The organism is Paenibacillus wynnii, assembly GCF_000757885.1.
Lineage (GTDB): Bacteria > Bacillota > Bacilli > Paenibacillales > Paenibacillaceae > Paenibacillus_AQ > Paenibacillus_AQ wynnii.
In genome coordinates this window covers 169953-285295 of sequence record NZ_JQCR01000001.1, presented here as the reverse complement: position 1 = coordinate 285295, position 115343 = coordinate 169953, and the positions used below count along the sequence as shown (strand labels likewise).

At 45.9% G+C, this 115343-nt stretch carries 109 protein-coding genes, 6 pseudogenes and 1 riboswitch (2 of these 116 cut by a window edge); of the genes and pseudogenes, 84 read left to right on the top strand and 31 right to left on the bottom strand.

The annotated features are described in order from the left end of the window. The 3 genes from PWYN_RS01420 to PWYN_RS01410 form a co-directional block, all read right to left on the bottom strand. A protein-coding gene (locus tag PWYN_RS01420; protein WP_276203397.1) for an FAD-dependent monooxygenase crosses the window boundary here: on the bottom strand, positions 1-181 show its 5' end (the start). Its footprint begins 965 nt before the window's first position; only the first 181 of its 1146 coding nucleotides appear in the window; its start codon is at positions 179-181; the stop codon falls past the left edge of the window. Between the two features lie 85 nt (positions 182-266). After that, positions 267-710 (bottom strand): DUF3995 domain-containing protein, encoded by a 444-nt coding sequence (locus tag PWYN_RS01415; RefSeq protein WP_036647631.1) that lies wholly within the window; start codon positions 708-710, stop codon positions 267-269. Further along, positions 707-1321, bottom strand: coding sequence for a TetR/AcrR family transcriptional regulator (locus PWYN_RS01410; RefSeq protein WP_036647629.1), 615 nt, complete (start codon positions 1319-1321; stop codon positions 707-709). Before PWYN_RS01410 ends, PWYN_RS01415 begins: the two co-directional genes overlap by 4 nt. 181 nt (positions 1322-1502) lie before the next feature. On the opposite strand from PWYN_RS01410, the gene PWYN_RS01405 reads away from it, so the two are divergent. The 12 genes from PWYN_RS01405 (at position 1503) to PWYN_RS01350 (ending at position 21687) form a co-directional block, all read left to right on the top strand. After that, positions 1503-1985, top strand: coding sequence for a DinB family protein (locus PWYN_RS01405; RefSeq protein ID WP_036647627.1), 483 nt, complete (start codon positions 1503-1505; stop codon positions 1983-1985). Positions 1986-2365: 380 nt separating this feature from the next. Then, positions 2366-3376, top strand: a complete 1011-nt coding sequence (locus tag PWYN_RS01400) for a LacI family DNA-binding transcriptional regulator (protein WP_036647625.1) — start codon at positions 2366-2368, stop codon at positions 3374-3376. Between the two features lie 4 nt (positions 3377-3380). Then, a complete protein-coding gene (locus PWYN_RS01395; protein WP_036647623.1) occupies positions 3381-5678 on the top strand; it encodes an AraC family transcriptional regulator in 2298 nt (765 codons plus the stop codon). Positions 5679-5944: 266 nt separating this feature from the next. After that, complete coding sequence (locus PWYN_RS01390; protein ID WP_036647621.1) at positions 5945-6865, top strand: ABC transporter permease; 921 nt, start codon at positions 5945-5947, stop codon at positions 6863-6865. A gap of 13 nt (positions 6866-6878) precedes the next feature. Continuing rightward, positions 6879-7820, top strand: coding sequence for a carbohydrate ABC transporter permease (locus PWYN_RS01385; protein WP_052087674.1), 942 nt, complete (start codon positions 6879-6881; stop codon positions 7818-7820). Positions 7821-8150: 330 nt separating this feature from the next. Then, complete coding sequence (locus tag PWYN_RS01380) at positions 8151-9725, top strand: extracellular solute-binding protein (RefSeq protein WP_036647619.1); 1575 nt, start codon at positions 8151-8153, stop codon at positions 9723-9725. A gap of 71 nt (positions 9726-9796) precedes the next feature. After that, entirely contained in the window at positions 9797-11191 is a 1395-nt protein-coding gene (locus PWYN_RS01375) for a glycoside hydrolase family 30 protein (RefSeq protein ID WP_240479652.1), read from the top strand. Positions 11192-11343: 152 nt separating this feature from the next. Beyond that, entirely contained in the window at positions 11344-12054 is a 711-nt protein-coding gene (locus PWYN_RS27725; protein ID WP_052087673.1) for a DUF3153 domain-containing protein, read from the top strand. Positions 12055-12175: 121 nt separating this feature from the next. Next, a complete protein-coding gene (locus tag PWYN_RS01365; protein WP_036647616.1) occupies positions 12176-13186 on the top strand; it encodes a ketoacyl-ACP synthase III in 1011 nt (336 codons plus the stop codon). A gap of 201 nt (positions 13187-13387) precedes the next feature. Continuing rightward, entirely contained in the window at positions 13388-16513 is a 3126-nt protein-coding gene (locus PWYN_RS01360; protein ID WP_036647614.1) for a glycosyl hydrolase, read from the top strand. Positions 16514-17006: 493 nt separating this feature from the next. Further along, positions 17007-18290: an IS110 family RNA-guided transposase gene (locus PWYN_RS01355; protein ID WP_036647612.1), complete on the top strand. Its 1284-nt coding sequence runs from the start codon at positions 17007-17009 to the stop codon at positions 18288-18290. 859 nt (positions 18291-19149) lie between these two features. Beyond that, complete coding sequence (locus PWYN_RS01350) at positions 19150-21687, top strand: alpha-amylase family glycosyl hydrolase (RefSeq protein ID WP_036647608.1); 2538 nt, start codon at positions 19150-19152, stop codon at positions 21685-21687. A gap of 130 nt (positions 21688-21817) precedes the next feature. Here PWYN_RS01350 and PWYN_RS01345 read toward each other — a convergent pair whose 3' ends face one another. Next, positions 21818-22831 (bottom strand): LacI family DNA-binding transcriptional regulator, encoded by a 1014-nt coding sequence (locus PWYN_RS01345; protein ID WP_036647606.1) that lies wholly within the window; start codon positions 22829-22831, stop codon positions 21818-21820. 90 nt (positions 22832-22921) lie between these two features. On the opposite strand from PWYN_RS01345, the gene PWYN_RS01340 reads away from it, so the two are divergent. After that, positions 22922-24622, top strand: a complete 1701-nt coding sequence (locus PWYN_RS01340) for an alpha amylase N-terminal ig-like domain-containing protein (protein WP_036647605.1) — start codon at positions 22922-22924, stop codon at positions 24620-24622. Positions 24623-24667: 45 nt separating this feature from the next. Here PWYN_RS01340 and PWYN_RS28480 read toward each other — a convergent pair. Then, positions 24668-24820 (bottom strand): annotated as a pseudogene (locus tag PWYN_RS28480) (transposase); the annotation flags it as partial. Between the two features lie 302 nt (positions 24821-25122). Further along, positions 25123-26124: a LacI family DNA-binding transcriptional regulator gene (locus PWYN_RS01335; protein ID WP_036648207.1), complete on the bottom strand. Its 1002-nt coding sequence runs from the start codon at positions 26122-26124 to the stop codon at positions 25123-25125. Between the two features lie 315 nt (positions 26125-26439). Between PWYN_RS01335 and PWYN_RS27720 the strand changes: the two genes are divergently transcribed. The 7 genes from PWYN_RS27720 (at position 26440) to PWYN_RS01300 (ending at position 38879) form a co-directional block, all read left to right on the top strand. Next, positions 26440-30927, top strand: a complete 4488-nt coding sequence (locus PWYN_RS27720) for a carbohydrate binding domain-containing protein (protein ID WP_052087672.1) — start codon at positions 26440-26442, stop codon at positions 30925-30927. A 239-nt stretch (positions 30928-31166) separates the two neighbouring features. Next, positions 31167-32948 (top strand): sensor histidine kinase, encoded by a 1782-nt coding sequence (locus PWYN_RS01325; RefSeq protein ID WP_036647603.1) that lies wholly within the window; start codon positions 31167-31169, stop codon positions 32946-32948. Further along, on the top strand, positions 32945-34030 hold the full coding sequence (locus tag PWYN_RS01320) for a response regulator (protein WP_036647601.1): 1086 nt from the start codon (positions 32945-32947) through the stop codon (positions 34028-34030). The genes PWYN_RS01325 and PWYN_RS01320 overlap by 4 nt, the downstream gene beginning before the upstream one ends. Positions 34031-34141: 111 nt before the next feature. Continuing rightward, a complete protein-coding gene (locus tag PWYN_RS01315; protein WP_036647600.1) occupies positions 34142-35455 on the top strand; it encodes an ABC transporter substrate-binding protein in 1314 nt (437 codons plus the stop codon). 32 nt (positions 35456-35487) lie between these two features. Beyond that, the gene (locus PWYN_RS01310; protein ID WP_036647598.1) at positions 35488-36375 is read left to right on the top strand and encodes a carbohydrate ABC transporter permease; all 888 of its coding nucleotides are present in this window, start codon (positions 35488-35490) and stop codon (positions 36373-36375) included. Next, positions 36372-37229, top strand: a complete 858-nt coding sequence (locus PWYN_RS01305; protein ID WP_240479651.1) for a carbohydrate ABC transporter permease — start codon at positions 36372-36374, stop codon at positions 37227-37229. The genes PWYN_RS01310 and PWYN_RS01305 overlap by 4 nt, the downstream gene beginning before the upstream one ends. A gap of 30 nt (positions 37230-37259) precedes the next feature. Further along, complete coding sequence (locus PWYN_RS01300) at positions 37260-38879, top strand: cellulase family glycosylhydrolase (RefSeq protein ID WP_036648199.1); 1620 nt, start codon at positions 37260-37262, stop codon at positions 38877-38879. Between the two features lie 63 nt (positions 38880-38942). On the opposite strand, the gene PWYN_RS01295 is transcribed toward PWYN_RS01300, so the two are convergent. After that, positions 38943-39500, bottom strand: coding sequence for a GbsR/MarR family transcriptional regulator (locus tag PWYN_RS01295; protein ID WP_036647596.1), 558 nt, complete (start codon positions 39498-39500; stop codon positions 38943-38945). 253 nt (positions 39501-39753) lie between these two features. Between PWYN_RS01295 and PWYN_RS01290 the strand changes: the two genes are divergently transcribed. From PWYN_RS01290 to PWYN_RS01265, 7 genes and pseudogenes are all read left to right on the top strand, one after another. Further along, positions 39754-40953, top strand: coding sequence for a quaternary amine ABC transporter ATP-binding protein (locus PWYN_RS01290; protein WP_036647594.1), 1200 nt, complete (start codon positions 39754-39756; stop codon positions 40951-40953). After that, complete coding sequence (locus tag PWYN_RS01285; RefSeq protein WP_036647592.1) at positions 40950-41783, top strand: ABC transporter permease; 834 nt, start codon at positions 40950-40952, stop codon at positions 41781-41783. Before PWYN_RS01290 ends, PWYN_RS01285 begins: the two co-directional genes overlap by 4 nt. 14 nt (positions 41784-41797) lie before the next feature. Next, the gene (locus PWYN_RS01280) at positions 41798-42670 is read left to right on the top strand and encodes a glycine betaine ABC transporter substrate-binding protein (protein WP_036647590.1); all 873 of its coding nucleotides are present in this window, start codon (positions 41798-41800) and stop codon (positions 42668-42670) included. A 210-nt stretch (positions 42671-42880) separates the two neighbouring features. Then, entirely contained in the window at positions 42881-43492 is a 612-nt protein-coding gene (locus PWYN_RS01275; RefSeq protein WP_036647588.1) for a TVP38/TMEM64 family protein, read from the top strand. Between the two features lie 144 nt (positions 43493-43636). Further along, positions 43637-44656 (top strand): sporulation protein YunB, encoded by a 1020-nt coding sequence (yunB, locus tag PWYN_RS01270; RefSeq protein ID WP_205622724.1) that lies wholly within the window; start codon positions 43637-43639, stop codon positions 44654-44656. A 62-nt stretch (positions 44657-44718) separates the two neighbouring features. Continuing rightward, positions 44719-44871, top strand: a pseudogene (locus PWYN_RS29845) (CoA-transferase); the annotation flags it as partial. Then, positions 44870-45226, top strand: a pseudogene (locus tag PWYN_RS01265) (acetyl-CoA C-acyltransferase); the annotation flags it as partial. The pseudogenes PWYN_RS29845 and PWYN_RS01265, both read left to right, overlap by 2 nt. A 273-nt stretch (positions 45227-45499) precedes the next feature. On the opposite strand, the gene PWYN_RS01260 reads toward PWYN_RS01265, so the two are convergent. From PWYN_RS01260 to PWYN_RS01250, 3 genes and pseudogenes are all read right to left on the bottom strand, one after another. Continuing rightward, entirely contained in the window at positions 45500-45868 is a 369-nt protein-coding gene (locus PWYN_RS01260) for a DUF4180 domain-containing protein (RefSeq protein WP_036647584.1), read from the bottom strand. 200 nt (positions 45869-46068) lie between these two features. Further along, on the bottom strand, positions 46069-47058 hold the full coding sequence (locus PWYN_RS01255; RefSeq protein ID WP_036647582.1) for a YiiG family protein: 990 nt from the start codon (positions 47056-47058) through the stop codon (positions 46069-46071). A 199-nt stretch (positions 47059-47257) separates the two neighbouring features. After that, positions 47258-47638 (bottom strand): annotated as a pseudogene (locus PWYN_RS01250) (GntT/GntP/DsdX family permease); the annotation flags it as partial. A 354-nt stretch (positions 47639-47992) separates the two neighbouring features. On the opposite strand from PWYN_RS01250, the gene PWYN_RS01245 reads away from it, so the two are divergent. Beyond that, positions 47993-48655, top strand: a complete 663-nt coding sequence (locus PWYN_RS01245) for an alpha/beta hydrolase (protein ID WP_036647578.1) — start codon at positions 47993-47995, stop codon at positions 48653-48655. 76 nt (positions 48656-48731) lie between these two features. On the opposite strand, the gene PWYN_RS01240 is transcribed toward PWYN_RS01245, so the two are convergent. Beyond that, the gene (locus PWYN_RS01240; RefSeq protein ID WP_036647575.1) at positions 48732-49802 is read right to left on the bottom strand and encodes a M23 family metallopeptidase; all 1071 of its coding nucleotides are present in this window, start codon (positions 49800-49802) and stop codon (positions 48732-48734) included. Positions 49803-50045: 243 nt separating this feature from the next. Between PWYN_RS01240 and lipA the strand changes: the two genes are divergently transcribed. Further along, positions 50046-50945: a lipoyl synthase gene (gene lipA, locus PWYN_RS01235; RefSeq protein WP_036648195.1), complete on the top strand. Its 900-nt coding sequence runs from the start codon at positions 50046-50048 to the stop codon at positions 50943-50945. Between the two features lie 214 nt (positions 50946-51159). Next, positions 51160-51729: a YutD family protein gene (locus tag PWYN_RS28470; RefSeq protein WP_036647572.1), complete on the top strand. Its 570-nt coding sequence runs from the start codon at positions 51160-51162 to the stop codon at positions 51727-51729. An 82-nt stretch (positions 51730-51811) separates the two neighbouring features. On the opposite strand, the gene PWYN_RS01225 is transcribed toward PWYN_RS28470, so the two are convergent. The 4 genes from PWYN_RS01225 to ylbJ all read right to left on the bottom strand — a co-directional run bounded on the left by PWYN_RS01225 (position 51812) and on the right by ylbJ (position 56787). Beyond that, on the bottom strand, positions 51812-53248 hold the full coding sequence (locus PWYN_RS01225; RefSeq protein ID WP_036647569.1) for a S41 family peptidase: 1437 nt from the start codon (positions 53246-53248) through the stop codon (positions 51812-51814). A 35-nt stretch (positions 53249-53283) separates the two neighbouring features. After that, a complete protein-coding gene (locus tag PWYN_RS27710) occupies positions 53284-54456 on the bottom strand; it encodes a copper amine oxidase N-terminal domain-containing protein (protein ID WP_052087671.1) in 1173 nt (390 codons plus the stop codon). Positions 54457-54599: 143 nt separating this feature from the next. Then, complete coding sequence (locus tag PWYN_RS01215; RefSeq protein ID WP_036647567.1) at positions 54600-55403, bottom strand: NAD kinase; 804 nt, start codon at positions 55401-55403, stop codon at positions 54600-54602. Between the two features lie 115 nt (positions 55404-55518). Beyond that, the gene (gene ylbJ, locus PWYN_RS01210; RefSeq protein ID WP_036647564.1) at positions 55519-56787 is read right to left on the bottom strand and encodes a sporulation integral membrane protein YlbJ; all 1269 of its coding nucleotides are present in this window, start codon (positions 56785-56787) and stop codon (positions 55519-55521) included. Between the two features lie 418 nt (positions 56788-57205). Between ylbJ and PWYN_RS01205 the strand changes: the two genes are divergently transcribed. After that, positions 57206-57595 (top strand): globin domain-containing protein, encoded by a 390-nt coding sequence (locus PWYN_RS01205; protein ID WP_036647560.1) that lies wholly within the window; start codon positions 57206-57208, stop codon positions 57593-57595. 28 nt (positions 57596-57623) lie between these two features. Further along, positions 57624-58337: a DUF2225 domain-containing protein gene (locus PWYN_RS01200; protein WP_036647557.1), complete on the top strand. Its 714-nt coding sequence runs from the start codon at positions 57624-57626 to the stop codon at positions 58335-58337. 53 nt (positions 58338-58390) lie between these two features. Here PWYN_RS01200 and PWYN_RS01195 read toward each other — a convergent pair whose 3' ends face one another. After that, positions 58391-58621: a hypothetical protein gene (locus tag PWYN_RS01195; RefSeq protein WP_036647555.1), complete on the bottom strand. Its 231-nt coding sequence runs from the start codon at positions 58619-58621 to the stop codon at positions 58391-58393. Beyond that, positions 58618-58827 (bottom strand): YycC family protein, encoded by a 210-nt coding sequence (locus PWYN_RS01190; protein WP_036647552.1) that lies wholly within the window; start codon positions 58825-58827, stop codon positions 58618-58620. Before PWYN_RS01190 ends, PWYN_RS01195 begins: the two co-directional genes overlap by 4 nt. A gap of 108 nt (positions 58828-58935) precedes the next feature. Between PWYN_RS01190 and PWYN_RS01185 the strand changes: the two genes are divergently transcribed. Then, a complete protein-coding gene (locus PWYN_RS01185; RefSeq protein WP_036647550.1) occupies positions 58936-60723 on the top strand; it encodes a M3 family oligoendopeptidase in 1788 nt (595 codons plus the stop codon). Between the two features lie 253 nt (positions 60724-60976). Further along, entirely contained in the window at positions 60977-61390 is a 414-nt protein-coding gene (locus PWYN_RS01180) for a hypothetical protein (RefSeq protein WP_036647547.1), read from the top strand. Positions 61391-61519: 129 nt separating this feature from the next. Here PWYN_RS01180 and PWYN_RS01175 read toward each other — a convergent pair whose 3' ends face one another. Together PWYN_RS01175 and PWYN_RS01170 are read right to left on the bottom strand one after the other, a co-directional pair. Next, positions 61520-61765: an alpha/beta-type small acid-soluble spore protein gene (locus tag PWYN_RS01175; protein ID WP_036647545.1), complete on the bottom strand. Its 246-nt coding sequence runs from the start codon at positions 61763-61765 to the stop codon at positions 61520-61522. 92 nt (positions 61766-61857) lie between these two features. Then, complete coding sequence (locus PWYN_RS01170; RefSeq protein WP_036647542.1) at positions 61858-62835, bottom strand: aldose 1-epimerase; 978 nt, start codon at positions 62833-62835, stop codon at positions 61858-61860. Positions 62836-63272: 437 nt separating this feature from the next. Between PWYN_RS01170 and trpS the strand changes: the two genes are divergently transcribed. Further along, the gene (gene trpS / locus PWYN_RS01165) at positions 63273-64262 is read left to right on the top strand and encodes a tryptophan--tRNA ligase (protein WP_036647540.1); all 990 of its coding nucleotides are present in this window, start codon (positions 63273-63275) and stop codon (positions 64260-64262) included. Between the two features lie 362 nt (positions 64263-64624). On the opposite strand, the gene PWYN_RS01160 is transcribed toward trpS, so the two are convergent. Then, positions 64625-65620, bottom strand: a complete 996-nt coding sequence (locus PWYN_RS01160; RefSeq protein WP_036647539.1) for a metal-dependent hydrolase — start codon at positions 65618-65620, stop codon at positions 64625-64627. Positions 65621-65843: 223 nt separating this feature from the next. On the opposite strand from PWYN_RS01160, the gene cyoE reads away from it, so the two are divergent. Both cyoE and PWYN_RS01150 read left to right on the top strand, forming a co-directional pair. Then, positions 65844-66776 (top strand): heme o synthase, encoded by a 933-nt coding sequence (gene cyoE / locus PWYN_RS01155; RefSeq protein WP_036647537.1) that lies wholly within the window; start codon positions 65844-65846, stop codon positions 66774-66776. 7 nt (positions 66777-66783) lie between these two features. Further along, a complete protein-coding gene (locus PWYN_RS01150; RefSeq protein ID WP_036648191.1) occupies positions 66784-67410 on the top strand; it encodes an SCO family protein in 627 nt (208 codons plus the stop codon). Between the two features lie 75 nt (positions 67411-67485). Here PWYN_RS01150 and PWYN_RS01145 read toward each other — a convergent pair whose 3' ends face one another. Both PWYN_RS01145 and PWYN_RS01140 read right to left on the bottom strand, forming a co-directional pair. Further along, positions 67486-67836: a toprim domain-containing protein gene (locus PWYN_RS01145; protein ID WP_036647535.1), complete on the bottom strand. Its 351-nt coding sequence runs from the start codon at positions 67834-67836 to the stop codon at positions 67486-67488. 1256 nt (positions 67837-69092) lie between these two features. Beyond that, positions 69093-70298, bottom strand: a complete 1206-nt coding sequence (locus PWYN_RS01140) for an MFS transporter (protein WP_036647533.1) — start codon at positions 70296-70298, stop codon at positions 69093-69095. A gap of 303 nt (positions 70299-70601) precedes the next feature. Here PWYN_RS01140 and PWYN_RS01135 point away from each other — a divergent pair, with 303 nt between their 5' ends. From PWYN_RS01135 to PWYN_RS01075, 13 genes are all read left to right on the top strand, one after another. Continuing rightward, a complete protein-coding gene (locus PWYN_RS01135) occupies positions 70602-71054 on the top strand; it encodes a hypothetical protein (RefSeq protein ID WP_036647531.1) in 453 nt (150 codons plus the stop codon). A 46-nt stretch (positions 71055-71100) separates the two neighbouring features. Beyond that, the gene (locus tag PWYN_RS01130; RefSeq protein WP_036647529.1) at positions 71101-72243 is read left to right on the top strand and encodes a transglutaminase domain-containing protein; all 1143 of its coding nucleotides are present in this window, start codon (positions 71101-71103) and stop codon (positions 72241-72243) included. A 132-nt stretch (positions 72244-72375) separates the two neighbouring features. Continuing rightward, on the top strand, positions 72376-74415 hold the full coding sequence (locus PWYN_RS01125) for a peptidoglycan D,D-transpeptidase FtsI family protein (protein ID WP_052087709.1): 2040 nt from the start codon (positions 72376-72378) through the stop codon (positions 74413-74415). Positions 74416-74444: 29 nt separating this feature from the next. Then, on the top strand, positions 74445-75221 hold the full coding sequence (locus PWYN_RS01120; protein ID WP_036647523.1) for a Cof-type HAD-IIB family hydrolase: 777 nt from the start codon (positions 74445-74447) through the stop codon (positions 75219-75221). A gap of 23 nt (positions 75222-75244) precedes the next feature. Further along, positions 75245-75724 carry a DUF456 domain-containing protein gene (locus tag PWYN_RS01115; protein WP_036647522.1) on the top strand — a complete coding sequence of 160 codons (480 nt, stop codon included), beginning with the start codon at positions 75245-75247 and terminating at the stop codon, positions 75722-75724. Between the two features lie 28 nt (positions 75725-75752). Then, a complete protein-coding gene (locus PWYN_RS01110; protein WP_036647519.1) occupies positions 75753-77381 on the top strand; it encodes a putative polysaccharide biosynthesis protein in 1629 nt (542 codons plus the stop codon). A gap of 102 nt (positions 77382-77483) precedes the next feature. Continuing rightward, complete coding sequence (locus PWYN_RS01105) at positions 77484-77828, top strand: thioredoxin family protein (protein WP_036647517.1); 345 nt, start codon at positions 77484-77486, stop codon at positions 77826-77828. Positions 77829-77937: 109 nt separating this feature from the next. Then, a complete protein-coding gene (locus PWYN_RS01100) occupies positions 77938-78870 on the top strand; it encodes a COX15/CtaA family protein (protein WP_036647514.1) in 933 nt (310 codons plus the stop codon). A 37-nt stretch (positions 78871-78907) separates the two neighbouring features. Further along, positions 78908-80632, top strand: coding sequence for a UbiD family decarboxylase (locus tag PWYN_RS01095; RefSeq protein WP_036647512.1), 1725 nt, complete (start codon positions 78908-78910; stop codon positions 80630-80632). 23 nt (positions 80633-80655) lie between these two features. Further along, positions 80656-81375 (top strand): Cthe_2314 family HEPN domain-containing protein, encoded by a 720-nt coding sequence (locus PWYN_RS01090; RefSeq protein WP_036647510.1) that lies wholly within the window; start codon positions 80656-80658, stop codon positions 81373-81375. 103 nt (positions 81376-81478) lie between these two features. Beyond that, positions 81479-81623: riboswitch (SAM riboswitch) on the top strand. 102 nt (positions 81624-81725) lie between these two features. Continuing rightward, positions 81726-82742, top strand: a complete 1017-nt coding sequence (locus tag PWYN_RS01085) for a methionine ABC transporter ATP-binding protein (protein WP_036647508.1) — start codon at positions 81726-81728, stop codon at positions 82740-82742. Continuing rightward, positions 82742-83410: a methionine ABC transporter permease gene (locus tag PWYN_RS01080; protein WP_036647505.1), complete on the top strand. Its 669-nt coding sequence runs from the start codon at positions 82742-82744 to the stop codon at positions 83408-83410. Before PWYN_RS01085 ends, PWYN_RS01080 begins: the two co-directional genes overlap by 1 nt. A gap of 62 nt (positions 83411-83472) precedes the next feature. After that, on the top strand, positions 83473-84336 hold the full coding sequence (locus tag PWYN_RS01075; RefSeq protein ID WP_036647502.1) for a MetQ/NlpA family ABC transporter substrate-binding protein: 864 nt from the start codon (positions 83473-83475) through the stop codon (positions 84334-84336). Between the two features lie 188 nt (positions 84337-84524). Here PWYN_RS01075 and PWYN_RS01070 read toward each other — a convergent pair whose 3' ends face one another. Next, positions 84525-84773 carry a NifU family protein gene (locus PWYN_RS01070; RefSeq protein ID WP_036647499.1) on the bottom strand — a complete coding sequence of 83 codons (249 nt, stop codon included), beginning with the start codon at positions 84771-84773 and terminating at the stop codon, positions 84525-84527. A gap of 82 nt (positions 84774-84855) precedes the next feature. Between PWYN_RS01070 and PWYN_RS01065 the strand changes: the two genes are divergently transcribed. Further along, complete coding sequence (locus tag PWYN_RS01065; protein WP_036647497.1) at positions 84856-85110, top strand: YuzB family protein; 255 nt, start codon at positions 84856-84858, stop codon at positions 85108-85110. A 10-nt stretch (positions 85111-85120) separates the two neighbouring features. Here PWYN_RS01065 and PWYN_RS01060 read toward each other — a convergent pair whose 3' ends face one another. Together PWYN_RS01060 and mqnE are read right to left on the bottom strand one after the other, a co-directional pair. Continuing rightward, positions 85121-86182, bottom strand: coding sequence for an NAD(P)/FAD-dependent oxidoreductase (locus PWYN_RS01060; protein WP_036647493.1), 1062 nt, complete (start codon positions 86180-86182; stop codon positions 85121-85123). Between the two features lie 38 nt (positions 86183-86220). Next, complete coding sequence (gene mqnE, locus PWYN_RS01055; RefSeq protein ID WP_036647491.1) at positions 86221-87327, bottom strand: aminofutalosine synthase MqnE; 1107 nt, start codon at positions 87325-87327, stop codon at positions 86221-86223. A gap of 255 nt (positions 87328-87582) precedes the next feature. Between mqnE and PWYN_RS01050 the strand changes: the two genes are divergently transcribed. From PWYN_RS01050 to PWYN_RS01040, 3 genes and pseudogenes are all read left to right on the top strand, one after another. Continuing rightward, positions 87583-87942, top strand: a complete 360-nt coding sequence (locus PWYN_RS01050) for a HesB/IscA family protein (protein ID WP_036647488.1) — start codon at positions 87583-87585, stop codon at positions 87940-87942. Between the two features lie 223 nt (positions 87943-88165). Further along, positions 88166-89199 (top strand): annotated as a pseudogene (locus PWYN_RS30525) (tyrosine-type recombinase/integrase). 91 nt (positions 89200-89290) lie between these two features. Continuing rightward, positions 89291-90238, top strand: a complete 948-nt coding sequence (locus PWYN_RS01040) for a tyrosine-type recombinase/integrase (protein ID WP_036647486.1) — start codon at positions 89291-89293, stop codon at positions 90236-90238. A gap of 263 nt (positions 90239-90501) precedes the next feature. On the opposite strand, the gene PWYN_RS01035 is transcribed toward PWYN_RS01040, so the two are convergent. Continuing rightward, positions 90502-90720: a helix-turn-helix domain-containing protein gene (locus PWYN_RS01035; protein ID WP_036647482.1), complete on the bottom strand. Its 219-nt coding sequence runs from the start codon at positions 90718-90720 to the stop codon at positions 90502-90504. Between the two features lie 164 nt (positions 90721-90884). Here PWYN_RS01035 and PWYN_RS29005 point away from each other — a divergent pair, with 164 nt between their 5' ends. The 22 genes from PWYN_RS29005 (at position 90885) to PWYN_RS00930 (ending at position 104797) form a co-directional block, all read left to right on the top strand. Next, positions 90885-91055, top strand: a complete 171-nt coding sequence (locus PWYN_RS29005; protein ID WP_157261060.1) for a hypothetical protein — start codon at positions 90885-90887, stop codon at positions 91053-91055. Beyond that, entirely contained in the window at positions 91052-91381 is a 330-nt protein-coding gene (locus tag PWYN_RS01030) for a hypothetical protein (RefSeq protein WP_036647480.1), read from the top strand. The genes PWYN_RS29005 and PWYN_RS01030 overlap by 4 nt, the downstream gene beginning before the upstream one ends. A gap of 119 nt (positions 91382-91500) precedes the next feature. Further along, complete coding sequence (locus PWYN_RS01025) at positions 91501-91776, top strand: hypothetical protein (RefSeq protein WP_036647479.1); 276 nt, start codon at positions 91501-91503, stop codon at positions 91774-91776. A 607-nt stretch (positions 91777-92383) separates the two neighbouring features. Next, positions 92384-92563 (top strand): hypothetical protein, encoded by a 180-nt coding sequence (locus PWYN_RS01020; RefSeq protein WP_036647476.1) that lies wholly within the window; start codon positions 92384-92386, stop codon positions 92561-92563. Then, positions 92563-93948, top strand: a complete 1386-nt coding sequence (locus PWYN_RS01015; protein ID WP_036647473.1) for a TOTE conflict system archaeo-eukaryotic primase domain-containing protein — start codon at positions 92563-92565, stop codon at positions 93946-93948. The genes PWYN_RS01020 and PWYN_RS01015 overlap by 1 nt, the downstream gene beginning before the upstream one ends. Before the next feature lie 41 nt (positions 93949-93989). Continuing rightward, positions 93990-94448, top strand: coding sequence for a hypothetical protein (locus tag PWYN_RS01010; RefSeq protein WP_157261059.1), 459 nt, complete (start codon positions 93990-93992; stop codon positions 94446-94448). Positions 94449-94593: 145 nt separating this feature from the next. Further along, entirely contained in the window at positions 94594-94815 is a 222-nt protein-coding gene (locus tag PWYN_RS01005; RefSeq protein ID WP_036647469.1) for a helix-turn-helix transcriptional regulator, read from the top strand. A gap of 103 nt (positions 94816-94918) precedes the next feature. Next, the gene (locus PWYN_RS01000; protein ID WP_036647467.1) at positions 94919-95134 is read left to right on the top strand and encodes a hypothetical protein; all 216 of its coding nucleotides are present in this window, start codon (positions 94919-94921) and stop codon (positions 95132-95134) included. A 125-nt stretch (positions 95135-95259) separates the two neighbouring features. Then, on the top strand, positions 95260-95529 hold the full coding sequence (locus PWYN_RS00995; protein ID WP_036647465.1) for a hypothetical protein: 270 nt from the start codon (positions 95260-95262) through the stop codon (positions 95527-95529). Positions 95530-95712: 183 nt separating this feature from the next. Continuing rightward, positions 95713-95910: a hypothetical protein gene (locus PWYN_RS29500; protein ID WP_036647463.1), complete on the top strand. Its 198-nt coding sequence runs from the start codon at positions 95713-95715 to the stop codon at positions 95908-95910. Beyond that, positions 95903-96247 carry a cold-shock protein gene (locus PWYN_RS00985; protein WP_036647461.1) on the top strand — a complete coding sequence of 115 codons (345 nt, stop codon included), beginning with the start codon at positions 95903-95905 and terminating at the stop codon, positions 96245-96247. Before PWYN_RS29500 ends, PWYN_RS00985 begins: the two co-directional genes overlap by 8 nt. Beyond that, positions 96247-97137 (top strand): hypothetical protein, encoded by an 891-nt coding sequence (locus PWYN_RS00980; RefSeq protein WP_036647460.1) that lies wholly within the window; start codon positions 96247-96249, stop codon positions 97135-97137. Before PWYN_RS00985 ends, PWYN_RS00980 begins: the two co-directional genes overlap by 1 nt. Continuing rightward, a complete protein-coding gene (locus PWYN_RS00975; protein ID WP_036647458.1) occupies positions 97124-97732 on the top strand; it encodes a hypothetical protein in 609 nt (202 codons plus the stop codon). Before PWYN_RS00980 ends, PWYN_RS00975 begins: the two co-directional genes overlap by 14 nt. A 1-nt stretch (position 97733) precedes the next feature. Then, positions 97734-98327: a hypothetical protein gene (locus tag PWYN_RS00970; protein ID WP_036647456.1), complete on the top strand. Its 594-nt coding sequence runs from the start codon at positions 97734-97736 to the stop codon at positions 98325-98327. Positions 98328-98362: 35 nt separating this feature from the next. Beyond that, the gene (locus PWYN_RS00965) at positions 98363-98611 is read left to right on the top strand and encodes a hypothetical protein (RefSeq protein ID WP_036647454.1); all 249 of its coding nucleotides are present in this window, start codon (positions 98363-98365) and stop codon (positions 98609-98611) included. 313 nt (positions 98612-98924) lie between these two features. Beyond that, positions 98925-99437 carry a hypothetical protein gene (locus PWYN_RS29730; protein ID WP_205622723.1) on the top strand — a complete coding sequence of 171 codons (513 nt, stop codon included), beginning with the start codon at positions 98925-98927 and terminating at the stop codon, positions 99435-99437. A gap of 62 nt (positions 99438-99499) precedes the next feature. After that, positions 99500-102235, top strand: a complete 2736-nt coding sequence (locus tag PWYN_RS00955; protein WP_036647449.1) for a hypothetical protein — start codon at positions 99500-99502, stop codon at positions 102233-102235. 215 nt (positions 102236-102450) lie between these two features. Then, the gene (locus PWYN_RS00950) at positions 102451-102714 is read left to right on the top strand and encodes a hypothetical protein (RefSeq protein WP_036647445.1); all 264 of its coding nucleotides are present in this window, start codon (positions 102451-102453) and stop codon (positions 102712-102714) included. A gap of 361 nt (positions 102715-103075) precedes the next feature. Then, complete coding sequence (locus PWYN_RS00945) at positions 103076-103333, top strand: hypothetical protein (RefSeq protein WP_036647444.1); 258 nt, start codon at positions 103076-103078, stop codon at positions 103331-103333. After that, positions 103302-103670, top strand: coding sequence for a hypothetical protein (locus tag PWYN_RS00940; protein WP_157261057.1), 369 nt, complete (start codon positions 103302-103304; stop codon positions 103668-103670). Before PWYN_RS00945 ends, PWYN_RS00940 begins: the two co-directional genes overlap by 32 nt. 397 nt (positions 103671-104067) lie before the next feature. After that, positions 104068-104520, top strand: coding sequence for a phBC6A51 family helix-turn-helix protein (locus tag PWYN_RS00935; RefSeq protein WP_240479650.1), 453 nt, complete (start codon positions 104068-104070; stop codon positions 104518-104520). Continuing rightward, positions 104507-104797 (top strand): helix-turn-helix domain-containing protein, encoded by a 291-nt coding sequence (locus tag PWYN_RS00930; protein WP_036647440.1) that lies wholly within the window; start codon positions 104507-104509, stop codon positions 104795-104797. Before PWYN_RS00935 ends, PWYN_RS00930 begins: the two co-directional genes overlap by 14 nt. Before the next feature lie 253 nt (positions 104798-105050). Here PWYN_RS00930 and PWYN_RS29000 read toward each other — a convergent pair whose 3' ends face one another. Next, positions 105051-105305, bottom strand: coding sequence for a hypothetical protein (locus tag PWYN_RS29000; RefSeq protein ID WP_157261056.1), 255 nt, complete (start codon positions 105303-105305; stop codon positions 105051-105053). Between the two features lie 273 nt (positions 105306-105578). On the opposite strand from PWYN_RS29000, the pseudogene PWYN_RS29840 reads away from it, so the two are divergent. Then, positions 105579-105677: pseudogene (locus PWYN_RS29840) on the top strand (iron-sulfur cluster assembly accessory protein); the annotation flags it as partial. A gap of 245 nt (positions 105678-105922) precedes the next feature. Here PWYN_RS29840 and PWYN_RS00925 read toward each other — a convergent pair. Then, on the bottom strand, positions 105923-106369 hold the full coding sequence (locus PWYN_RS00925; protein WP_036647437.1) for a hypothetical protein: 447 nt from the start codon (positions 106367-106369) through the stop codon (positions 105923-105925). Between the two features lie 257 nt (positions 106370-106626). Continuing rightward, positions 106627-106836, bottom strand: coding sequence for a hypothetical protein (locus tag PWYN_RS00920; protein ID WP_036647433.1), 210 nt, complete (start codon positions 106834-106836; stop codon positions 106627-106629). A 217-nt stretch (positions 106837-107053) separates the two neighbouring features. Between PWYN_RS00920 and PWYN_RS00915 the strand changes: the two genes are divergently transcribed. Continuing rightward, the gene (locus tag PWYN_RS00915) at positions 107054-107716 is read left to right on the top strand and encodes a YheC/YheD family protein (RefSeq protein WP_036647431.1); all 663 of its coding nucleotides are present in this window, start codon (positions 107054-107056) and stop codon (positions 107714-107716) included. A gap of 347 nt (positions 107717-108063) precedes the next feature. Next, on the top strand, positions 108064-108207 hold the full coding sequence (sda, locus tag PWYN_RS28460) for a sporulation histidine kinase inhibitor Sda (RefSeq protein ID WP_084146545.1): 144 nt from the start codon (positions 108064-108066) through the stop codon (positions 108205-108207). A gap of 137 nt (positions 108208-108344) precedes the next feature. On the opposite strand, the gene PWYN_RS00910 is transcribed toward sda, so the two are convergent. Then, positions 108345-109319, bottom strand: coding sequence for an NAD(P)/FAD-dependent oxidoreductase (locus tag PWYN_RS00910; protein ID WP_036648188.1), 975 nt, complete (start codon positions 109317-109319; stop codon positions 108345-108347). Positions 109320-109634: 315 nt separating this feature from the next. Between PWYN_RS00910 and PWYN_RS00905 the strand changes: the two genes are divergently transcribed. Next, positions 109635-110828 (top strand): NAD(P)/FAD-dependent oxidoreductase, encoded by a 1194-nt coding sequence (locus PWYN_RS00905; RefSeq protein ID WP_036647430.1) that lies wholly within the window; start codon positions 109635-109637, stop codon positions 110826-110828. A 1-nt stretch (position 110829) separates the two neighbouring features. After that, complete coding sequence (locus PWYN_RS00900; RefSeq protein WP_036647428.1) at positions 110830-111087, top strand: hypothetical protein; 258 nt, start codon at positions 110830-110832, stop codon at positions 111085-111087. Positions 111088-111600: 513 nt separating this feature from the next. On the opposite strand, the gene hemQ is transcribed toward PWYN_RS00900, so the two are convergent. After that, entirely contained in the window at positions 111601-112353 is a 753-nt protein-coding gene (gene hemQ / locus PWYN_RS00895; protein WP_036647426.1) for a hydrogen peroxide-dependent heme synthase, read from the bottom strand. Between the two features lie 277 nt (positions 112354-112630). Between hemQ and PWYN_RS00890 the strand changes: the two genes are divergently transcribed. The 3 genes from PWYN_RS00890 to dnaI form a co-directional block, all read left to right on the top strand. After that, entirely contained in the window at positions 112631-112927 is a 297-nt protein-coding gene (locus PWYN_RS00890; RefSeq protein ID WP_036647423.1) for a YuiB family protein, read from the top strand. 258 nt (positions 112928-113185) lie between these two features. After that, a complete protein-coding gene (locus PWYN_RS00885) occupies positions 113186-114727 on the top strand; it encodes a replication initiation and membrane attachment family protein (RefSeq protein WP_036647421.1) in 1542 nt (513 codons plus the stop codon). Between the two features lie 17 nt (positions 114728-114744). Further along, on the top strand, positions 114745-115343 hold the 5' portion of the coding sequence (gene dnaI, locus PWYN_RS00880) for a primosomal protein DnaI (RefSeq protein WP_036647419.1). Its footprint extends 355 nt past the window's final position; 599 of the gene's 954 nt are visible here — the first part of the coding sequence; the start codon lies at positions 114745-114747; its stop codon lies off the right edge, out of view.

Below are 115343 nucleotides of genomic sequence, written 5' to 3'. Positions count from 1 at the left end.
TAATTTGGGCCGTAAGGTTCGGGCTAAAACGGCTTATAGCCTCGAGTGCGTTAGGTGCGAGGATGAGTCCAGCTCCCAACGGCTTAAGTTCAGGGTAACTCTCCAGTACGCGAATCGGAATACCCAGACGATGAAGTGCAATCGCAGCCGCCAACCCAGCGATTCCTCCACCCGCAATCAATATTGGAGCGTCAGCTTCTCGGAGTTTAACAACGGTCGTTTCTTCAATATGAAATGTATTGTTAATCGTATTTCCTCCTCACTTATTAAGAAATTCCGAAGCAGGTGAAGGTGAATATAATCGCCAAAAACAGACATATCGGTGTATATAACAACTGATCCATAGTAGCAAACCGCGTCCCTCGAACAGTCTTAAACCATCCGACATAGCGAAAATCACCTATGCAGCGTAAGGTGAAAACACCACCAGAGATAGCGCACAGGTAAAGGTAGATCCGTGTCTCGAATCCTAATAAATCAACAATCAATCCGGATTGCACGGAGAGCGCATAGGCGACTCCCCCCAATAGGAAGGCAATGATTAGCGTAGCGATCTTTCCCGGGACAAAAACGGGTGAACCTCCCGACTCGTCCTCTCGGACAGGAACTGCCGCCGTGCTTCCGAACTTCCCGCCGCAAGCCCAGTAAATATGCAGAGCACCCAGCAGGAAGAGAAGGACGACGGCTATAGAGACGATGCTCATTATCATGCCCTGATACCTCCTTCTCTTGGAGCTAACCCAAACCAGATTAACTCGAGCTGCAGCTGCAATCGATCCCGTATCTCTTGGGTATTTATAGTGTTAGTACCGTTTATCGCTTCCATTAGGGAGTGGAAATAAACACCTTGTAGCAAGGTCGCTACGAGCAACGTATCCAAGTGAGGCGCCATTTCTCCAAGAACTTTGGCTTCCTCCAACCAAGGCAGTAAAGCAGTATGAAACTGTCTGATGCTTTCCATTTCTTTATTCATAAGTGCAGGGGTGCGAATCATCTCCGATAAGGCTAGGCGAAGTAATTCGGGATGCTCGCAGTAACGCTGTGTCAAATCGCAAAAGATCTCAAGCAAACGATCCTGAATTTGCGGCAGCACAGCATGCTTTTGAGCACTTTCCTGCAGCAGATCCATCTGTGAGTGTCCCAAGTATAGAAGTACGGCTTCTTTTTTCGGGAAATAATTATAAAAGGTTCCTTTAGCAACCCCGCTGACCTGCGTAATTTCATCAACCGTTACTTGATCAAAGCCCTTTTCGGTAAATAGCTTCATCGCGTGCATAAAAATATGTTCTTTGAGCGCTTGCTTACGTGAATTACGGAGCATGAGACCCTCCCCCTTTGAATAAAGTGACTTTGGTCATTAAATGACTGCGGTCATAAAATAACATAGGTCTAATCTGAATACAACCATTTTTTACAAGTTCGCCACCCATTCATCCTATATGTTACTATTCGGGTGAGAGTATATATACGAAATTACATTCAAATTGAAAAGGAGTGGAAAGATGGAACACTATTTGTTCAGACAGTTAGCATTTGTGCGGTCTCGACTCTTTAAAGCGGTAGAGGGAGTTACGGAAGAAACGGCGGATCGGATTCCTGAAGGGTATCGAAATAATATTCGTTGGCAATTGGGGCATGTCTATGTTGTCTGTGAACGGTTCGCTTTTCAGTACATAGGGCTTCCTCTTCATATGCCCGAGGGTTACAGGGAGTTGTTCGAGAATGGTACTTCGATGCTGAATGTGTCCGATTCCCTTGCCCTGCCTAATCTTCAAGATCTAAGGAACTTGCTGGAGGACCAGCAAGAGCGAATGCGCGAGGCACTCAACGACCGAATGCAAACTTCAATTGTGCCGCCTTACACCACATCTGGCGGAATGACTATGGAAACACCGGAACAGTTTCTAAGTTTTGAACTGTATCATGAGGGCATGCATACGAGTGTTATTAAGATGTACAAAGATATGTTATATAGACTGAACTAAATAACAACCTCGGAGTGGTAGTAACGAAAGGGAATTTTGGAACTGGAAGAGCGTCAGCAACCGCCCGAAAGCTTTCCGTAGGAAAGCTCGCTTCGAAAGCATAAGCTGTCTCCGGATTTCATCCGCGGACAGCGGTACAAATCAAAGAAATCGGGAGACAACAGCGGCTGGAAGTCCAAACATTCACTGTAGTAACTACCACACTCCCAACGAGTAAGTCTTTAATACAATCTATATAACAAGATAATGTCTGTACTAAGTTCTGGTTATCAAGAGAATTGATAATCAGAACTTTTTTATTGATCCGATTATTCTCTATTGAAATCGATTTCATTTCTCTCTATAATTGATTTTATCAAACCATGAAAGCGTGAACACATATGAGAGACAGTAAGATCATTGATGTGGCCCGGAAAGCCAATGTATCTCCCGCTACCGTATCCAGGGTGCTGAACGGAAGCCCTTTGGTAACAGGAAAGACTAAGGAGAAGGTGCTCCAGGTTATTCAAGAATTGAATTATACGCCTAATGCGATGGGGAAGCAGCTGCGTTCCCGCAAAACCATGACCTTAGGCGTTGTAGTAACAGATATTGGGGTTGCCTATAATGCAGAAATTATTAAAGGCATAGAGAACACTGCCAACGGACTTAAATATAAAATCCTAATCTGTGATTCGCAAAATGAGAAGGAAAAAGAGTTGGAGTTTCTTTCTCTTCTGCAGAATCGTACGGTCGACGGATTGATTCTAGTTACACCACAGCTAACGGATTCAGAGATATTCTCCTTCGCAGATGAGGATTATTCAATCGGAATCATTGGCCGCCAGATTAATCATCCGTTCATTCCATGCTGTTTCACGGATAATATCAGAATTGGCCGGGAGGTTGTGCAGCATCTGATGGAACAGGGGCACCGCAGAATCGCCTATATTAGCGGTTATGCTGATGCTCCTGACAGCATCGGGCGGCAGGAAGGTTACCGGGAAGAACTTGAGTCCGCTGGGCTGACATTCATACCAGAGTTAACGGATATTGGAGACTTCGATGAGCAAGGTGGATATGAGGCATTTAAGCGATTATGGGCTGATAACCAGAAGTTCACGGCTGTTTTTACGGCTAATGATGAAATGGCACTGGGTGTGTACAAGGCCTGTGCGGAGCTTAGAATCTCCATACCGGAGAGCATGGCAGTCGTAGGGGTAGATAATATCCGAATTACTAACTATGTCGAACCGAAAATAAGCTCTGTGGAACAGCCGCTGTATGCAATGGGCGCTTTGCTTGCTGAGAAACTTATTGACCAGATGAACGGCAGCGTTCGGGCGGAGCAGCAGCTTTTTATGCTACATTCAACGATTATGGCTAAAGGATCTTCGGTAAAAGGGGGATAGTACCATGTCCAAGGTGTTGAGCGGAAAAGAGAACAGGTATTATGGTAAGTTTTTTTCCGTTATGACCGTCATAGTCTTTCTTACGATTTCGATCCTATCAAGTATCCTGTATTTGAATTTTGAACGAATTGCACTGAACCAATCCTATGACCAGACGATGGACAGCCTTGCGCAGACTACGCAGGAGGCTTCCGTTATGGCGGTAACGGCTGCAACCTTTGCCAAACAAATTCACAATGATCAGAATATCGCCAACCTGCTTAATTTTTCAAATGTAAGCGCAGTGGATGTTTCAACGGCGATTAAACAATTAACCAATTATCGGGAAACGTCTCCCTTTATTGATTCGATCTATGTCTATAATGCAGAAGCCAGCACCTTTTATGTCAGCACGGATATGAGTGTCCCTGCGGTGTTCAGTGAATCGGAGTTTTATGATTTGGATATGAAAAAAATGCTCCGGCACATTGAAGACTATGAGACGCTGATGCCCATTCCCCGTAAGCTTCGGATCGAGGGACTGGCCGGTAATATTGCTGAAAAGGAACGGGATACTTACACCTTTTTGTTATATGATACGCTTGCCAAAAGCCCCCAAAGGAATGCCATTATCGTAAATATTAAAGAAACTCAGCTTCACAAGCATATTGACGGCTCGCTTACCAATGACCCGGCGAATACATTCCTGATCGATAAGAATGGACGTCTCGTATCCAACAGCTGGACTACACCGATGCTGACCGATATGCGAGGTACTTCTTATATTGATCGTATTTTGCAAAATGGTCAGTCTTCCGGTTACTTTGCCTCATCTGTAGACGGCATAAAGTCCCTGGTTACCTATAGCGAACCCGATTACTTGGGCTGGAGATATATACGTATTGTTCCGTATGCAGTGATAAGTGAGCGTATCGACAGTATGCGTTTCAAAACATTGTGGATTGCGGCAGCCATCCTGCTTGTAGGCTTAGCACTCTCTTATTTAGGTTCCCGGAAGTTATTCTCGAGCTTGAACAACAAGCTCTCTCGTCTCGTTAATCTGGAGTCGGAGCAGCGCGAAAGCCTTCAGGTCATGCGGTCCGAATATCTTCGCGGCTTATTGAACGGTTATACCAATACAGACTCTGAACGGGCAAAGGTTATGTTCGAGCGTTTTGGAATCAAGCTGGACCCTTCACAGCCATGCCGTGTCCTCTTGATCACTATGGATGATTATCGCTCTCTGATGGATCAATATACGACCGATGACCGAAAGCTGCTGCGTTATGGCATTCTTAATATTGCTCAGGAACTGTTAACCCGGGTAGGACGTTCAGCAGCAACAGCCGATTTGGGGGAGGACCGCGGAGCCATTATCATTCAGGCTGCAAACCCTGAGGAGGACGAAGGTGAAGCTTACCGCCATTACTCTGATCTGCTGCAAGGAGCTGTCACGGAGTATTTGAAGCTATCCATAACGATTTCATCGAGCATGAACGGTCTGGGAATACAATCCGTGCATTCCCTTTACCAACAGGCGGTAGAAGCGTCATTCAGTCGTGTATTCAGCGGTCCCGGCAGTTATATTGATGCAGAAACCGTTGAGCAGAACAAAGCTAAGCCTTACGAATACCCGCTGAACAAGGAGAAACAGCTGGTGGATGAATTAATGCTTGGTCGAATGGTTGAAGTTAAGCGCTTGTTCAATGAAATCATAGGGGCAACGGTTAACTTTTCCTACATCTCTTATCAGCTGGCAGTCTCCCATTTAACGTTCGCGGTTCAAAATGCCATTCGGACCATCCGGCAGCATTCATCGGCCTCAGAAGAACTAACCATTCCGTCACATCAATTGTATACGCACACACAGGTGGAGACACTTGAAGAGGTTACGAAGCGATATATGGCTCTGTTCGATCTTCTGGAGAAGTATATGGATGAGAAAAAGAAGAACAGACAGGATGATTTGCCCGGACGCATCAGAAGGTTTATTGACGAACGGTACGCCGATCAGAATCTATCTCTTGAAATGCTGGCGGATGAAATGGGAATGTCTGCTACTTATATTGGCAGGGTATTTAAGCAGCATACCTTTCAGACGATCCTCGGATATATCCAGGAGGTAAGGATGACTAAGGTTCGTGAGTTGTTGATTGAGACCGATGATTCGATCGGGGACATTGCAGAGCAGGCCGGGTTTGCGAACAACCCCTACTTTTATAAAGCGTTCAAAAAGCATAACGGGGTAACGCCGGCGGAATATCGCAAAAGCGGCAGGGGACAACTAAATGACGGCCATGAGGATGATGCTATTCTCGCCTAAGATTGGACTGCAGGGGTTGGAATGGGAAGGTAGGAGGACGTATCCTACCTTCCTTTTATTTTGCTAAAAGGCTTGATACTACTGGGTTGTGTCGGAAAAAGGGAGTGTGTTCGGAATAACGTAGTGCCGATTTCGGGCTAAAAGTGAGTCATATCGGGTATGGTTAGTTGCCCGCTTATCCGGCGTCTTCTAATATGGGAATTGCAGCCGAGGAACAAGCATAACGGCTCATGACAATAAGACAAGGTTGAGGAGGTTATAACATTATGCCTGGAAAAGGCGGGATCATTCGGGAGTTTAATCGAAACAAGGTGTTGTTTCTGATGGTTGCCCCTACACTGTTGTTTTTTATCATCTTCAGCTACATACCTATGGTTGGCGTATATTACGCGTTTACCAAATTCGATTTTGACGGGGGACTGTTCGGAAGCGAGTTCATCGGGCTGAAAAACTTCGAGTTTCTGTATAAGTCAGGTATTCTATGGAATTTGACGAAAAATACAGTGCTCTACAATCTGGCGTTTATCATTCTGGGTAACATTATGCAGGTAATCTGTGCCATATTTCTAGCTCAGCTCTCCAGCAAGTTTTTCAAAAAAACAGCGCAGTCGCTTATGTTTCTGCCCTATTTTCTATCTTGGGTGCTTGTAGGAGCCTTTGTCTTCAACCTGTTCTCCGATTTCGGGGTCATTAACACCATGCTGAAGCAATTGGGGTTACAGCCTTACGATTTCTACCTTCAGACGGCACCGTGGAAGTACATTATTGTATTCTTCAATATTTGGAAAGGGATCGGTTACGGGACGGTCATTTATTTGGCAGCCATTATGAGTATTAGTGATGAATATTACGAAGCTGCTAAGATCGATGGGGCTAATATATTTCAACAAATCCGCCGCATCACGCTGCCGCTGCTCATGCCTACCTTCATATTACTGATTCTGTTCAGTCTCGGTGGTATTATGAAAGGCCAGTTTGATCTGTTCTATCAAATTATCGGAAACAACGGCATGCTGTACGATGTCACAGATATCATTGATACCTACGTTTTCCGTTCACTGACCGTCAACTTCGATATCGGTATGGGAACAGCTGCGGGGCTCTACCAGTCCTTCTTCGGGTTCGTGATCATCATGCTTGTTAACTACATTATCAAGAAAACACGCGAAGAATACGCATTGTTCTAAAGGGGGGATAAACATGAGTACTGAGATCGAAACGCTGCCGAAAGTTCGGAGGATGAGAAAAAAAAGCACTAAAATCAAGGATGACAAAGAAACACTAATATTTAACCTTATCGGATATACCTTGCTGACCCTCATATCGATAGTCTGTCTCATTCCATTCTGGCTCATTGTTGTGGGTTCGTTCACGGATGAATTAGAGATCATTTCCGAGGGGTTTAAGCTCTTCCCCAGCACCGTATCGTTCGAAGCCTATAAATCTGTATTTAGTACGCCGGAGCAGATTTATCACGCTTACAGTGTAACTATTGGAGTAACCGTAGTAGGATCGCTGTTGGGATTATTTCTAACTTCAATGGCTGGATATGTATTGTCCCGTAAGGATTTTGCTTATCGCGATAGTCTTTCATTCTTTATCTACTTCACGACGCTGTTCAGTGGCGGACTGATCCCTTGGTATATCATGATGACGAAATATCTGGATCTGAAGGACAGCTATTGGGCTTTGATCCTTCCACCGTTGCTTAGCGCCTGGAATATCATCCTCATGAGAAGCTTCATGAAGTCTATACCGGAATCCATTGTGGAATCAGCTAAGATTGACGGTGCCGGAGATTTCCGGATTTACTGGAAGTTGATCCTTCCGCTGTCCACACCGGGACTGGCAACGATTGGTTTGTTTCTTGGACTTGGATACTGGAATGACTGGTTCAACGCCAACATGTTTATCACATCGGATCAAAAGTTCCCGCTGCAGTTCCTGCTCTATAAAATCCTGTCCAGTGCAGCGGTTCTGCAGACGAATAACGGGTCATATCTGGCTGCAAACGTCGTACCACCTACAGAAACGTTAAAGATGGCTGTCGCAGTCATCGCCACGGGTCCGGTTATTCTGCTCTACCCATTCGTTCAACGTTACTTCGTGAAAGGTCTTACTGTAGGAGCTGTTAAAGGTTAGAACCGGGTGACCGGCTGACATAGCATTTATTTTTATAGTACCTATATAGACTGAACTAAATAACAACCTCGGGGCGGTAGTAACGAAAGGGAATTTTGGAACTGGAGGAGCGTCAGCGTCCGCCCGAAAGCTTTCCGTAGGAAAGCTCGCTTCGTAAGCATAAGCTGTCTCCGGATTTCATCCGCGGAAAGCGGTACAAATCAAAGAAATCGGGAGACAACAGCGGCTGGAAGTCCAAACATTCACTGTAGTAACTGCCATACTCCCAACGAGTAAGTCTTTAGTACAATCTATATAGACAAGGTGACAAACTTTAAGGAGGAGTCAATTGTGAGAAAGAGAACAAAGAGATTAACGCTAGTTCTTATGATGTCTTTATTGATCTCGCTGGTTGCGGGCTGTGGGGGCGGAAATAACAACGGAGCAGCGGAAAACAAAGGTACAAATACGAATGAAACCAAGGCTACCAATGAAGGTGAAGCGGGTAAAGAGACACTTAAAAAGGTAAAGCTTACCTGGTATCTGGTTGGTGATGCGCATAAGGATCAGGATAAAGTAATCGCCGAATGGAACAAAATGCTTGAGAAGGATCTGAATACAACCATCGAAGTGAAATTTACGACTTGGAATGACTGGATGACCAAATATAACCTGTTATTAACCTCTGGAGAAAAAATCGATATGATTTTTGCCTCCAACTGGGCCGACTTCTACAAGCTGTCCAAGCAAGGCGCTTTTCTGGATCTAAAAGAACTACTGCCCGTGAATGCTCCGGTGACTTGGGGAAATGTGCCGAAGCAGGACTGGGATTCAGTTACGGTGGGCGACGGGATTTTCGCAGTACCTAATACCAACTCCGAGTATACACCGGATGGTTACGTCTATCGGGAAGATTGGCGTAAAGAATTTGCTCTGCCGGAATTTACGGATCTGGCTTCCATTGAAGCGTATATGGATGCGGTAAAAACTAAGAAAAATATAGCTCCGATCAACGGGGCTGCTTATGAAAACGTAAACCGTCTGTTCCGGTTCTGGAATGATTTCCAAATGATCAGCGGTGAGATTATCGGCGCTACTTCTTATGAGAACCCACGCGATATTAAGATCGTTCCTTTCACGGATGAGTATGAGGCTTGGGTGAAAAAAATGAAGGAGTGGCAGCAAAAGGGGTACTGGAACAAAAACTCCCTTTCCTCTAAGCAAGAAGCCGGAGATTTCATTAAGACTGGGCAAGGCGCTATTTACTGGCGTAACCCGTCCAGTGCGGGCGGCTTCATTAATGAGATCAAAGCCAAGGGACTGAAAATGGATATTGGGTATTTCCCATTCACCCGTTTCCACAACTATGTGATTCCTACACTCCCTATTGCAAACGGTATGGCGATTCCGAAGAGCTCACAGAACCCGGAGCGTTCACTCATGGTGCTCGACAAGCTGCGTAATGATCCAGCGTACTTTAACCTGATGACGTACGGAATTGAAGGCACGCACTGGGCAAAAGGCGAAGATGATAAGACGATTGTCATTCCGGCACCGGGCGTAGACCTGAACGAGACTCCTCGGTATGACATTGCAAGCTGGGGCTGGCGGTATGAAGGGAATATGAAGAATGAAAAAGGAGGCTGGGATGGGCTGGATGCACTGAAGGAAGAGTTCAAGCCAATCAGTAAACAGGATATTTTCGGGCCTATCTATCTGGATTATGAGCCAGTAAAAACCGAGTTGGCAGCCGTGAACCAAGTGTTCGAACAGTACGGTAAACCGCTTATGCTGGGACTGACTCCAGATATAGATGCTTCCTTAAAAACCTACCGTGAGAAGCTGAAGGCAGCGGGTGTTGAAAAACTACTAGCTTATGTTCAAGCGGAATCCGGTAAGTATTTTGATGAAAAAGGAATCCAATAAAATAAAGAATTGGGAAAGCGGCGAGGTTTTCGCCGCTTTTTCTAATAAATATTGAAGGAGAGATATAAATCGTGATTCATAGAACAGGAATAACAGACAAAGTGGAAGTATGGCTCAGTTCGGAATCGGCGCCTGGTGATAAAAGATGGTTTCAAGGCTCAGAAAAACTTACTCACCAGCTTAGCCGTCAGGCAGATTTGCATTGGACGGCTCCAACAGCAGCGTCAATAACGACCTTAACCGTCACACCGGACCATACCTACCAGGAGATTCTGGGAATAGGCACCTCTATGGAGGAGACGACGGTTCACAACTTGTCCAAGATGAGTCCTTCCGTACGTACGAGTATTCTGAATCAAATGACAGGTATAGGGGATCAGGGCATTGGCTTTAATCTATTCCGATTAACCCTGGGGACCTCTGATTTCACAGCACAGCCCTTTTACACTTATGATGACATCGCCGATGGCGAAACAGATTTCGAACTGAAGCAATTCTCCATACAAAAAGATATTGAACTTTCGATCGTAGAGACGGTCCGGCAGCTGGTGGCGTCTGCACCAGACCTTCTGGTGTTCGCCTCTCCATGGAGTCCTCCTGCTTGGATGAAGACCAATGGCAGCTTATTAAGAGGTCAACTAAAAGAAGGTAAGGAATACACCGAGGCACTTGCGACATATTATCGAATGGCGATTCAGGCCTATCTGGAGCAGGGCATTCCTATTTATGCGATGACCCTGCAAAATGAACCCCTGCTGGAAACGGATTATCCGAGCTGCTACATGTCTCCGGAGCGGCAGAAAGAGTTGGCGTTGGCCTTGAAAAGGGAATTTACGGAGCATGGATTGGATACGGAAATCTGGATTTTTGATCATAATTTCAGTAATGTCCGGGCTTATGTAACACCGATATTAAATGATATAGACGGGTTTGCGGCAGTAGATGGGATTGCCCTTCACGATTATGAAGGAGAGCCGGAACTTATGAGCGAGATTCATGCCGCCTACCCGGATAAGCCGATTTATCTGACGGAGCGTTCAGTATGGGGGACAGAGGGAGCCCATCGTATAGCACAGTATTTTCGTAACTATGCCAGCAGCTACAATGCGTGGGTCACTATGCTAGACAGCCGAATTGGAACCCATCAATGGCTTGGAACACCGGGGCCGACAATGTTCATCCAGGATGCAACAGAGGCAGATCGTTATTGGCTGACTCCCGAATATTATTTGCTTGGGCAGTTTACCCGTTTTGTTCGGCGGGGTGCGGTAAGGATCGAGAGCACTTACGGCTCAACCGATACCGTAACGAATGTTGTATTCCGAAATCCTGACGGTGGTGTGATTGCGGTGGTCATCAATCAAACCGAATCGGAGCAGGTGTTTCGAGTGTTATGTGAGGGGAATCAGTTCACGGCTGTACTCCCGGCGAAGATGGTAGGGACGTATTGTTGGAGGACTACTTAAGGTATTCATCTGGACTTATCCAATTATATGAAATTGTCGATTTTGCTTAAACTATGGATGCCTGCTCTCTATACCTGTATGATGGGTTTAACAGAGAATGGGCTCTATTTTTTTTGTTCAATTTATCTATGGGCTAACGAGGGGTGGAGCAAATGCTGTATAGTTGGCGAAAAGTTTCCATCTTTGTTTTACTGGCCCTTACGCTGTTTCTTTTATCCGGCTGCGCCAAAGGATCTGCACATGTTACCGTAAATAGGAACGGGAGCATTGATACGGCAGTCAATCTCCGTCTGGATTCACGTACACAATCAATGGTAAGCGGTAAGATGGATGACCTGATCACTAGATTGCAGAAGGTAGGTATTCCACTTCGGAAAAGCCAAGACGGCAGTTCAACAAAGTATCAATATCTGAAAACGTACGCTTCCTTTCAAGAGTTGAGGTCTATGATGAGCCACAGTAACAGCGATCTGGTGGATGCGAACGTGGAGACAACGGACAGGTGGTTGTATACCCGATATACAGTTGAGACGCAGCTTCATTTAAGCTCCTACTCCGATAAAATCCTGCAAAATATAGACTCGTCAACGCTATCGAAACCACTAGTTCGACTGCTGCTGCAGGGTTTCGCTTTTGATTTTAGTCTAACCCTACCTTTCGATGTATTTGGGGATAACAATGCGGCAGTGCAGGACGGAAGGACCTTAACCTGGCATATTAAAATGATCGATTCCGAACCCATTCGTATGGTGATTTACGTACCCAACTTTAGGAATATTGGCATTGCTGTAGGCGTTTTTGTTCTTTTTACGGCGGTAACTGTGATTATTGGGTTGAGAAGAAGAAGATTGAGGAAGTCATAGCTATTCTGAAAAAAAGCTCTAATGGATTGAGAATTTTTGCCTGCAGTTGCAGATCAGGCTTTCTCTTTGCTATAATTAGTACCAAGTACTAATACTAGATACTAATTTGAGGGGTGAAGGGATGACAGGATCTAAAATTACAGCTATCGGATCTTACGTTCCGGCTCAAAGATTAACTAATACGGATCTGGAACATATGGTGGAGACCAATGATGAATGGATTGTTCAACGGACCGGAATTCGGGAGCGCAGAATCAGCCGGCAGGATGAGTTCACCAGTGATTTATGTGTGGCTGCCGTAGAGGATTTGATCGTGCGATACGGTAAAAGCGTGCAGGATGTGGACATGGTAATTGTGGCTACCAGCACACCGGACTTCACCTTTCCCACAGTAGCTGCTATCATTCAGCATCGTTTGGGTATTCCTATGACTTCCGGGACTATGGATTTGAGTGCGGCCTGCTCAGGTTTTGTATATGGACTGCATACAGCCAACAGCTTTGTGGCCTCAGGGCTCCATCGTAAGGTATTAGTCATCGGTGCGGATACCATTTCTAAAATAACAGATTATACGGATCGCAGTACTTGCATCCTATTTGGTGACGGCGCCAGCGCCGTATTGGTGGAGAAAAGTGAAGAGTCATCGGGGTTCCTCGGCTTTCATCTGGGAAGTGACGGGAGCGGGGCTCAGCATGTGTATCGAACAGCTCTATCCCGCTCCATTAATGATATCGAGTTGATTGACTCACAAATGTTAGTTCAGAATGGCAGAGAGGTGTTTCGCTGGGCGATTAGAACGGTTCCTCAAGGTGTCGAACAGCTGCTTATGAAGGCAGAAACGGAGCTGGATCAAGTAGATTGGTTTATCCCGCATAGCGCCAATCTGCGAATAATTGAACCCATTAGTGAGAGAATGAACTACTCCATGGAGAAGGTTCTGTATAGTCTTGTGAACTTTGGTAATACCTCCGCTGCAACGATTCCTTTGGCACTCGATATGGGCATCCGTGAAGGCAAAGTGCAGAATGGCCAGAAGGTTCTGATGTACGGCTTCGGTGCCGGACTTACGCACGCCGGGTTGTTGGTACAGCTGGATTTGGATCAGCAGATATCTGATCCTACCCCTTTATAAGTAGCTTGAGTAAGGACCGAAAATAAATACCCATATTCAGAGAAAGATTACTTGATATGTTAAATTAAATAAGACATAATATCATCGAAAGCGTTTTCGGTAAAGTGAGTGATTTAACTTCGAATAACTTACGAATTTCGCTGCTTTAGATGCTAAAATTCACGAAAACGACTTTCTACCCTTTATTTAGGAGGCTTTCAAATGAAACATGGGTTTCGGTTTGGATTGGTTTTCCTTCTTCTGCTTAATATGCTGCCGGGCATAGGTTCTGCATTCTCCGGCGAGGTTCCTATGGGTTCAGGCAGTTATTCGACTGTCTTACCTCCAGGTGCTACTGATGTACAGTCTCAAATCTATAAGTCTAGTAATTCTAGTAATGTTACTGGAAAAATGCAGACGAATGACTGGTGGAGCAGCCTTGCATGGACTCCATACTCGAACGCACAGTTTCCACATCCGCTGGCAGTCAAAAACCAGAGTGACGGGATGAGGATTTATTACCCAGGTAATCGCATTACGGCGAATAGTGCAGCCATTGCGGGCTGGATGAATGATATCCATGACTTTACGGTCGGTCATTCTGCTTCAGCAACGTTCCCTGATGCCAAGGTGGACGGTTTTAACGATTGGTTTGTGAAAGCGCTTTATCAAAACGGCACGAACTCCATGACAGCTACGTACGGACACGGTTCCCCTTTTGTCTACTTCACATACGGGGGCGGTAATCCTGCACTGAAATTCTATTCTCCACCTACGATTTGGTCAGGAACAGCGAGCAGCTCCGTGCTCGGGATCACGATGGAAGGAGCTCATTACGCGTTGTTTGGTCCGACAGGAAGCACCTGGTCCGGAATCGGAACGAAAGCCCTGACGAACAATCTGAACGGGAAGAACTATTTTTCGATAGCGGTACTCCCGGATAATACAGCAGCCACACTGAATAAATTCAAGCAATATGCCTATTCGTATGTGACAGACACGAAGATGAACTACTCCTACAATCCGGCTAACAGTGAGGTCTCTACGACCTTTACTTATACGACAACACCTAAAGAAGGCACCCAAAACGGCACAATCTACGCTCTTTACCCACATCAATGGAAAAATACAGCACAATCGCTACTGTCCTACACCTACAACTCGGTACGAGGAACGATGAAGACGGGTGAAGGCTCCTCTTTTACAACGAATATGAAGTTTACGGGTGTACTTCCGTCACTACCCGACAAAGGAAGTTATAACAAAACGACCCTCGGCGGGTACGTCAACGAAGAAGAAGCCTTGACCTACACGGGCGGCAACGATACTTATTATCTCGGTAAACGGTTAGGCAAGCTGGCTGTGCTGGCACCAATTGCGGATCAGGTCGGAGATACGGCGGCGGCCAATCAGTTCCGGGGAGAAATCAAAAACCGGCTGCAGGATTGGCTTAAGGCAAGTGATGGCAGCGGCAATCTGAAGAGCAGCAACCTGTTCTATTACAACAACAATTGGGGAACCTTAATCGGCTATCCTGCCAGCTTTGGCAGTGCAGATGAACTGAATGACCACCACTTCCATTATGGTTATTTCATCAAGGCAGCAGCAGAGGTGGCTCGTACTGACAAGACATGGGCGAGCAACTATGCACCGATGGTGAATTTGTTGATTCGCGACATTGCGAACATTGATCGCAACGATACCATGTTTCCATTCCTCCGTAATTTTGACCCTTACGCGGGCCATACCTGGGCTTCGGGTCATGCCAAGTTCGACGACGGCAACAATAACGAATCCTCTTCCGAGGCAATGAACGCCTGGACGGGGCTGATTTTATGGGGTGAAGCCACAGGCAATACAACGGTGCGTGATCTCGGAATTTATCTCTACACTACGGAAATGAATGCGGTTAACGATTACTGGTTCGATGTTCAGGACAATACTCATGCAGCGTCCTACACACCTTCTGTTGTAACTATGGTTTGGGGCGGCAAGGGAGCCAACGGAACGTGGTTCACTGCAAATCCGGAGCAGGTCCACGGCATTAACTGGCTGCCAATTACAGCGGGATCCCTATATCTGACTCATTATCCTAGCTACGCGAACAAAAATTACAACGCCATGCTTTCGGAGAATGGCGGAACGAGTTGGGATATGTGGCGGGATCTAGTCTGGATGTACCGGGCGATCTCCAATCCTACGGAAGCCAAATCCCAGTTCAGCGCAGGAATTGGTTCTATGGTTACCGGAGCGGGTGAAGGGTCTGGGGGGACGGAAGGCGGCAACTCCAAGGCCAATACGTATCACTGGATCTACAATCTGGATGCCATGGGCAATGCAGATTCAACGATTACAGCTAATTCACCGACAGCAGCAGTGTTTAACAAAAATGGTGTAAAAACCTACATTGCTTATAACTACACCAACGCCGCGAAGACCGTTACCTTCTCTGACGGTACTAGTGTTTCGGTTTCGGCCAACAGCTTCAACACCGGGAACGGGGGTGGAGGTGGCGATACAACCGCACCTTCAGCACCGGCTAATCTTGCTTCTACCGGCAAAACATCAAGCAGTGTATCCTTGTCATGGTCAGCATCCACCGATAATGTGGGAGTAACAGGGTACACCGTTTATTACAACGGCGGATCACTGCCGGTGACAGGAACATCAGCAACCGTAAGCGGATTGTCGGCCAACACCGCTTATACCTTTACGGTAAAAGCGAACGATGCGGCGGGTAATGTGTCAGGAGCGAGTAATGCGGTTGCGGTAACAACTTCAAGCGGCGGCGATACCACTGCACCTTCAGCGCCGGCTAATCTTGTTTCTACCGGTAAAACATCAAGCAGTGTATCCTTGTCATGGTCAGCATCCACCGATAATGTGGGAGTGACAGGGTACACCGTTTATTACAACGGCGGATCACTTCCGGTGACAGGAACATCAGCAACCGTAAGCGGATTGTCTGCGAACACAGCCTATACCTTTACGGTAAAAGCAAACGATGCGGCGGGTAATGTGTCAGGTACCAGCAATGCAGTTGCGGTTACGACGGGCAGCAGCGGCGGAGGTGTGATTACAACGCCGGATTACACTGCACAGGTTACGAAGACAGGGACGACTACAGCTAAGATCGCCTTCACACCTACAACTAGTGCTCTCTATGTAGATGTGCACTACACAATAAATAATGGGCCGCAGCTCAATTTGCGAATGACTTTGAACGGCTCAGCTTGGGAGTATACGGTAAGCGGAATTAGCACAGGTCAGGTTCTGAAATATTGGTTCACGTATGAGAAATCCGGCCCCCAATACGATTCACCGCAATATACGTATACGATGGAATAAGGCCTTTCCGACAGAAACCAGCGCCGCCAGCGATTTTTAATCGCGGTCGGCGCTGGTTTTATTGTGAGGGTCGGCGCCTGCCGAATCGTCCGGAGGGATGGAGGGGTGGACGGATGGACGGATGGACATGCGGACTGAGAAGCCGTTATTTAGTCAAATTTTGCCTCATATGATGCTTTTTCTCCGAAATAGCGGCAATGGAGTCCACATAGATTTTATAACCAGTGACTACAACAAATTAAGGGCTATACAGTCCGTATAGGAGCTTTCCCCCCAGCATTTCCCTAGCATTTCCTCATCATTCCCCCCACTTTTTCCATACAAAATGTTTCTATATAAGCTGAACAAATGAAAATAACAAAAAGTGAAAAGGAACGAAAGCATTCCTGTTGGCGTTAAGAAATGCAGTTTGCCAAAAGAAAGAGCGCCTCTGTAAGATAGAATCATGTCACGGCCAGTGACTAACAAAATTCATCTTGGGAGGACACTCACTATGGAGTTTAAACAAAGAAATAAACAAAATCAACAGATCGAAAGGATTACACCTAAACACGTGGTCATCGGTGTAGATATTGCTAAAGAAATTCATGTGGCTCGAGCTGTCAATTATCGTGGAATCGAAATAGGGAAACCTTTGAAGTTTGCTGACTCCAAGGAAGGCTTTATCCGGTTCCAGCAGTGGCTGGAGCACCTTCAATCCACTCATCGTCTAAACAATGTCTTGGTTGGAATGGAGCCTACGGGACACTACTGGTTCCACCTGGCGGATTGGCTTCTTGCGGAGTCCATTGATGTCGTATTGGTCAACCCGGCAACGACCAAGCGTAATAAAGAAAATCGGGATAACTCTCCCTCCAAAAGTGATATGAAAGACGCTTTAGTGATCGCCGATGTGGTCTCCCGAGGGTACTATACCGATTTGCCGCGAACGCCCGAAGTCTTCCAACGTTTACGTGTATCCATGAATTATCGGGAAATTTGTATGAAAGACCTAGTCATCATCAAAAACCGTATTACACGCTGGCTGGATGTGAGTTTTCCGGAGTACACCACCGTGTTTAAAGATTGGACCGTACCCCGTTCGCTAGCTACCCTGCAAGCCTTCCCTCTGCCAAGGGATATCAAGAATCTGGACTCGGAGAAGATGATTGCAGGCTGGAAGCCTTTTATGAAGCGAGTGGGTGGTTCCCGCGCCCTGCAAAAGGCGGCGGAGCTGCTGGCAGCTGCACGTCGCTCTGTAGGGCGTACGACGTGTCAGGAAGAAGAACGGCGCCAACTTGCGAATCTAGTAGCCGATTATCTTCGGCTAGAACAGCGGATAGGAGAGATGCAAAAGGAACTGATCAAACTACTGGAGGAGATTCCTGAATTGACCCAACGGCTCCGTTCGATTCAAGGTCTAGGCACGATTTGTATTGCGGCCTTATTGGCGGGAACGGGAAATCTGAAAACCTATACCCATGGTAACCAAATTCTTTCTCAGGCCGGTCTAAATTTGGCAGAGAAGAGTTCTGGTAAATACCAGGGCCAAGTCAAGATCACTGGACGAGGAAGGCCCCAACTACGTAAACACCTCTACCTGGGTGTCATCTCTCTAGTCTCCCAAAACCCTGCCTTTCGGGCTTGGCATGAGCATAATGTGAAACAAAAGAAGATGAAGCCCATGGCTTCCATTTTCAAGTTAATCGGAAAGCTCTGCCGCATCATTGTAGGTCTAGTCCGACAGGAGCGTTCCTTTGATCCAAAGGTCGCTAACCCCGCCCCACTGGCAGCTTAAGATTTATCGACGTTAATTTTTTCGCAAGGATTGGCTCATTTGCAGGATCGCTAACTAAAAGGAGCGTACCGAAGGCCGGATTAAATTTCCATAAGGGCCCAGACCCGCTACCTAAAGCATAACCGGCCTCCACTCCCTGGACAGGTGTAACGAAGGAATGAAAGGGCATAGACCCGTTGAGTCATGGGAGGGAAAACCTCCAGGGATCGAGTGGATCCAGCTCCTACATATCGTGAAACCAGGGAAATAACCCCTCCCTTGTTCCCGTATGCCCTCTGACAAGGAGGAGAGAAGGCTTTAACCGGCCTCACGCTCTTCCTCATCTGATTAGCAGAAAGATATCCTGCGAATGAGCGAGCATTTGAAAGGAAAATGATTAATACAGAGGGAGGGAAATTTGGAACTGTAGGAGCGAAAGCGACCGCCTTTGTATCCGGATTTCAACCGCTAAAAGCGGGTTAAATCAAAAGAAATCTGGATACAACAGCGGCCGGAAGTCCAAATCTTCACGGTAGTGACGTCTGAGCCTTAAGTTAATATCTTAAGTTCATCTTATATAGATAGAAAGATTTTTGAATACAGCTGGAATAAACATGCAATATTTTAGGTTGACAACACTGGGAAGTGCATGCTATTTTTTATTAGGGAAACCGGTTTCCCTGATTTAGAAAGATTAGATATAAGGAAGACGCAACGTTAAGAATTTATCATGTCAGATTTTTTAGTCACCACCTCATGAGCAATCAACCTACCCGAAAAGTGCTACCGTCGTCCGGCCTCCGCAATCCTTTGATTACAAGACACAACTATGATTAATTATCAGTTTTGTATGCGCTTTATTAAGAGAGGGAGATGAGGAATGAAACGCAAATTATGGCTTCTACCGGTTCTGATTACATCTATGGTTCTTTCTTTGGCTATTCAGTTGTTTGTCTTAACACCGTCAGTCGCTGAGGCGGCAAGTATTGGAACCGTTACGGAAAACGACTCGATTTATCAGATTATGGTGGACCGCTTCAATGACGGAGATTCCACTAACAATGCAACTGGATCAGCCATACGTTACGGGGAAACTACGGAGGATGATTTTCGATATATGAAAGGCGGCGACTGGCAGGGGGTTATCGACAAGCTCCCCTACATCAAGAATATGGGATATACTGCCATCTGGATATCACCAGTAGCAGAGCCGCAGATGACCAATCGGGATAACAACGGTACTGGTAAAAATACAGCCTACCACGGCTACAATGTTAAGAATCCTAATGCAGCAAATCCTTACTTCGGAACTAAAGAGAAGCTGAAAGAACTGGTAGATGCAGCACATGCTCAGGGCATCAAGGTTATCATTGATGTCGTTCCTAATCATATCGGAGATTACATGCTCGGGACTCAGGCTAACTATGATATCGCAAGCCTGCAGCCTGTGGCACCGTTCAATAATCCATCGTGGTATCACCATAACGGAGATATTAACTGGGGACTTGTTGATGGACGATACGATCAATGGGCACAGGATTATCTGGAGAATCATGATCTGGGCGGACTGGATGACATCGACTTCGATGTTCCGGCTGCGAAGCAAGCTATTTTTAACTCAATCAAAGGTTGGTTTGACTATACAGGTGCCGATGGAGCACGTGTCGATGCAGCCAAGCTGATTAAGCCGACGGATATCGGTGAATTGCAGAATCTGTTAGGCGTTAATACGTTCGGTGAGAATTTTGACGGCAATGCAGAATTTGTCTCAAGATGGGTAGGAACGAATAAGGAGTGGGGAATGTTAGACTTTCCATTATTCTTCTCTGTCCTTAATAGCTTTGCTTATGGTCAATCCTTTGATGCCAACATCAAGAGTACACTGGCTCAGGATTCCGTATATAACGGGAATGCCAACCATATGGTTACCTTTATCGATAACCATGACCGTAACCGTTTCTTAACAGAGGCTGGAGGAAATGTAGCGAAGATGCAGAATGCATTAGCCTTCCTCTTCACAGTACGCGGAACACCGGTTGTCTTTCAAGGAACCGAGCAGGATAAAGGTAATGGCAATGGTCAGATTATGACAGGTGGAATCGCTGATACCTGGAACCGCTGGTCGATGGTAAAGCGGGATGCCAATGGTAACGTGCTTCAAAACTATTTCAATGAGAATGCAAACACCTATAAGTTTGTCGCCAAATTGAACGACATCCGTAAAAATAACGCAGCACTGCGTACAGGAACTCAGCGTGAAATGTGGTCGGCACAGAATTTGTATGCTTTTTCCCGCCGTGTTGATAGTGGAGCTAACTTGGGACAGGAAGTTATCTCTGTCTTCAGTAATGCATCCAGCGGTACGCAAAGTGTGAACTTGCCCCTTCGTGCAGAAAGCACACTGACGGTAGGAACTGTGTTGGTGAATCAATTAAACACAGCGGATACAGTTACTGTTCAGTCTGGCGGAGCTACAGGTAAACAAATTGCAGTCTCAGTGGGGGCAAATGCTTCCAAAATCTACGCGAAACAGCCGCTAATCGTAGATACGATCGCTCCGACTCCACCGACAAATGTAACGGCAGTACCACAGAGCGCTTCAAGCGTACTAGTGAGCTGGACCGCTTCTACTGACAATGTAGGAGTAACGGGGTATGAGGTATATCGTAATGGCGTCAAGGTTGGAACAACAGCTGCGACTTCCTATACGGACATTAACTTAACTTCAAGCACAACATATGAGTACACCATCAAAGCCTTTGATGCTGCGGGAAATCTCTCTGGACTGAGTGCGATTGCCTTCGCAACCACTCCACCAGGCAACAGCGTGAAGATTTTCTACAAAAATCCAGCTTTCAGCAGCTCCTACATTCATTACAAGTTGGATGGAGCTACAACCTGGACCACGCCACCTGGCGTGCAGATGTCATCCTCTGCTTTTAGCGGATACAGTGTGATTACAGTGCCGTTAGGCAGTTCTGCAGGACTTACTGCAGCCTTTAACAACGGCAGCGGGACTTGGGATAGTAACGGTAGTAGCAACTACCACTTCAACAGCGGGACATGGAGTCTTGTAAATGGCAGTATCTCTGCAGGCGAGCCAAAAGCAGACGGTGTTACGTTCCGGGTAACCGTTCCATCTACCACTCCAGCGAGCGGTCCCGTGTATCTCACCGGTTCGTTCAATAACTGGAATGCGGCTGACCCTGCCTATCAGCTTACCAAAGGAAGCGATGGGATCTATTCCATTACGTTGAATCTTCCTGCCGGAACTGCGGTGCAGTATAAGCTGACCCGCGGAACATGGGCGACCGTGGAAACGACTACATCCGGTGCGGATATAGCGAACCGTACACTGACACCCTCTGGCGGTGCGCAGACGGTGACACTAACCGTTCAACGCTGGAAGGATCAATAAGGTACCTAGGATCAAGAAGAATCGGTAAGGCCACTTCTTTAAATCAGAAAAGCCAAGAAGCGGCTCCCAGCGGGAGTCGCTTCTTGATAAGTTTATGGAGAAGTAGTTACGGTCACACGGAGGAGTCTGATTAAGAATTTCTTCGGGTAGATTCGCGCTGAATGAGCTCGGGCTCCAGCAGTACATGTCTAGGCGGGTTATCGGGATAAAGGATTCGATCCATCAGCAAATGACCTGAAGCTACCCCAAGCTTAAAAGTATCGATATTAAGTGATGTTAAGGGAGGTGTTGTATACCGGGACAACGGATATTCATCGAAAGCAGCAACACCAAGCTGGGAGGGAACATGAATGCCGAGCTCCTTGGCAGCCTGAAGTACACCGAAGGCGGCATAGTTACTCATGCATACGATGGAATCAGGCGGGTTTTCCCCTTGCAGAAGCTTTAGAGCGGCTTGGTAGCCTTCATGCTCATTGGCTTTACAATTCACAATCCATTCCTTATGTACAGTGAAACCGGACTGATGAAGAGCCTGCATGTAACCGTTACAGCGGTGGGTAAATATTTTTTCCTTCTCTTCACCACCAATAAAGGCAACAGCGGAGTAGCCTTGTTCCAGCAGATGGCTGGTTAGCATTCTTCCGCCCAATTCATTATCAAAATCCACCCAGCCCGCGGAGCCCGCAAGCTCACCAATGGATATAAAGGGGAACTGGAGGCGAACCAGTTCAGCAGACAGATCCTCTGTCAATACGGAGTTGTTAGCAATAATCCCGTCAACACGTTTGCTAAGCACAAGTCTATTTAAGAAATGCCCCTCTGGGTTGCTATGTTGCACATTCGAAATGGTCAGTTCATATTTCAGAGAGACGATTACGCTCTCAATTCCACCGATAATATTATAGAAGAACTGGTTCAAGAATTCACTTTCTTTGGACATATCTACAAGCAAGCCGATGTTGTAGCTACTTTGTCTAGCTAATTGCGTAGCAATGCTGCTAGGGGTATAGTTCATTTGCTTCATGATTTCCCGGACTCTGTGCTTCGTTTCCTGCGATATTTTTGGAGAATCGTTCAGCACCTTTGATACGGTGGATTTGGCCACATTGGCTGCTTTGGCAATATCCGAAATGGTTACCTTCATCGTTTTCCCTCTCGACTTGGAACGTTATTTGTAACCATAATAACATAAATATAAACGAACGATAGATGGATAGAAGGAGAGTTGTATTTTATGTCGCAAAAATGGTTTTTGTATCATACGTGTGAAGATCCGTTTGCTTTTCCGGTAGGTCCTGGTGTCTTAAAGCTCAGATTATTTGTTCAAAGCGGCCAGCAATTATCCTGTACCGTTATTCATTCCGACCGTTATGATTCCCCGGGCAAAGAAGTGCCGCTATCTATGGAGAGAATCGGATCAGCCGGTGCCTATGAAATTCATGAAGCTTTGATTAAGACAGACACTAAAAGAAGCAGATATTTGTTCTACGTAGAAAATACATCCGGTGATTATTTATGGTATGGGGAGCGGGGAATTTCAGAGAATCGGGAGCGGGCTGGTTCTTTTCAATATGCATATTTTCACAACTCTATAGCATTGGAACTCCCTTCATGGGTCTCGGATGCGGTGACTTACCAAATCTATCCCAGCAGCTATAATCAGGGAACCCTGCAAGGGATCACGGATAAAATTCCATATTTGCAGGAGTTAGGGATCACCGTCATCTATATGACTCCTATCTTTGAATCTCCTTCAGAGCATAAATATAATACATCGGATTACTATAAAGTTGACCCGGGTTTTGGGGATGTGAATGGACTGAAGGAACTGGTGAACCAGGCTCATCAGCATGGAATCAAAGTCGTATTGGATGCTGTGTTCAATCATTCGGGTGACACTTTCTTTGCCTTTAAGGATGTGTTGGAACAAGGGGAGCACTCCCCCTATAAGGATTGGTTCTTCATTGACTCCTATCCAGTTACGCAGAGTCCATCTCCAAATTATGAAACCTTCGGCAAAGCTGAAGTACATATGCCCAAGCTGAATATGGATCATAAGGATGTTGCTGATTATATGATTGGTGTTGCGAAATATTGGGTGCGTGAAGCTGGAATCGACGGCTGGCGTTTAGATGTAGCCAATGAAGTGAATCCGTTGTTCTGGTCCCGTTTTCGGAAGGAGCTTAAAGCGGAATACCCTGAATTGCTCATCATAGGAGAGATTATGCATGCTTCCGGTCCATGGCTGAGAGGGGATAAGTTCGATGGAGGCATGAATTACGTACTACGTGATGCTATGCTGGAATTTTTCGCTGAACAAACTACGGGACCTGTTCGCTTTATGGAGCAGTTGCTCCATCAGGAGGCCTTGTGTAACGATCAGGCCAATTCTGCAATGTTCCAGTTAATCGGAAGTCATGATACACTTCGGTTTTTAACGGCCTGCAAGCAGGGAGGCCGCGGCTGGGACCGAGTGAACACCGCGGAGAAACGAATGAGATTAGCTGTATTTTTTCAGCTCACTTATATCGGTATTCCGATGATCTATTACGGAGATGAAGTTGGGATGGAGGGCGCTACCGACCCTCATTGCAGAAAACCTATGGTTTGGCGGGAGTGTGACCAGAATACAGCGCTTCGTAAATGGTACCAACAGCTGATTTCGTTAAGAATGGGCCATGATGTGCTACGCAAAGGCTCCTTCAGCCCCTGGTTTACAGACGAAGCCCGTAATGTACTCGGCTATGTAAGAAGAAGCGATCAAGATAAGATGGGACTAATCATCAACAACTCTCCAAATAGCTATCAGCTGGATCTGTCCCCTTACCGCTCGGATCAGAATGTCCTGACGGATGTATTGTCGGGTTCGACCTTTAACAACACAGACAGGCTATACGTGCAGATAGAACCTTTCGGGTGTCTTATGCTGTTGTAACATTTTCTATGAATCAAAAACAAAGGGCTGCTTGCTTCAGCAGATCTCCCGCACGGCTTTGGCAATCTGCCGGGAAGAATAGATGCGTAGGGTGTAGACGTAGATAATGATTTTGGTGAGCATTTTGGGATGGTAGCTGACCCGGCCACCACTTACAAAAGAAACCTCCCCTTTGAAATGGTTGTGTAGTAACTCCATTTTACCAAAGAGAGGTTTCTTTTTGCTGTTTTAGAGAAGGTTTTGGAACGGTTTCCGCTGAAAGTAGCGGAGAGGACGGAACGATTGCGGAAAAGTGGTAGCGGTCGCCTTGCTCTCCGGATTTTTACCGCTAAGGAAAATAAATAAAATCTGGAGAGCACAGCGATTGGAGCAACGATCCGTTCGCGGAGCGTCCGCTGACAATAACAACTTAAGTCTTACTCAAAAGAGAGGGCCGTCCCAGTAGCCATTTGCATGGCTTTTGGGACAGCCTCTTCTAGCTGTTGGTCAACACCAGTTGCTTAAGTGTTCTGGCTTCCGCAGGATTCCCGGATAACCAGTGCAGGTTCAACTACAAAAGAGCCGCCCTCGGATTGATTATTAATTAGGTCGAACAGCATATGAGCTGCAAGTACGCCCAGTCTTTCCTTGTTCTGGCGGATGGTTGTCAGCTTGGGGCTGGTATATTTACAAGCCTCAATATCATCACACCCAATGATGGCCACATCCTCCGGAATACGAAGTCCGTGCTCCTTCAAGGCCCGAATGGCCCCGAGTGCCAGTAAATCGGAGGCTGCGAAGATGGCTTTAGGCAGATTGCCGGCCTGTATTAATTGCTGCATGGCCGCGTATCCGCTGGGCTCAAAGAAATCATCTCCGTGAACAAACCATTTCTCATTAACAGCCATTCCGAAGCCTTCAATGGCTTTAATGTAGCCTTCCTCCCGCTTGTTCGAGATATTCGAATCTGCCGTGCTACCGATAAATCCAAGCTCTCTGTACCCTAGCAAATAGAAGTGCTCCACGACCTTGGATGAGATTTTGAAATTATCCGACATGACATATCCAGACTTCTTGCCTTTCAGCTCCAGATCTACTCCAATGCAAGGGATACTGCTCATATCAAGCTCTTGAATAGCATTCTCCATCTTCTGTCCAGAAATAATGACGCAGCCGTCCACATGGAAATGCAGACAACGGGAGAAATAGTCTCCGCCGCTAATAAATTTCTCATTGGAAAAGAAGATGAGGTCATAGCCGAGCACTCCCATCTGCTTCTTAAAGGAATTGAGCACCTCAACGAAAAAGGGATGCGTAAAGTCAACGTTCAATTCTCCGGCAAAAATCACCCCAATTAAGCTGGATTTCTTGGTTGCCAATGTCTTGGCGGAGTTGGAGGGTAAATATCCGGTCTGCTCGATTATCTCCAGTACTCTTTGTTTCGTCTTTTCGGAAACATCGCTATAGTTATTCATGATTTTCGAAACTGTTGAAACCGAAACGCCAGCCATCTCGGCGATCATTTTAATGTTTAATTGCAATGTAGAGCCACCTTCCGGCTTAAATATAGGTATTTCGTGAAAAACACAGTAAAATAGGGAGTTTTATAGTAAATTTGACATCAAATTCAGTTTGAATTCATTCTATTCTTAATGTAAAAGCAAGTCAAACGGTTCCCGCACAGGTAATAGATCGTATCTTTATCAGCTGGAAAAAAAGCTCAAATTACATCTTTACAAAACAAGCAATCTAGTCAACAATAATATTATCGAAACCGATTTCGATTCTATATCTTCAATGCCGAAAATTTCACGAAAATTAAGGAGGAGAAATCTAGAATGAAGAGAAATATCTCAGCAATCCTATCAGCCATGGTGCTGGTTACCGGTCTGTTATCTCCGGTAGTGGGAAGTACAACGTTCGCGGCTAATTCGATTCCAGACAGCCCGGCGAATGTAATGAAAGCGTTTACGGATGTGAGTTCAGATCATTGGGCTGTTCGACCTTTACAGCGCTGGAGTGGGAATGGAGTCATAAACGGATATGAGGATGGATCTTTCCGTCCCGCAAAGGTAGTAACCAAAGCAGAGTTTGCAGCCATCATGAATCGTATATTCAATTATCAGGAGCAGTCGGCGGTACTTCCGGTTGATGTGCAGGAATCAGCATGGTACAAGAGTGACATTGCCAAAGGAATTGCTGCAGGTTATATAAGCAAAGACACAGTTAATAAGATTTACCCGACACAACCACTTACACGAGGTGAAGTAGTACTGTCGCTGCAGAAGGTTTTTCATCTAAAAGCAAACAACACAGCAGTCAGCTTCAAGGATCTCAGCGGAGTCAACGCAGAAACCTTGAGCGCAATTGCCGCTCTCACAGCCGGTGGATATATTAAAGGTTACCCCGGTGGAATGTTTAAACCGGATGGTGTTGTAACCCGTGCAGAGCTTGCTTCAATGGTGGATCGGATGATTTCGGAGCTTGTTGTTACTGCCGGAGAGGGTTCTCTTGGAACAGTAAAAGGGAATGTCATTATCAATCGGGCAGATGTTACGCTGAAGGACACGGTTATTGAGGGCAACCTCTACTTGACCCAAGGAATTGGAGAGGGAAATGCACTGCTTAGTCAGATAAAGGTTAAGGGTACAACCTTTATTTCCGGAGGAGGCGAGCAGAGTGTAGGTTTCAAAGACTCTGCGATGGGTGAGACGCAAGTTTCCAAATCAAACGGTAAGGTACGTGTGTATGCCAGCGGTACAACGGTATTCGATGCCGTCTACGTGCAGTCCGGTGCTATGTTGGAGGAGAGTAGCCTAACGGGGGCTGGCTTTACTAATGTCTACGTAACTGCAGGACCCAAAACGGTGAAGCTCAAAGGGGACTTTGCAGCTGTAACAACAACAGACTCTACGGAATCTGGGTTGACGCTTACTATTTCAGGAGGGCTTGGCAAGCTTACGCTTAACAGTCCAACTACTCTTGTACTTAACGATAAGGTTCAACTTAATGTGCTGCACATCGCCCCAAATGCTAAAGGAAGCATCCTTCAAGGCAGCGCAATAATCAACACACTTGAGAACAATGCAGTGGGAGTTACCCTCGGTGGCTCAGCACTGCCAAAAGGCAATACCACTCAGGTGACTGTGTCATCTACAGTTCCTCCTGTGACCAGTGGCGGCGGTAGCGGTGGCGGAACACCCACCGTGAATCCGTGGACTCTGGTATGGAATGATGAGTTCAATGATGAAACGATTGATCCCACGAAATGGACCTATGACCTCGGAGACGGGACAGTAGTAGGTAACCCTGGTTGGGGCAACAATGAGCTGCAATGGTACACCAACGAGGAGAAAAATGTAAAAGAAAAGGACGGAAAATTAATTATTACAGCTCTTAAAGAGGAGCAGGGCGGTAAGCCCTATACTTCCTCCCGAATCAAAACCAAGGGCTTATTCAGTAAAACCTACGGGAAGTTTGAAATCCGGGCCAAAGCCCCAACGGGAAAAGGCTATTGGCCGGCGATATGGATGCTGCCGGAGAATACGGTCTACGGCCAATGGGCGTCTTCCGGTGAGATCGATATTATGGAAGGCTGGGGCAGTCGTCCGAATACTGTAGCTGGAACTATTCATTACGGCGCGCAGTGGCCGGACAATATCTACTCCGGTAAGGAATACGTTTTTCCTGGAAATTCAACGATAGAGGAGTTTCACACTTATGCCCTCGAATGGGAGCCGGGTGAAATGCGTTGGTATGTTGACGGTGTTCTTTTCTCCACTAAAAATGACTGGTACAGCCTAAGCAACGGACAACCGGCTAACAATGCATATCCAGCGCCGTTCAATCAGGAATTCCATCTGTTGATGAACTTGGCGGTGGGCGGAAACTTTGACGGCAATCCGACAAGTGAGACCGTTTTCCCAAAAAGTATGGAGATTGATTATGTCAGAGTATATGACCTGACAGGCAGGGAGTACCGTCAACCGGTGCCGGTTACGACAGCTAAAGAAGCTTATTTGGCTGGCTCCAAAACAGCACTTCCGGATGGAAATCTTGTATACAATAACAACTTCACAGAGCAAGTGGATGGTGATGCTGGAATGGGCATCCCGAAAACAGCTTACTGGTCTTTATTCAAGGAATCGGGCGCAAACGCTACGCTTTCACTTGAACCTATTGGAGGTAAGAATTTCGTCAAAGTGAATATCAGCAATGCGGGCGGGAATTCTTATTCCATCCAACCACAGGCCATTGTATCTCTGGCTAAGGGACGTTTTTACAAGCTGAGCTTTGAGGCAAAGACTGACACATCCCGGAACATTAATGTCCGTGTTACAGGTGGGGAATCACGCGGGTTTGCTGGATATTCACCAGGTCTCAAAGCAGAATTAACCTCTACGATGAAGCCTTATGAAATCATGTTTCAAATGAAAGAAGATTCCGATATTGCCGCAAGGGTTGAATTCAATCTGGGAACCAATGCTTCCCCTGTCTGGATCGGAAATGTACGTTTGGAGGAGATCGATAGTATTCCTTTTGAACATGATACGGCTAAGACTCCATTAGGCAGCGGGAATCATTTATACAACGGAACCTTTGATCTGGGTGGAACGAACCGTTTGAGTTATTGGCATGCAGAAGCAGCAAATGGCGCAGCCGTAAGCCCTGTTGTCAATGCTCAAGGGACATTAGACCTGCAAGTTACTCAGGCAGGCAGTAATACAGGTGACGTGAAGCTGCTGCAAAAAGGAATATACCTAATTGAGGGGCAAGACTATGAACTTACCTTTAAAGGGGCATCCACATCGAATCGTATGGCTAAAGTTAAGCTGCTTGGTAAGGATAGCAGTGTGTATGCAGAGCAAGTTGTTAATCTGACTCCGGTAAACCAGGAAATCAAAGTGAATTTCCCTGACCTTGCAGGGGGAACGGATCATGAGGGGCAGTTTGTTCTAGAGTTGGGTGGAGCAACAGGGACGATCAGTTTAGATAATTTTAATCTGATTCGCACGAGCTTTTACTATGATCCATCCTTGGTATACTTCCCGCTTCTAAATGGAGAGTTCAACTTTGGTTTTGACGCATGGGAGCGGCTTCTAACGGAACAGGGAGGTCAAAGTACTGCAGCTGTTTCGGATGGAAAAGCCAAATTTAGCATTACTAACACGGGGAATCAGTCCTACTCCGTCATGCTTTTCCAGAATAAACTGAAGGCGACAAGCGGTATTGATTATGTCATAAAATTTGATGCCAGCTCAAGCACAGCACGTAAAATTCAGGTGATTGCCGATAATGCCTCCTATCAGCCTTCTTTTTCTAAAGTCATAGACGTAACACCGGAGTCTAAATCTTTCACTTTTGAATTTCGCCAAGGCAGTAATGATACACTTGCCCTCAAATTTTTGCTTGGCAAAGTAGAAGGTGTAAGTGTAGCTGGATCACATGAAATTACGATCGACAATGTAAGGTTTGAGATTAAGAATGCACCTTCTAAACCACAGGAGCTATTGAAAGACAAAAGCAATAACCGGGTCTCTCAGCCAATAGAGCTTATATTTACCGATAACGAGGCTTGGCGTAATGCTATCTCGGCAGTGAAGGTCAATGGTACTAGACTTGAGGCAAGTAAATATACGATAGAACCAGGTAAAATAACCATAGCTGCATCAGCATTTCCTATTGAAGGATTGTACACTATTACTGTAGAAGCTGACTATTATGTAAGCGGTACTGTAGTACAGACTATTCTTGCCAATGACACCAATCTTGTATTGAATAGTTCATTTGGGATTGGGCAAACGGGCTGGTCTAAATGGTCCGGTGAAGGAGGATCTTCAACCTTTACAGTGAACGATGGAGTAGCTGAAGTTGCAATTGCAGCCGCAGGTGGAGAACCATGGCACACACAGCTGTTCCAGGAAGATATCCAGTTGGAAGCCGGTAAAACCTACGAGCTCAGCTTCAAGGCTAAATCGACTGTTGCACGACAAATCATTGTCGAATATTCCAATACTACTGCAGCATCCAATCCAGTAAAATTTGATGTTACAGCGACTTGGGCAACCTACAGCACACAATTTACAGTCACTAACAACAATACTCTTAAATTAAATTATCTAATCGGAAAAACAATGGGAACGGATGTTACTGCGAATGGTGTGCCCCATACGATTTCTTTCGATGATATTACAATTACAGAAGTTGTAGTAGGGACACCGCCTACTATTATAGTGACTATGCCGCCTGTCATTACTCCGGTGATTCTGCCTACCGGTACATTGAATGACGCCGTTGTCGCTAGAGATACGGTCACGATTGAATGACGGTACTTTTGATACCCGTTCAAGAGTGAATCGAAATATCTCCGTTGTCTCTAATTATGAGGTTTAGTGGTATATAAAAAACGGTGATGCCTCTATTAATAGAGGTATCGCCGTTTTTTGACTCTTTTGCCAAATGAATTTTGTTGAACAGGAGCAGGAGTAGCCCTTCTGTCTGACGAATTGGTTTCGACAATGAGCGACATGTATGGGGTCAGCGTAAAAGAGGAGAGGGTGCGAGCATGAAACGAACTAGCATACGTTATAGGCTGATGATTTTGATGATCTGTTTGACAACTCTGCCTGTAATAACAATGACCTGGATTGCCACGGACAATACACGAGAGTCTGTAGAGAAAGAAATATTGGAGGCCAACCACTCCCGCATGATGTGGGCGAATCAGTACTTGGACGAATTATTCCGCCAAATGGATGTGTTGTTTTATTCCCTGCAGGTCGACCAAGAATTGATAGACGGCTTAAATATGAATGAAAATGAAGATATCGGCTTACAATTCCGCACACAAAAATATATTCAAGAGACCCTGACCAAAGCCTTTTATGCCAATTCCAAAAAAATTGATGAACTAGCGCTCTACACGCACCAAAATCAGAAGGCGTATGCCATTAATTATGCAAATAGCGGCCTCACCTATTCGCTGGATATCGAAAAGGGAAATTGGAGCCGCATGCTGCGGGAGCCAATTAACATGTATTTCAAAGAATCCGGCAACGATATTTATGCCTTCCATAGTATCAACGACTTCCAAGATAGGCGATTGCTCGGCGGCTTATCTATACGGATCAACAAGCAAGTATGGAAAGAGGTCAGCACCATTCTGAAATCAGAGGAGGAGAGCTTGGTTTTCCTGATCAATGACGAGGGAGAACGACTATCAGGGTCAACCCCGGATCAGAGCTTCGAAAAGGTGATTAGCCAATTAGGGAATGATTATAGCCCGAAAGAAGAACCGGAAATCAGACGAACAGAAAGCTATTACATTTTTATAAAGCGGGTGGATGATGGGGAATTGACCTTAATCAAAGCCTTGCCGATTTCAACCATTTCGGAAAGCGCCAACATCACGGTAAAAGCAGGCCTCATAACCGGTTCGTTGTTCGCAGTAGTCTCGATCCTGCTGTCCATTGCGGTGTCCCTGCGGATCACAAGACCCATTGTTGGCCTTGCCAGAACCATGAGAACGACGCCGCTCCATCAGTTCGAGCAGACATCCATTCAAAGCTATGATGAGATTAGCTTGTTGGAACGAGGTTATAATTCGATGATGCAGCGGATGAAAGAACTGGTGGAGAATGGATACCAGAAGGAAATTGAGGTGAAGAATGCGCAGCTTATGGCCCTGCAAGCACAAATTAACCCGCATTTTCTGAATAATACGCTGAATTTAATTGGAGGCATGGCACTTGTCAAAGGCGCTCCTGAAATTTATAAAATAACGAAGGTAATCGGCGACCTGCTGCGATATTCGATCAGCAGCGGTAATGATATTGCAACACTTGAAGATGAGCTTAAGCATGTCCGCAATTACCTGTTTATCCAGGAACAGAGATTTCAGGGACGCTGTACGATTATCATTGAATCTGACGGAAGGGGCAACCGTACAACCGTTCCGAGATTCACTCTACAGCCGCTTGTAGAGAATGCCTTTGAACATGGATTGCAATCGAAGGAAGGAAGCTGGAAAGTTGAAATCCGTGTGAAAAAAATTCGGCGTCATCTCGTGATTGTCCTTATGGATAATGGAGCTGGCATTCCAAGTGAGCGTTTAGGGATACTCCGGTCAGCGCTGACCGAAGGCAGTTCCTTGAAGCCTGAATGGGGCAATCCGGATTTGGAGAATGAACAACCGAAAGTGCGCAAGGGAATCGGGCTGCAAAACGTCGTATCCAGACTTAAGCTGCATTATGGCGGTGAGGCATCAATGAGAATATTCAGCAAGCCGGATTTGGGGACGGTATTTGTCATCAAGCTGCCTTTGCAGAATGGGAGGGAACAGGAGTGAATAAAGTACTGATTATTGATGATGAACCTTGGGCGAGAGAGGTTGTAAAGGCTCTTGGAGAGTGGGATCGGCTGGGCCTAAGGATTGTCGGCGAAGCAGAGGATGGCAGGGAGGGTCTTAGGCTGATGAAGGAACTGGGGCCTCACATTGTGTTGACAGATATGAGAATGCCCGGTGTTGATGGGGTTGAGTTGCTGAAACAGATTAATGTTCAGTTCCCACTCCTTAAGATTATTGTCATGAGCGGCTACGATGATTTCATGTATCTGAAACAGGCCATTCAGTCGCGAGCGGTCGAGTATTTACTTAAGCCTGTTGATCCGGACGAGCTGAATGCGGCGCTTGCGAAATGTATTCATGAACTGCAGACCCAGAAGCTGACCGTGAATACATCTTGGGATTCACCGCTAGTATTCCCGAGCACGCCTTCGATGGACCGATATGTAGCCCTGCGGAAGCGCGTTTTTGCGGCTCTGTTCGAGCTGAGCAAGCCAGCCGTCTTGCAAGCCTTGGATAAGTTGGAGGAATTTCTAATTAATATTTTCCCGGAGGGATTGGAACCTGCGTTGATTGCTAAGGTTGGCGATGATTTCCTACACATACTGGAGCAATTCATGCTGGAAAATGAAGCAGGATTTGAGCTTCATAGTTCTTTAAACGAAGAGCCTAGTGATTGGACAGATGTACCCGGTACACTTGCCAAGATTCAAATCAATTATCTAAATGCCATCGATAAAATCGAAACGCTGCACAAGACGAAGAACCGCCTCCTGATCCCCGAGGTGAAGGACTATATCGATAAGCATTTTTTGGAGCCTATTACGTTAGAATCCATTGCGGGTAAGTTCTATGTTAGCAAGGAACATTTAAGCAGAGTGTTTAAAACAACGGTTGGTGAGAATCTGACCGAATTCATTATCCGTAAACGTATGGAGCTTGCTAGGGAACTGCTGCAACAACCCCACATGTCGATTAAAGAAGCAGCACTAATGACCGGGTATACAGAACTTGCCTATTTCCACCGCGTATTTAAGAAGCAGTTCGGTCTGACGCCAGGAGATATACAGAAGGGCAAGAAGTAGAAAAAAATATCAATATTGTGCAATAAAAGCTGCTAATCCGCGCTAATGCTTCAATCCCCATGCCAGCCCTATACTGAAGAAGCACCAAACCATAAAGAGGGGGAGTCAACAATGAAGAAAGCGCTTTATATAGGTCTTGCAAGCTTAATGATGATGTTACCGCTATCAGCTTGCGGTACCTCAAACAATGCTAATCCTGCAGTAAACAATGGTGGGAAAGTTGTGGAGGAAGCTACGGCGGAGCCAACGGCCGAAGCTCAGAAGGTGGAGCTGAAAATTCAAATTGGTTCACCGCGGTTTAAAGAACAATTCGAGAAGTATTTCGAACAGTTCAAGGCGAAAGAGCTTGCCGAGAAAAATATTGAGGTAACCTTTGACCTGGAGATGCCGAATCCCGATCAGGCGAAGCAGGTCCTCCAAGCGAGACTGACTTCAAATGATGCCCCTGATATTTTTGATGTGCACGCTAACGATTTGCCAACGTATTTCAAAGCAGGGTACCTAGAGGATCTGTCTGGCCAACCGGCAATTGCGACTTTATACGAAAGCGTAAAAAGTACAGTTACATTAGAAGGTCAGGTCGTTGCGCTCCCTCTGGAGAGCTCATCGTGGGGCTATCTGTACAACAAAAAAATATTCAATGATCAGGGAATTACACCTCCTCAAACGCTTGATGAAATGAAGGTAGTTGTAGAGAAGCTGCAAGCTAATAAAGTGAAGCCCTTCATGCTGGCTTTCCAGGAATCCTGGGTTCCACAGTTGATGACAGCACTGTCGCTAGGAGGGATTATCTCCTCCGAGCACCCGGACTGGATCGAGAAGATGAATAAAGGTGAAGCATCATACGCCGATGTAAAGGATATTTTCAATATTATCGATCTCATTAATGCAAATGGAACAGCTAAGCCCTTTGAGGTTGGCAACGAAGCTGGCTCTACTGAATTTGCAAATGGCAAGGCGGCCATGTGGGTTCAAGGTCCATGGAATGCAGAAACGATTCTAAAGGTTAACCCTGAACTTGAATTCGGAGTAGCTCCGCTTCCAGTGAGTAACAATTCCGAAGGAACCATGATTAATCTGTCGGTCTCGACGACACTGGCGGTATCGAAATCTAGCAAGAATAAAGAGGTTGCACTTGATCTACTGAATTACTTCTATGATGATAAGGATTCCTCCGCTCTTTTTGAAGAATTGAAGTTCAATCCTGTCTCGACCGTGCATAAATACGAGGTATTCCCTTGGGTGAACGAAGCTTCCAAATACGTGGAACAAGGTAAAGCGTATCAGGATCTGAAACTGCCTAACGGTGTAACAGACGAGCAAGCGAAACTGCTCCAAAGCTACTATGCCAAAGAGGTAACGAAGGAACAATTCATCAGCAGTATGGATAAAGCTTGGGAAACCGCAATTAAAAGTGTGCAATAAGTCGGCTATAGATTGATGGGGAGTGAGAGCAGATGAACCTTTCGAGAAAAAATAAGCAATCCATCATTCTTCTGGCCTTCGTATTGCCATCCTTATTGTTCTATGCTGTATTTACCATCGCCCCTGCTTTTGGGGGCGTATGGTACAGCTTAACGAATTGGAACGGCCTGAATCCCACCTACCAAATGGTCGGGTTCTCCAATTATATTGAGGCGCTGGGGAATGATCCTTATTTCATCAAATCCATTGGATTTACACTTAAATATGTCATTGTAATGGTTGTACTACAGAATGTAATTGCTCTGCTGCTGGCGGTTTTAGTGGAGTCTCGTCGCAGAAGTAAAGTGTTATTCCGTACAATCTTCTTCATGCCAAACATGCTGAGTCTCATTATTGGGGGATTCATGTGGGTATTTATATTCACTAAGGTATTGCCAGTTATTGCGGAGAAGACGGGATGGCTGCTGCTGGATCAATCCTGGATCGGTGATCCTTCCTTTTCATTCTACTCCATCGTCATTCTTTCATTATGGGGAGGGGTAGGGTATCAGATGGTTATTTACATCGCGGCGCTGCAAGGTGTTCCCAAATCATTAAGTGAAGCCGCGGCCATCGACGGTGCTAATAGTGTACAGAACTTCAGGCATGTCACGCTGCCGATGATCTATCCTGCAGTGACTATTGGTATTTTTCTGACGCTCAGCACTTCCTTTAAGGTGTTCGATGCCGTATTTGCCTTAACCGGGGGTGGACCCGGACGATCCACTCAGGTGATCGCGATCAATATCGTAGAAGAAGCCTTCCGCTTTAATCAAAGGTATGGTTATGCCAGCGCCAAAGCCATCATTTTATTTATCATTGTATTGCTAATCACTATGGTTCAATTATGGATCATGAAACGAAGAGAGGTGGAGGCATGATAGCGATGCAGAACGCTTACTCTTCCCGAAAAAAACGTGGTCCAGGCAATATTATGGTTCTACTGATCTTGGTAATAGCAGCCGGGTTTACATTATTTCCTATTTATATGGCTGTACTGAATTCCTTGAAAACGGACGGGGAAATGCTGAATCATATTCTTGCTCTTCCCACTAGCTTAACGTTTGCTAATTATAGTGATGCTTACCACAAAATCGACTTTCTAAGAAGCTTTTGGAATACTATCATGATAACCCTGATTGGGGTGACGGGTATTATCCTGTTCGCTTCAATGGCAGGTTACAAAATGTCACGTACGCCTGGCAAGCTAAGTCAATTTTTCTTTGCCTTTTTTGTCTTATCTTCCTTAATTCCTTTTCACTCTATTATGATTACTTTGGTGAAGATTTCGAAGGAATTACATGTTCAGGGCAGCACTTATGGACTGGGACTGATCTATATCGGACTGGGTGTTGCGCTAGCTATTTTTCTGTATCATGGTTTTGTTAAATCGATACCACGCGATTTGGATGAGGCTGCTGTGATGGACGGCTGCGGAGAGCTTCGATTGTTCTTTGTCATCATTTTTCCATTACTTTTGCCCATTACAGCAACGGTAGCCATTCTAAATGCATTATGGATGTGGAACGACTTTCTGCTGCCGCTTCTAATGCTTACGGATTCTGACTATTACACGCTGCTGATATCTACCAATATGCTATTTGGTGAGTATAATAATGATTGGTCGGCTATCTTGGCTTCCTTGGTGCTGACCATGCTCCCGATCATAGTTGTATATTTACTGCTGCAAAAATACATTCTCAGTGGGATCGCAGAAGGTGCCATTAAAGGCTGAGCTTGAGATGAGAGGACGAGTGAGTTGGGTATGGAATTAAATCAAGAGGTAAGCGGTTTTGTAAAAGCCGTTGGCAAAAAAGTGGTCAACGGCTTAGGCCAAGAGATATTACTGCGGGGTGTTGGATTGGGAAGCTGGCTGCTTCCTGAAGGGTATATGTGGCATCTCCCCGAACAAGGAGACCGTCCGCGGAGAATCGAGAAGATGATTACGGATCTGGTCGGTGACAGCAAAGCGGCTGAATTCTGGGATCTCTATTACAAAAGATACATTTCCGAAGAGGACATTCAGCAAATAGCTGCTGAAGGTTTTAATTCGATTCGAGTCCCCATTAACGCCAGATTCTTGATCGAGGACGGAGAACCTTTGAGGATTAAGGGTGAACGCTTGATGCTTATTGATCAAGTCATCGATTGGTGCCGTCAATATTCACTATATGTCATATTGGACTTGCATGGAGCACCTGGGGGACAGACGGGGGCCAATATCGATGATTCAGAGAATGACCAACCGGAATTGTTCACAATCGAATCGAACCAGCGTTTGACTATCGCGTTATGGAGAATGCTTGCGGAGCGTTATAAGGACGAGTGGATTGTAGCAGGGTATGATTTGCTTAATGAACCTCTCCCTAATTATTTTGCGGAATATAATGATCAGGTAATGCCGCTCTATAAAGATATTATTCAAGCGATTCGGGAAGTGGATCCGCATCATATGATTATTCTGGAGGGCGTGCATTGGGCTACAGACTGGACAATCTTCAATGAGGTACTGGATCCTAACCTGATGCTGCAATTTCATAAATACTGGAACAACCCAGATACAGAAAGTATTCAGAAATTTTTGGATAAACGGGAGGAATTGCAGGTTCCTATATTCATGGGTGAAGGCGGAGAGAATAATAATGATTGGTTCGTAGGGGCATTTCAACTTTATGAAGATCATGATATCTCCTGGAATTTTTGGACTTGGAAGAAGCTGGATAGCGTTAATTCTCCGTGTTCCGTCAATAAGCCAGAAGGCTGGCAGTTGTTGATCGACTTTTTACAGGGCGGAAGTAAGCCTGATCCACAATCTGCGGAAAGAATACTGTGGACATACTTAGATAACTTGAGACTTGGAGGCTGTACCTATCGCCCAGAGGTCATAAATGCTTTGTTCCGTAGACCTTCTGTTCGGATTCCTGCTATTTTTTATGATTATAAGGGAGAAGGCCAAAGCTTTGGCATAGGCAAACAGGCGGATCATACCTTAGACTTTCGAGTGAAGGATGGAGTGGATATGCGGTTTGTCGAAGGTACTAGGGATATCCCTAACTTTGCCCACAATAAGGGCGAGGTATGGAAGGCAGAGGAATGGATGTATGTCCAGCTTGCACCGGAGGACTGGGTTTCATATACCTTCAGGGTTCCTGCCATTTCGGAACCACACGCGTACACGATTGAACTTTATATCCGAACGAAACGAGGGGGAGCCGTTACCGTATCCCTGGATGGTTCCCCTGTATTCACAGCCACAACAATGGAGGATAACTGGGAGCTTGTCCAAGCACCGATCTCATTAGCGCTCAGCAAAGGTTCTCACCAAATAGCATTAAAAGCATCAGAAGAAATTGCCCAGATCCAGTGGGTTAGAATCATTTCCTAAGCAATAAAAACGGCGTATGCCCTTCGAGAGACAGGGGATACGCCGTTATTTTTGTTATTAGCTCTACTCTTCCTTAGGGATCAAATCGAAAATTTTCCCGCTCTCTAACGCCTCAATTAGCTTCAGCAACCAGCGGTAATATTTCATCGCTTCCCCAATCTTTTCCTCATCGGTACTTAAAAGGGCAGCAATACCCTCATCCCCGGCAAAATCTAATTTCATAGCACTAATCTCTTGAAGTGACTTCGATAGTGCAATCATGTTCCCCTCAACAGCCTTTCTCCATTTAATGGAGAAAAAATCGCTAAAGTTCTGATGCCAATCAGGTATCACCTCGAATAAGTCCTTACGGGTGCCTTTCCCCCAAACCTTATCAATCATCTTTAGATCCAGCAATGTTCGCACCCCGGTGCTCATAGAAGTCTTACTCATCTCCATGCTTTGGCTGAGCTCGTCGAGGGTAACGGGTCCCTGATTGAAATACATATAACCATATAGATGACCAATAGATAATGTAATCCCATATAAATCCATGTTCTTCCCAATGGAATCAATCACACGCTCACGTGCTTTGCTGATTCTCTCTATCTGTTCGGGCGAAAGCCCATTTAAATCGTTCATGGTGTCCCTCCTGGGAATAGGTGATTCGGCTGCCAACCTATACCCACTATTGTAATAAAATCACTACCTAGAAGTAAAGATTAGATGTAAATCGAAATATAGCGTAAAACGGAGCATTCTATACATAAAGTTTATAAAGTTTAAACTGTACGATCAATTATGTCCAAATACTGGCTTTGCGTCGATTTTCACAAGTCCGTTACACTTGTAGTAGTGAATTGACCTGGTCAAATTTGGGAAAAGGGGGTCTACCATGTCTATTATTGAAGTAAAACAGCTTACTAAGATTTTTGGTTCCGAAGGGAGACGAGCGCTTCCATTATTAGAGCAAGGTTGGTCTAAAGAGAAAATTGCCAAAGAAGTCAAGCTTACCGTTGGTGTAAATAAAGCCGAATTCAGTATCGAAGAAGGCGAAATTTTTGTCATTATGGGATTATCAGGGAGCGGCAAGTCCACTCTTGTACGTCTATTGAACCGATTGATTGAGCCTACAGACGGACAGGTCCTTTTTAAAGGAAAAGATGTTGTCAAGATGAACCCGGAGCAGTTGCGTCAATTCCGTCGAAAAAATATCGGTATGGTCTTTCAGAAGTTTGCTTTGTTCCCTCATAGAAGTGTTCTTGCTAATGCGGAGTACGGGTTAGAAGTACAGGGGATAGAGAAAAAGAAAAGAAAAGAACTGGCCATGAAAGCCCTTGAGCTCGTAGGTCTGGGCGGGTGGGAGAACCATCGCCCTGATCAACTTAGCGGAGGGATGCAGCAGCGAGTAGGGCTCGCACGAGGTCTTGCCAATGATCCAGACATACTCTTAATGGATGAGGCATTCAGCGCACTGGATCCTCTGATTCGTAAAGATATGCAGCAGGAACTGCTCGAGCTGCAGGCCCGTATGAAAAAGACGATCGTTTTTATTACACATGACTTGGATGAGGCACTGCGGATTGGTGATCGCATTGCTCTTATGAAAGATGGTGTTATTGTGCAAATCGGTACACCGGAGGAAATCCTTATCCAGCCTGCCAACAAATATGTAGAACGGTTTGTGGAAGATGTGGACTTATCTAAAGTTCTCACAGCAGCTCACGTTATGATTCCACCGGAAATGATCAGACCCGAGCGTGGACCCCGCGTTGCTCTTCAGCTCATGCGGGATAATGGTGTATCCAGTCTATATGTGGTGGATAAGGAAATGAAGCTGCAAGGTTTGATAACAGCTGATGATGCAGCGTTGGCGCTGAAGCAAAATCAAACCATCCACGATGTGTTACGTAGCGACATTCCTCAAGTTCATCCGGATGCGCTGCTGAATGACCTGTTTGAAATGATGTCGGAGATTCACTTGCCAGTAGCTGTTGTAGACGAATCCAATCGATTAAAAGGCATTGTTATCAAAGGAGCCGTTCTATCTGCGTTAGCTGGGAATGCTGTACTGGAAGGAGGGATGTTGAGATGAATCTTCCTAAGATACCACTAGGGAGTGGAGTTGAGTGGATAGAGAACTGGTTGACCACGTATTTCGGAACATTTTTTGATATTATTCACGCCATTATTGGCGGGATGGTTGGTGGGATCGAAGCTGCGCTTATATTTTTACCGTCACTAATTCTTATTGCTCTAATTGCTGCTTTGGCCTATTGGATTGGAAAATGGAGAATGGCGTTGTTTACAATCATTGGACTACTGTTAATCGATAATTTGGGTCTATGGGGGCCTACAATGCAATCTCTAGCCCTAGTATTGACAGCCTCGATTCTTGCAGTGCTCATTGGTGTTCCGGTTGGCATTTTATGCGCACAAAGTAATGGAGTGAAAAACACAGTTACCCCCCTTCTGGACTTTATGCAGACGATGCCTGCTTTTGTATATTTATTGCCGGCGGTCTCCTTTTTCTCGCTTGGTGTGGTGCCCGGAGTCATTGCTTCTATTATATTTGCAATCCCGCCCACGATTCGCTTAACTAACCTAGGTATTCGTCAGGTCTCAGAGGAACTTGTGGAAGCAGCGGATGCATTCGGATCAACACCCACTCAAAAGCTGATTAAGCTGCAGCTTCCTATTGCTATGCCGACGATTATGGCGGGTATTAATCAGACCATTATGCTATCTCTGTCGATGGTAGTTATATCTTCTATGATTGGTGCACAGGGTGTAGGTGCATTAGTATACCGTGCTGTTTCACAAGCTAAGACAGGTGCTGGCTTTGAGGCAGGTATTGCTATAGTTATTATCGCTATTTTATTGGATCGATTAACACAAAATGCTTTAAAACCAAAACAAAGATAGGGAGTGTATGCTTAATGTTAAATAAGAAATCAGGAGTTATTATGTTACTATTGTTGATGGTGGTAGCCGTGCTTGCCGGATGTTCATCTGCTGAGAAAAAGGATAAGGTGAAGTTGGCCTATGTAGCTTGGGATTCCGAAATTGCCAGTACGAATGTAGTAAAGGAAGTTCTCGAATCCAAGCTTGGACTTGAGGTGGAAATGCTGCAGGTTGATGCAGGTCCGATGTGGGCTGGTATTGCGGATGGAAGTGCTGATGCTATGGTAGCTGCTTGGCTGCCGGGAACACATGCCTCTTATATAGAGAAATATGGCAAAGATATCGAAGATCTAGGGGCAAATTTGGAAGGAACAAAGATTGGGCTTGCTGTTCCTACTTATATGGATATCAACTCTATTGAGGACTTAAGCAATGATACAACAGGTGCTACTCTGGATCATAAGATTATCGGTATTGAACCAGGTGCAGGGATCATGATGGCCTCGGAAAAAGCTCTTGCTGAATATGGCTTGAGTGACTATACGCTGGTGGAAAGCTCCTCAGCGGCTATGGCACAAGAACTTAAAAAGGCATATGATAACAATGAGAGCATTGTCGTTACCGGTTGGACTCCACACTGGATGTTTGCGAATATGGATCTGAAATATTTAGAGGATCCAAAGGGAGTATATGGTGGTGATGAGCAGATCCATACGATGGTCCGCAAAGGGCTGAATAAGGACATGCCGAAGATGTATAAGTTTATGGATCAATTTCAGTGGACACCCGAAGATATGGCTACGGTAATGGTTGCCATCCAGGGCGGACAATCACCAGAAGAAGCTGCAAAGGTCTGGGTAGATGGTAATCCAGACAAGGTTAACGAATGGTTAGCTGGTATTGAATAGTTCGAGAAGTGTGCTATGATTAAGAAACACATGAGGCTACAGATTTGTAACTTGTACGCTAACGACTGTTCTTAACATATACATCCCATAACGTAAGACTTATTCAATGGACACCCCGCAAGGGGTGTTTTTCTTGAAATATATCAACTTATGCTTTTGAGGTACATGAGGAGGCAGCTGCTGCAAGGAGTTAAGAGAGGAGACAGCTCCGTGACAGAGACCCTAAATGAATGGATTGATTGGCTGCTGCAAACGTTAGGTCTCACTGGACCATCTATTTTGTTTGTTACCATTCCACTGGCTATGCTTCAAAGTCTCTTTGGATTTTTTCCATTCGCCATACTAATCGTACTCCACGTCTCGGTTTTTAACGTAATTGGGGGGATGCTGATCAGCTGGCTGGCTTGCAACTTGGGCGGGATACTGGTGTATTTCTTTTTCCGGCGTTATCTGTTCCATTGGTTTGACCGCAAATGGGGCTCACGTCTGAAGCGTTATGATAAATGGCAGCGTTATTTGGACCGCTACGGTATATGGACACTGGTACTTCTGCGTACGGTTCCCATAATCCCTAATAATATTATCAACTTTATGTCGGCGGTATCACCCCTCCCAAATTCTTCCTTCATATGGGGGACAGTGCTCGGTAACCTCTCGTACATCTGGCTTTTCGGAACTCTTAGTTCAAGCTTGATCGTTCCAAAAGAACAGTGGGAGACTTATCTTACTTGGTACGCTATATTTTGTGTAATTCTAATTGGGGTCTTTATCCGCAGACATTGGGGTCATTTGCAGGAGGACAAACGCAGCAGAATGACCTAATTACAATTGAAAGATTAGATAAACGTAGAATATTCCCTAGGGCAGGCGTTGCCTGAGAGGAGTGTTCTTCTTTTTTGTCCACCTGATGAATACCTTATACGTATAGAGGCGGCTTGACCGCCGGTTAAGGCGGGAGGGTATTCAATGGCCAGAACTAAGAAATGGGGAAGCCGGATCCGGATTCCCCGATTTAGCTGGGATGGGATTCCCACAGGGAGAAAGTCGGCCTTCAAGGCGCGCCGCAGTTCAACAGGTAAAAAGCTTTATGGCGGACGTTTTGAAGCCAAAAGACAAAAACGCAAGCTATGGGGCAGTCGCCAGGAAGGTACTCTTACTACTCCAAGCCTATCTAAACGCAAGCCGCGCAGCCGACGAAAGATATGGCTAATCGTCTCTTTACTACTCCTTCTGGCGGTGCTGCAAAGTATCCGCTATGTGGAGAGACATTTAAAACCCCCTATTGTGCATCTGGCCCAAATCCGGGTTAAACAGATTGCTACAGAGTCTATTAACAAAGCCATCACTTCACAAGTTGCCAATGGAGGAAATGCCGAGCAGTTGATTGATTGGAAGACCGATAAGAACGGCAAGATATCGGGGTTCATGCTTAATTACGGTGAGCATATGCGTATTACCTCGCAAGCGGCTGAAGTTATTCAGACTACACTTCAACAGCTACATAATAAGAAAGAGTATATTCCCCTCGGTCAAGCACTAGGCAGTCCCCTGATTGCTTCTTTCGGCCCTGATATTCCAATTAAAATTGAACCGCAAGGGGCGGTAAAGGTAGAGTTGAACACCCGTCAGCAGAATGCCGGAATCAATATGATTTTAGTTGAGGTGTTTATTCATATCGTGACTGAGGTTGCCGTAGTGATTCCCTTTGATATAGAGCCACAGATTGTGGATACGGAAATCCCGATATCTTATCTGATGGTGGTCGGTGATGTTCCCATGTACTATTATGACAATCAGGGTCAACCTGTTGGAGAAAATGGAATTAGTGCGCCGGGAATATCTATACCTGGTCTGCAAAAGGAAAAAGATGGTACCACCGAAGGCAGTGTTACAAGTACAGCGGAACCGGAAACGGTGCCGGAGCCGGAGCCGGAGCCGGAGAAAGCCGGTAACGCAGTGTCTGAAGAAATTAGCAGCACCGAATAAGAATATATATTTAAAAAGACGCATTCCTATAAGGGGTGCGTCTTTTTTTATTTCAAAATAGAGGCCATGTGGATGTTACCATTCTAGGTGGTTTGGAAGTAGATGCACACGGCAATCTTGCCAACTGGATGGTTCTTGGAAAAATGGTTCCTGGAATGAGCGGGGTCATGGATCTGGTTACCGGCGCGAAAAAAGTAATTGTTGCGATGGAACATCATAGCTTATGCGTCCGGCGGTGTAGACCCCTCGATTATGGGGATGGGTCCTGTACCTGCCACGAAAAAGGCACTACAGAAAAGCGGTATTTCTATAGAAGATATTGATTTAATTGAAGCCAATGAAGCTTTTGCGGCACAGATGCTGGCTGTAGGACAGGTACTCGGTTTTGACGAAGACAAGGTCAATGTTAACGGGGGAGCTATCGCCCTTGGACATCCGATTGGTGCCAGTGGAGCCCGAATTCTTGTTACACTTATTCACGCATTGAAGGACAGAGAGGCTCGCACCGAATTGGCAACCTTATGTATCGGCGGAGGCCATGGTGTCACGACCATTATTGAGAGGGTCTAATATAGTAGAAAAATAATCCGTAGGTGCTGAGAGCAACGCTCCGCGAACGGACCGTTGCGTAAGTAGCTGTGCTCCTCAGATGTACTGAATTATTTTCAGCGGAAAAGCTACAAAACGAAAAGTAGCCAATCTCCAAAAAACCGGAGACTGGCTACTTTTTTAGCTTATACAGCTTTGAAGTGCAAAGGTTGCTCATTCGTAAAGGTTAATCTGTTATATTGCCATCGTATGCACGTCCTTCTTAGCTCCCATTTATTAGTCTATCGTTCTCTGTTAGTGTAACGAGTGTAGAACTTGAATAGCTGACTGTTCATCTTCAAGAAAGAAAACCTGCTCCCCTTTGTTGCATTCGTATATAGAATCTCTAAGACTATTACTGTTATACACTTCGAAATTGCCCAGAACAGCCAACTTAGTATGATAGTTCACGTATTTCTGTAGAATATTACCCGCTAATCTTGTCTTTAATTCGAAAAATTCCTCCGTAATGTTCGATTGGCGAATAACAATTTTATTGCTATCATGAATATGTTTGATGGATGCCATTAAATCCAAAGCATCCTGGACATTTCGGATTAATATCTCGGAACTTTCTATAATGGCTACCTTTGAACCATTTTTCTGATCGATTCTTACATTCATCTTATGTGCCTCCTGATATAAATCATGCAATTATTGCAGAACTATTCTAACTTAATGCCGTTCTCGGTCTAATACTATAATTTCCTAGTTTATCAAGACATGAATTATATGAATTCCAGTCATAATAAAGGGTTCCCGTTAGCGTAACGACCAATTATGCTTAGAGATTCTTGTATAACAGCCTCAGTGTCTTATTACGCTTAATTCATTTCATTATATCGTTCGACTGCCTTGCTTAGCTGATAACTGAAGTTCTCAGGTGTACCATCCGTAGTGTTCAGGAACTGGCCGTTTAGGTCAGAATCAGATACAGGTTCCTTCTTATTGATGCGTTCAATGATTTTCGAAGCGGCCGCTTTTGCCTCAGTGGCAGAATTAACATAGTTCTCGATACTGAAGCTGTTAATCCCTTCTTTTTGAATTCGCTTCTTGTCTTTTGAGATTGTCATGAGCGCACTCAGATCTGCGGTCATGATGTCGTATTTGGCTTTAAACTTCGTCATATCAAGCTGAAGCACATTGTGGGCGGTGATTCCCTGCGCATCCATTTCAATGACCGTAGCCTCGGCATCTATCATGAACTTCAAGGCATTGTACCTGATCTGCTGGTCTGAATCCTTCAGTTTTTGCAGGTCAGCCAGACGCTGTTCGTTCCCCATTTGTTGCAAAGCCGTGAAGTACTGTTTAGCGACAGCCTCGTAAGCGAGATTGGCACTTACCAGCTTGGTATGCAGCTGTTTCCCTTTTGCGAAATCATCATCCACGTAGCCTCTTGTATCATAGTAGGCTTTCATATCGTCCAGGACGGACAACAGATCTTTGATGACCGGTGTCAGTTTCATCACTACGGGGTCTGCGTTCGCAAAAGCAGGTTGGCTTGCGGTATATCCGTTCGCTTTATCAACAACTTCCCGCTCAGTTTCAGCAACGCCGAGCATGATGAAGCTGAAGTTCTTCTCGATTACAGGCTGTGTATCAACTCCGAACTTCTCGAAATAATGAATCAGAACCTCATTGATTCTGCCTGTCATCAAGTTATTCAGCCCTACATACGCATTGTATTTATCGATTTCTTTGCTCTCGCCGGACGTAACGCCTGCAGGCGCTTGATCCACGCTGGATGTAATGGCAGAACAAGCGGACAACATTGCACCTAACATAATGGCAATAACGAATGATAGCTTTCTCAAAATAGTGATTCCTCCGACTGAGTAATTTATTTTGTAAGATGTCTGAATAGTAGAGAGAAAACGACTGGTCTCTTCTGGTCGATTAAATTCCCTCTTCGCCGCATATCAATGTTGATTGTGAAACAGATCTATTCAATTTTAGAATTATTTGGTGAATAGGTCTTGAGTCTTGAGTAGCAAAATTTATAAAAAATTGCCAAAAAGGATAAACCGCAAAGGCTACAACGAATAGGGATACGCCCCCATAAGTCAGTAATGCGCAAGCCAGGACAACAGCCAGCATGGCGCGTTTCGAGCCCAGAGCTTTAACAATCGTCTGAGCGATGGAGGAGGCCGCGCCACTTAACTCCATTAACTTACCAAATATCGCACCTAATAAGAATATGGGAAAGAAGTTTTTGACGTAGTTTGCTGCGTTTAACATATAAACTTCTGTATAACTCGGCATTAACGCTACCCCTGAGATGACAACCGCTAGCAAGGTGAAAATAGGTGCGAATACAATGACCGGAAATCCTCGATAAGCAAAAAACATGAGCAATCCTAATGCGAAAACAATGGCTAGTACCTGGATGACCATGTGCAACCTCCTCTAATAATGTGTGCTTGTACCTTCGATTCAAACTGAACAATATAACTTTGGTTCAGAAACTTTTTAATACCTTCCGTCCCTTCTAACCCCTTGCGCGCATTGGTTCGGTGTGTTGGTAACGCTTACATTGAAAGTGTACAACAGCAACCTATGTACGTAAAATTCAAGTAACGCATGTAATCCATGAAAAAATTTTATGGATAAAAAGGTTTTTAGGATTGCGAGTTAGAGGGGAATAGACAATTACTAGGCCCTCTGATTTAAAAAGTGAAATAAGGGAATATAAACTATATAATAACTGTAAAAAGTACAGAGGCATATAAAGCATGAAAGAGGGTTATTATGGACAGCTGTTTGTTTATACACGGCTTTACAGGCGGAGTTTTCGAAATCTCACCCTTGTCCCAATATATGGAGGCTCATAATTACCGTTCTACTACATTTACATTGAAAGGACACGGTGGAACCAAGACGGATCTTCTCAATTCCAGCAGGCATGATTGGCAAGAAAGTGCTGAGGAGCAGTTAACAAAGCTTTTGAAAGAGAATGAAGGAGTTCATTTAATCGGATTTTCCACGGGTGCATTAATCGCTTCACGCCTTTCTGTACAATATAAAGCCCGGATCAAGTCCCTTACTTTACTATCCACGCCTGTATTTCCGCTAAATCCCGTAGAAATCATCAAGACGTTAGGCAGTTTCTCGATGCTTAAGAATTACGCCAGCAAATTTGGATCTACTCCACCCAAGGCTACTAAAGAGTTTCAGCGGATGGTTCATGAGAGCTTTGAAATCTACCCCCAAATTGAAACACCAACCCTAATCGTTCAGGGAAAACGTGACCATCTGGTTAAAACAAAAAGTGCTGCCTATCTGAAGGAAACCATTATGGCTCCCCGTAAAGAAGTGCTGATTGTAGACAAAAGTGGCCATATGGTGTGTCATTGCGAGGAGAGTGACCGAATTCTAAATGAAGTGCTACAATTTATTCAGAGTGTTGGATAAAATCGATAAAAAAACCGCCGAAGGATAGCCGTTAAGGTGTCCTGTTGGCGGTTTTACATATTTCATTAGCGGATTTTTACTTGTGCTTCTTTAACGCGCGGCGCTCGCCGTTCTCCCACTGCTTCAATAGGGGATAGGGATCAAATGCCCATTCAATGATTCCTCTGTCCCGGTAAATCCCATAATGGAGGTGAGGGGGGAATTTCCCTTGCGTGCCTGGTTTTCCGTAGCCGGAACTGCCGACCCACCCAATCGTTTGACCTGGTTTTACAATCATTCCTTGAGTCAGGGACTTCTCGTATCCAGCTAAATGGGCGTAATAATGATATCGATTATCTATATCTCGAATACCCACACGCCATCCGCCGTAACGATTCCAGCCCTTTGTCTCAACGATGCCGTAACAGGTGCTGCGAACCGTCATTCCATGAGGCGTGAATAGATCAGTCCCTTCATGGATGCGGGCTCCCCCCCAGCTTCGGCCTGTACCCCAAGTGCTTCGGTAAGAGTAAATTTTGCCGAGCGGCAGTGGAAAGGCGTTACCGGATAGATCAAGTTGCCCGAAATGCTCGTACAGATTCGCGAACTGAGTTATTCGCAGGGATGCCCGTCCATAGTGATAATATTCCCAGGTGGCTATGCTGAAGTCACTTGGAGAATTACCGTATCGCATCAGGTGGCTGGCCATGCTGTATAAAAGATCAATATCATTATTGGGATCAGCCATGCCGTCCCCAGAACCATCCCGGCCAAAACCATGAAAGAAACTTATGGATGCGGCTGACTTGTCATCTTGATCAGGGTTAAGCGGGCCGCACCACACAGGAGCAGGGATTGTAATTCCAGTAAGGCGGCCGGGGTCAGGAGGACTCTCCTTACTTTTTTTGGCGATTGTTCTTTCATATTGATCGATGGCGGCTAAACGGAACCAAGGAATGCCGGTGACTGCAGACATTTGTTCGTACAGCTCCTTACGGGAAGTGAAAACGTCACTTTGGCTGTTAGGGCTCTTAATGCTGTCAGCTGCCTGAGGAGTGGAACTACCCGCCGCTTTTAAGGTGGAAATATCAAAACATCCAAACAAGATTGCTGCTGCGGATAAGCTTACCAGCGACCTTTTTAGTATAAGCCTCTTGAAAAGGGACACTTTGTAACAACCTCCTTTGCCTGGTGATGTAGATCAGAGATGAAGACAGCAACCTTTTCTATATATTGAGGAAAAAAGGTGTTTCTTATCCGTTTTACCTTAAAGCTTTTGAGAATTCGGTTTATTTCAGGCTGTTTAATTACCTTAGGCTTTCCACAAAAACAGGCAATTACTAACGGCACATGCTATAATATGAGGCAGAACTTCAACAACTATCAGGCGAAAGCGGGGTTTACTACTTTGATCAATAAAGCCGCTAAACAACCAAAGCCGGATTGGATTAAAATCAAGCTTACAACCGGTGATAATTATCAGGATATTAAAGGTATGATGCGTTCCAAAACTTTACATACCGTATGTGAGGAAGCTCGATGCCCGAACATCTATGAATGCTGGGCGAATCGGACAGCTACTTTTATGATTCTTGGTGATATTTGTACCCGTGCTTGCCGTTTCTGTGCAGTGAATACAGGGATGCCCACTGAGTTGGATCTGGAGGAACCGGAACGCGTAGCCGAAGCGGCTGAAGGGATGAATCTCCGCCATTGTGTTGTGACAAGTGTAGCCCGTGATGATTTGAAGGACGGCGGTTCGACTATTTTTGCTGAAACCGTAGCTGCTATTCGCAGACGTCTTCCGCTTTGCACGGTAGAAGTGTTGATTCCTGATTTTTTGGGAGACCGTGATAGCTTAGAAATTGTAATGAACAGTAATCCGGATATTCTGAATCATAATATTGAGACGGTGGAACGGATGTCGGACCGGGTTCGGGCCAAAGCCAAATACCGTCGCTCTCTGGAGCTCCTGCGCAGTGCCAAAGAGATTAAACCGGACATCCCAACGAAATCAAGTATCATGCTTGGTGTTGGCGAGGAATGGGACGAGATTTTACAAGCAATGGATGATTTACGGGCGGTGGATTGTGATATTTTGACTCTAGGTCAATATTTGCAGCCTTCTCCAAAGCACTTGGATGTGGAGAAATACTATCATCCAGATGAATTTGCCCGTTTGAAGGAAGAAGGAATGAAGCGGGGCTTCAGCCACGTTGAGTCTGGACCGCTTGTCCGTAGCTCCTATCACGCGCACGAGCAGGTTAAATCTGCTGCCCAGCGCCGTGAAGAGCGTATAATCTCGGGTTAACCCCCCCAATAAATTTCAGTGACCGAAGGAACGAAGAGAAAGTTTGAAGCTGGAGAAGTGAAACGTTCGCCTTTATCCTCGGATTTCAACCGCTACTGCGGTTTGATAAAAGAAATCAGAGGATAACAGCGATCGGAAGCTCAAACTTGTCGCGAAGTGACATTTAGGTCACTGAAATTTCAGAACATCATTTTGAAAGGCAGGCGACATTTGCTTGATTGTTATAGGCGGAAAAGGCTATGAGCTCATGTTGGATCATAAAGACGGATGGAATCCGGAGGCATTTCGCGGAAGATATAGCGAGGTGTTGGAACGATATGACTATATCATTGGTGATTGGGGTTACAGCCAATTACGGTTAAAGGGCTTCTACCGAGATAATCACCCCAAGGTAAACCGGGATACAGCGATTTCAGGTATGGTGGATTACATCAATGAATATTGCAATTTTGGCTGTGCTCATTTTGTGCTGCGGAAGCTGAAAGAACAACCAGTAGAAGGCTATAAAGACATCCTGACCAAAGATCCGCAAGAGTCTTTACCTGCAGAGGACGTAGATGGTGAACTGCTTGTAACAGATGATGCTGCTAAAGAGGATCAGCTCAAGTCGGCTACCACCAGACAATCTTCATCTTCAAGTAAGGATGGGGGTTCGAAGGACAGGCCTGTTAGGGAACATCAGGGGAAGAAGCACAGAGCTAAAGAGGCTCACGGCAAGAAAAACCCACCGCGCGAGAATCAAGGCAGACCGCCTCAAGTCCAGCCCTTGGATCAGCAGCAATAAAGCTATAGACAGGGTCCTGTTCATATCATTTTTCCACAAAAAAACAGCAAGCCTCCAGATGATCTGGGAGCTTGCTGTTTTATTATTTTACCGACAATTTCAATTGGTTTTGGGAGGCGTTATAGCTCCATACCAAGGTAGGGAATTTCTTCTTGAAGGAATCCAGCTGAATATAGGTTTCATCATTTTTGGAGATAGCTTCTTTGGTCGACATCGCGAATCCTGCAGATTTGCCAGCTCCATTGGTGACAATAACCTTCTTGTTCTTAGCATCCCAGGAGACGTCACCCTGAACCATAGCTGCTAGCACTCGTGAAGAAGCATAAATCGTGTTGCCCTGTTTAATAAGACCTACATTACCGGCAAACGGAGCTCCGTTAATATTCAGAATATGATTATCTCCAGAGGCTTCCAGGGTTGTCATTCCTGCCAACTGCAGAGCAGTGATTAGCTGTGCTGTTTTACCTTGTACTTCAATATCAGGTGTAAGTCCGATATGATTAAAGTCCTCTTTGCTCGGGGTTAGATATTTCTGTGTAGTAAGCTTTAGCGTACTCCCGTTAGAGAGTGAGAAAAGGCTCTGAATCCGCGCTTTACCGTAGCTTTTTGTACCTACAACCGTTGCGAGTTTATTATCGTGCAGCGCACCCGTCAATGCTTCCGAAGCACTGGCAGAGTATTCGTTCATTAGAATAACAACAGGGACGTTGATTTTACTGCCATCCGTAATAACAGTAGGTGATAGCACTCCGCTGTTATCCTCTGTATACATCATGACACCCTTGTCAATAAACTCCGATGCGATATTTAACGCAGCATCCATGTAGCCGCCCGGATTGTCTCTTAAATCCAGCACCATAGATTTCATTCCGGCTTCACGCATTTGTTTCAGGACGGCAGTGAACTCCTCATCTGAGGATGCCGAGAAGCCACTAATGGCGACATAGGCAATTTTGGGTCCGATGATCGTGCCAGTTACTGAAGTGCTGGCAATCTCATTTCGAACTACACTATAGGATTTCGTAACTCCGTTCCTCTGCACTAACACTGTCATCTTGGTGCCTGCAGCCCCAGTCATCTCATCACCGTCTAAATCGGCGATCTTGACACCATTTATTTTAAGGATCGTGTCACCCCGCTTGAGGCCTGCTTTCTCTGCCGGTGAATTGGGAACAACCTCCTCAATATAGAGCTCCTTCCCCGTATACTGCAATTTAACTCCGATACCGACATATTCCAAATCAACTTGATGCATGAAAGCCTCGGATTCTTCAGCATCGAAATACTGGCTGTATGGGTCCTCTAACGAATACACCATACCGTCGATCGCTGCACGAACCAGCTTAGCCTTTTCGACATCTGTAAGATTGTAATTTTCTAAATAATCCATTACTTCTTTAATAATATCCATGTCTGTGCTGGCGGGTACAGTGTCTGCTGCAGATGCAATCGGACTAAAAACAATGGATAAGGCCAGACAACTGCTAAGAAGGGCTGTCGTTAACTTGGAAAATTTCATATTCACATACATCCTTTTATCATTGAATTTTATGTTTATAATAATTTATCGAAAACGGTATAAGCCTGATCAATTTTCCACGTACCGTCACTTGCTTTGGTGAACACATAAATAATTCCTTGTTCATATGTTTCAGCGGAATCTTTTTCCTTCGTCTTTTGTTCAGCATACAAGGCAGCTTCATTCCCGTTATAATAGTAAACATTAGAAATCCCAGGCGTATAATTAACATTATTATTGCTGAAGAAATACTTTAAATTTATTTTCACCTCAGTATCAGATTCCTCATCATAGGAAGTCAGGGCAGACATTACTCCTGTGATATTTTCTTCATTAAGAGCTTTGTAATAATTGGCCAGTGTGTTATTTATCGCCGAAATGTCACTCTGTGGTGCATCAGCAGGTTTTGAGGCCTGAGCAGATGTTAATAGAATGGTTGATTCCTGAAGCTGCACGTCTGATATTTTCCATTTGCCGTTTAGTCGGATCAAAGTGTATATGTACTGATCCTCCTGATCGGGAATGTAGGGACCGTTGATACGGAGGGTGCTCTCTGTGGTTGTAACGATAGCTTCATCTGCTTTGAGATCAACAATGCTTAGTTCGTTAAGAATGCTCTTGATATCGAATGTCTTAAATGATTGTTCCAGGCTGGATGCATAATCATAGAAAGAAGATTCAGGTTCAGCCAGTGAATTCATTCCCCCTAAATTCTCTTCATTAAAGTATGAAATCATGTTGTTGAATAAGCTCTTTATTTCCGCTTCACCAGATGCTGATGATGCTGTAGTTATTCGCACACTCTTTACTGCAGGATCCCACAGAACCGTTCCGCCTGTTGCTTCACCTATAAAACGTAGAGGAACATAGGTAGTGCCGTTGGAGGAAGTAGGGGCGGCGACCAGTTTTTTTATGACCCCATTTATGCTTGCGCGGTTGCTGCCTATTTTCAATTGAATGTTCAGACCTGAGCCTGTGCCTGTAACCGTTCCTGTCTTCGCATCCCAAAGGACCTTAAGACCCAACTTCTCAAAGACAGCCCTAAAGGGTACAAGAACCGAACCATTCTGTAAATAAGGAGTTCCTGCATTAAAAGAAACCTTACTATTATTGATAAAGACTTCTATCGGTTTTGATGCGGAAAAGACTGGAACGGCAAGCACTAAGCTTAGTGTCAGCACAGTCAAAAGGGTAAAAAGTTTTTTCACAATATTCGCTCCTCTATATACAACTCTATGTAAAATAGGATCATTATACCATTTTATCAAACTTTAAGTCTATCAATAAGGGGTTGTTCATTGGCAAAATAAACAAGCCGGAAATTCATCATTTCCGACCTTCACAAGCAAAGTTAGACTAGAAAAGCCTCGCGGACCCGATTCCAGAATGGGAATGGGCGATAACGGGCGAAGCTGATTTGTTGCTCCGATACTTGGCAACGCACAGAAATAAGATCATCCACAGGAATGTTGTTATGGTCAATGGTCAGCAGCAGACGCTGGTCTTTCCGCGAAAAAATATCACAATGATGATGCTTCGGCAGCAGGAGAGGAGAACCCATCGTACGAAATACCCGATTATTGATGGAAGCAATCTCAGAAATCTGCAAAGCCTCAATAGAAGGATGCACCATAGCGCCACCCAAGCTTTTGTTATAAGCGGTACTTCCAGAAGGTGTGGATACACAAATCCCGTCACCTCGAAACATCTCGAACGTCTCGTCATTGATATCGATCTGTATCACTACTGTGCCGTCAACCCCTTTAAGGGTGAATTCATTCAGGGCAATATGAGAGGTTGTACCGGATTTCTTGTGGATTTCCAGTTCCAGCAGCGGATATTTGACAATACGCGGCTTATGAGGCTTGGGATCACCCGTACCGCACATATAATCGATCAAGGTTGAAAGCTCTTCTGCCTTCCAGTCGGCGTAAAATCCGAGATGACCTGTATGAACACCTACGAAAGCCAGACTGGAGATCCGATCGATAAAAGTATGGAAAGCGTGCAGCATAGTGCCGTCACCGCCAATAGATATAACAATCTCGGGAGACTCGGCATCCAATTGCAGATTCCGCTCCGCTGCAAGTTTGTGAAACTGCTCGGCCAAATCCATAGATAGTTGGTCACCGCGGTCCAGAACATAGTATCTCAAGATGAACAGGCTCCTTTGTTTAATTCTGTCTTACACCGATCATAATCAATCTTGGCCCGGAACACAACGTTTCAAGGTCTAAAGGACTATAGCGGCAATGGGAATCGCGGCAACCTTATCCATTCCGCCGGAGCATCGTAAAGATACGGGTTAAGAATAACATCAACAGTGACACCATAAGAGTGGCTGCAAGAAGCAGGCCCATGAGCCCCAGCGCGGCAATAATACCTGAGGGTGTGGGGGTAAATGCGGCGGATACGGGCAGTGAAGCCCATGCAGAGGAGAGTCCTGTGCCTCTAACAGGCTTCCAAAGCATTAACACAAATGTTGCTGCTAAAACTGCGTGAAGGGCACGGGCGACCATAAACGGCAGATATCGAAGCCCGGTTCCGTTCAATATACTGGCAACCTGAGCATGAACGGATAATCCCCCCCAGGAAAGAATAAAAGCAGCAGAAGCCACCTTAAAATGTAAGGGGAGGGAAATACCAGCAGCTCCAGCGGATCGTGCACCCAGCGTAACCTCGAAGAGACCATTCACTAAAGCCTTGGACAGATCAGGCGGACAGCCGATGAAGGTTAATAAATGGCCAGTTAGAGTGAACAACGAGGACATGACACCGGCCCTGCCCAATAGTTCCATTAGCACATTGAAGAATACAACCAACCCTCCTACGACAATAATAAGCTGTAAAGAAGATTGCACAGCACCCCTGAGCAGTTCTCCAAGACTCCTGCCGTCTTTACGTCTGGCTTCAGCCATAGACGAGAATGCCGTCCGGATTCGATAAGCAAGACCATGTGCAGCCGTAGGGGGAGGCGTTTTTGACAATACTTTTTCTGCAGCATCTTCTTTTCTTCCGTGAAATGACATTAGAAGTCCAACCACTATGCCGCTTCCGTAATGGGAGAGCGCTAAGATTAGGCCTAAGGATGCATCATGGAAAAAACCGACAGAAACTGCACCCAGCAGAAATATAGGATCGGAAGAGGTGGTGAATGCCACCAGCCGCTCTCCTTCAACCCTGCTGACCAGGTCTTGCTCACGAAGCTTTGCGGTTAACCTGGCTCCTACCGGATATCCGGATACATACCCCATAGCTGCGACGAAGCCGCCGCTCCCGGGGATTCGGAATAACGGACGCATGAATGGATCGAGGAGCGCACCGAAGAGATGAACGATACCGAAGCCAAGCATCATCTCGGAGATTACAAAGAAAGGAAACAGCGAAGGGAAAAGCACATCCCACCAGACAGCAATTCCGCGCACCGCAGCTGCCAATGAGGCCTCAGGATAGATCAGCATAAGTAATAAGCAACCTGCAAGTCCCAAAGTTAGTAAAGAGGGGCCGTACAACCGCTTCTCGGTATGAACAAGCTTCATAAATTCACTTCCTCAACACGCAGGAATAAGCTTCCGCGATCTATGATTAGATTTATGCAAAAGAGTGGACAAACAGCACAAAAAAAATAAGAAAGCGGTTACAAAATGAGGTGCTTTTCATTTCATATTGTGATAAAATAAGTTTAATTAAATGCACACCTTTTTTACCTTGATAAATAAGGATGGAGTGATGGTGATGAGCGTAGTAGCCGGAGTTCTTGTTTGTGCTTTTGTATATGTAATCCGTGCCTCCCTTGTCCCACCTGGTGATGAGGACTTTCGTACCTACTAAAATATGCTGCCCGAGATGCTAAACAAATGTTTAGCGTCTTTTTTGTGATGAGAGGGATATTGCTTTAATTTTTTGTTATAATTAACTGATCGCAATACTTAATATGGAAGAAAGCTGGTAAATTCAATGAATCCAAATGAGAGTATATATGAAAATCTGGGGGGAGCTGAAGGGCTGCATCGCCTAGTTGAAGTCTTTTATGAAAAAGTACAGCTTCACCCGAAGCTCAGTCCGTTATTTCCAGCGGATATAACTCCTGTCTTGGAGAAGCAATATCAGTTTCTGAGTCAATTTTTTGGCGGTCCTACGCTATATTCTGATCTTCATGGACATCCAATGATGAGAGCACGGCATATGCATATCCCGATAACACCGGAGCGTGCGGAGGATTGGTTGGATTGTATGAAGAAGGCGCTGGAGGAAACTGCTGTGGAGGAGCCCTTACGTTCGTTCGTATTGAGCCGTCTGGCAGGGCCTGCGAATCATTTTGTCAATACGCCCAGAGAACAAGAGTAAAGCTGTAGTGTGAAAGGAATGAGGGCATTTGACAGATTTAATACCGTTATACTCCATTAAGGTGAAGTGCTGTAATTGTGAACATGAGTTCCAAACGTCGAGAGTACGGCCCAGTCTCAAAAAGGCAATTCGCCGAGATGCAGACTTCTGCTCCTACTACAAGGAAGAAAACCCTGATTATTATGTAGTTCGGGTCTGCCCGAGATGTGGGTTTGCCTCTACTGAGAATTCAGCGGACAAGCTGACAGAGATACAGAAGGCAGCCTTTAAGAAAAGTATCGGTGACCGATGGACAGTAAAGCATTTTGACGGCCATCGTTCTTGGGAGGCGGCTTTGGAGACCTATAAGCTGGCCTTGCTATGTGCGCAGAGTATTAAGGATAAGGATCGGATACTTGCGAGTTTGCTGCATCATATTGCCTGGCTGTACCGTTATAACGGGGAGACCGAGCAGGAACTTAGATTTTTGCGATTTTCACTTGATGCTTATATTAACGTTTATGAGCGAGATGGAGTTGGCGGCAATGATGCCCGCCTGCTATACCTTATAGGAGAGCTGAACCGACGTATAGGTAAGTTCTCTGAGGCTGTGATGTGGTTCTCTCGCCTAATCAATGATCAGAGAATTATGGATGCAGCGATGATCAGGGCGGCACGTGAGCAGTGGGGTGTGTTGCGTGAGCAAATGAGGGATGCAAAGATGGATCCTGATGAATTACTGTCCGGAACAGAGGGAACCTGAGTAGTCTCAGGTTCCCCTGTTTCGTTCAATTACGCAGACGATATAGATGTTATTTATCTAACGGATCTGTCGAACAAAAGGTAGTCTCCGTCGTTGTCTATAACGGTTGGGCTTGCATGACAGCAGGGAAAGACTAGCAGCTTCTTTTTGCCTTCCCGGACGGTCTGCAATTCTTTCGGCTTCATAGGTAATAGCACGTTATCCGTGTTGCAAAACGGGCAGTACTGTACATATATATCGCCTAGTATAATATCATAAGGCCAAGTATGGCTGAATGGAATCATGTCTCATCCTTCTGTGCGGAAGGTTCGTCAGTTTCGGTTCCTGAGGAGAGATCCTCCCCAGTAGTGGGAGTGGCCTCTTTTCTCGAGAGCTCAGCTATTTTTTGTAACAAAATATGTTGTGGCATATGCATTAAATGTTCCAGTGGAACACCCAGTTGCTTAGATAACGCTATAGCCGTTTCCGGCGAAATTTGTAATGGCCGCATGTTTAAGTCCTCCTGTTATCTGATGGTTACTTATTCGTTATCCACTTTACCATGGGTTTATGTCAATTACAAAGCAAACTAATAAGACAAAAGGAATGGTGAGTATACATGAAACACCCTTTATCGCTAACCTGGGAGCTTGATTCTCTTTTTGCAGGCGGCTCAGCATCACCTGAATTCGAACTTTTTCTGAATGAGTTAGTGAGTGATATCGAAAAGCTGCATAAAGAAGTTCTGGTGGTAGCGGTTCCTACGGATGAAGAAACTACCAAACCTTTAGATGGGATCATTGAGTTGCTGCAAAGCTGTTCAGGTCGTATCGTCGTTGCGGCTGAGTTCTCTATCTGTTTAAGTGCTCAGAACCAACAGGACAAAGCTGCAGTGAGTCTGTCAGGCAAAGTGGCGGGACTTAGTGCCAGGTTGCAGGGCATTCGATCGGAGTTTGACAACGTGCTGCGTCAGACAAGTGACGAAGTATGGACGCAATGGATGGCCCGTCCGGAAATCGCACCTCTAACATTCGTGCTCACTGAAAGCCGTGATCTAGCCCGTGAGAAAATGAGCCCCGAGCTGGAAAGTATGGCACTGGAGCTTGCAGTAGACGGATATCATGGCTGGAGCGAGCATTATGAGACGATAGTGGGTTCAATTGCGATTCCTTTTGAGGATAAGGTTCTATCAGCAGGGCAGGCTTTTAACAAATTGGATGACCCCGACCCGAAGGTCCGAGAAGTTATGTTCCGTAAATGGGAAGAGGCTTGGGGCGGAGTTGCGGATTTCTGTGCAGATACATTGAACCACTTAGGCGGTTTTCGCTTGAAACTGTATAAAGGCCGAGGATGGGAAGATGTTCTGAAAGATCCGCTAAACATTAATCGTATGACCCATGAAACGCTGAATGTGATGTGGGAAGTAATAGGTAACACTAAACCTGCACTTGTGTCCTATCTTGAGCGCAAGGCGAAGCTGCTTGGCATGGAGTCCCTTGGCTGGGCTGATGTCGAGGCCCCGATTGGCAAATCATCCGGAAAAATTTCTTATGATCATGCGGCTGCCGATATTGTTACCCAATTCCGCAAATTTAGTCCGAAGATGGCTGACTTTGCAGAACATGCTTTTAATAGCAACTGGATTGAAGTAGAGGATCGCCCCGGCAAACGTCCCGGCGGCTTCTGCGTTTCTTTCCCTGAACGTAAGGAATCACGGATTTTTATGACCTATAGCGGTACACCAACAAGTGTGTCTACACTAGCTCATGAGCTGGGGCACGCTTATCATTCTTATCTGCTGGATGATCAACCGGTCTTTAACCAAAATTACGCCATGAATGTAGCGGAGACTGCTTCAACCTTTGCGGAAGTCATTGTAGCCGATGCTCAAGTTAAGTCCGCAGGCAGTGCAGAAGAGAAGCTGGTCCTATTGGAGAACAAAATTCAGAACAGCGTATCCTTTTTTATGAACATTCATGCCCGCTTCTTGTTCGAAACCCGTTTTTACGAAAAGCGCAAGGAAGGTTTAGTTCATGCGGAAGAACTGTGTGCTCTAATGGAGGAGGCTCAGAAGGAAGCTTATTGTGGTGTTCTTTCCGAGTATCATCCTCATTTCTGGGCTTCCAAGCTGCATTTCTACGCAACGGAGGTTCCTTTCTACAATTTCCCCTATACTGTTGGGTACATGTTCAGCACAGGTCTATATCGCCTGGCTCTGCAAGAGGGAGCAACCTTTGCGGACAAATATGATGATCTCCTGCGGGATACGGGTGTTATGACACTGGAGGCCTTGGTAGCTAAGCATTTGGGAGCTGACCTTACACAACCTGATTTCTGGCAGGGCGCGGCTGATTTAATAACCGCAGATATTGTTGAATTCTTAGAAATGACCAAGGATTTAGCTTGAGTAATATATTGTATTTAATCAAAATGGAGTGTTAATACGAAAGACTTCCTGAAAAGGAGGTCTTTTTTTATATCCATATTGTCGAAAATGCTCATTTTTCAGAGGAATATATAACAAAAAATAGTGAATAATGCGCATTTGTAGGAATATTCACCCAATTTTGTTGAATAATGTTGAATGACATATGTAAGTACCCTATAATCAGCCTTAAGTCTTATATATATATAAGATCAGTACGCTAAGGGGGAAATATATGCTTAAGAGTGAACAATTATCATTGGCACGTCAACTAGATTTAGTGTTTAAAGAACTGCAGGAGGAGTTGTCAGGTTTATCCTCTGGAACGGTATTTGTGCAAATACGAAACAATGTAATCGGTAAATTTGGAATTCGACATAACCCGCTTACTGGACGCAGCGGAGCTTTCAGTGTGGAGTGTGAGGGGATGTCAGTGGTTCAGCAATCTTCCTTCCGCAATATGGCTCTGGAAAGCTTAAGGTATAAGAAACGATGGACACATGGCGAAATTAGCTATGAATTTGCGATCATGCAAGGGATGGTTGTCGTGGATGCTACTTTGGAGTCTAACTATAATATGGCTAACCTGATGATCCGCTATCCTCGGGGAGCGCAAGCAGATACGGGCTCTGACCAACTTTACGGCTAAGAACAATACATACACAGAATAGCTTCTTACATGCAAAAGCCCTCTACGCTTCAATTAAGAGGCGTAGAAGGCTTAAAAGCTACTCGGATCAAAACCCGAAGAGGTTTTTAACCGGATAAAGAAATATTGTTACGAATTCGAACGACCAGACAATTGTTGCTCTGCCAGTTGTACGAGACGTTTGGTGATATATCCTCCCAAAGAACCGGTTTCGCGGGAAGTATAGTTTCCATAATACCCATCTTGAGGGATGGTAACTCCAAGCTCTTGAGCTGCTTCGTATTTCAGTTGTTGCAATGCTTGATTAGCTTGCGGAACGATCAGGTTGTTACGGCTACTGCGACGACCACCTTGGTTTTGACCTGCTTGACCCATGTTTGTCACCTCCTTCGCCCGTTGTGAAGATAGTATGAGCGCGGAGACTACAATTCATGCATTTATCAGGTAGGTTGTAAGGCTGGTAAATCTTAGTGAGTTACAGGATAAATCATTTCAAGGAATGTTGATAACTCCAAGGTCTGACCCGGCTCTAATACAAGCAAACCTGTAAATTCGGGATCGTCTGAAACGTTCGGTGCATCTGGCAGCCAAGTATAAGGCTCTACACATAGGAACTGATCAGCAGATCCCTTTGTGTATACTACCCAGTGCCGAAACCAATTCTCATCAGCAGTATAACGAAGCCCATAACCGTCATCACGCAGCAGCAAAGCTTCGGCAGGTCTTTTGGCTCCAATGCGCAGCGCGGTATCCAAATCAGTCCCTCGCAGATTCATTCCCTCGTTCAGTATATCTAAAGACCCTAATTCAGTCACATTGCCACTCGGAAGTAGTTCATCAGTTAACTCGTATATACTTTCTACAGGAAGCTTAAGATTCCAACGCTCGGGTTGACCGTCAATCATGAACCAGGTGTGATAACCCATTCCGAAAGGTATACGGTGATCCCCCAGATTTGTAACCTTTAGACTCTGTTTCAGCTTGTCATCCTGAAGCCGGAATGTCATTTCAAACTGAAGTGGAACCGGAAATTGTCTCATCCACTGAGGATCATCCTCTGTGCGAAACTCTGTAGTCACCGCGCAGCCTTCCTCGTCTTCCTCTATGTCGCTAACACACCAGGATTGTGTTCTATGCAGACCATGGATGTGGTTATCACCGGCAGTATTTTGATCAAATTGATAATTCACACCTTCGAATTGAAAATGTCCCTTGCGTATACGTCCTGGGGGAACCAATAGTGGAATACCGAAGTGGTAAGGTTTTTGCATAAAAAAGGCTTGATCACTTTCATCAGGACCTCGAAGAATATGCCGGTTCTCTTTGCGATCCCACAGGGAGATTACACTATTTCCAAGCCGTGGCAATATCGTGAGTTCGAGTTCGCGGCTGTGCAAAATATAAGTATCATAACCGCCCCAATGCCCTTTGGTCACCTGTTTCATGAGATTTGCTCCTTTATCGTAACTGTTATCGGAATTGAACATGGTAACCTTATCATAACAGATTTATGTTCCAGCAGTTAAGGAATTGACAAAGTTCCTTTTTAAGTTCTATGATGTATGCAACAATAAATCATGGTAATGTGATGACGGGGATAAGTAGGCAGGAGAGGGACCTTCAGAAAGCCGGTGGATGATGCGAACCGGTGGAAACCTCTTGATGAATGGACCCCTGAGTGCCGCGCTTGAACGGGATTCTAGACCCTAGTAGACCGGCCGGCTCTTCCCCGTTAAAGGAAGCTATAAGGCTGTTCCCCTGTACAATATGGGATTTCAGCGAATAAGGGTGGCACCACGGCACACGTCCCTTTCGGATGTGGCCTTTTTTGCGTTCACGGAAGTCAAAATCAGAATTAAATTAGAAGACGGAGGCGTATATTATGGCTAAAAAGGTATTATCGGGAATTCAACCCAGCGGATCGCTCACGATCGGGAATTACATTGGAGCTATCAAGAATTATGTAAAATTACAGCATGAGAACGAATGTTATTTCATGGTGGTAGATCTGCACGCGATTACGGTTCCACAGGAGCCTACAGCGCTTCGTGAGCAATCCGAGTCGGTAGCTGCACTATATATTGCCGCAGGTATCGACCCAGCCAAAGCGAACGTGTTCATGCAGTCTCATGTACCACAGCATGCAGAACTGGGATGGTTGATGACAACACTCACTAACATGGGTGAATTGGAGCGGATGACTCAGTTCAAAGACAAATCTTCCGGTAAAGAATCGGTTGGGGCGGGATTGTTTGTCTACCCTTCGCTCATGGCAGCCGATGTTCTTTTATATAACGCTGACCTTGTTCCAGTAGGAGAAGATCAGAAGCAACATCTGGAATTAACCCGTGATTTGGCAGGACGCTTTAATCACCGCTTTGGAGAATTTTTCACTATTCCCGAACCGTTTATTCCAGAGGTGGGCGCCCGTATTATGTCATTGGACGACGGAACCAAGAAAATGAGCAAGAGCAGCCCGAATGCTGGAAGCTACATCGCGTTGTTGGATCCGCCGGATGTTATCAGCAAAAAATTCAGCCGCGCTACCACGGACTCCGGCAGTGAAATTAAATATGATACGGTGAATAAACCGGAGATCAGTAATCTAATGTCTATCTACGCTGAATTTGCAGGGATGACACTGCAGCAGGTAGCTGATCAGTATGAAGGTCAAAGGTATGGTGGATTCAAAAAAGATCTAGCTGGAGTAGTGGTTGCTACCCTTGAACCTCTACAGCAGAAGTATCATGAAATCCGCAGTTCAGGTACGATTACCGATATCTTAGCCGAAGGTGCGGAAAAAGCTCGGTTCCTCGCGGCTGAGACTTTAGCAGGTGTAAAAGAACGGATGGGTTTCCTTCCTTTCCGCTAAGCGTAAATGATTGAATCTTAACCTCGTCTTCGGCGTGCTTTAATGATAAAGCCCCACCCGATATTAAGCACACAGGCAACTCCAAGCAAAAGTGCTATCCACACGTTATAACTGATAGCAATAGAGGCAGCGGTGAGGATAAGGATAGAAGAACACGCAAACCAAAGAGAAAGACCTTTGCCCATGAAGACCATATTCCTTTCTTTTACATTAGAGGCTGTCTGATGCGTCAGCTCTTCTGTCTTATTTCATAAAGAAACCCGCAGAGCTAATCTCTGACGGGTTTCTTTACGCTTTATGGTGATTGTGCCTCAACTAGGTAAAGGAGTCAATAGTCAATTAATATATGCTGATGTAAAGCATCATGTCCCGGAGTCTAAGGCAAATCTTTCATCCAGCTTGTCACTGCTAAGCCAGCCTACATAAGTATTCAAGGGGTGATATTGGTTATCCATGACGAGAACAGCAACGAATGGGAATTGCTTGCGATGCAAATAACGAACGTCACCCCAGCGTACAATATAACCAGAGGGAAGTTCTTCTACTTCTGCTACGGCGTAGGAGGTAAAGTACAAAAAAGCTTGTATATCGGGATGAGCCTTAGAATGTTCAACCGCCGGGTGGGTGGAACTGATCGCATGCTTGAGCCATTTGAGATGGCCATTGATTAATTGTCCTACATCATAGCTCCCGTCTATCTTCGCTTTAACGATATTCCAACGTCTAGGTGTAATTGTTGGGATTACAATGTAGCGGTCACTGGAATCATGCCGTACATCCTTGTTCTTTATATTGTTCGTGAGTCGGTAATGAACAGTGGTTCTCCATAAATAATAAATGGTGATACAAACATACAGCGTAATAAATAACGGAGCGGGTGGAACCATACCACTAATCCAGAGCACAATTGCCGCCGAATGACTCCCAAATATAAAGGGGTCGAAGATGTGGATAATATTCCAGGCGATCCATTTTTCCGTAAAGGGACGTGCTGCCTGAGTGCCATATACATTAAAAAGATCTGAGAAAACATGTATGGCCACAGCAATGAAGCTCCAAAGGGCAAGATGTCCGATAGATTGAAGGCTAGTTATCCCGAAGAAAGGTGAAATCACCAGCGTTAAAAATGCCGGCCAAATCAGTAAAAAAGGTAAGGAATGTGTGATTCCCCGGTGATTACGGATGTACAAGGCGTTGTCTTTCAAGCGTAGTGCGGTATCCGCATCGGGGGCTTGGGAACCAAGCACGGTCGCAAGCATAACTGCCCCGGAGAGTGCAGGATTCGAGCTAACCACAGGATCGACGAAGGAAAGCCCGGCTAGGCCAAGGCCCATAACTACATGTGTAGCGGTATCCATAGGACAGTTCTCCTTTATACATATGGTCTCTATTAATTAACTACCCAATTTAGAGCCATGTTATTTGCTTTTGAAATAAATGTTGTCACGGAATTGTCGAATTAATGAACATCATGGTCAATGATTGTCAAAGTCTTTAGGGGTTTGTTATGATAAAGTTAACAGCAAGAGACTTTTTCATTCGCGGAACCGTAAGAAGATGTTTTGAAGGAGGAACACAAGCGTGGACAATCAATGGAGATATCAAGCTTCTTCCGATTCCGCAGCAATGTCTGCCAAGTCACCCCAAGAGGGGTCAACCTGGCGTGATTTTATTACTGTGACCAAACCCGGAATTATCCGGTCGAATCTGATCGCGGCCTTTGCGGGATATTGGCTCGCATCTGCATGGGACGTTCAGTACGGAAGACTCATACTGACTTTGCTCGGCACTATGCTCGTTATGGCATCTGCCTGCGTATTTAACAACTATTTTGATCGAGATCTCGATATGAAGATGGAGCGGACTCGGGAAAGAGGGTTACCCACCGGGCGATTGAAGCCGATGACCGTATTAATCTATGCGATCGGTCTTGGAATATCCGGACTGCTGGTATTGTTTGCTTTTTCCGGTATTTTAGCCGGATTGTTCGGTATTCTGGGGATGTTTGTATACGTAGTGGTTTATACACTTTGGTTAAAGAGAACTTCTACATGGAGCACATCCGTAGGCGCAATTTCCGGTGCAATGCCTCCTGTAATCGGTTACGTAGCCGTAACGGGGACAGTGGATTTGGGTGCTTGGCTGCTATTCGCCATCCTGTTTCTATGGCAGCCTCCTCATTTTTGGGCATTGGGTATTCGCCGCAAAGAGGAATATCGTGCTGCTGGATTCCCGCTTTTACCGGTTGTGAAAGGAACTTTCCGAACCAAGATTCAAATGATTCCATACGTCGCATTACTTATACCCGTTTCGATAGTAATGTACGTTTACGATTATGCGGGTGTCTTTTACCTAGTTATCTCTACGGGTCTGTCCATTGTCTGGCTATACCTGACCTTAAAGGGCTTTAGAGCCAAGGATGATGATGCATGGGCTAAGATGTGCTTCTTCTTCTCCATTAATTATTTGATGGTAAGTCTGATTGTACTTGTTCTGAATACGACTCATGGGTAAGGGAGAGATGCACTTGCTTCTCATTAAAAAATATAAGTGGACATGGCTGATGCTTCTTCTGGCACTGGCTATGGCCGGTTATCTGGCTGCTAACTCTCTGGACTTTGGTAAAGAGAAGCTTCCGATGATCGGACAAGTGCAAAACTTCTCGCTCCAAAATGTAGATGGTCAAACGGTGACCCTTGCCGACACCGAGGGAAAAGCTCGCCTGGTATACTTCTTTTTTACACAGTGCCCCGATGTGTGTCCTATTACGACCTTTACTCTATCGCAGACACAAGACCTGCTTATGAAAAGCGGTGAGTTTGGTAAGGACGTAGCTTTTATCTCTATTTCATTCGATCCTGAGAATGATACGCCGGAGGCGATCAAGACATTCGCTGACCGATTTCATGCCAATTACGATGGATGGTATTTCCTGCGCGGAGAACAAGAGCAAATCCGCAAGCTGGCCGCTGACTCCTTCAAGGTCCTAATCGCTGGGAATAAAAAGGATAATTTTGCCCACGCTAACCTAATTGGATTAGTAGACCGTAAGAACAACTTGCGTGCGCTGTACAATGCTGGCGATACCGAGAATATTACCCCTGAGTATCTGGCGGATGTCGTCACACAGCTAGCCAAAGAAAAGTAACCATACAAAATGCCTTCTTCGATAGTTCCTCTAAATGAGGGAGTAGATCGGAAAAGGCATTTTTTATATTCATACTCAAAATAAAGGAAGCGGTTCTGGATACACAATATATTCCTCTAACCCTGCCTTTTCTAACTGAGTAATGTTGTATTCATCAGGGGTGTGCTCAACACCTGCATACCCTTTCCGTGTATAAATATGTCCGGCATCTGGGAAAACATCACGCAGAATACCGCGGATTTTTTTGCCTGAGCTATCATTGTCCATGTACAGGTATACTTCTTCGTCTCCTACTTTTTGGCGCAGTGTTTCAAGCTTAAGTGTGTTCAGGGATCCAAAGGTACAAAGAATTTCGACATCCTCCATTAGTAGGCGTCTTAACCGGCTGCGGTCATTCTTGCCTTCTACGATAATATAAATGGACATGCTCTCTGCCTCCCCGGTTGAGTGGTATATAACAGGCTTGTCTTTATTTTACCTAAGGTTCGATAAATTTAACAACCGGAGGTTCTTCTTTTTACAACATTCCCCGGGAAATGTCGTAAAAGAAAAGGGGACAGTTCAAAATTTCTGAAATAGCTGTTTGGAACACTTTTTGTGTTGAGACAGCCTGTGGCGCTGGTGAGAAGGCTTCGCAAACAGACCGTTGTCCCATTCGCTGTGCTTTCCAGATTTTTTATTATCCTTACTGGTGAAAATACGGAGACAGCCTATGCTTTCGAGGCTGGTTTTCCTTTGGAAAACCTTTGGGCGACCGCTGTCTCATTTCCATAAATTTCTTATGCTAAAGTGCAGGATTCCTGCCACTCCGGGGGCTCACGAGCTGAATTGTTGTATAAAGTGCAGGAATCCTGCCACTCCGGGGGCTTACGAGCTGAATTGCTGTATAAAGTGCAGGAATCCGTGCCATTCCGGTGTCTCACGAGCTAAATTGTTGTATAAAGTGCAGGAATCCAGCCCATTCCGGGGCTTCGCGAGCTGAATTGCTGTATAAAGTGCAGGAATCCAGTCATTCAGGGGGCTCACGAGCTAAATTGTTGTATAAAGTGCAGGATTCCAGCCCATTCCGGGGCTTCGCGAGCTGAATTGCTGTATAAAGTGCAGGATTCCTAGCCATTCCGGGGGCTCACGAGCTGAATTGTTGTACAAAGTGCAGGAATCCAGCCCATTCCGGTGTCTCACGAGGCTATTGGACCAGCGTCAAGACCAGCCTCTAAAAAGCCATTCAGAAGATTGAGATCGGCTGGCTTTCGCTTACTCATAATTTCCTGTAGCAAACCGCAGTGGATCAAAAACGTAAAGCAGCGATTCTCCATTAATGGAAGAATCGCTGCTTTGCTCACTTTTTAGCGTTTTGAGAAAATGGCAAGTCTGTCTCCGTTTGTAGAAATCTACTTAGGGGACAGCCGCAAATGGTCTGAAGCAGGGAAGGAGATTTAGAACACGCCGGCGCGAAGGATAATCACCAACAGGATGTACAGTACCAGAATAGCAGTTGTAGAAGTCATTAAAACTGCGGGATAAGGAGTAGGTATAGGCTTATGGCAACAAGGATCACTCATTAGTCTCACCACGCTTTCAGAGTTGAGGTTGTTACTACAAGGTATAGTATGTAAAAACCCAAGTAACTCTTGTATTTCAGCCTAGTGAATTTTGTGGTGGGAAAAATAGGCTAAGGAGGTCTAAGCGGCTCTTCCCTTCCATTTCTGAATGCGGGATGACCTCTGCGCGCTGCCGGGTGGGAGAAGAATCAAGGCTGTCATCAGCAGTAGAAAGGCAATGAAATAAGGTGATATTTCATTTCTTAAGGCTCCTGCTGTTACCGGTCCGGCAAAAGCACCTAATGACATCGCAATCGACTGCAGTGAAAAGGTTCTGCCGAGCCGCCCCGGACCGCCTAGACTAATGAACAGTGAGGCCATAGCGGGGAACAGAACTCCCTTGGCCGCACCTAGAGCGAAAAGAATAACACCTACCGGTATGGTGCGGAAGGCTGCAAGGGAGAAGAAACAGAAGGCCATAGCAAGCAGAGCCGCTGCAATTCTTTTGGCGGGAGCAAGGCGGTTTAGAAAAAACATGCTAAGTGTCAACAACGCGCCTAGGCTGAGGAGTGACAGCAGGATTCCTGTGGAGAGAATACCCGCGCTGCCCCCGCCGCTTTGGGAAAGCGGTAATTCAAAGAATAATACGCCTTGGGAGCAGGATACGAAAAAGGGTAATAGAAAATAACGTCTGGAGAAAAGCGTCACGATACCCGGAACAGGTTTCTTAGCTGATTGTTCTTCTTCCGGAATAGAGGCCTGCTTCAAGGAAATGGAGGCCGGGGTTACAGACTCCAATTGTGAGGGCTTTGGTACGCTAAAAAAGGCCATGATTCCTGTTGCAATCAGCAGCCAGCCTAGAGTACTGAAGGTTCCGGCGAACCCCGCCTTGGCTACGATAACAGCACCAGCTGCCGGGGAGACGACAGAAGCTAAGGTGTGGACTATTCCATGGCCGGACATGTATTTACCTTGTACTGCAGCATCCGTTGACAGCGAGGCTAGAAGTGTCATACAAGCAGGAGATAGAAAGGCCAGTGCAAAACCACTTGCAGCACGCAGCAGGAGCAGATGCCAAGGAAGCTGGGCATGTGCCTGCAGCAGAAGTATAAAGCCTGCGGTCACCAAGCTGAACACAATATAGCGCCGGCTCCCTTTTCGATCAATAAGCACACCGGCCAGCAGATTACCGGGAAGATGTGTCAGTGAGTACATACCCATCATCCAGCCTATAAAGGCGGGACCAGCCCCAAGTGATAAGGCGAACGGCGTCAGAATAGGATATTGGGCATGTAAATCAAAGAACGCCAAGAAAAGAAATAAATAGAGCCATAGCGCTGTTTTCATAGGATAGTACCTCCTCCTTAGCCTACCTCTTGGCCTGGATAACCCGGGCAAACTTAATAAACATTTTTGAGAGAATAGGACTGCTACTTGTACTTTACGTGGGACATGGTGGGCTTATACCGTTTTTTTATCCGCCTATTGAATGGAGTGTGGGTACATTGTGGAACAATCCACCAGAATACTGACTATTCGGGAACCATGAATTATGATGGGCATTCATGTATAATAATTAATAACCGTGTAATTCAAGCGGCATAAGATTGACCTTAGTGGAAAACAGGTGACAGGAGTGTTGTAAAGTTGATGGATACGCAGGTGTGGTCACAGTTTATTAGAGAAAATTGGTTGGTTATCGTTATTGCGCTTGTATTATTGTTTGCAGTAGTAAATCTGGTCAAGACTGTATTGAAATGGGCAATTGTAATTATTATCGTGGTAGGTCTTTTCATCTATAGCGGCGTTACGATGGATCAGTTGGGAAATGCAGTAGATAAGGTCAAGGAAGGGACAGTAAGCACCCTTAAGAGCGAAGCACAGGAAGTTATGCTTAAGGAAGCAAAGGATGCCGTATACACAGTGAATGACGACGGGACCTTTACGATTACAAGTCCGAATATAGAAGTCAAAGGAACAGCGGGTCAAGATAAGGTGGATGTTACCTTCAGGGGCGTAAGTCTGGGTAAATGGAGTGTTACGGACACTATGAAGACCTTTATTGAGGAAGCAAGCAAACAGCAGGGAGCTGCAGGTAAATAATGAGCAGTAGACACAAGAGCGGCAGCGCAGCGACAGGAGGGACTTCATGCTGAACGTGTGGTTAGAACGTCTGAGTGAGGCAAATATGATCTCAGTCGCCCTTTTGCTCATCGTTGCCTTTTCTGTAGTGCAGGGTTTGAGCAGGGGCTTCTTTATTTCGATCGGCAAATTACTTGGACTACTAGGTTCAGGTCTAATAACGATTGTTTCCATATTTTTAGCCGTCCTGGGAACTCTTTATCTCTCGCCTCGTATTCAACAATGGGCGGCGGAAATTAAGATTCCAGATCTAGAATTAAATGCTTGGCAGCAGATTTACTATACAGGCACCTCTGTGTTGTCAGAATCTACGTTGGTACGTTTTATAGTGATCCTTATGGTTAGTTATAGCATTATCCGCTTCATCCTTGGGCTTCTATCTCCTTTATTGCCATTGCAGAGACGACGGCCTCTGAGAATGGGCGACCGAAAGGTCACTTCCTTAAGCCGTTTAGGCGGAGGGGTGATCGGAGCTCTAATTGGGGTCTCGCGCTGCCTGGTTATTATAATTGTACTATTCGTTGCAGTAGGTCTGAATCCTGACAGTGGGTTCAGTCGCTACATCGAGTCTTCTCCTGTATACAGGGAAAGTGCGGCGGCTGTAATTGAACCGATCGCGGGTAAGACGGTTCAAGCGAAGCTTCCTATCTTGACCCAGATTGTGGCAGCAGAGATGGATGACATTCTTCGGCGTAAATATGAAGTGATTGACCGTGAAATTCCGTCTGATATTAAGGGCGCTGCTGTTAAAATTGTCGGCAAAAGCAACAGTCAGGAAGAGAAGGCACGGTTGTTATATGATTGGGTAGGAACTCGAATCTCCTATGATTACGCGAAAGCGGAAAATTACGAGAAAAACCGCGTTTGGCATGAACAAAATCCGAAAGATACCTTCGATACCCGGCTTGGAGTGTGTATTGATTACGCCCGTCTCTATGCGGTAATGGCCCGCTCACAGAACCTGCAGGTACGGGTTGTGACCGGTCAAGGCTATGACGGAGTCGGAGGATACGGCCCTCATGCGTGGAACGAAGTATATATAGATGAACGGAAAGCGTGGATCCCGCTGGATTCCACTTGGGCGCAAAGCGGCGATTGGTTTAATTCTACAGATTTCAGTGATACTCATCTCAGGGAGAGTGTGCTGTGACCCAAGCATGCTTGAGTCGTCCGTGTTACAATAGGTCAGGCTTCAAACCATATTATCTATAAAGGAGAGAAAGATGTGAGCCTCTTCGGTAAACAAGGCTCGCCCTCGGACGAGTCCAACAGTAAAAGCTCCATGGGACTGCGGATTAATATCTTCTTTTTCAGCACGTTTGTTATTTTCTGCGTCATTATTGTTCGTTTAGCTGTGCTGCAATTTGTGGAAGGTCCTACATTAAGTGAGGTCGAGACGAATCGGGAAGTCAAGAATGTACCTTTAGCTGCCATGCGTGGAGTTATCTTTGCGGATGGGGGCGAGAAGCTCGCTTATTCTACGCCAGTTCAGTCATTATATATTACTCTAACCAAGGATTATACGGCTAAAGAGTTAAATAAGGAAACAGGAAAGACCGTGCTTAAACCCGAAGCTCAGGCTAAGTCTGATGCATTGGCTGCTAATTTGACAGCTGCTTTCAACACATATGGAGCGGCTGATGAAGTGAAGATGACTAAAGAGGAAGTCATTGAGGCGATGGATTTGTACTTCAAGAAATTCCAGGGTTATACCCCCCGCCGGATTAAGATTGATTTGTCCCAGAAAGAAGTAGCCTTTTTTATGGAACATAAGAACGACTACCCCGGCCTTGAAGTGGTGGAGGAGAGCGTCCGCCATTATGACAAGGATACTGTAGCCGTACAAACGGTTGGGTATATTAAGCTTTATAAGTACTCCAACAGTCTTGCTATATATCAGAATATTATAAATGCAACTAAGAATACCCCAGATCCGGGACTCACGTACAAAGATGACGAGTTTGTTGGGTTTGACGGCCTTGAATTACAGTATCAACGGGAACTCCGTGGGCAAAATGGGTATCAGGAAATATCTATTAATGCTCAAAATATGGCCGAAAAGATTGAGAAGGTTGTTCCTCCAACAAAAGGCAACGATATATGGACGTCGATTAACAAGAATGTTCAGTTGAAAACAGAGCAGGCTATAACCGACCAAATTAACTGGCTTCATAAAAATCCTGTATTAGGAAAGCTACATCCAGATGCGCTAACGGGTTATGCTGTTGCCATGGAAGTAGATACCGGAAAAATAATCGCTATGGCCAGCATGCCGGATTATGATACCAATGTGTTTACAACGGAAAGATTAGATCCGGAAGTTTGGTCTAAAATCATTAACAATTATCAAAACGGAACCATTAACTCCATTTCTTCAGGAAGATCTGGTAATAATTTGGATTCCACTGTGTTTCTAGGCTCGACCATTAAGCCTTTAAGTGTTCTAATCGGCCTGAATGAGGGTTTCTTTAGTACATCTTATGTGTATCAAGACAAAGGGATTGCTTATTTCGGTAAAGCGGGACATGAAACTAGTGTCAGAAATGCCTCAAGCCACGTCTATGGGAGCATGGATCCATCCAAAGCGATTGAGAAGTCGTCCAATGTATTTATGGTTGATAAGGTGGGTAAAAACCTCTATTTAAAATATCAGGATAAAGGGTTGGATGTCTGGGATAATTACATGAAACAATTTGGCCTTGGAGTATTGACAGAAAGCGGTCTTCCTGGTGAGCAGAAGGGTAAAGTGAACTATTACGACAAAGAATCCAACGGTAGTACTCAAGCGGCTCTTGTCTATGCTTCATTTGGTCAACAGGGCGGTTATACTGCGCTGCAGCTTGCACAGTATGCCTCAACCTTGGCCAATGAGGGTGAACGGATTAAACCTCAGTTAATAAGTAAGATTACCGACCCTTCGGGGAATGTGGTTAAAAAGTTTTCACGTGAGGTATTAAACAAAGTGGAGTTTGATCAAGCGTATTGGGATGAGATCAAGCGTGGCATGAACAGTGAGGTGAGTTCGTTTAATGACTTCCCTTATGATTTTGCCCGGAAGACGGGAACCTCTCAGCAAGTTGCTAAGGGTAAGGTACGCGATAACGGGGTCTTTATTGCCTACGCTCCGCGCAACAATCCGAAGCTAGCTGTAGCGGTAATAATTCCTGAGGGTGGTTTCGGTTCAAGCAGTGCCGCGCCTGTAGCGCGTAAGATATTTGATGCCTATGATTGGGAATATGGACTTGACGGAGTGCCGAAGAAAAGCCTCCAATCTGCAACTTCAACAACGGATGATACTACAAATAAAACAGCTACTCAATAGGAGAGCATACAAGAATGGAGGGGTGGCATATGACTGCCAAATACCGCCTGCTTGCATTGGATATGGATGGAACCCTGCTTAATGATGAACAGTTAATTACACCCGAGACGGCAAAATGGATTCAAAAGGCAAAAAACGCAGGTGTATATGTTTGTTTGTCTACTGGACGTGCATTTCGTAGTGCACTTCCTTATGCGGAACAGTTAGGCTTGCTGACACCGATGGTAACTGTAAACGGGAGTGAAGTATGGAGAGCACCGAATCAATTGTACCGGCGTTCCCTGATGGACCCGCAGCTCGTAACGAAAATGCATGAAATGGCAATAGAATACGGCATCTGGTTCTGGGCGTATTCCTTGAATGAGGTGCACAAGCAGGACAATTGGGACGGAGACGTAAAGAACCGAGAATGGCTTAAATTCGGTTACAGCACGGAGGATAACGATATTCGCCACAAGGTGTTAATGCGGCTTCAGGATATGGGGGGACTTGAGGTTACCAATTCCTCTCCCTATAATTTGGAGATTAACCCTTTAGGTGTGAATAAGGCGTCAGGTATTAAGTCCGTTTGCAAATTACTCGGAATCAATATGTCTCAGGTTGTTGCCGTCGGGGATAGTCTTAATGATCTTGCCGTTATTCAAAAAGCGGGTCTTGGAGTAGCCATGGGTAATGCCCAAAAGACAGTTAAGCAGGAAGCGGATGTTGTGGTAGCTTCGAACAATGAGGATGGAATTGCAGAAGTGATACAAAAGTATATTTTATCTGATGCAAAGATATCCGGGGACAGTGTAACGGTTAGATAAAAAAACAATAGGAGTGAGCGTATTTGACTATCCTGGGTTGGATTCTCATTATCGCTTTATTTGTTATCGGAATGGCCGGTGCCGTATATCCCATCTTGCCGGGGGCACTGGCGATTTATCTGGCCTTTTTCGTCTACGGCTGGTTCTTTTCCTTTGAGCCTTTTGGTACCGGGTTCTGGATTGTTCAGACCTTAATCGTCGTTGCTCTTTTTGTAGCGGATTATGTGGTCGGGGCGTGGGGTGTCAAAAAATTCGGTGGCTCACGTTACTCAGTCATTGGCTCAACGCTTGGAATTATCACCGGTGCATTTTTCTTTCCAATCGGGCTTATTATCGGGCCTTTTGCGGGAGCGTTTATCGGGGAGTTACTAGCAGGCTCCGCACCGAGGAAGGCAGCTAAAGTAAGTTTAGGCTCACTGCTTGGTCTACTCAGTAGTACGTTCGTTAAAATTATTCTGCAAATCGCGATGGTCATCCTCTTCTTTATCTGGATTGGCCGGTAATTTATCTTAGAAAATGAGGCGAAACCGTTTGTCCAAGAAAGAATCTTTTGTCAAAGGTACGCTTATTCTGGCTGCCGCCGCTTTAATAGCACGTGTCCTAGGGCTCGCCCAGCGTGTACCGTTGGAGCATATATTCGATAGTGTAGGCAATGCTTCCTTCGGTGCGGCCAATAATATTTATCTGATGTTGCTTGCAGTAGCGACTGCTGGTATACCGAGTACACTCAGTAAAATGGTTTCAGAGCGTTATGCCCTCCATCGAGAGGAAGAAGCACAGCAAGTATACAGGGCTGCTCTTCTGTTCGCCGGAGCTGCAGGTATAGTTATTACTATACTGCTGTACATAGGAGCACCTTACTTTGCAACCAATGTTATGAAGCTCCCTGAAGCTGCCCTGGCGATTCGCGCAATAGCCCCAGCTCTTCTTTTATTCCCTGCTACCGCAATTATGCGAGGGTATTTCCAGGGTAGAAATTATATGATGGCAAACGGAGTTTCACAGATCACAGAGCAAGTCGCACGAGTGGTTACGGCAATACTTCTTGCTTATTTATTGATGAAGAATGGCTCTAACAATACTACAATGGCGGCTGGAGCTTCATTCGGTAGTGTTCTTGGCAGTATAGCTGCTTTTGCTATTATGCTGTATTACTCCTTGAAGTTGCGACGTGATGATAAAATAGCGGCACTGAATTATGCTCCGGTGCCAAAGCTGCCCATGCTGGGGATTTATAAGGACATTTTTAAGTTATCTATTCCAATAGTACTTTCATCTCTGACGGTTCCCGCTGTAAATTTAATTGATAACTCTATTGCTATTCCGCTTCTTATCGATCAAGTGGGTCGGGATGCGGCTACAACAACGTTAGGATATTTGACGAGCCGGGCTCAAAGTGTGGCGGGTATTCCACCTATACTTGCTATAGCTCTAAGTGCATCTCTTATCCCTATTATTTCGGCAGCCTTCGCTCGTCGTGATCATGATCATCTTAAGCGCCAAGTAACACTAGCGCTACGCATCTCTATTTTAACAGGAACGCCCATTGTCCTTTCGCTTGTAGTTGCCGCCTATTCAGTTAACGGTTTGCTATTCAAAAGCTTGGATGGAAGCGGAATTGTAGCCATGCTTACCCTGGGAACGATTTTTCAGATTACAATGATGACCACCAACTCCATTCTTTTGGGGATGGGGAAGTCGCGTATCTCCATGTATTATGTACTGGCCGGGATTATCGTGAAGCTTGTGGCAAGCTTTTTCCTAAGCAAGGTGTTCGGTATCTATGGAATTATTGGAGCAACTGCACTTTGCTTTATAGTCATTACGATGCTTAACATACGAATGTTAAAGTCTGTAGTTGACTTTAGAATTATGGGCAAACGCTGGGGTGGTTTCGCAATGGCGGTGATTGCCTCCGGGGGCATTGGCTATGTGCTGAATGAGGCAGGAATTATGTTGACTCAAGTAATGCCTGCCCGTCTTGCGTTTCTATTTACTTGCCTTGTTGTGGGAGCTACGGTCGTCATCATTTATCTTGTACTCCTTATCGTATTGGGTGTAATTAGCAGGGAAGAGGTTGCCAGCTATCCGAAAGCCCTGCAAAAGCTGTTAAAGCCATTAATGAAACTGCAGCCTGAACGTGCCCGTATGAATGAATAATATGACTTATGTCTCATATTTTTACGTTTTTGTTTGACTTCCTGATCACATTTTGCTTCACTTAAGGGAAGACTAGAGTGTCTTTAGAAAGGACGGGTAGCCATGGACAAAATAAATTCTCCCGGTGAATTTCAAGTATCTATTCAATCGCCTAGATTAACGGTGGCTGTTTTCAAAGCTGACTGGTGCTCCGATTGTAAATTTATAGATCCATTTGTGCCGGAACTTGAGCAGAACTACAACGGCCGCCTTACGCTGGTTGAAGTGGATGTGGATGCGGTGGGTGATGTTAGTCAGGAACAGAATATACTGGGTATACCTAGCTTTGTCGCTTACAGTGATGGAAGAGAATTAGTCCGTTTTGTAAGTAAACTTCGGAAGTCCCGTGAGGAAATTGAGAATTTCCTGGATAGAGCCCTTGAGGTTTATCAAAGTATTCACAAGTAAATGTTATAACACCGCTTTTGCCCCTTTGAGCTGAAGCGGTGTTTTTTTCAAAATATAAGAAAGTATCTTTACCATGTCCTTCATTTCTTAGATACTGCGGGTGATATCATTGTCAACAAATCAATTGAAATGGCTTAGTTATACAACTTGTCTTGTCATGTTCCTGGCATTAGTTGGGGGAGTAGTCGTGACAAAGACAGGTTCAGGATTGGAATGCGGAAATGAATGGCCGCTTTGTAACGGGAAGCTTGTTCCGGCTTATACTTTGGGGTCCTTGATCGAATATACACACCGTTTATTCAGTGGATTGGCAGGCATGTTATCTCTTGCTTCCATGATTGCCTTCTGGCGATATGCCAGAAATCGGCGTGATCTATTGACCTATGCGTTCATGACACTGTTATTTGTAGTCGTCCAAGGAGGTATGGGAGCGCTTGCGGTTGTGAAATCGCAATCTGCGGCCGTAATGGCGCTGCACATGGGTTTTTCTTTAATTGCTTTTGCTTCCTCACTAATGCTTGCCCTCGGTTCCAAAAGACGTTATGAAGCTGAAAAAACCGATGCTACAGTAGATGAAGGTAAGCCCGTTAGCAGGGGCTTCCGCAACTTAACGTGGATTACTGCGTTATATTCTTACATAGTTGTCTACATTGGGGCCTATGTGAGTCATACTGATTCCCGTGGGGGCTGCTCGGGATGGCCTCTATGTAACGGTGAATGGATTCCCGAGTTATCGGGTGGCGTAGGCATCGTATTTGTACATCGGATTGCCGCAGCGCTTCTATTTATTCTTACAGCTATTCTTGGTCATCTGGCCTTCTGGAAACATAAAGGGAATAGAGAACTGCAGAATCTGGGGGTATCCGCTGTATTATTATGTCTGTTACAGGTTGTTAGCGGTGCAGCTGTTGTGTTTACGTTAGATAACGATCGGCTCTACATATTTGCGGCATTAGCCCATATATTACTGATTGCCGGGTTGTTCGGTGTGCTAAGTTACATGAGTGTACGCGTATGGCAGCTGAGTAAACGGAGAGATTAATTCAGTAGGATAGAGCCGGTTCTAGGGAGGTACTATATTGGGATACGGTAATTTACGTCAATGGATAGAACAATTACGGAAGGATAAGGATCTTGCCGTCATTGACACTCCCGTGGACCCTCATTTGGAGCTTGCAGAGATTCACCGCAGAGTCGTCCAGAATGAAGGGCCAGCCTTGCTGTTTACCCAAGTAAAGGGAACACCGTTTCCCGTAGCCACGAATTTATTTGGGACGGTTAGAAGGGTTGAAAAGGCATTCGGACCGCGTCCAGAACAATTGATGAAATCTCTAATGAATGCTTGTGAAAATTTACATCCCCCCACTTTAAGCGGTTTATGGAAAGAGAAAAGCATGCTTATCGATTTGCTAAAGGTCGGCACCAAAAATGTATCGCAAGGAGAAGCACCAGTACTGGGTATTTGCCGTAATAGGGACTCTTTGAAGGAGCTTCCCCGTATTACCACCTGGCAGGTTGACGCTGGACCCTTTGTGGAACTTCCGATTGTATATACGGAAAGTATAAATAGATCTAAGGAACATAGTTTGGGTATGTATCGTGTCCAAATACAGGATGATAATACCGCCAATCTATTCTGGAATACTCGAAGAACGGGCGGTGGTTTCCACCATCATGAAGCCAAGCTGAGTGGAGAAGCACTTCCGGTATCGCTCTTTATTGGTGGTCCTCCAGCGTTGATGGCTACAGCTATCGCTCCTGTACCGGAACGGGTCCCAGAACTGCTTTTCGCTTCTATGATGTTAGGTGGACGGCTCCCGTTAGTCAAAGATCCAATGGGAGGGCACCGTATTCCGGCAGAGGCCGAATTTGCTATCCGAGGTCTGGTTCCGCCAAATGAGGAAGATTATTCTGTGATGCATATCCAACGGATGTGGCATCGTAAGGATGCTATCTATCCGGTATCGCTTCTAAGCAAACCTCGTCAGGAGGACCATTATCTGGGTAACTTTTTGCAACGGCTTTTGTCTCCAGCTTATCCCCTAGTGATGCCTTCTGTTCGTTCATTATGGACATATTCGGAGACCGGCTCGCAAACACTGGCCTCGGCTGTAGTTCATGTGAGTTACTCGCAGGAAACCCTTGCCGCGGCATTCCGAATTTTGGGAGAAGGTCAGCTATCCCGCACACGATTTTTGCTGCTTACAAATGAACCCGTAGAGCTGTCGGATTTTCCAAAGCTATTGGAGACTGTGCTGGAACGTTTCAACCCCGCGGGAGACTTATTGATTTTCAACCAAACATCTTATGATGAAGTAAATGATAAAGGCACGAAACTGAATCCAGGCAGTAAGGGGATCATGATCGGAGTGGGTAGCCCTATTCGTGACCTACCGCGTGCTTATGATGAGGGAGTAATTCCAGGCATACATGATGTACAGCCTTATTGCGGCGGTTGTCTTGCTGCTTCAGGGGCATCCTATGAGGAAGATCCAACATTACCCCAGCGTCTGGTAGCCGCTCTTCGTGACAGGGGAACTTCGTGGCCGCTGGTCATTCTTGTGGATAATGCTGCCGAAACCGTGAAAACACAGGCGTCATTTCTTGGGTCGGTATTTACCCATTTCAATCCTGCAACAGATATTTACGCGGAGTCAGAAGTGGTCAATCATCATGTTGGCTATAAGCTGCCCATTGTGATTGATGCGCGTATGAAGCAGAGGAATTCTGAGGAGATACTCCCGAATGAGGATATCGTTGAGCGGGTCAATCAAAATTGGAAGAATTATTTCCCTACGGCTTAAGAAGTGGTTTGAGGAGGAAATGTATGCTGCGGATTTTACTCGGTGAGCCTCCCCGCGTGAATAGCGGATTATTGGCTGAGGCTATGAATAGTATGGAACAGATGGCAGCACTGCTGCGTAAGGAAATGAAGAGCACTCAGGATCGGGATCATGTCTACCGCCAGTTGGAGATTTGGACACGGGGGCTGATCTCGTCACTGGATGAACTTGAGCAAAGCTGGTTCGCAGCTTCTTACTATAGGAGGTCTGTGATCACTGGGACTCTAGATGATATGCCTGTGCTGGAGCAGGAGGAATACGCCCGATATGTGTATTTTTACAAAAATGGCTTTATCCGTGTGTTCTCTTTGCTGGACAAGCTGGGCACTGTATTGAATGCCCTTTATGACCTGAATACCTCCAAGGTAAAAGCTCATTTTTCCTATTTCACTGTGCTTCGCCAATTTAATATCATTAAGGATCATAAGGCTTTAGTCGAGCAATTGAACAAAGTGAAGGATGCATACCGTGAGCCGTTGCAGAACTTGCGCAAACGCCGAAATTCGGAGATTCATTATATGAATTCCGAAATGGAGGATGATCTGTGGCAGCGGCATAAAGGGCTGAATGAGAAGGTGAAGCTTGAAGATGTGGATGCACATCTGGAGGATTTGAGGCTAGGGCTGAACATGGTATGTAAATCACTCACTGTGGCCTATAGATACAGTCTTGAGCAGTGGCGCAAGGATGTCAGTCGTCACTGAAATCAAGAAATGAAATATTTCCAAAGATTTGCTTTGACAAAAAACTTGAAAATATTCTATACTTACATGCAATACAGTTTATGACCACTAACTTAATACTTACATCTTATCGAGAGCGGCGGAGGGATAGGCCCGATGAAGCCCGGCAACCGATTTATACTAAGTGTTCTTTTGGACACTGAATGTGAATGTCATGGTGCTAATTCCTACAATGCCGCATGTATGCAGCGGCCTTTGGCAGATGAGACGGCATTGTAAATACGCGCACAGGGCCTCTTATGATCTGCAAAGGATCAGTAAGGGGTCTTTTTGTATGTAAATAATCACTTCTATAAGGAGGGACGGCAAAAATGATAGAGCTTAAAGGTTTAACTAAGGTATACGGAAAAGGCAAAAAGGCAGCTACTGCTCTCTCACAACTGAACTTATCTATTAAAAAAGGCGAGATATTTGGAGTCATCGGCCACTCCGGCGCCGGCAAAAGCACATTGATTCGCTGCATAAATTTGTTGGAACGTCCTACAAAAGGCGAGGTCTGGGTGGATGGTATTGACCTCACGAAGCTTACCCAAGGACAGCTGCAGCAGAAGCGGCGTAAGATCGGGATGATTTTTCAGCATTTCAATCTGTTATCTTCAGCAACGGTCTTTGAGAATATCGCATTCCCCCTCCGTCTTACGGGGGCATCGAAAGAGTCCATTCAAAGCAAGGTTAGAGAACTGCTTAAGCTTGTAGGCCTTGAAGATCACTGGAATAAGTATCCCGCTCAGCTATCAGGGGGACAGAAGCAGCGGGTAGGGGTTGCCCGGGCATTAGCCAGCGATCCTGATGTGCTGCTGTGTGATGAAGCGACTTCGGCGCTCGATCCGCAGACTACCGATTCCATCCTTAGACTTTTGCTGGACATTAATCAACGGTTCAATCTAACCATTGTTCTCATTACTCACGAAATGCATGTCATCCAGAGCATTTGCGACCGTGTCGCTGTTATACATGGCGGAGGGATTGTAGAGCAGGGGGATGTGACCGAGGTGTTCCTGAAGCCGAAACATGATATTACAAGAGATTTCATTCGCAGTGAGACACAAAACGACGGACCGCTACGGGCAGCTATTAATGCACCCCACCCAGAGTCCTCAAAAGCAGTGAAGATCACCTTCTTGGGTCAAAAAACGTATGAATCCACTCTCTCCCACGTAGTGAAGGAGACCGGTGTTATTTTCGCAATATTGCAGGGCACGATCTCTACCATAAAAGATGTACCTTACGGTCAATTGATCGTTCGTTTTGAGGGTCCTTCTGAAGCCATCCAAGAGACGATTAGCAAACTACTGGCTCAAGGCCTTGATGTGGAGGTGATGGATTGATGGCCAGCTTGAATTTTTCCACTGTAAACTGGGATGAAATGCTCCAAGCCACCTTTGATACCTTGAAAATGTTAGGGAGTTCCGCAATCTTCACAATTATTCTTGGTTTACCACTCGGAATTGTGCTATATTTATGGGGACGATCCTCAAAGCCCGTTGTAGGGGTCATTTATTCAGTCTTATCGTTCCTTGTGAACATCCTGCGTTCCGTTCCTTTTATTATCTTAATGGTCGCATTAATCCCTTTTACTTATTCCATTGTAGGTACTTCCATTGGCGTATTGGGCACAATCCCACCACTTGTTGTGGGTGCTGCACCCTTCTTTGCCCGCCTTGTGGAGACAGCACTTAGGGAAGTAGACAGAGGGGTCATAGAGGCTGCTCAGGGGATGGGCGCATCAACAACGCAAATCGTTACGCGGGTTCTTTTGCCAGAAGCTCGTCCAGGCCTAATATCTGGGGTTACTATTACTGTGGTAACTTTGGTGGCATATACGGCAATGTCCGGTATGGTCGGGGGTGGCGGTCTAGGTGACTTGGCGATTCGTTATGGTTACTACCGTTACGAGAAGGAAGTTATGATCATCTCCGTAGCACTTATGGTTCTGCTGGTGCAACTTCTGCAAATGGCCGGGGACCGATTAGTTAAGTATTTTTCAAGGAAATAAGGTACATCCACATAGATATCCTTATTCACAAAAAAACCATACTGTTTGAGGGGGATTTACAAATGAAAAAACTATTGCTGACTTTTTTTAGCCTGACACTGATCGTGGTATTGGCAGCTTGCGGAAATAATAATGCTAACAATGCAGGCAACTCGGCTGCAACCAATGCACCTGCGGCTGATGCTACAACTGAACCTGCTGCTGAACCCGTTACTTTGGTAATTGGAGCTTCTCCAGTACCGCATGCTGAAATCTTGAAGGCTATTGCACCTTTGCTTGAAGCTCAAGGCATCAAGCTTGAAATTAAAGAATTCACAGATTATGTACAACCTAACGTACAGCTAGCTGAGAAGCAGCTGGATGCTAACTTCTTTCAACACCAGCCTTACCTAGATGAACAGAACAAGAACAACAGCACGGATCTGGTATCTGTTGGCAGTGTACACGTTGAGCCGTTTGGTGCTTATTCCAAGAAAATCAAAACCATCGAAGAGCTGGCTGACGGTGCGAAAGTTGCGATTCCTAACGATGCAACAAACGGCGGACGCGCATTGATTCTTTTGGCTAAAAACGGTCTGATTACCTTGAAAGATGATAAGAACATCACTTCTACAACAGCAGATATTACTGAAAACAAGAAAAACCTTAAAATCATTGAATTGGATGCAGCAATGCTTCCACGCCAATTAAATGAAGTGGATTTGGCCCTGATCAATACTAACTATGCTCTTGAGGCCAAACTGGTTCCTACTAAGGATGCCCTGTTCATCGAAGGCGTAGATTCTCCTTACGCGAACATTCTGGTGACACGTCCTGATAATAAAGATACGGATGCCATTAAAAAATTGGTTGCTGCCCTGACTTCACCGGAAGCTAAGAAATTTATTGAAGAGAAATATGAAGGTGCTATTATTCCAGCATTTTAATCTCACTACTAATAAAATACAAATCCAGAACATTGAAAAACGGCAAGTCTCCAGGTTATCGGGGACTTGCCGCTTTTTTGATATTACACAAAATATCCTCTATAATGGCTTATAGATTTGGCCGCTGTAAAACAAAAAAATCCCGGCCTTCTGAAAACAGAAGAACCGGGATGTTTATATGGGCGGGATTAGAATACTTGAACAACTTCTTCTACGCCTTCTACTTCTTCAACAAGGGCGCGTTCAATCCCGGCTTTTAACGTAATGGTGGAGCTTGGGCAGCTACCGCAGGCACCCATCAATTTCAACTTAACGATGCCGTCTTCCACATCGATCAGTTCGACGTCTCCGCCATCGCGTTGCAGGAAGGGACGAAGCTTATCGAGTACTTCCAGCACTTCATCATACATGGTGGTGCTTTGTGTATTCTCACTCATTTCTCAATCACTCCTTTCGTAAGTTCATTATAGTACAAAAAGTTAAAAAATAAAATGGTTTGGACCGAATAGGGAGATCAACATGAGACCAATTATTGAATTTTGTGCCAGTAACCTAGGTCACGGTACAGATAAGTTAATGCATAAGCTTGAGCAAAACCCGGATTACGATGTAATTGAATATGGCTGCCTTAATAATTGCGGTCAATGCTACTTGTCGCCGTTCGCCATGCTCAATGGTGAAATTATTGAAGCCGACTCCCCTGAAGAGCTGGAGGAAGCCATCAACACCAAGATTAAGGAGCTCGAAGCCTGGGACAACCTTGATCTCGATTGAAGTTTATATTTTAACCAAAATGGCGTTTGGACATCCATAACACACCGCTTTTTAGAATACGCGGAACTCGTCCCATTACGGAACGTTGACCCATTTGCCCAAAGCCGGAGTTCTTACCCAATGAACCTAGAGTCCCTTTTAAGCGGATAGGATGCAGCTTGGGTGTCTCATTACGCCATAGAGCCCGTATAATTTGTGCAACCTGCTCACCTTGTGCTCCAGCGGCTTGAGCGCTGGGTGCAAACGGCAGGCTGGCACAATCTCCGATCACATAAACCTCCGGATAATCAGGCACCTGATAATGCTCTCCTAGAATGATTCGTCCACCGCGATCTTTGGCAAGCTCAAGCTTTTGAACAACCTGAACAGGCTGAATGCCGGCGGTCCAGACGGTAATGTCGGAAGCAATTGCCTGCGTGCCATTATATATGGCATCCTTCTCTACATGGGAAACAGAAATTCCCCCAAGCGTTTCCACCTGATGTTCGCTGAACCATTCCTCTACATATTGCGAGAGCTTTGCCGGGAAAGAAGATAAGACACGTTCACCACGATCCAAGATAGAGATATTCAGGTCTGGGCGGCTTTCACGCAGCTCTGCAGCCAGTTCTACGCCGCTTAACCCTCCTCCTACAATATTAACCGTACCATAGGGTCTGACGTCGTTCAGGCGACGGTACGTATCCCTAGTACCCGAGAACGTCTGAATACTACAGGTATATTGATCTGCGCCCGGAATGTTATGATAATTATCCGTACATCCCAGAGCAATGGCTAGAATATCATAAGAAATCGGCTCACCGGTTTCCAGAAATACCAGCCTGCTCTCCAAATCAATAGATCCTACTTCGCCATAACGGACAGTAAGACGGGGATGTACTGGAAACTGGATGCGGAGGTCGCAGTCCGTTACGGTACCTGCTGCCAGAGCATAATATTCTGTTTTTATTCCCTGATAGGGCATTCGATCCACTAAGACAATTTCCACGTCATGGGGGAGATGGTGATCTATTAATTCTTGGATGAGGGCTAGGCCGCCGTAACCGCCGCCGAGGACGAGCAATGTTCTCATCTTACCGATCTTCCTTTCGAATATGGCGTTACAGTCGATTATTCGTATACTTTAATTTCGTTATAGAAGGTATCACGTTCTACCGGAATCCGACCGGCACCCTTCACCAACCAGATCAGTTCATCGCGGGTAAGGCCTTCCGGTGTTAAAGCACCGGCTGCATGGCTAATACGTTCTTTAATAATCGTACCGTGTACGTCAGACGCACCAAAGCTGAGAGCAACCTGAGTAAGCTGTGCTCCGATATTAATGAAGTAAGCTTTAATATGGTCGAAGTTGTCTAACATTAATCGGCTGACCGCAATTGTTCTAAGATCCTCATAAGCAGAGTTGCGGCGCATAATACCGGCATTTTTATTCTTAGGCTGCATAGACAAAGGGATAAATACCATGAAACCATTGGTTTCATCCTGTAGATCACGAATTTGCAGCATATGCTTAATGCGGTCTTCACGGGATTCAATGGAACCGTAGAGCATAGTGGTATGAGTTCTCATCCCCAGATTATGCGCTGTCCGGTGGACCTCAAGATATTCTTCAACATTTGCTTTATCGACGCGCATTTTTTGACGGTATTGGTCGGACAGAATTTCTGCACCGCCGCCTGTAAGAGTCTTTAACCCTGCTGCACGCAGCTGTTCCAGCACTTCGCGAATACTAAGCCCGCTAATCCGGGTGAAAAAGTCAATCTCCGCCGCGGTGTAAGCCTTTAAAGTTACATCGGGGAACCGTTCACTCAATGCTTTGAGCGAATCAACATAGTATTGGAAGGGAACCTTATCATTATGGCCTCCGACAATATGGAACTCACGTACACCGGGATGAATATGCTGTTCGACATATTGCACCATTTCCTGACCCGAAAGCGTATATGCGCCTTCTTCACCGTCATCCTTGCGGAAATTGCAGAATGCGCAGTGAGATTCACACACATTCGTGAAATACAAACTCATGTTTTCGATAAAATATACTTTATTCCCGTTCTTTCGAAGATTGACCTCATTAGCCAGCTGGCCAATCGTCAACAGGTCATTACTCTCATATAAATAAACGCCATCTTCCAAATTTAATCTTTTGCCACTGCGGACTTTCTCGATAATAGCTGCCATCTTGGCATCCGTCTGGGGTGTTATTAGAGTAGACATATGATTCCTCCTGAAAGTATTACGTGACAAAATTCCGAATTTTTACGCCTTGTCGCTTTCCCTATTATAAACCTCTCTCAGAAGGGGAGCAACAGCTCAGACCACACAACAATTGGGAGCCAACCTCTTAAGAGGCAGGTGTGACTTGAGGGAAGGGGAAGAGTGGAGTATACTGAATTTAATATATATAATAACTTTTGACCGAAAGGTCATTAGATAAGCATGTGATGCTACACTTTTAAGGAGGATAAGACTATGATAAATATCAGTGAAACGGCTGCTGAACAACTAAAAATCATGCTGGCTGAACAGGAAACGCCTAATATGTTTCTTCGTCTTGGTGTATCGCCCGGCGGATGCAGCGGTTTCTCCTACGCAATGGGCTTCGATGATAACGAAAGCGAGCAGGACGTATATATGGATATTGAAGGACTGAAGGTAGTGGTAGAGAAGGAAAATCTGCGCTATCTGGACGGTCTTGAAATCGATTTTGAGGAATCCGGCATGACCGGGGGCTTCACCATCAACAACCCGAATGCGACAGCTACATGCGGCTGTGGATCGAGTTTCCGGACGAAGGAAGATGCAGGGAAGCCGAATGAGGAACCTTGTTAAACCGCATAGTAGCGCGGTTTTAACTCCGCTGATCTGAACGGTAGCCGATACGTTAGCCACTCGCGAACAAGCGTTTGGAGCTGCGGATTACATGGTGAAATTGAACGTTAACAATCCCGAAAGCCTGGCGTTAACAAGCCATAAAAGGCCGTTTGTGGGTTGTGGATTACGGCCTCTACAACGTAATTTAGTCCGCGACTAATACGTATTGGAGGTCGTTTTTATGTCGTTAAATAAACGTACGCGGCGTGTTCCCAACGGAGCCCGCACGTTAAAGGAGTTTCCGAGAATCACACTCGACCAAGCGTTAGACTTCGCGATTAATGCGAAACGGGTTGAGGGATTGCGCGATCGGACATTAGTAGATTACGGAAAGCATTACGGTTACTTCATTAAATGGCTACGCGATAAGTATCCGGAGGTAGAGTTCGCAGGGGATATTACAACTGCTATGGTTCGGGACCACATTTCGTTTATGAAATACGACCAGGTACGTTATGAGGGTCATAAGTATATTTCCGAAGACCGAATGAAGTCGGCCTATCGGATACAACGGTCAATATCCGTCTGCGAACGCTTAAAGCGATATTTAATCAACTTGAGCGGGACGAGCTACTCGAAGTCAATCCGTTTACGAAGGTGAAGCTAATCCGTCAGGACGTAGACTTGACAAACTGCTTAACGGACGATGAGGTTAAGGCAATACTTGCGCAACCCAACCAGCGCGATTTCGTAGGGTTTCGGGATTATGTCGCGATCGTAACGATTTTGGATTCCGGCCTTAGAATATCGGAATTGCTTAAGATTCGCGTAACGGATATCGACTTTCAGACGCGATTTATAGTGTTGCCGGGAGAATTGAATAAGAACCGCAAGCCGCGCATGGTTCCGATTTCCAGTCAGACGGCGAAATTGTTGCTACAGCTCGTCGAAGAAAACCGCCAGTTCTTCACAACGGAGCGCCTGTTTATGTCGTCATTTGGCGAACCTCTAACGGATACACACTTTAATAAGCGGCTGAAATATTACGGAGAGAAGGCCGGCGTATCCGGTAAGAAAATGACAGCGCACGTTTACCGTCATACGTGGGCTCGCGCTATGATACTTAACGGAGCTGATCCGTTCACGCTACAGAAAATGGGCGGATGGTCTGACATTCGTACGATGAGGCGTTATATCCAAATGGATACGGGAGATATGCGGAAGAGTCACGATTCGTTTTCGCCAGCCGATCGGTTTTTAAATAAACGCAAATAAGAAAAGCGCTCAGTCCTTCGCGGATCGGGCGCTTTCTCTGTTTACTGTTTTGTGGTAGCCTTTCGGTAACATAACGAGGGGGATTGTACATATGGACTACAAGGCAAAAAGGAAATTAATACTTGAATCGCGCGAGACTAAGGAAAGACCTGGCATGCACGAAGCAGCAGCCATGTTCATAAAATCGCGCAAACTAAAGAACTTGACTGAGAATACGGTGGCATCGTATAGTCAAGCTCTCAATAAGTTCAGCGAATTTTTAGACGAGAATATTATCGAAAAAATAGACGATATCATCGTTGAGGACATTCAGGAGTTTATTCAAACGAGAATGGACGAAGGTAACAGCGCGCCAACGATCAATAAGTACATACGTAGCTTGCGGGCATTCTTTAATTTCCTTAGCAGCACCGGTAATCTGACGGTGAACCCAATGGAGTTGGTCGATAAGCTCGCGGAAGAAAAGCGGGTACTCCGCACACTAAGCCGCGATCAAGTAAAGGCGTTACTTAACGTACCCAACCGCTCGACACCGGCCGGCTATCGCAATTACGTGTTCTTACTCTTAATCCTTGATACTGGTATTCGTTTAGAAGAAGCGTTATCGTTCGATGTTGAGGGCGTATACTGGCAGGAACGCGTCATTAAAGTTTTCGGGAAGGGGCGGAAGGAGAGACTCGTTCCATTTAGCGATCTTCTCGCTGTTCATATGCGCGAATACCTGGAATTGCGCGGTGAGAGCGAATCTTCCGTCTTCTTCTTAAACATCGACGGTCAGCCGCTTAGAAGGCGTACGATTCAAGAGGACATATCCGACTACGGCAAGATAGCCGGAATAAAGGGCGTTCGTGTATCGTGCCATACTCTGCGCTATACGTTCGCTAGAAATTACGTGCTCAACGGGGGCGACGTGGTAAGTTTGATGCGCATCATGGGTCACAAATCGCTGCATATGGCGCAACTATACACGGAAATGTTTCAGGCGGATATATCGAAGCAGCACGATAAATTCTCGCCCGTCAGCTCGATATTCAATTAACGCAATCAAGCCGGGAAGCCTACGTAGGGCCGACCGGTTTTTTCTTTGCATATATCGCTCGTTTTACCGTGTTTTCACCGTGAATTAGCCTACGTAAACAGTCCGGAGTATTAACGGTAGGGTCCGACGTAGAACGTCTAATTCGCGGTGATTTCTACGTAACATGGGCGCTCAGTTCCGCTGATTCCTTAATGTACGTTTTGCCTATTAATAGGTATATTTATGTTTTTTTATCTACGAAAGGAAAGAAAAGACCGCTACCGTTATTCGGCGCGGTCTTCTTCGTCTATGTATTCGATCAAATCGCCCGGCTTAACGCCAAGTTTACGGCAGAGCTTATCAAGCGTCGGAAAGTCGATCCGGTTGTTTGCGTTATTAGCGAGCGCCTTAATTGTGTTGCGATTGATACCGGAAATTTCTACAATCTCCTTCTGTTCTAATCCCCGCTCTTTCATGAGCTTATCCAATGAAAATCTAATCACAAAAATTCCTCCAATAAATTCGTGTAAACTAGTTGACAACATTCCGGAGTGTGGGTTATGATGAGCACAAGTTAACAAGTAATCTAGTTTACATGATATCTTGTTACAAAGTTATACGCAGATTATAACATAAGGTTTCAACATTATAAAGGAGGATTACCTCAATGCCCAATCTGATACCGTTAACCACTAGCGAAGCCACTTCGTATCCATCCCGCGCAGCCGGTCGTACAGCCGCAAAGAACCGCCGCACTATGATTAAATCCGCTATCTGGCCTTTCGCAAAGGCTTCTGTCGTTCTCCTTGGATTGTTTGTAAAAGAGGTGTTTCTGTGAGCGCGAAGTTAATAACGCTGGTCTTCATGTACGACCCGGAGGACGAGGAACCGCTGTCCGAGACGTTGCCGGCGTACCTTATCGGAGAGGACCGGGCGCTGTTCGTATCGGAAGGGCTGCTATGGGCGCATGAAGTCCGCCGTAGCGAAGTTGATCCGGAATATTTCACCGCCAGCAACGAAGACGCCGGCACAATCCTCGCGGAGAACGTAGCCGCCGACGTGATCCCGGCGCTGATTGAACGGTGGGCCGCCATAACCGCGCTGGAATTTATCGTGCGTGATTTGGTTGCCGCCCCGCTGCTGGAATTGAATTTGGAGTTATGACGTTCCGCCTGATGATGGCCCGAGGGATACGGGTCGAAACGCTGCCCTCATGTTTGAGGGGACGTCGCGGGAATCCGCAACACATAATAGCCGTCGGGCTTAAAACGCGGAGGTCATTCATGGTAAAAGCGCCAAAAACGATTGAAATCGGATACGCACGCGACTGCAGAACCGGAAACTTCATCGTCACAAAACTCGACTCAACCTTCCACGCAAATAGTAAACACCGCCGCCAACAAATATGTGTCCTTCCTGGCGCATTCTTTCGCGCATTACCTACCATTGATCGTAGATCCGTTGCTAACGTCATTGAAATTTCCGCTATTCAAGCCGAAGATATCGGATTCATCGTACCGGTAGAAACAGAGGTTATTCTACATGAAGTATGCGCGTAGACTCGCCCGTAAGGACCGCCGCCGACTGTACATCCGCGAAGTTAACGATACATGGGCGGAGATTAAGTTTAATCCCGTAGGTGTCCGCCTCGGGTAACGCTTATCTTCGATGATGGTTCGTTTATGCGCCAACATGAACGCCGGAGAAGCCGATTATTACCGCCGCTCAACGCGCCAACGTTGACGGTGTAGATTCAAGCGACACCCTTTCCGCGCCTACCGGTTGCTGCCGGTCGGATCGCCACGCGGGGTATTTACAGTGTAAAGCCCCTTACCAGCGCCAGCCAGCCGCTAACACCACACGTAGTACGTCAATACTGCGTGTAACAACGTAGGAAGCGCCAAATTCTTACGGAACACTTACGGACGACTTCGCTTAATCGGGCGGTGAGTTGTCCGTTCTTTATATAATAGTAGTACGTCAATTGCGAACATGCGTTTCACTTTTTTTAATAAAAAGAAAAAGTTTACAAACGGGATATCTTGGGTTATTTTTATGTATAGAAGGAAGACGCGCCCGGTAAAAGGGATGCGTCTTTTTTATGTTCCTGTACGTTTTTGCACTTAATAGATTTATTTATACACTCTAGGACTTAGGAGGGAACAGATGAGAATACCTGATGGATATGCACCAATAACCTATGCAGAGTTAGCGCACATGACGGGACTACCGCTAAGTGATGTCAGAGTTAGTGCAGACGAAATGCAGCGCGCCGGGGTTCTCGATATGATTCAAGTCGGCGGATTATTGTTCTATAAACTAAACATCGGGAAGGGGGGCCACTGATGCCCGACGTAATCGACCGCTTATACGAGCTATACGTGATTCAAAATCATCACTATCTACTGCAGTTTCGCGGCGGCTTCTATTGTACGGTTACAGAACGCGCTAAACCACTACGCCGCTACCAAATGGACGCGCACATTAACGGCCGCACAACGGTCGGAACATTCAGCGGTCAGCATTTTACGAAGTTTCTAACGTTCGACGTCGACTTTAAGCATAGCCTGGAACTGGCGAAGTGGGTAACGTATAAACTCGCGGCTGCACTTGATTCGGTCGGCGCTCATGAATACGCTATCAGCTACTCCGGAAACAAAGGTTATCACGTCGATCTTTTCTTCGATATGGCTATTCCGGTCGAAACGGCGCGTACGTTCTTCGCTTTCATCGTATCACTAGCGGAGGTAAGCGGCGTTGAAGGCGGCGAGGTTGAGTTCCGGCCGTCTGCGCAGCAAGGAGTAAAACTACCGATCGGAACGCACCAAAAGACCGGCAACTTCTGCGGGTTCTGCCGCATTGAGGATGGCCTGCGCGTTATGAACCGCGAAGAGTCTACCGCCTACCTTCACGCCATCAATAAGACGGACCACACACTCATTATTAGCCGCGATGATATGGCGCATGATCTTGATGATGCCGCCGAAATGGAAAACGTAATCGCTCGCCATACGCCGCTAGAAACGTACGCACAGGACGAAAGCTACTCGCTGACACGCGCCGCCGAACGCTATCACAACGGATTAACCGGTCCCGGCCAGCGTCATAATTCGTTTTTACTACTTGCGCGGCTCTTTAACCATAACGGAGTTGATCGCGCAGGTGCGGTCGAATCTATAACGGAGTGGCTTGCGTGGCAGGAGTCCGGGTTTTATGAATCGTCTGCGGAGTATTGTGCGGAAGACTTACGTAAATGCGTCGATTATGTTTACGATAAAAACCTAACGCTAAACGGTGGACAGCGCGATCTTACCGTATCCTTCTGCGAGATCGACGATATTATCCGCCGCTGTCCGCAAAAGAGTCATAAGGCGCTGGCGTATGCGTTACTTATTCATTCTAAGCGTTGGGCGAGCGCGTCCGGTACATTCTTTATGGTGTTTAACCAAATGGCGGAAGCATCGGGTCTTTGTTTACGGACAGCTAAGACGCAGATCAATCAACTAGAGAATATCGGCGTTATCGAGATTGTTAAGCGCGACCAAAAAGTAAGAGGTACGTTCAAAAAGAAGCCGAATATTTACCGAATGACTTTAGCCGCCGGCGGCGAGGAGTACGAAGTTACGAAAGAAACCGGGCTGGCCGATTGTTTGCACCATTTCTACGAGGATAGCGACTTAAAGGATGCGCTGCCACGCAGACAGTATGAGGCGCTGACTATGGCTTCCTAACAGTTATCTCTTTCTCTAAAAGATATAAATAAACCTATTAAGTGCAAATTCGTACACGGGGGGGAGTAAGAAGTATGGAGCCAGGCGAAGGCGCAGTCGAATTTATGCGCGAACTCACGGAAGGCATGACGCCAACAGAAGCGCTCGATCTTATCAGGCACTTGATGCGGAACCCTCCGGACGAAGCGAAGGTTAAGCGCTGCGCAACGTGTAACTATTATTTTCGCGATAAGACACGGCCAGGAAACGCGAAAGTGTGCGGACCGTCGTGCAAGACCGTACGGAAGACGGATCAGAAGGCGGAACAGCGCGCAAGGCAGCCGCAGAAGCCGAAGAAAACGAAAAAAGAGCGTCGTTACGATGAGGCTGCGTGGTTATCCGCGATATGGCGGAAGGAAAAGCCGTTCGATCCGGACAAGCTACCATATATACAGGCAGCGCGCGATCGTTACGATAGAATGGGAGGCCGAAAAAAGCCAATTAGGAAGGTTGAATACTGACTTTTTTAGCTGGCGACAACTTTGGATAGAGGGAAAGGGTGTTATTAACTTCCTCAATTACCTCGTTCCGGCGCCCGGCGGAGTGACGTATTTTTTTTTATTTCGCCTTATGTGACCATTTAATAGTAGAAAGGAGTTTTGTGATATGGACAGAGAGGCATTGAGAGCAATTCGTATTTATCATGGTATGACGCAGCTGCAATTCTCGGCGGCGCTTAACGTTTCTAAATCGTGCATAGCTTCTGCGGAGTCTGGCTACCGAAACGTTTCCGATAATTTGCGGGTCAGAGTGGCTCAGAGATTCGGCATGAGTGAAGAAGTTGTTAAAGCGGTTAAGGACGCAAGAACTTCCGCTAATATAGGGTAGTTACTTGTCGTAAAGCCTTACGCAATGGCGTTTAAACTTGCGGGCAACACGCGGGAACAATCCACACGGCACACCGCTAGGCCGAACGAATGGACGATATTAAATGGACAATTCTTTATGGTACGATGCAGCCGGCAATATCCAGGCTTTTACGACGGATCGTGCAATCATGGCGAAGATTCGCCGCAGCTACGATTTTCAGATCAGCGCCACATATTACGGAGGCATTGGCGGGGAAATTACAGCGCTACAGTATCGCGTGCCTGCATCGTATAGTCGTACAATCCGCCGTATGTTCGCTGTTCAAATCACGTCATAAACGCCTGAAATTAGGCTCGCTAGGGTTCGGAGGTATAAACACCTTCCGGGCTTATTTGGCGTGCTCATTTACGGCGATACGCAAGGAGAAATCGACATAATTACACTCGGAAAGGAAGGCGTAACATGTACGTAGTTCATAGTTTAGAAGTTAGCGGTGACACGGTAAACGAATCCGTCAGCGTATATGACTCGGCAGTATCCGTTAAGCCACGCGAGGCATTCCCGCGCTCATATAATATCTCGCTGTTACGCGATCCTGTCCATTCCGCAGCGTCTTCGCTTGCGATCGGAGCAGCACGGGCGCAGAAAATCGATAAGAACGCAAAGCTAACGTTCTCGTCCACCGTTCCAGGTGTTGCGGAGATGTTTGCGGAGGAGTGGATGCGCCAGTGAATGAACGCTTAGATGACGCAAAAACGTATTGTCCGTACTACAAACCGGACGGGACGTGTGCGCTACTGCACGCCATGAGTAAGACGAATAAGCGGTGCAAAGTGGGGCGCGGGGAAGACTCGATATCCTGCCGCTATCTGAAAAACGTTGTAGTACGGCGCTAAGACTAAGGAGGCGGTGACGGTGGAGATTAAGATAACCGATATCCAAGCAGTCAAATACCACAGGATCGTCCGGCTACTAAACGTTAAGACAGGACAGGAGCGAGAGCTTATCTTTGGAGATAGCGTGTCTGACGTATATGTCAAGTCGGCAGCGCCTCGGTTTTGGAAGCAAGCAGTACCAATTAAAATACGAGAAGGAGCAATCAACTATGTTTGAAGAAATGAATGTATGGCGTGGAGGCAGTGAAAGCGGCGAGTCAATTCATGGAATCGGACCATCCATTGCGAGAAGCCCACGCGCACCTAAGAAAGAGAAGCGTACTAAAGCAGAACCGCAGCCGCAACGGTTGCCGGGAGTTATCCTCCGCTATGACCCGGATCGCGGTTTCGGATTTATCGGAGTACGCGGGAAATGTGATCACTTCTTTCACCTCAGCGCATTAGCCGACGATTCCGATACGCTGTACCTAAATCCAGGCGACAACGTTGAGATCGAGACAGGGACGGACCGCAACGGTAAGCCCTGCGCTACTCTCGTTAAGTTGGTCGATTAATGACTGAGCGCCTAGCGGATAGCCAAATAACGTATGCACACCTTGCGATTATCAATATGCAGGACGGACGTATAGCCGCCAGCGCTAGGTTATCACACCGCAGCATGACGGAGGACGGACGCGTTTGGTACGAGCCGTATGCGGTGTGTTCGCTCTATTACGGGCCGGACACGCTACGCAACGTATCAACGCGCCAGGCTATACCGCTAATCGCTGCGGATATACTTAGCGCGGTCGATCCAACTACGGAGCTACTTATTATTCGCGCTAACACGCCACACTTCCGCCGATATCGTGAGCTTGAGGCGCTTATTAACGTCTTCTCACTTTCGCGAGGGGTCGCGGTAAAGGTTGCGCATAAGTGGGGAATTGAGCGGAGCATCCCGGAGTTAATGGCGCTGGCTAACGATGCGCTGCAAAGGGAGGAGAGCGTAACATGTCGTTTATTAGTCGCGGAGTATCTGCCTTTTGACGGTATAACGTTGTTCTGCGTCGATATCTACGGTGGGGACGGACAGCTCATACAGCCGTTTGTTCTCGCCATATCGGACCCTAGCGTATGTATCGCAGCAATGCGGGACTTTGCGGAGGATCGCCATATCGACACGTTTGACGTATGGACGTCGGATCGGGCGCTATATGGTGCGTGCATGGGAGAACCCGGCATAACCGTATTCGCCAAGCATCCGAGCGACACACGTACAGCAGCGCGGCGGAATGTTGAAAGTGATCCGGATATATTCCGCGAGATGTACGTACCGCAGCCGGAGCCGGTCGAAGAAGAAGCGTCGAAACTACCGCCTTTACCGAGATGGCGGGCGTGGATGGCTAAACACATAAAAACACTATTAATCAAAATTGAGAGGGCGGATAAGTATGCAATTTACTAAAATTAAGGACTTTCTAAAAGAACAGGAGGCCATCTCCGGTAAACAGGGAGTATTTCAACGAGAACGCGACTCTGCGCTTGAGCGCGTTCAGGCAATCAAGGCGGAGTATTCAACCACTATGAAGCAATCTTTTGAGTCCGGCGCAGATGTTACGGCTAAGCTCGATAGTCTGAGCGATCAACTTGCCGCCGCTGAAAAAGAGTTCCGCCGGAAGGATCTCGCGCTTACTATGAGCGCCGGAGTCAAAGGGAAAATGCCGGCGGACGAAGTTATGATCGCTTGGAATACGGATTACCTGCCGAAATACCGCGCGGAAGTGTTTAACCCGTTAGCCGCTGCGCTAGAAAAAGCTCGCGATGATTATTACCGGGCCTATGCCGCATGTGCCGCGTCTGTTCAAGCGATTGAAGTGGAACGGGAAAGCGTCGTTTATACGCTAGATCCTAACTACGGACTAAGTAACCGGTACGTTTACAAGCTGCAAAAGCCGGACTATTTCAGCAAGTCAGCGCGCTATGTTATTAAGCCCGAGGACATCCAAAAGCTCGCGCTAGGTCAAAAGCCGGATAACGCTGAATTGAAAGGCGGCGCTTAATGTGAAATTCGCTAAGCTCCGCGAGATGGAGAAGCTCTCGAAAGGCAATCCGGAAAAGATGGCGCGCTATGCTTCCGCAAAAAGTGACTATGACGATACAATCACGGCCATGTTTACGGAAGGCGCACTATTTGAGTTTGTAGGCTGTCCGAACGAAGGTTATGTAAAGGACGCGGAAGCACACGCAGCCACGACCGGAGACGCTGACGATCTCAGTCGCGCGGCAATTCTCCGAGATCGTTATGAGGCGTATGAAGACGATAAGACCACGTTCAAGGACTTGCGCACGACGGCGACAAGCCTCCGCGCCAAGCTGCAGAATGGCGATGAATTGACGCCTAAAGACGTACGGGATGCGTGGAGACTCGCTAAGCTTAACGCCTCAATTGATAACGTGGCGCTATACTCCCGCATCAAGCGAGAGCAGGAGAATCCGTCGGAACGGCCGCCAGCACCTGCGGAAGTTAAGGTTACAGCGGAGGATGTCGAGGCGGCGAAGACCGCAGCGCAGCGGAATCCGAGTCCGGCGATCATTGCACGATATGCAAGTACGAAAAGAGACTACGAAGCACAAACGGAAGGGACTGGCGAGTAATCGCCGGTTCTTTTTAATTATAAGGGGGAGATAACGTGGACTTACTTATACAGCAGGCGCTAGAAGCGAATATCAGGGCGATTGTTAACATGTACGAGCTTTTAGAACAACTTCCAAATTCGAACGGGACGGACCAAGAGAAACTCGATACTCGCGAAGAAATATTAAAGGCTCTTTATGAGCTATTTATGAATCTAGGACTGGTCCCCGAAACGTCTCATACTGAGATTTCAACTATCGCTGCTATCATTAATAAGCTGCCGGGGGTTGATAAAATTGCCTAACGGAGGTTCTAACGTAGGAGAAATACGCGCCAGGATCACGCTCGAAACCGCGGAGTTTCGCCGCCAGTTAGAGGAGGCGCGCCGGCGTATACAGGATTTAGAGCGCGATACGCGGCGCGGCGCTGACGGATTCCGCGATATGGGCGGCGCAATCGCAGGACTCACGGCAGGCGCGGGCTTATCGAAGCTAGTTAACGAGATGCAGCGCGCCGTTAACGAAGCTACGAAGTTACACGCGGCATTTGCGGGACTTAACGCGGTGGCGAAAGGATTCGGCGTACAGACGCGCGATGCTAACGCGGCCGTACAGGAATTGGCGTCACGCGGATTCCTATCGCTGACCGAGGCGGCACAAGCGTACAAGACTGCGCTATCCACCGGATTAAACCTCGATGAATCAACGAAGCTGATTACGTCACTCGCGGATTCAGCGGCATACGGGCGACAGTCGTTCTATACGCTTGGGGGCGCAATACAAGCGTCACTCGACGGGATTAAGAACGGTAACTCCGTGCTTGCGGATGCGGTCGGCGTAACGAAGAATCTGAGCGTTATGCAAAAGGAATACGCGGCATCCATCGGTACGACCGTCGGTAAACTTACGGATGCACAGAAGACACAAGCAGCACTGAACGGTTTTATCCGCGAGGGCGCTTATTACGTCGGCAACGCGAGTGAAGCAATGGAAGGCATCATCGGATCACAAGCGCGCTTTACGCAAGCTACGAATAGCGCGACGGTAGCGATGGGCGAAGCGTTTACGCCGGTTATACAAAGCGCTTTAGATGCGTTTACGCCGGTTATACAAAGCGCTTTAGAGGACTAGCGGAATTTACCTCGGAGAATAAGGAACTCGTATCCGGCCTCGCTACGGGAACCGGCGGGATATTGCTGTTCGTTGTCGGGATAACGTCGTTATCTACGGCGCTAAAGGTAATACCCGCGCTGTTCACCGCGATTAAAGTCGCCGCCGCTGGACTCGGCATAGCGGCAGGTCCGTTAGGATTAGCGATACTCGCGGTTGGTGCGTTGGCTACTGGATTCGGCGTATTGACAGCGGCTAAATCACGCGATAAAGCCGCGACCGAAGCGATGTTGTCCGCGCAGAAAGAGCTCAACGAGTTACTCGCTAAAGCGCCGATCGACCGTACTACTGCGGACGACGATACAATACGCTCGAAAGCGGAGGAACTTAACGCTGTCCTCGAAGAACGCGCGAAGTTACAACAACGGATAGCGGAGTTTCAATCGATATGGGATCGCGGGGAAGGCACGCCGGCTATAATGTCCGAAGCGATGGATATTAACGATGAGCTCGAAAAGGTTGACGCTAATCTCCGTAGTATGGGATTCGACGGTGTAACGGCAGCAACGGACGCACTTGGCGAACTCAATAAGGCGCTCAAGTATTCGGTCGATCGCGTTACCGAGCAGGATAAGGCGGAGTATGAAGCTCTCGCAACGAAGAAGGCTACGCTTAAGGAAATGAGCGCATTAGCCACGCAGTTTAAGGAGCTTAACGGACTGCAGACGCTCGACGCATCGCAGAAAACTCGCATGGTCGATATTACGGAAAAGTTAATCGGACAATATCCGGAACTCAACGCGCACCAAGGCGAAGATGGCCGTATCCGCGCGGATAACATCGATAAGATTATCACGCAGATCGATACGGATAAGCGCTTTACGGATATGGCCGCCACTAACGCAACGACGAGAATACGTAATTTTGCGAAGGAAAATGAGGCGCAAGCTAAGGCGGTTCAGGCGCAGATAGACAATCTCACGCGACTTAGTAACGCACTGGCGATTGTGTCCGGAGCCAACGCGAGCACGTTTTCCAACGACATAGCGGCCCGTACTGCGGATACCCAACGTAAAGCCTCCGGAAAAGTCGGCGATATCGTAATGAACGGGGCCTTGTCAATGATGGCAACATCCGGAGCTAAGGCGGAAGTGGATGCGCAGATATCGGAGGAACTCCAAAAGCAGCAAAAATATAACGATGCTACGCGGGAGTTGGAAAAACTAGCGTCCGAGGTTGAGAGCGGCGCGCAGACGTTTACTAAGGATATCGTAGCTCCGGACGCTAAGAAGGACGCGAAGGGTAAAACCGGCAAAACTCCCGCGGAACTTGCCGCTGAAGCACGTAAGAAAGCGTACGAACAGGACATTAAGACAATCCAGTATCAATCGGAGTTCTATAATCTCACGGCGGATGCGCAGATTAAGAAATACGACGCGCTCAAGACGAAGCACGCGGCGTTCCTTAAGGAATCCGTAGAGGACGCGCGCACGCTGCAGTTACAACTCAAGCGCTTATCGGAGGACAGCGTACAATCACGCTATGATTTCAGCGCAACGTGGATTGACGCGGAGGAACGCCGCATGGAAGACGCCGGCAAAACGGAGTTAGAGATTGCGCAGATGAAGCTCGACTCGTGGACTCGCGTACGTAACCGCTACGCTAAGGATTCTGCGCAGTATAAAGCGGCGGATGATCAAGCGTATCGAGCGCGCAAGGAACTGGCGCAGTCTACTGTTAAACTCGAACAGGACGTATATAGAGCGCGTAAGGATGCCGCGGATAAAGCCGCTGATGCTGTTAAGGACGCGCTCAAGGCGGAGACTGACGCGATTAAGAAAGCGGAGAAGGCCGATCTTGATGCGATTGAGAAGCGTAAGAAAGCGGCGTTGGACGATTACGACGCACGCATCGACGCGATTCAAAAGCTACGCGACGCTAATAAAACGCTGAATACCGACGCGGACTACGCTACGCAACTCGCGGAGAAACGGGCGCGACTCGGCGTATTAGCGAGCGCAGTCGGACCGGCCGGCATAGCCGAACGCGAGGCGCTACTCAAAGAGATCGACCGGATGCAACTCGAACACGACCGCGAATTGTCCGACCGTACGCTCGAAACGCAGCAGGACGCGCTTAAGGACGAAAAGGCCGCGAAAGAGAAGGCGTTCGACACGGAGAAGACGCTGACGGAGGCGAAGTATGATGCGCTGCTTAACGCGTTCGAGGAGCACGCTGGCGGATTGAAAACGGTGGAGGCCGGCATAGCGGCGTTCCGTGTAGCTTCCGCAGCCTCCGCAAATACAGCGATCCTATCGGAACTCGATACGTTTATCGCGCAGTATCAAACGAAGATGAGCGCATTAGCAGGCGCACAGAAAGCGGCTGACCAAGCGGAGTATGCTGCGAACAAGAACGCCTGGACTAGCGCGAGATCGGCGGGCAATACCGAGGAAATGGCGCGGCTTAACGCTCGTAACGAAGAACTACGCAAACTCTACGGAGTTACGGCGGATAGCGGTAAATTGCAGGCGTTTGCTGACGGCGGCATCGTTAAAGGCGCGTCAGGAGCGGCGGTTCCTGCGATCGTACATGGAGGGGAACTCGTGTTGACTACCGCCATGCAAGCTACGTTATTCGATATGATCGCAGCTCCACGCGTAGCAGCGCAATCACCGGCAGCTCCGACGTATATTACGAATAATATCGACATGAGCGTTAACGACGTCGAGATCGCGGATAAAGTTGGCATGGCGGTAGTATATGACGAAAGAGCGCGCGCGGCTCAGCGGCTGCAAACGATGGGAATTAAAGATTAACGAATAATAAACGGAGACCCGCAAATATAACAGCGGGTTCTTCAAATATACTTAACGCAGACTGGACCGAAGGCAGATCCTTGACGGGTGCTTGATTCGCGTTAGGATCATACTGTTCATTAAAGTTTATCTCTGTAATTAAAAGCTTTAGCAGAAAAGCTATATTAATGTACCATGCCAGCTGCTACAATCAAAGAAAAAAGGTGGTAGGGGCTATGAACTGGACTTTGGATGAGGATGGTAACTATAATTTTGAGGGCGATGTGAAGTCCTTAGGCTACACAGATGAAGAGATTGAGGCAATTCAATCCCGGATTTCTTTGAGACTATCCTTTGAAGATTGGAAGTCATTTGTAATATTTGACGAAGGGTATATCATTGATCCCGGTGATGATCAGTATTTAAGACTTCCTACTGGAAGAGTGGTCCTCATTCCTTATGACATTTACGCAGATGATATTCTAATACATGTTGATTAATAAATACCATGATGAAAATGATGAATCAAAAGAGCCTTCAGTTACACTCTCTGAGTGGCTCTTATGTTTTTGAGTTGTAATTTCACAATAAAAATCTACTTTAAATTATAGAACTAAAACACATAGCTAAATACTCTTCATTTTTCTTATGATTATTTGGTACTAAAAAAAGTAGTTATAACATAGCCCTAAAAACTACACAAAATTGCGGGTACGCAAGACAGTAAATTTATGGTATACTTGAGACGCACCAGAGTCGCCCACTGCGGTGTTCGCGGAATTATTGATACCATAGGTCTTGAACATAATGCAGAGGGATATACTTTTACCAAGTGAAAAAATCTTGGAGGTGCGGTGTGAAATGAGTAAGAAAGAGGAGGGGAAAAAGATGGGAATGGTATTGAGAAAATCATCTACTTTTAATCCTGCTGCCCTAAAGAGAACATCTAAGAGTAATGATGAAATTTTATCAGTAAATGAGATCAGAAAAATCCTTGGTTTTGATAAAATAGAGCCTATCAAGATTACTTATGCTGATGCGCAGAGCTTAGAAGAGAATGAAGATTACTTTGAAGGTTGGTATGAGGATGAACTTAGAAAGTTCTTCGGTGAGAAATAGAAGGAAGCTAAATGAACTACGCGATATGAGACAAAACGCAAAACATGGAGATTTTTACTTTGCGGTTTATACTGCTATAAATCAGCCAGAAAGAAATGCTCCTGTATTTATAGTAGGAGATGATGATAGGGGAGATGTAGTTGTTTGTAGTTGTACTAAGTCTCCCCCTCGTCCCCCCTATGATATTAAGGTTCAACTCAAACTACCTACCAGTGTTAGAACCAGTAAATTATATACAATAAGCAGGGAGCAACTACAATTTAAAATCCCGCAAACGGCATCAGTACAAGAATACAAAGACATAATGCTGCAATTATCTAAATTTCTACATATGTAATCCTCAAGTCACTCCCTCATCGGAGTGGCTTTTTTGATTTCTACTCTAATTTATCTTCTTCCTCTTACTACGCACCAACTCGCACTCCCTCACGCGCGGGGCTTTTTACGTTATCCTAACGAAAGGAGACGCACGCCTATGTCAATTATCGGGCCGTTTAACCGCCCGCAGCCAAGAACGCAAACCAGTCCACAGGAACGTCTATCCGCATACAATCGCCTTATTGCGTAGTATCACACGAATACTACGCTTTCTGCAGTAGGCAGGGAAAGCTCGCCGGCTTCGAACAGATGCGGGATCAAATACTCGCGCAGCTCGGCGAATAGTATGCTCGGTTCACGCTGAACCTACCATCATACGCACACATTACGGCCGTCCATGGGGCGGTCTCTTTGTCGTGTACAGTTTAATAGGTTTATTTATCTTAATCAGTAAAGGGGAAATCACTATGAAATCATTATCAGCGGGCCAGCACACGGCCATTCAGAACCTATCACTCCCGAAAGCGGCGCGCCCTTCAATCGACGAAATAGCAACCGCTGCAAACGTAAGCCGCTCAACTATTTACGCGTGGCAGAAAGACCCGGACTTTATCGCAGAACTTAAAGCGCAGATTGTCCGTAATAACCTCGACATGCTGCCGGAGCTTATCGCAGCTCTACCGGAGATCGCTATACGCGAGAAGAACGCGGCTATGGCTAAGCTGGCGCTGCAGGTTCACGGTATGCTAACGGATAAGGTCGAAGTACATGCGTCGGCCAGCGTACAGACTACCGATGTTGCAGCGCTGAGAGCACGCATTGAGGCGTTGAAGGTAGCGAAGGAGCCTGCGCACAATGGCGCGGAATAGTAAGCGCGGCCGTCCGGTTTCCCCGTTAGATGAGCGCCATTACCAGGCTATAGCGCTGCTTGCGGATGGACGTATGAACTACAGTGATATCGCGGATAGTGTAGGCGTAACCAGGCGTACGCTCCAACGTTGGAGACAGCGCAAGGACTTCGATAGGGAGCTGCGTAAGGTAAACGCTAAGCTTGTGAATGAATGGCGGAGAACATCGCGTGAACGTATGCGCTTGAGAACAGCGCAGGATATGACGTGGTATTTCAACGCAATCGGAACGTTGTAACATTGAGTCAGACGAGTAACTCAGCCGTGTTATCGTGGCAAAACGCTGCGGTAGCGCGGCCTTTTCTGCGTTTATATCGGGACAATTAACGTCCCATTAATGGACAAAAGGCGATTTCTTCTGCACGGGGGTCAGGACGGACGCCCTCCGGAATTTTCGGGGGGGGTCGGCGTTCTAGCGCTGCATAAACGGATGTATATACGCAATCGGACTCCGTGCATAAATTGCCAGCGCTATAAACGTGATAACAGCGCTATTCCGCACGGTTACAAGGATTGCTCAGTCCGACCGTTGGAAATGTATATGCAGCGTATAACGTGCGTTTATGCAGCGGATTGACAAACGTAGGCGGGGCGCGGGTTTGCGGTGCTAGCGGTGGGTTGCTGATCGCTGATCCACTACCCGCGTGAATGTATAGCGTATGCATTACGATTAAGGCGGAGGCGGCCGACCCCATGTCACCCCGTCCAGGACCCGCCTTCTGCTGCTCACTAATTACGCGAATCATTTTTTATCTCGGGGAGCCAATAAATGTAAATTAATAAGCGCAGTCTTAGCGGAGTCAATCCGTTAGGGCTGCGCCTTTTTGCGTTCTATTAATATAGAAGAAACGCGTTATTGACGTTGCAATCCGCACGCCACTAGGGTAAGATACGGTTAGCGTGATTAGGCGTTGTAGAGGCGCGTAATTAACAAGTAGTCGAGCGGATTAACAATCCCCGATACCGTTCAAAAACGTTGATCTGACGCGGTTTTTAGCCGACCGTCAGCCATACGTCGATTCACCATCAACAACCCGAATGCGACAGCTACATGCGGCTGCGGATCGAGCTTTAGAACGGCATTGGATGCAGGGAAGCCGAATGAGGAGCCTTGTTAAACGTTGATGTGACACGGTTTTAGAGATTTGCACGGTATCGTGAGAGCGTTTCAGAGTCGCGTATTTACTAAATTTATTGTATAAACAGAAAAATACCCCGCCGACCATATTAGGTTGACGGGGTATTTGCCGATTCTTCTTTCGGTCCGCATTCTTCGTTGCTTCCAATCAGTATAAGTCTACACCAACATGATTTAGACAATCTATAAATACATTTTACCTAATTTATAAGTTAATTAGTTGAATTATAACACTTGAAAAACACCTAGTGATTCGAAAAATAAGTATTTCCTTTCATCTTCTTGGTTTTCAAGTGACATTTCTTTAAACCATTCCTCTTCAAAATCCTCTTCTGTAATGTTTCTTGGTCTCCATAATGATAAACCTATTTCAGAAAAGACATAAGAATAACCCAATTCAGAATCATTCCTATCGTACGGAGAAATTTTATCCAAGATAGTAACTAAATCTTTTACTTTAGTATTAAACAAATCAATATTCCTATATTCACAAATATATAAATCTTTTATTCCAGAAGCGAGTTGAATGTACTGTACTTGATCATTTGAGTCATAGTCAACTCTAAAGTAAATAGGGCTACTTTTTTTAGTGAGTTTCTCCACGTTTAATTTGCTCATGCCAATACTTAGATTCCCAATAGACTTTCCTGGTTCGACTTTCATTACTATCATAGCATCCCTCCTAACAATCTCAATTACTTACAAACCCCAATATTGCTCAGACAAATATAGAGAGTGAATCGTAATGTCAGTGTTATTTTCACTAAATGGTTTCACAGCATCCGCCACTCTTATTTCAAACGTTTCATCCAACACGAACTATAATTCATCAAGAATCGGAGTAGATCACTAAATTTAGAATTGTATAAAAAATGCCTTCTCGTAATTATGCGAGAGGGCATTTTTTCATTAATTAAAATACAAGATATTTATGCAGCGATTATAAACTTATAATTGATCATGAATACGATTAATGCACCGGCCCCGAGTGAAAAAGCAATGCAGGATGCACCAAGGATGCTACGGCGGTCTTTAATGAATTTGAAGCCTAGTGCGCAGACGAGCAGAGTAGTACCCGCCAAAACGACAGACATTCCGATCATGGCTACCCAGTACAAAACTTCAAAAAATTGTGCCACTTTGAGTACCCCCCTATGGATAATCTTCTTGATATCATCGTTCGATATGCCTACACTACATTAACTATACGATACATACAAAGGTTTGAAAAGATACACAAACGTAATCGCCCTTTTTAGTGGGAGCGCCTTCTTACACGGACAAACATACAGGAGGGTAATGCATCTTCTGAGTAATGTATAGGGTAGGCTTCACAACGAGAGGAGAGGGAGTACGATGGCGGGAAGACAACTGGCCAGCAAGTGGCTGAAAACCGAAGCGCTGCTCAGCGATTCACGGGTCGCCGGTTACATTCCGAGAACAAGGGGATACAGTGATGCGGCACTGCTGACGATGCTGGGCCAATATGGAAATGTAGTAATCAAACCTGTTGTGGGCGGTGGAGGATACGGTGTCATTAAGGTTTTTCGGACTCGGGGCCAATATGGTTTCACTTATATGGATACGACACGGGTATATCGTGATTTCACCTCAATGAAACATGCTCTAAATATAGTGAGAGTGAAACGGAAATATTTAATTCAACAGGGGATCTCCCTGGCCAGAATTGCAGGCCGTCCCATTGATTATCGCGTGAAAGTCGTAAAAGTTGGTGAAGTATGGGAGTTTCGTTCCATGGTTGGACGATTGGCCCGCCCCGGGCTATTCGTTACCAATCTATGTAAGGGTGGAACTATGCTTAGTTGTCGTGAAGGACTCAGGAAATCCCTGCCCAAGGTTAATACATCAGCTAAAAAGGCAGAAATGCGCCGTCTAACCCTAGTCTGTATTCATTTAATGGAGCGGCACTTTCCGGGAGTAGGAGAGCTGGGTTTTGATTATGCTGTAGATTATAGGGGGAAAATCTGGATACTGGAGGTAAATACCAGACCGCAATAATTAAGCAATTTTTAAGAATTGACGATAGTAGTAGTAGTGTTATAGAATCGTTTAGTCATGTAAAATTCTGGTGTATAAATATTATACTATTTAGTTAAATATGACTTGGGAAATGGGAAATTATGTGGCTATATTAAGAACTATTTTGAAGTAAATCTTAAGGTTCAATCCTGTGTATAACTATTATCCCCATATTACACTGTGCTGCGATAGCGTTAATAGGGCTTACTAACATATTATACACAGGATTTCCACAAACGCTTGTGGATAATGAGAACGCTTGTTCGAAATTTAATAGTTTGATATGATAGACTCAGATCCAAATAAAGGAAAGGTAGGTGAACGTTATGGTTGAATTATCAGATGAGATGCTTCTAGACTCTTACCATAGAGCGATAGAACTGCAACTTGAGCATGATTTCATCGCGCTCTTACTCGTTGAAATTCGCAAACGGAACTTACACTCTCCAATCCACGCGGTACTTCATTGATATACATTAGGTTAACCTCGTGTTAACTACATAAATTAAACCGCTGCATGTACAAAATAGGGTATCCTGACGGGTTGTCATTTCATAAGCCCGTTGGGATACCCTTTTATTTTTGTAAACAACCTTTGTATTAAAGCTTAAAGCTTCATATTGCTGCTGTGGCCGGGAGATAGCTTAGCTTCGGGATCAATATAAACCTTGGCATTATTAACTGCAGTAGGCGCTTCGCCAAATCCGACGGCAATGAGCTTAAGTTTACCTGGATATGTAGTAATATCACCTGCAGCATATATCCCCGGGATGTTCGTCTCCATGCGGGAATCAACCACAATAGAGTTGCTTTCAATGTTAATTCCCCATTCAGCAATAGGTCCGAGTGAGGAAACGAATCCAAAATTGACGATAACACTGTCCACATCAATTTCTTGTGTTTCTTTGGTTTTGATATGAGAAAGGGTTACCTTTGTAATAAATTCATCACCATGCAGCTCGGTAATTTCCGAAGGTGTAATCACATTTACTTTTGAAGCCATAAGGTTCTCGACACTATGCTCATGGGCACGGAATTTGTCACGGCGATGAATCAATGTGACTTGTTCAGCAATCGGCTCCAGCATAAGTGCCCAATCGACTGCCGAATCTCCGCCGCCGCTAATCAAGACCTTTTTATCTTTAAACGCATTTAGATCGCTTACAAAATAATGTAAATTGGCTTTCTCGAAGCGACCGGCTTCAGGCAAATCCAATCGGCGTGGCTCAAATGCGCCAACACCCGCAGTAATAATGATCGCCTTGGAGTGATATTCGGCCTTATCTGTTGTAACGACAAAATGGCGTTCGTCCCTTTTCTCGACAGATACGACTTTTTCTTCAAGCCTAATGTCAGATTGGAACAGACCCATTTGACGTGAAAGGTTATCTACCAGTTCTTGACCGGTTATTTTTGGGAAGCCTGCTACATCATAGATATATTTCTCCGGATAGAGAGCAGCAAGTTGTCCTCCGAGTTGGGGCATACTTTCAATGAGTGTTACGGACGCCTGACGCATTCCGCCGTAAAAGGCTGCAAACATACCAGCCGGACCACCGCCTATAATAAGCAGGTCGCTCATAGGAATACCGGGTTGCTCTAATGTCACAGAATCTACACCTCCGAGTTGATATATTCAATTTGCCATACTGGATTACCTACTTATTATAAACATAGTAACACCGCCCTGCAAAGAGTTTGCGATACCAGAAATTATCAGTATTTTTTATATCAATATATTTGATTAAAAGTGGCCTAAGGTTTACAATGTATATGATTATTTTCAAATTACCTTAAGTTTTATTGGAATTTATTCTAAGGTTAAGTGTATAAATTCACAAAAAGATTTACAAAAAATAACACATAGACAGATTCACTTGTTGGAAGGAGCCGGAACATGAGCAGTATTCCCAAAATTGTAATCTTAGGCGCGGGATATGGAGGAATTTTGACCGCCCAACGTTTACAAAAAGCACTGAATTATAATGAAGCGGACGTTACGCTGGTTAACCGCCATGAGTATCACTATTTTACAACCCATTTGCATATGCCTGCTGCGGGAACGGATAGCATCGAGCACACGCGGGTATCTATCTCCAAATTAATTGATGAATTCAAAATTGATTTGGTTAAATCATCGGTACAGGAAATCCGTACTCAGCAGAAAAAGGTTATTTTAGAAGATGGAACACTTTCCTACGATTATCTAGTTATCGCCCTTGGTGGTGTACCTGAGACTTTCGGTATCCCAGGACTGGATAAGTATGCATTGACGATTCGCAGTATCAACTCGGTTCGTCTGATTCGTGAGCATATCGAATACCAATTCGCCAAGTACAAGAACGAAAACAATGCCCAGGAACATATCAATTTTGTAGTCGGCGGCGCCGGCTTTAGCGGGATTGAGTTCGTTGCGGAATTGGCAGACCGGATTCCGGGTCTCTGTAAGGAATTTGATGTAGATCCTAGTCTAGTTAACATTTATAACATAGAAGCTGCACCAACAGCGCTGCCGGGTTTTGCACCGGAACTGGTTGAGCATGCGATGAACGTACTTACAAAGAAAGGCGTTACCTTCAAGATGGGAGTAGCCATCAAGGAATGTCTGCCGGGTGGAGTTATTCTGGCAACCGGTGAAGAAATCAAGGCTTCCACTATCGTCTGGACGGGCGGTATCCGTGGCAATCGGCTTATCGAGGCAGCAGGTTTTGAAGCTATGCGAGGTCGGGTGAAAGTGGATGAATATCTGCATGCGCCAGGACATGAGAATATCTTCATCATCGGTGATGGCTCATTGATGATTAATCCGGAAGGACGCCCTTATCCGCCAACCGCACAAATCGCGATGCAGCAGGGAGAATGCTGCGCGCACAATCTTGTAGCTTCTATCCGAAATCAGCAGCCGAAGAAATTCTCCTTCAGCAATAAGGGAACGGTTGCTTCACTTGGCAAAGGTCAAGGCATTGCTGTCGTTGGAGATAAGACTTATAAGGGTTGGACTGCAGCTCAATTAAAGAAAGTTGTCGATATGCGCTACTTGTTCATTATTGGCGGAATTCCGTTAGTACTGAAAAAAGGCAGATTCCTATAGGATGCGTCATTGCAGCGTTCAAGTTCGTGGATTGCTAACGAGGGATGAGCTGGATCGGTATAACGGCCTGATCGAAGTGGGATCCTTCTTGGAGGATCAGAACCGCTACGACTTGGCTTACACGGTACAAAAGGAAATTGATCTTCTTATACTTCCGGCTATCGAAAGGCTGAAGGATAAAGGGCGGGCTCGAGATCGGGCGACGGCTGAATATCTGGAAAGCCTGAAGAATGAAGATAGTATTGAGGACGAGGACTAGGACTAGGTACGGACTAGGTACGGACTAGGACGAAGATTTCTAAGATGTATGTTAACAAGGGTGTCCCACAGGCAAGCTATGGCTGCTGGGACACCCTTGCTGTATTTCTGGGGGACCATTTTTGGGGTACAACGAGCTGAAATGATGTACATTGTGCAGGATTTAGGTCTCACCAGGGCAGTATGAGCTAAATTGTTGCAGAATGTGCAGAATTTGGGTTCTCATCAGGTCAGTATAAGCTGAATTATTGTACAAAGTGCAGGATTTGGGTTCTCACCGGGGCAGTATGAGCCGAATTGTTGTACAAAGTGCAGGATTTGGGTTCTCATCAGGTCAGTATGAGCTGAATTGTTGTAGAATGTGCAGGAATCGGTGAGAAATCAGAGGTTGGAAGCTGAATTGTTGTACAAAGTGCAGGATTTAGTGTCGATTGGACGGTGTATCAGCTTTCGGTTCTCCAACTTAACAAAGTAAAACGCCGGTACCCCATACTTCGGGAACCGGCGTCGTGAATTACAGCTTCAGCATTTCTTCAAAAGACTCCGGTGTCAGCAGATTACCGACATAAAAGGGTCCGAATTCTCCATAGCGTGCACTAACCTCGTCAAAGCGCATTTCGTATACAAGCTTTTTAAACTGAAGGGCGTCCTCGGCGAATAGGGTCACTCCCCACTCCCAATCATCTAAGCCTACGGAGCCGCTGATGATTTGTTTAACTTTACCGGCATAACCGCGACCAATTAGGCCGTGTGAGTGCATAAGCTCGCGCCGTTTGGCCATATCAAGCATATACCAGTTGTCGGCGAGCTCACGTTTTTTATTCATTGGGTAGAAGCAAATATGATTTGCTTTCGGCAAAACAGGCTTCAGGCGGGCAATGACATGCGGATTCTGCAGCGGGTCTCCACCGTCACCGCCACCAGCTGCATAGTTGCTAAGTTCTACAATACTTACATATGAATAAGCTTTAAGTGTAAAACGGGCAAAGGCTGTTTTGTTGAATGCGGTCTCAAGTTTATTGAGCTCTTCCAGGCTTTCGCGCAGATGCATCATTACAAAATCAGCTTTCTGACCCACGATAGAGTACATGGTGGAACTGCCTACCTTGGCTTCCTCAACCGGGCTCCACTCTTGTATAAAAGCATTTAGCTCATCCATAGCAACGGCGCGCTCTTCATCATCGGCCGCCGTCCAGGCAGTCCAATTCAGAGAGCGGAAATCATGTAAGGCGTACCAGCCTTCCAGTGTCAAAGCGGCTTCGTTCATGTTCTCACTCCTTAAAAGTTTTACGAAGCATGAGCCCCGAAGGGTTGCTCCGTAGTAAAACTGGCTTCGAAAGCATACGCTTAGTTTTACGAAGCATAAGCCTATGTATGAACCCATTTATCCTATAAGCATTGTATCTCATGCGAGTTGTCAAGAGCAAACGAAGACAGCCTTCATTTTGATAAATGTTCATTGCTTCGAAATAAATTTTCTAGTAAACTTACTACTAGCTTGTGATATGTGTGCGTTTTCTCACAGAGAGGGGTGAAGTCGGTAGATGGGATTTATTCCTGTATTTGTTCTGGCCGTTCTATTCTTTGTTATGATGTTCGGTATTGGCTTTATCCTTAACATGTTAATGAAGACTACTTGGTTTCCCGCATATTTGTTCGTCCTAGTTATCTTACCGGTGGTGGTTTACTCTATATGGGATCGAAGTGCAATGACTCTCTGGGAGCATCTGTCATCTTTCCATTTGGTGGATTATATTACAGGTGTTTTCGGACTTGCAGGTTCGGTGCTTAGTGGTTGGACGATTCACAAGCTGCGTATCGGCGGCTACAAAATGTTTTAATACATTTGCTTCGAAAACTTCGACCTTCGTAACTGGAGGTCGTTTTTTGATTTCTTTGAGAAACAGTCCGTACTTATTGAATGGCGTAACAGTCTCTTCATAGCTAAATCAACGTTAAGTAGAGATAGCTGGAAGCAGTGGTTGTTAAAATGACGGAAAGAGTCGAAATTGGACTTTTTTCCACATTTCCGCTCCGTCATTTTATGATAGAATAGAAATCTACATGAATTCGTGAAAACAAGGGGGAGGTATCCGCAGATGCATATGAGCAATTTACATCATTTTACCGAACATCATCGGTACTGCGTTTCCCGCGAATTCGGTCTTAGTGCTATTGATGTGCGTATGTTGGGTTCCGTATATCAGCCCATGGTGGGAGCAATCGCTACCAGTCTTTACCGTCTGTTATTTGAGCATGTTCCGGCAGAAAGCATCGGATATTCTGGGGTGGAGCAGCAGCGCCGCCTGTTTATGACTTTAGGCATTGAGCCGAATGAGAAAGGCCGCAAGAATCTAATTGAGCAGGCTTCCAAGCTGGAAGCGGTGGGGCTGCTACAGACCTGTCGTATCTATGTGCAGGAAACCGATGATTATATGTACGAATATGAACTGATGCCGCCGCTGTCGCCGGCTGATTTTTTTGCAACACAGCATTTAACCCTCCTTTTACGGGACAAGATCGGCAAGTTTGCAGTCTTATCGCTGCGGGAGCAGTTTTGGAACCGTGAGCCGGAGGAATGGAGTCATAGATCCATCGGCAAAGAAAATATATCCCTGCCCTTTTATGATATTTTTCAATTGAATACACATGTAATTGATTATGAACTGGAGCAGGCATTAGCTGAAGTGGCTACCAGCCGCCAACCAGGTCTGCGTGAGGCTGGGGAACCGGCTATAGGGTACAGTGATATTATTCTGCGGTTCCCCCGTGAATCCGTGAACCGGATGCATGTGGAGAAGCTGCGATTTGATCATAACCAAATGGGTGTTATTAATTATGTAGCACGTAAATATAAATTGAGCCCGCAGGATATTTGCAGGTTGCTTGATGAGGATGGAATATTCTCGCCGGCTGGGGAAGTCCTTCTGGATGAGCTGCAGCACAAAGCCAGTCAGCATTTCCGCCAGGACATGAAACGTCAGGAAAAACGTGAAATTGATGCCGCCAAGGTGATTTCGATCCGTGCCAATTCCGTTGAAGATAAAGAAGAACCTATGGTTTCTCCGGAGCAATCTGTAGAGATGGAATATTACGTTGACGTGCCCCCGCAATTTTTATCCAAGTGTGATGTTCACCAATATAATATGATGCTGCGGAATGAACCGTATACACGCCTGCTTCAGACTTTTTTTCCAGGGGCGGTTCCCGGGCAGTTGATGGATATGTTTGAAAAGATTGATCTGAACTATAAGCTGTCCGGCGAAGTCATTAATGTACTTATACATTATTTGATGACTATGGTTGCTTCAGGTGGAGATCAGCGTATGAATCGTAATTTTGTAGAGGCGATCGCTTCCAATATGTTGGTTAAGCAGGTCAATACATATGAGAAAGCGGTGCGTTACATCCGGGATCAATCGAAGGTAAAAGGTAAAGGGGCCGCAGGGTCCGCTGATAAAACAGCCGCCCGTCCGCGTTCCTATCCTAAGAACGGAGGCCGCTCGGGTAAGCCGGAAATTCAGATTGCTGTGGATGATGGACAAGCCGGTGCTGTATCGGCTGAAGAATTCGCAGTGATGATGAAGAAGGCCGCTGAAATTAAGGCTGGCAAAAAGAAAGGTGTCCCTGATGCAACCTAAGAAAAGGAGGTGGAATAATGGAGTCTATGGGTGAAGTGTTACGTTCGATGAACAATCCTGCTCTGCGTCAGCGCTCCCGTGATCTGGAGCAAAGGCTTCTTAATAACCCTTTGGTGAAACAGCTGCAGGCTGAGCATCCGGAGCTGGACGACACGCGGTTGCGTCTTCATTTAAGCCGCCTCTATCAATATGTGGAGGAAAGCCGTAATTGCGCCAACTGTCCCGGACTTGAAAAATGTCCGAATGATTTTCAAGGTCACTTCAGTAAGCTGACGGTTGAGACGGTGAGCGGCACACCTGAGCTGTACGAACGGAAGACGGCTTGCCGTCTTCAGGTGGCTAAAGATACCCAGGACAACATCCGCAAGCGGATTCGCAGCTTTTACGTGGATGAGAGGGTATTGAATGAAGGTTATGATGAGATTGATATTATGGGTAAAGACCCACGCCGGGCACCAGCCGTCAATCAGCTGTTCCGGTATATAGAGAATACCAAGGAGAATGGATTATCTCCCCATGGGCTGTATATGTTCGGCTCTTTTGGAACGGGTAAAACCTTCTTGATGTGTTATCTCCTGCATGAGCTTGCGGTTGCCGGTTATAGCGGTGTAATTGT

What these genes read in the sequence shown, in the direction of transcription:
- PWYN_RS01415 (WP_036647631.1), bottom strand. Translation starts at nt 710, where the DNA reads ATGATAATGAGCATCGTCTCTATAGCCGTCGTCCTTCTCTTCCTGCTG.
- PWYN_RS01410 (WP_036647629.1), bottom strand. Translation starts at nt 1,321, where the DNA reads ATGCTCCGTAATTCACGTAAGCAAGCGCTCAAAGAACATATTTTTATG.
- PWYN_RS01405 (WP_036647627.1), top strand. Translation starts at nt 1,503, where the DNA reads ATGGAACACTATTTGTTCAGACAGTTAGCATTTGTGCGGTCTCGACTC.
- PWYN_RS01400 (WP_036647625.1), top strand. Translation starts at nt 2,366, where the DNA reads ATGAGAGACAGTAAGATCATTGATGTGGCCCGGAAAGCCAATGTATCT.
- PWYN_RS01395 (WP_036647623.1), top strand. Translation starts at nt 3,381, where the DNA reads ATGTCCAAGGTGTTGAGCGGAAAAGAGAACAGGTATTATGGTAAGTTT.
- PWYN_RS01390 (WP_036647621.1), top strand. Translation starts at nt 5,945, where the DNA reads ATGCCTGGAAAAGGCGGGATCATTCGGGAGTTTAATCGAAACAAGGTG.
- PWYN_RS01385 (WP_052087674.1), top strand. Translation starts at nt 6,879, where the DNA reads ATGAGTACTGAGATCGAAACGCTGCCGAAAGTTCGGAGGATGAGAAAA.
- PWYN_RS27725 (WP_052087673.1), top strand. Translation starts at nt 11,344, where the DNA reads ATGCTGTATAGTTGGCGAAAAGTTTCCATCTTTGTTTTACTGGCCCTT.
- PWYN_RS01365 (WP_036647616.1), top strand. Translation starts at nt 12,176, where the DNA reads ATGACAGGATCTAAAATTACAGCTATCGGATCTTACGTTCCGGCTCAA.
- PWYN_RS01360 (WP_036647614.1), top strand. Translation starts at nt 13,388, where the DNA reads ATGAAACATGGGTTTCGGTTTGGATTGGTTTTCCTTCTTCTGCTTAAT.
- PWYN_RS01355 (WP_036647612.1), top strand. Translation starts at nt 17,007, where the DNA reads ATGGAGTTTAAACAAAGAAATAAACAAAATCAACAGATCGAAAGGATT.
- PWYN_RS01350 (WP_036647608.1), top strand. Translation starts at nt 19,150, where the DNA reads ATGAAACGCAAATTATGGCTTCTACCGGTTCTGATTACATCTATGGTT.
- PWYN_RS01345 (WP_036647606.1), bottom strand. Translation starts at nt 22,831, where the DNA reads ATGAAGGTAACCATTTCGGATATTGCCAAAGCAGCCAATGTGGCCAAA.
- PWYN_RS01340 (WP_036647605.1), top strand. Translation starts at nt 22,922, where the DNA reads ATGTCGCAAAAATGGTTTTTGTATCATACGTGTGAAGATCCGTTTGCT.
- PWYN_RS01335 (WP_036648207.1), bottom strand. Translation starts at nt 26,124, where the DNA reads ATGATCGCCGAGATGGCTGGCGTTTCGGTTTCAACAGTTTCGAAAATC.
- PWYN_RS27720 (WP_052087672.1), top strand. Translation starts at nt 26,440, where the DNA reads ATGAAGAGAAATATCTCAGCAATCCTATCAGCCATGGTGCTGGTTACC.
- PWYN_RS01325 (WP_036647603.1), top strand. Translation starts at nt 31,167, where the DNA reads ATGAAACGAACTAGCATACGTTATAGGCTGATGATTTTGATGATCTGT.
- PWYN_RS01315 (WP_036647600.1), top strand. Translation starts at nt 34,142, where the DNA reads ATGAAGAAAGCGCTTTATATAGGTCTTGCAAGCTTAATGATGATGTTA.
- PWYN_RS01310 (WP_036647598.1), top strand. Translation starts at nt 35,488, where the DNA reads ATGAACCTTTCGAGAAAAAATAAGCAATCCATCATTCTTCTGGCCTTC.
- PWYN_RS01305 (WP_240479651.1), top strand. Translation starts at nt 36,372, where the DNA reads ATGATAGCGATGCAGAACGCTTACTCTTCCCGAAAAAAACGTGGTCCA.
- PWYN_RS01300 (WP_036648199.1), top strand. Translation starts at nt 37,260, where the DNA reads ATGGAATTAAATCAAGAGGTAAGCGGTTTTGTAAAAGCCGTTGGCAAA.
- PWYN_RS01295 (WP_036647596.1), bottom strand. Translation starts at nt 39,500, where the DNA reads ATGAACGATTTAAATGGGCTTTCGCCCGAACAGATAGAGAGAATCAGC.
- PWYN_RS01290 (WP_036647594.1), top strand. Translation starts at nt 39,754, where the DNA reads ATGTCTATTATTGAAGTAAAACAGCTTACTAAGATTTTTGGTTCCGAA.
- PWYN_RS01285 (WP_036647592.1), top strand. Translation starts at nt 40,950, where the DNA reads ATGAATCTTCCTAAGATACCACTAGGGAGTGGAGTTGAGTGGATAGAG.
- PWYN_RS01280 (WP_036647590.1), top strand. Translation starts at nt 41,798, where the DNA reads ATGTTAAATAAGAAATCAGGAGTTATTATGTTACTATTGTTGATGGTG.
- yunB (WP_205622724.1), top strand. Translation starts at nt 43,637, where the DNA reads ATGGCCAGAACTAAGAAATGGGGAAGCCGGATCCGGATTCCCCGATTT.
- PWYN_RS01260 (WP_036647584.1), bottom strand. Translation starts at nt 45,868, where the DNA reads ATGAATGTAAGAATCGATCAGAAAAATGGTTCAAAGGTAGCCATTATA.
- PWYN_RS01245 (WP_036647578.1), top strand. Translation starts at nt 47,993, where the DNA reads ATGGACAGCTGTTTGTTTATACACGGCTTTACAGGCGGAGTTTTCGAA.
- PWYN_RS01225 (WP_036647569.1), bottom strand. Translation starts at nt 53,248, where the DNA reads ATGAAATTTTCCAAGTTAACGACAGCCCTTCTTAGCAGTTGTCTGGCC.
- ylbJ (WP_036647564.1), bottom strand. Translation starts at nt 56,787, where the DNA reads ATGAAGCTTGTTCATACCGAGAAGCGGTTGTACGGCCCCTCTTTACTA.
- PWYN_RS01205 (WP_036647560.1), top strand. Translation starts at nt 57,206, where the DNA reads ATGAATCCAAATGAGAGTATATATGAAAATCTGGGGGGAGCTGAAGGG.
- PWYN_RS01195 (WP_036647555.1), bottom strand. Translation starts at nt 58,621, where the DNA reads ATGATTCCATTCAGCCATACTTGGCCTTATGATATTATACTAGGCGAT.
- PWYN_RS01190 (WP_036647552.1), bottom strand. Translation starts at nt 58,827, where the DNA reads ATGCGGCCATTACAAATTTCGCCGGAAACGGCTATAGCGTTATCTAAG.
- PWYN_RS01185 (WP_036647550.1), top strand. Translation starts at nt 58,936, where the DNA reads ATGAAACACCCTTTATCGCTAACCTGGGAGCTTGATTCTCTTTTTGCA.
- PWYN_RS01180 (WP_036647547.1), top strand. Translation starts at nt 60,977, where the DNA reads ATGCTTAAGAGTGAACAATTATCATTGGCACGTCAACTAGATTTAGTG.
- PWYN_RS01175 (WP_036647545.1), bottom strand. Translation starts at nt 61,765, where the DNA reads ATGGGTCAAGCAGGTCAAAACCAAGGTGGTCGTCGCAGTAGCCGTAAC.
- PWYN_RS01170 (WP_036647542.1), bottom strand. Translation starts at nt 62,835, where the DNA reads ATGAAACAGGTGACCAAAGGGCATTGGGGCGGTTATGATACTTATATT.
- trpS (WP_036647540.1), top strand. Translation starts at nt 63,273, where the DNA reads ATGGCTAAAAAGGTATTATCGGGAATTCAACCCAGCGGATCGCTCACG.
- PWYN_RS01160 (WP_036647539.1), bottom strand. Translation starts at nt 65,620, where the DNA reads ATGGATACCGCTACACATGTAGTTATGGGCCTTGGCCTAGCCGGGCTT.
- PWYN_RS01150 (WP_036648191.1), top strand. Translation starts at nt 66,784, where the DNA reads ATGCACTTGCTTCTCATTAAAAAATATAAGTGGACATGGCTGATGCTT.
- PWYN_RS01145 (WP_036647535.1), bottom strand. Translation starts at nt 67,836, where the DNA reads ATGTCCATTTATATTATCGTAGAAGGCAAGAATGACCGCAGCCGGTTA.
- PWYN_RS01140 (WP_036647533.1), bottom strand. Translation starts at nt 70,298, where the DNA reads ATGAAAACAGCGCTATGGCTCTATTTATTTCTTTTCTTGGCGTTCTTT.
- PWYN_RS01135 (WP_036647531.1), top strand. Translation starts at nt 70,602, where the DNA reads ATGGATACGCAGGTGTGGTCACAGTTTATTAGAGAAAATTGGTTGGTT.
- PWYN_RS01130 (WP_036647529.1), top strand. Translation starts at nt 71,101, where the DNA reads ATGCTGAACGTGTGGTTAGAACGTCTGAGTGAGGCAAATATGATCTCA.
- PWYN_RS01125 (WP_052087709.1), top strand. Translation starts at nt 72,376, where the DNA reads ATGGGACTGCGGATTAATATCTTCTTTTTCAGCACGTTTGTTATTTTC.
- PWYN_RS01120 (WP_036647523.1), top strand. Translation starts at nt 74,445, where the DNA reads ATGACTGCCAAATACCGCCTGCTTGCATTGGATATGGATGGAACCCTG.
- PWYN_RS01105 (WP_036647517.1), top strand. Translation starts at nt 77,484, where the DNA reads ATGGACAAAATAAATTCTCCCGGTGAATTTCAAGTATCTATTCAATCG.
- PWYN_RS01090 (WP_036647510.1), top strand. Translation starts at nt 80,656, where the DNA reads ATGCTGCGGATTTTACTCGGTGAGCCTCCCCGCGTGAATAGCGGATTA.
- PWYN_RS01085 (WP_036647508.1), top strand. Translation starts at nt 81,726, where the DNA reads ATGATAGAGCTTAAAGGTTTAACTAAGGTATACGGAAAAGGCAAAAAG.
- PWYN_RS01080 (WP_036647505.1), top strand. Translation starts at nt 82,742, where the DNA reads ATGGCCAGCTTGAATTTTTCCACTGTAAACTGGGATGAAATGCTCCAA.
- PWYN_RS01075 (WP_036647502.1), top strand. Translation starts at nt 83,473, where the DNA reads ATGAAAAAACTATTGCTGACTTTTTTTAGCCTGACACTGATCGTGGTA.
- PWYN_RS01070 (WP_036647499.1), bottom strand. Translation starts at nt 84,773, where the DNA reads ATGAGTGAGAATACACAAAGCACCACCATGTATGATGAAGTGCTGGAA.
- PWYN_RS01065 (WP_036647497.1), top strand. Translation starts at nt 84,856, where the DNA reads ATGAGACCAATTATTGAATTTTGTGCCAGTAACCTAGGTCACGGTACA.
- PWYN_RS01060 (WP_036647493.1), bottom strand. Translation starts at nt 86,182, where the DNA reads ATGAGAACATTGCTCGTCCTCGGCGGCGGTTACGGCGGCCTAGCCCTC.
- mqnE (WP_036647491.1), bottom strand. Translation starts at nt 87,327, where the DNA reads ATGTCTACTCTAATAACACCCCAGACGGATGCCAAGATGGCAGCTATT.
- PWYN_RS01050 (WP_036647488.1), top strand. Translation starts at nt 87,583, where the DNA reads ATGATAAATATCAGTGAAACGGCTGCTGAACAACTAAAAATCATGCTG.
- PWYN_RS01040 (WP_036647486.1), top strand. Translation starts at nt 89,291, where the DNA reads ATGGACTACAAGGCAAAAAGGAAATTAATACTTGAATCGCGCGAGACT.
- PWYN_RS29005 (WP_157261060.1), top strand. Translation starts at nt 90,885, where the DNA reads ATGCCCAATCTGATACCGTTAACCACTAGCGAAGCCACTTCGTATCCA.
- PWYN_RS01025 (WP_036647479.1), top strand. Translation starts at nt 91,501, where the DNA reads ATGGTAAAAGCGCCAAAAACGATTGAAATCGGATACGCACGCGACTGC.
- PWYN_RS01020 (WP_036647476.1), top strand. Translation starts at nt 92,384, where the DNA reads ATGAGAATACCTGATGGATATGCACCAATAACCTATGCAGAGTTAGCG.
- PWYN_RS01015 (WP_036647473.1), top strand. Translation starts at nt 92,563, where the DNA reads ATGCCCGACGTAATCGACCGCTTATACGAGCTATACGTGATTCAAAAT.
- PWYN_RS01005 (WP_036647469.1), top strand. Translation starts at nt 94,594, where the DNA reads ATGGACAGAGAGGCATTGAGAGCAATTCGTATTTATCATGGTATGACG.
- PWYN_RS01000 (WP_036647467.1), top strand. Translation starts at nt 94,919, where the DNA reads ATGGACAATTCTTTATGGTACGATGCAGCCGGCAATATCCAGGCTTTT.
- PWYN_RS00995 (WP_036647465.1), top strand. Translation starts at nt 95,260, where the DNA reads ATGTACGTAGTTCATAGTTTAGAAGTTAGCGGTGACACGGTAAACGAA.
- PWYN_RS00985 (WP_036647461.1), top strand. Translation starts at nt 95,903, where the DNA reads ATGTTTGAAGAAATGAATGTATGGCGTGGAGGCAGTGAAAGCGGCGAG.
- PWYN_RS00980 (WP_036647460.1), top strand. Translation starts at nt 96,247, where the DNA reads ATGACTGAGCGCCTAGCGGATAGCCAAATAACGTATGCACACCTTGCG.
- PWYN_RS00975 (WP_036647458.1), top strand. Translation starts at nt 97,124, where the DNA reads ATGCAATTTACTAAAATTAAGGACTTTCTAAAAGAACAGGAGGCCATC.
- PWYN_RS00950 (WP_036647445.1), top strand. Translation starts at nt 102,451, where the DNA reads ATGAACTGGACTTTGGATGAGGATGGTAACTATAATTTTGAGGGCGAT.
- PWYN_RS00945 (WP_036647444.1), top strand. Translation starts at nt 103,076, where the DNA reads ATGAGTAAGAAAGAGGAGGGGAAAAAGATGGGAATGGTATTGAGAAAA.
- PWYN_RS00940 (WP_157261057.1), top strand. Translation starts at nt 103,302, where the DNA reads ATGAACTTAGAAAGTTCTTCGGTGAGAAATAGAAGGAAGCTAAATGAA.
- PWYN_RS00930 (WP_036647440.1), top strand. Translation starts at nt 104,507, where the DNA reads ATGGCGCGGAATAGTAAGCGCGGCCGTCCGGTTTCCCCGTTAGATGAG.
- PWYN_RS29000 (WP_157261056.1), bottom strand. Translation starts at nt 105,305, where the DNA reads ATGATTCGCGTAATTAGTGAGCAGCAGAAGGCGGGTCCTGGACGGGGT.
- PWYN_RS00925 (WP_036647437.1), bottom strand. Translation starts at nt 106,369, where the DNA reads ATGATAGTAATGAAAGTCGAACCAGGAAAGTCTATTGGGAATCTAAGT.
- PWYN_RS00915 (WP_036647431.1), top strand. Translation starts at nt 107,054, where the DNA reads ATGGCGGGAAGACAACTGGCCAGCAAGTGGCTGAAAACCGAAGCGCTG.
- sda (WP_084146545.1), top strand. Translation starts at nt 108,064, where the DNA reads ATGGTTGAATTATCAGATGAGATGCTTCTAGACTCTTACCATAGAGCG.
- PWYN_RS00910 (WP_036648188.1), bottom strand. Translation starts at nt 109,319, where the DNA reads ATGAGCGACCTGCTTATTATAGGCGGTGGTCCGGCTGGTATGTTTGCA.
- PWYN_RS00905 (WP_036647430.1), top strand. Translation starts at nt 109,635, where the DNA reads ATGAGCAGTATTCCCAAAATTGTAATCTTAGGCGCGGGATATGGAGGA.
- PWYN_RS00900 (WP_036647428.1), top strand. Translation starts at nt 110,830, where the DNA reads ATGCGTCATTGCAGCGTTCAAGTTCGTGGATTGCTAACGAGGGATGAG.
- hemQ (WP_036647426.1), bottom strand. Translation starts at nt 112,353, where the DNA reads ATGAACGAAGCCGCTTTGACACTGGAAGGCTGGTACGCCTTACATGAT.
- PWYN_RS00890 (WP_036647423.1), top strand. Translation starts at nt 112,631, where the DNA reads ATGGGATTTATTCCTGTATTTGTTCTGGCCGTTCTATTCTTTGTTATG.
- PWYN_RS00885 (WP_036647421.1), top strand. Translation starts at nt 113,186, where the DNA reads ATGCATATGAGCAATTTACATCATTTTACCGAACATCATCGGTACTGC.